We start from the raw sequence: 110,094 nt of genomic DNA on the forward strand, positions 1-110,094 counted from the left end.
CGCGCCTCACTAGAGCGGCCGGCGGGCCACGCGGTCCCAACGCCGCGCGTGCTCTCTGTAAGGAGAGACTACATGTCTGCTACGATTCCGGCTCGCAAGCCTGCGCGCCCCTATTTCTCGTCCGGCCCCTGCGCCAAGCCGCCCGGATACTCCCCCGAAAAGCTCGCCACCGAATCGCTGGGCCGGTCACACCGCGCCAAGATCGGCAAGACGCGCCTGCAGTACTGCATCGACCTGATGCGCGAAGTGCTGCAGCTGCCCGATACGCACCGTATCGGCATCGTTCCGGGGTCTGACACCGGCGCTTTCGAGATGGCGATGTGGACGATGCTGGGCGCCCGCCCCGTCACGACGCTGGCATGGGAATCGTTCGGTGAAGGTTGGGTCACCGATGCCGCCAAGCAGCTGAAGCTCGATCCCACGATCCTGCGCGCCGATTATGGCCAGATCCCCGATCTGAACGCGATTGACTGGTCGAACGACGTGCTGTTCACCTGGAACGGCACCACTTCGGGCGTGCGCGTGCCGAACGCCGATTTCATCCCTGCTGACCGCGAGGGCCTGTCCTTCGCCGATGCCACCTCGGCAGTCTTCGCCTACGACATCGACTGGTCGAAGATCGACGTTGCCACCTTCTCCTGGCAGAAGGTCCTTGGCGGCGAAGGCGGCCACGGCGTGCTGATCCTCGGCCCCCGCGCTGTCGAACGGCTTGAAACCTACACGCCAGCATGGCCGCTGCCCAAGGTGTTCCGCCTTGTTTCCAAGGGCAAGCTGGCCGAAGGCGTGTTCAAGGGCGAGACGATCAACACCCCCTCGATGCTCGCGGTCGAAGACGCGATCTTCGCACTCGAATGGGCGAAGGACCTTGGCGGGCTGAAGGGCCTGCAGGCGCGCAGTGATGCCAATGCGGCAGCGCTGAACAAGATCGTTGAAGAGCGTTCGTGGCTCTCGCACCTCGCCGCTGACGAAGCGACCCGGTCGAAGACCTCGGTCTGCCTCTCGGTCGAAGGCGCGGATGCTGACTTCATCAAGAAGTTTGCAGCCCTCCTCGAAAAGCAGGGCGCAGCCTACGACATCGCCGGTTACCGCGATGCCCCGGCTGGCCTGCGCATCTGGTGCGGCGCGACCGTCAACGCCGAGGACATCGCCGACCTCGGCCCGTGGCTCGACTGGGCCTACGAGACGACCAAGGCGGAACTCGCCGCGGCCTGATTTGTGGGGACTTGCGCCCCCGCGAAAGCGGGGGCCTCCCCCGGCACGCAATTACCCCCGCGTAACAACATCAAGGTCCCCGTCTTCGCGGGGACGCACGGATTGGATCGAAACATGACCAAGCCCAAGGTTCTCATTTCCGACAAGATGGACCCCAATGCCGCCCGCATCTTTACCGAGATGGGCTGCGACGTTGATGTGATCACCGGCGAGACGCCTGAACAGCTGATCGCGCGCATCGGCGAGTACGATGGCCTCGCCATCCGCTCGTCCACCAAGGTGACCAAGGCGATCCTCGATGCCGCCACCAACCTCAAGGTCATCGGCCGCGCCGGGATCGGCGTCGACAATGTCGACATTCCCTACGCCTCGTCCAAGGGCGTGGTGGTGATGAACACCCCGTTCGGCAACTCGATCACCACCGCCGAACACGCCATCGCCATGATCTTCGCGCTCGCCCGCCAGATCCCCGAAGCCAACGCGCAGACCCAGGCGGGCCTGTGGCCGAAGAACGGCTTCATGGGCGTTGAAGTGACCGGCAAGACGCTCGGCCTGATCGGCGCGGGCAACATCGGCTCTATCGTCGCCTCGCGCGCATTGGGCCTCAAGATGAAGGTCGTCGCCTTCGACCCGTTCCTGACGCCCGAGCGCGCCGTGGAAATGGGCGTTGAAAAGGCCGATCTCGATACGCTGCTGGCCAAGGCGGACTTCATCACGCTGCACACGCCGCTGACCGACCAGACCCGCAACATCCTCTCGGCCGAGAACATCGCCAAGTGCAAGAAGGGCGTGCGCATCGTGAACTGCGCGCGTGGCGGCCTGATCGACGAAGCCGCGCTGAAGGCTGCGCTGGATTTGGGCCAGGTGGCAGGTGCCGCGCTCGACGTGTTCGAGACCGAGCCCGCCAAGGAATCGCCGCTGTTCGGCACGCCGAACTTCATCTGCACCCCGCACCTCGGTGCGAGCACGACCGAAGCGCAGGTCAACGTTGCCCTGCAAGTGGCCGAGCAGATGGCCGATTTCCTCGTCACCGGCGGTGTCACCAACGCGCTCAACATGCCTTCGCTCTCGGCCGAGGAAGCGCCGAAGCTCAAGCCCTACATGGCGCTGGCTGAAAAGCTCGGCAAGCTGGTCGGCCAGCTCGCGCACGACAACCTGACCAAGATCGCCATCGAGGTTGAAGGTGCCGCCGCGCAGCTCAACCAGAAGCCGATCACTGCTGCGGTGCTCGCTGGCCTGATGAGCCAGTATTCGCAGAGCGTGAACATGGTCAACGCGCCGTTCCTCGCCAAGGAGCGCGGGCTCGACGTGCGCGAAGTGCGCCATGATCGCGAAGGCGAATACCGCACGCTGGTGCGCGTCACCGTCAGCACTTCGCAGGGCGAACGTTCGGTTGCGGGCACGCTGTTCGGCAACGGCCAGCCGCGCCTTGTCGAGATCTTCGGCATCGGCATCGAAGCCGATCTCGACGGCGACATGCTCTACATCGTCAACTCCGACGCGCCGGGCTTCATCGGCCGCATCGGCACGCTGCTGGGCGCGAACGAGATCAACATCGGCACCTTCCACCTTGGCCGCCGCGAAGCCGGTGGCGAGGCGGTGCTGCTGCTCTCGCTCGACAACCCGGTACCGCAGGACGTGCTCAAGCAGGCCTGCGACATCCAGGGCGTCCGCACGGTCAAGGCGCTGAACTTCGTCTGATCGGACGCCAGTGTGAAATCGAGGGGCGGGTGCAGAAATGCGCCCGCCTTTTGGTTTCTCGCAGAGACGCAGAGGAAGCAGAGAGCGCAGAGAGGTTGCGCTCGCGGCGAAGCCGCACTTCCGAACGGGTGATCGCGCCAAACGCGAGGTTTTAGGGAGAAGCGGCCTTGCGGCCGGGAGTGCCCTCTTTGCGCTCTCTGTTTCCTCTGCGTCTCTGCGAGAAACACAACAAAGCCGAACCTCGCAAATCACGCGAGGGTTCGACATTTCCCTACCTTGCCGCTAAGCGCCCCAACCATGACCGACGTTGATTCCAGCTTGCTGCCCGAGGGGCTTGAGGACCGCCTGCCTGCCGAGGCGGCGACCACCACGCGCGTGATGCGCAGCATTCAGGACGTGATGCACGGCCACGGCTATGACCGCGTGCTGCCGCCGATGATCGAGTTCGAAAAGAGCCTCGCCGCACGGATGGCGGGTATCCAGTCCCGCCGCATGTTCCGCTTCACCGATCCGTCGAGCCTGCGGATGATGGGCCTGCGTTCGGATCACACCCCGCAGATCGGCCGCATCGCGCAGACGCGGCTGGCCGAAGCGGCGCGCCCCCTTCGGCTGATGTATGCGGGTCAGGTGCTGACCATCAAGAGCGACGGGCTGAACCCGGCGCGCGAGAAGCTGCAGTGCGGTGCCGAACTCGTCGGCGCGGACAATCTGGCGGCGGCGACCGAGATCGTCTCAATCGCGGTCGAGGCCCTGCAGGCGGCAGGCGCGCGCGGCGTCAGCGTCGATTTCACCCTGCCCGATCTGGTCGATACGCTGGCCGCCAAGGCCTTCCCGCTTGAGGCAGGACAGATCGAGGCGGTACGGCGCGAGCTGGACACCAAGGATGCGGGCGGCCTGCGCGATGTGGGCGGCGAGGCCTATGTGCCGCTGCTCTACGCCACCGGCGAGTTCGACAGCGCCATCGAGAAGCTGTGCGAAATCGACGCGGGCGGTGCGCTCGCCTCGCGCATCGCCGCGCTCAGGCAGATCGCCGCGAGCCTGAACGGCGCAGCGCGGCTGACGCTCGATCCCAGCGAGCGCCACGGCTTCGAATACCAGACCTGGTTCGGTTTCACCCTCTACGCCGAAGGCGCGCGCGGGCCAGTGGGACGCGGCGGTACCTATCGCATTGCGGGGAACGGCAAGGACGAGGCGGCGACCGGGTTCTCGCTCTACCCCGACGCGCTGATCGACCTGCTCTCGGCCAGCGAAACGCCGGAGGATCGCGTGTTCCTTCCGCTGGGGCATGATCGTGATGAGGCAGCGCGGTTGCGGTCGATTGGCTGGCGCACCGTGGCGGCGTTGAGCGATGTGGACAGTGCGCAGGGGTTGGGCTGCACGCATGTTCTGGGGGTTAGCGGGCCGGTCAAGGTTTGAACGCAGCACCAATCCTCCCTGTTTTTCCGAAGGACAAACGGGGAGGTGGCATTCGCGGCAGCGAATGACGGAGGGGTTTCTTTCCCCCTCCACCACCAGCTTCGCTGGCGGTCCCCCTCCCCATTTGCACCTGCGGTAAAATCGGGGAGGATTTTGACTACCGCGCAAACACCCCCTTCAACCACGCATCCATCACCGGTGTCGCTGGATAATCCGACTCACCCAGCTTGCGGTTGATTTCGGCGTGGCCCTGGAGGCCGGTGCCGGGGAAGCTGCCGTATTCGACGTTCACGCCTGCCTTCTTCAGCGCCGCGCCGAGGTCCTGCGCCTGTGCCACGCCGTCCTTTCGCTGGACATGGAGGAGGAGGAAACGCGGGGCGTTGGGGGCGGCGGCGTGGTAGGTGGGGGATAGCGCCTTCTGGCGGGCGGGGTCGGTGCCGAAGGCCTGCTTATAGGTATCGGCCATCATGCGGCCGGCCTGTTCCATCTGCCTGGGCACGTCATAGGCCGCGCCGTCGTTGGGCATCACGCCGTCGATATCGGCGAAGGACAGGCCCGCCTTGCGCAAGTATTGCTCGTCGGTGCCGACCAGCGCGACGAGGTGTGCGCCCGCGCTGTGGCCGGTGATGACGACCTTGCTGCGATCGATGTTCAGCTTATCGGCGCGGGCCAGCAGGTATGCCAGCGCCTGCGCCACGTCGCTCGCCTGTTGTTCGACCGTGGCAGCGGGCACGAGGCGGTAGTTGATCGATGCGAAGGCATAGCCCTGATCGCGCAAGTGGCCGGGCAGGGCATTGCCCATCGCGGTGTCCTTGCTCCCGCGCTTCCACCCGCCGCCGTGGACGTAAAGCACGAGCGGCACCTTCGGCTTGGGGGCGATGTCGATAGTGACAGGGGCCCAGAAGTCCATGACCTGCAGGGGATCGGTGCCGTAGGAGAACGTCTGCGCACCCGGCGCACGTTCGCGCTTGGCAGAGCCTTCGGCGCGTTGTTCCATGCGCTTGGCAATGCGTTCGCGCAATCGCTCGCCGGGGCGGGCTTCCGCCAGCCCTGCGCCGAGAATGACCAATGCCGCCGCGCCTGCGAGTCCTATCCGCTTCATGCCGTGACCTCACCGTTATCCCTGAGCGGGAAAACTGATGGGCCACGGCTTTATCTGCGATGAACCGTTGGCCTCAGAAGCTGACCCTCGCGCTGATACGGATGTCGCGGCCTGCCAGCGGGGCGAAGTCCTTGAGGACGGAGGCATGGCGGCGGGCGTCGACATCGAAGATGTTGTTGGCCGAAAGCGCGAAGGAGAGCGGACGCTCGTTGCCCCATGGGCGGAAGTTCACCTCGGCATTGACCATGGTGAAGCTGGCCGTGGGCGTCTCGAAATTGGCGAGGCGCGGCTGGCTGTCGCTCCATTCCACCTCGCCGCGCAGATCGAGCTTCTCGCCCTTCAGGCCGAGGCCGCCAAGGAGGCGCAAGGGCGGGATGCGCGGTGCGGGGCCGACGCCTTCGATCTGCGCGTGGACATAGTCGGCCACGCCATCGGCGACGAGATCAAAGTCTCCCACCTTGGCGAGATTGACCGTGCCCTGCAGTTCGAAGCCGTAGTAGCGCGCCCGCCCTTGCGTGAACTGGAACACCGGCAAGCCGTCCTCGACCGCGCCGGTCTGGCTCTCGTAGATGAAGTTGTCGAACCAGTTGTGATAGACCGAGGCTTCGAGCGTATAGCCGGGGCCGGAGCCGCGCAGCACGCCTTCGAGGCCCCAGGCGCGTTCGGTCTTGAAATCTGGGCTGCCGACTTCGAAGGCCTGCGTGCCTGCGTGGGGGCCGTTGGCGAAGAGTTCCTCCGCCGATGGCGCGCGGACGGTGCGGCTGAGGTTGACGCCCAAGCGCCAGCCATCGGCAAAGCCGTAGGACGCGCCCGCCGAGCCGGAAAGCGTATCGAAGGTGCGCTTGCCGTTGAAGAACTGCGGCTGGTCGGGCAGCGGCTTGGCCTCGAGCACGGTGTGTTCGTAGCGCGCGCCGCCTTCGAGCTTCAGCGCGCCGAGTTCGATCTGCTGGAGGGTGAACAGCCCGAGCTGCTGGGTGGAGCTCTTGGGCAGGAAGGCCTCATCCCCGATCACGTTGAAATCGCGCGCGAAGTACTGGACGCCGCTTGCGCCCTTCCATGCGCCTTGATCGGCCTGGACCATTTCGACGCGGCCCTCGAGGCCCTTGTTGTAGAAGGCGGTGCCGATGGCGCCATCGGGCTCCAGTTCGAAGTGGCGGTAGGAGGCGAATCCGGCGCGGGCCTTGATCGACTTGAGGAAGCCGCCGCCGGTCTCGACCTCGGCGCGAAGATCCACACGGTCCTGCTTGACGTCGAGGCGGGGTGCTTCCTGTTCCTCGCCGGGGCGGATGGCGTAGCGGGTGGGGATGCCGTAGAGGCTGTCGTAGTGGCTGTAGGAAATGCCGAGGTTGCCGGTGTCGGTGATCAGCGCCGCGCCGACGCCTGCGGTCCATGTCTCGGCAGCGGAGTTGGGCAGGCGGCCCTTGAGCGCGGCGTTGGCGGCGAAGTCGATGCCTTCGTCGATCTGGTCGGCGGTTTCTGTGCCGGCATTGGCACGCGCGACGGCGCGGGCAGAGGGTGCCAGCACGTAGTCGCCGACGCGCAAGTTGCCGGTCTTGAGATAGCTGCCGTCGGCGTGGACGACGAACTTGTCGCCCACCGGCACGTCGACTGCACCGCCGATGGAGCGCTCGTCCGCTGCAGAGCCATAGGTCGCCATGGCGTCTACATGGGCGGCTTCATCGGGGACGACGCGCGGGATGCGCTTGTCGATCACGTTGACCACGCCGCCGATGGCCGAGGAGCCGAATAGCAAAGTGGCGGGGCCGCGCAGAACTTCGATGCGTTCTGCCAGTAGCGGGTCGATCACCACGGCATGGTCGGCGCTGGTGTTCGAGACGTCGAACGCGCCGATGCCGTCGGTCAGGATGCGCACGCGCTCGCCCTGCAGGCCGCGCAGTACCGGGCGCGAGGCGTTGGGGCCGAACGAGGTGGCCGAAACGCCGGGTGTGCGATCAAGCGTCTCGCCGATGGTCGGGCGGATCGACTGGGCGAGTTCCTGGCCCTGCAGCACCGAAACGCCGGAGATTATGTCAGCCCGGTCGCGGTTGAATGCGGCGGTCACGACGATTTGCGGCGGCGTCTGCGCGTGGCTGTCGGTCTGTTCGTCGGCCGCGGGCGCAGGAGCTTGCTGGGCCATGGCCGGTACGTTGAGAAATGCGGCACCGAGGAGAAGAGCGGAAAGACGCATGGATAATCCTTGCATGAAAGCGACCTTGCCGCCGGCCTTTGCGGGCGTGCGGCGCTGGCGGCTCCATACGCTGCGTCAAACGATGTTACAAGATATCATTACGTTTGCGCTCCACCCTTTTTCCAGGGGTGGCCCCGTCAGGCAGGCCGGACGAGAAGGCAGGTTCCTTCAGGGGCGAAGGCAATCGCCGCGATGCCTGAAGCCAAGGCGCATTGTCCGACATCGACTGTCTCACCTGCGACTGCGACCGCCTCGCTCACCGGGATCACGAGACAGGGTCCGGCATAGCCCCCCCTGACCCGGTCCGAGGGTTCACCGATTACGCAATCGGCTGTGAAGTACTTGCCGTTTGCAAGTTCGGACGCGGCGGCGAGCGTGTCATGGCGGCGAAGGTCAGACTTGTAAGGCTCGCCCTTGGCCACGGCGATGCTCTTGTCGAGATGGAGTTCGCGCGGGCGGCCGTAGTCATAGAGGCGATATGTGATGTCGCTGTTCTGCTGGATCTCGATCAGGCTGATTCCCGCACCGATGGCGTGGACCGTGCCCGCCGGAATGTAGAAGAAATCGCCGCGCCTGACCGGGTGCCATTCCATCAGGCCTTCGATGCTGCCATCGAGCGCTGCGGCGCGCATGGCTGCGGCATCGAGCGGCTCGCCAAAGCCGATGCCGAGGCGTGCGCCCGGTTCGGCGTCGAGGACAAGCCAGCATTCCTCCTTGCCGCAATCATTCTCGCTCAGCGCTTCGGCCTGGGCATCGCTGGGGTGGACCTGCACCGAGAGCTTTTCGCTGGTGAAGATGTACTTCACCAGAATCGATGAAAGCTCGGGCGGCGGTTCGAACCAGATCTCGCCAATGCTCCGGCCGCTTTCGGCTTCGAAAGGCGGGGGCAGGATGTCCTTGCCCCAGGGCTTCTCGACCATGCGCCGGGGCAACAACGTCACTGGTTCGCAGCTCCCGAAAGCTTGCCCACGCCTTGCGCCCCTTCGGGCGTGCAGACGAGGACCTCGTCGCCATCGACGACGATCATGAGGTTCGACGCGCCCACCACCGAAACGCGGGGGCCGTCACTCATAACGAGTACGTTGCTGCAATCCTTCAGTTCCGCCCGCCCGCGGACGGAATTGCCCGCTTCGTCGCGCTCCTGCGCTTCGTGGAGCGCCTGCCAGTTGCCGATGTCGGACCACGCCATCGTAGCCGGGACCATGGCCGCACGGTCGGTGTTTTCCATGACCGCGTAATCGACGGATTCGCTTGGCACCTTGGCGAAGGCCGCACCATCGGGATGGAAGCGCATGCCATCGGCTGTGCCCTTGGTCACCGCTTCCCGCACTGCGGCAAGGATCTGCGGGCGGTGACGGCCCAGTTCTTCAAGAAAGGTCCCGACCTGGAACGCGAAGATGCCGCCGTTCCAGGCGTATTCGCCGCTGGTCAGGAACTCCATCGCGCGGGAAAGATCGGGCTTTTCGACGAAGCGCTCGACCTGTCTGCCGCCCGACCCTTCGATCACCGGCCCCTGCTTGAGATAGCCGAAGCCGGTCTCAGGCGCCGTGGGGACGATGCCGAAGGACACGAGCCAGCCAGCCCGCGCCAGCGTAGCAGCCTCGTGCGCAGCGGCGCGGAAGGCGTCGCAATCACCGATATGATGATCGCTCGGGCAAACGAGCATCACCGCGTCTTCAGGCAAGGTCAGCGCGGCAAGCGCAATCGCAGCAGCGGTATTGCGCGCCTCGGGCTCCACAATGATGTGGGTATGCGCAACATCGGGAAGCTGCTCTTCGACATGCGCGAGGTGGGCAGCGCCCGTGACCACGACGGGATCACCGAAGCCATCTGCCGCGGGGCAGCGCAGCACGGTGGCCCGGAACAGGGTATCTTCGCCCACCAGAGGAAGGAACGGCTTGGGCTTCACCTTGCGAGAGCGGGGCCACAGGCGGGTGCCACTGCCACCGCACAGAATCACAGGAACTGTCTGGGTCATCGACTGCCTTGATATGCCTTGCTGCAGCGCAGCGCGAACCTTTTACTAGCGGGTGGAGTCCAGCCTTGCCAGCAATTCTCGAACTGAAGTGGTGGCAAAGCCAACCGCGCTGTCGGAGATGCCGTAAGGCACAAGCAATTGGTCCTCCACTAGCAGAGCACCGCAGGTATAGACGACGTTCGGAACATAGCCGAAGCGATCGGCGTCTATCGCGGTGAGCAGCGGCTTGCTTGATCGGGCAATGACTTTCGACGGATCGTCCCGGTCAAGCAGCGCACACCCGAGTGCATACTTGCGCATCGCGCCAACGCCATGAGTCAGCAGGAGCCAACCTTCATCGGTCAGGATCGGGCTGCCGCAGTTGCCGATCTGGACAAATTCCCATGGGAATTCAGGCTCCATTAGCAAGACGCCGTCGTCGTCCCAGCGATCGAGGTTGTCCGAGCGCAGCAGGAAGAGGTTCTTTCCGTCCTGTCGCCCGACCATGCAATACTGCCCGCCAATCTTCTGCGGGAACAGCGCCATGCCCTTGTTGCGACCTGCCCTTCCGAAGATCGGCTCCAGCACGATAGAGCGAAAATCGCGCGTACGCAGCAGTTCCGAGCGGATCGCCGAACCCGAATAGGCGGTATAGGTGCCGATCCATTCGTAGTCACCGCCGCCATGATCAAACCGCACAAGCCGCAGGTCCTCGAGCCCGCCGCGCTGCTGCTCTGTCACCGGGAAGACCACGCTGTTCGACAGCGTGCTTTCCATGTGCCGATGGAGCGTGACCGCACAGTCTTCGCCCTTGCACACGGTCAGGCTGTCATCAGGCAGCATGGCCGTGGCGAAGTGGCTTTGCGGCCAGAGTTCGAACGCGCCATCGGGCAGTGTAATGCCTTCTCGGAACACGATCGAGCTGATGTGCCCCTCGCCCACAGCGCGCAGGCTCATCACGAAGCGCACTGCGCCGCCGCCCATTCCCGTCTGGTCGGGATGGGGCACGATGCTTGGATTCATCAGCGCCGCGGCAGCATAAGTGTATTCGTGGCAGAAGTAGGCCCCGATCAACCGCTTGCGCCGGATCGAAAGACCCGAACCGTCAAGGTGCAGCACCGCCTCGATCTGGCGGTAGCGCTCCTCGAACAGTTGCTCGGTCTGCCAATGACGTTCCTCGAAATCGTGAAGGACGCGGGCGTATTCCTCGTCCGCCTCCTCGGATGTCAACGAGACGACATCGGACACGAGCTTGCGCGCCCGGGCACCGGAGCCCCCCGGACCCTGCCACCCAAGATGAAACGGACGAAGCACGACCCGCGATGGATCGGCGTGAAGCCTCTGTTCAAGCACCCGCAAGCTGCTGCGTACCCTTGCTGTTGATCTTCAAGGCAATGGTATCAGAGGCATTAGGTTCCTGAGTGCCAGGCATTGTTCGCGGACGACGAGCGATTGCGGCCAGCGCATAGTGCGCAAGCTGGAACGCCAGGATCGATTCCGCGCCGCAATTGAGATTGACGCCCTGCGGAGTCACGCCGTCACGGCAGCGTCCCGTAGTGATGTCGCCCAGCACTTCGCCACGGTCATTTCCGCCGAGGAACCAGCGATAGGCGGTCTCGGCATGGCGCAACCACCCTGCGTCTCCGGTGACGGCATATGCCGCCGCGGCAGCGTCGACTGCAGCCCACGCTTCGAGCGGTTGCTGGTCGAAAGGCAGGTTCTGGTAGGGCTTGCCGAACGTTTCGGATCCGACCGCGCGGAAGTGTCCCTGCGCCGAAATCTGCTGGCGGGCGATGAAGCGCAGCGAGGACAGACCGCCTTCGACCCAATCCTCACGGTTCATCACCCGCCCGGCGCCAATCAGCGCCTGCGACAGGCGGGGATTGTCGTAACCGAGCACCGCTTCGAACCAGGCCCAGTCGGGACGTCGTCCCGCCTCTAGCAGGTTGGCCAGCAGTTCGCCGCCATGTCGCAGGCTTTCGCGCGCGCCGGCATGGCCGGGATTGGCGCGTAGGGCTTCGATGCAGCCGAGCATGACGAACGCCACCGTGCGCGGCGCTTCCATCGCAGCGACGGGGGCAAGCGCAATATCGAACCACTGCGCGGCCCAATGGCGCAGGCCTTCATCAGGCGCGTTGTTCATCGCGCCACCAAGGGCCCAGACGGTACGGCCGTTGCTGTCACCCGATCCAACCGGCTCGCACCATGTCCGGTCAAAGTTCATGAAGTTGCGGAAAGCGCGACGGTCAGGGTTCCAGGCGTGCTGGATGAACGAGGCGTAGACCGTGGCCCAGCGCTGCCGCTCGGCCAGCGGCACGGCATCGGCCACGCCCATCAGCATCAGCGCGCGCACGTTGTCATCAAGGCAATAGCCGTGGCGGCGGTCGGGCACGGTGCCGATCGAATGCTGGAAGATGCCGGTGCTGTCACTCATCGCGGTGACGCCGAAGAAGCCGGGGGTCGCGAGAAGCGGCGCATTACGTACTGGGCGCACCACGACACTTTCCACCAGCGCACGCGCGGCAGCGGCGAACCGCGGCCAGATCGTCTCGCGGCCCTTGGTCCACGCGCGATGCTGCACGGCGCGCAGCTCGTCCGGATCATCGAGCAGGCGGTTGACCGCTGCAGCGATGACATCGGCCTGGCGCGGCTCGACCAGCACGCCCACGCCACCGGCCAGAAGTTCGCGAGCGTGGACATAGGGCGTCGAGACCACGGCCTTGCCCAGCGCCACGGCATAGCTCAGCGTGCCCGAGGTCGATTGCTGCATGTTCGGATATGGCGTGAGATAGATATCGCAGGCCTCGATCTGATCGAGCAGTTCGCCGAGGTCGAGAAAGCGGTTGTCCCACTGCACGTTGTCCCCGACGCCAAGGCTCTCGGCAAGCGCGGCAAGGCCTTCACGGTAGCTCTCGCCCTCGGTGGCAACGAGATTGGGGTGCGTCGCGCCGACGATCCGATAGACCACGTCGGGATGGTTCTCGACGATGGCGGGCAGCGCCTCGATCACCGTTTCGAGCCCCTTGCCGGGACCCAGCAGGCCGAATGTCATCATCACGCGGCGGCCTTCGAGACCCAGCCGCGCCTTGCGGTCCGACGTGTTACGCAGCGGGCGATCCGGCGCGCCATGCGGGATCACCGCGATGCGCTCGGCCTGGACCCGGTAGAGGGTCTGCAACAGCCCCATCGAGTGCTGCGACATGACCATCACCCGCGAAGCCCGACGCAGGAGATGCTCGATGACCTCGCGCTGACGGGCTGACGGTTCGGCCAGCACGGTGTGGAGCGTGACGATCAGCGGTGCCGCCACGCGGTCGACCAGTTCGAGCACCATGTCACCAGCCTCGCCGCCAAATATGCCGTACTCGTGCTGGAGCCAGACGGCGTCGACGCCATCCTCGTTCATGCGGCGCGCGGCGGCGCGGTAATCGTCGGCGCAATCGGCGCGGATCACGCTGCGCGCAGGGCCATAAGTCAGCGGCGAGCGTGGATCGTCGATCACATGCAGATCGACGGCCACTTCGCTGTGGTGCGCGGCCAGTTGCTCGTAGATGTCAGTGGTGAAAGTCGCGATGCCACACTTGCGTGGCGCAAAGCCGCCAATGAGGGCAACCCGGCAGGCGGGCGCGCCCTGCGTACGGCGCAAGAAGGACAGGACGCCGGGAGCCGAGGTCTCACCTGGTCCGGACGCGAAGTCGATGGTGGTCATGGCGTGCTGGTCTTCCGAATAGCTGAAGCAACCACGAAGGCGCGGAAACTTTACTCTCGATGAACCAACGCAGCGGGGGCGATCCGGTTGCATTGCGATGCAACAAGAATGCCGCGCCAATCGCGCAGCCTGCCGCAAATCCCTGTCATTCCATCATTATTGTGATTCGAGACCACTGCGCGCCCTGAATGCAGCGCAGCATAATCGGCGTCAAGGCGCGAACCAGCGCTGCTCCCAGCCGTAAGTCGAGGCTACCGGCCTTCCTTCTGCATCGGTCGCAGGACGGAAGCGGAAGCGCTCGCTGGCAAGGTGGCAAGTCACCGCGTCGGCCTCGGGGACACCGCTGGCCCGCCACACGCGGCACCCCGTAACCCGCCCCTCGGCGCTGACCTCAAGCAGGATGACGACGCGCTTCCCGATGCGCTCCTGCTGGCTCTTCGTCGGGTAATCGCGGGTCGAACGGATATCGCCGGCGATTTTCTCAGCCTTGCGAGCGAGCCCCCCACCCGAGCCGTTGCCACTGGCTCCGCTCCCCGTCCCCATACCCTCGCCACCCCCGCCGGTGCCCTGACCCTGCGCCGCAGCGCCCGAGCGGACATCGTTGCCGGTGGAAGCGACAGGCGGCGCGGGTTCGGGACGCGAAGGAAGCCGGGCGCGGGCGACGACGGGCTTGGCCTTTGCCTTGCGGCCTTCCTCTCCCGATGCGCCTGCGGGTTCCGGCGTCGTGGGAGTGGGGCTGGGCTTGGGCTTTTCGAGAGGGACGTCGAAGGTGCGCGTGGTGAAAGGATCGGCCTCGGTCCCGGTCATCGCGGGCACTCCGCCGAAGCCATGGATGACGCCCCACAGCACAAGCAGATGCAGGCACAGCGCAAGCGTTGCAGGCAGCGCCCGGTCACGCCCGTTCTTGCGCCGGACGGCAAAGGGTTGCGAATCCGGCGAAGCGATGTGTCCCATAGCCCCCGAAAACCTCCGACCCCGACCTTCGATCCCGGGTCGCTCGCATGTTAGACGGTTTGTCCGGCAGCGGAAGGGCAAGGTTCAGGATTCGAGCAGACTGTCCTTCCGGGCCAGACTGACCAGTCTGAGGCCATGGGCCGCAGCCTGTTCCACGGCAAGGGTCGAGGCGGCCGAGATCGTCACGAGCAACGGCACACCCGCGATCACCGCCTTCTGCACCAGCTCGAAACTGCAGCGTGCAGTCAGCAGGATGAAGTGTGCCGAAACGTTGAGGCCAGCACGAGCAGCCGCGCCCAGCAGCTTGTCGAGCGCGTTGTGGCGGCCGACGTCCTCGCGCACCAGCACGATCGTGCCATCCGGCGTGCAGAGCGCGGCGGCATGGGCAGCGCCGGTCGCCCGTCCCAGAACCTGATGCTCGCGCAGCGCCGAAGTGGCGCGGAACATCGCATCCGGACTAACCTCGATCCGCGATATCACTGGGACCAGCGGTCGCATGACCTGTTCGAGGCTTTCGATGCCGCACAACCCGCAACTACCCTCGGCCAGACGCAGGCGGGCGCGTTCGAGCAGGGGGGCAGCACCCGATGCGGCGAGTTGCACGCGCAGCATCCAGCCACCGGCTTCGACTGGCGCGGCCTGTGCGGAAAGGAACTCGGCAGGCGATGCAATGAGCTGTTCCGACAGGCAGAAGCCCAGCGCGTAGTCTTCAAGGTCGGTGGGCGTGGCCATCATCACCGCGTAGCCAAGGCCATTGATCTCGACGGCGACGGGCGCCTCGTCGATCACGTCGCGAGAGATGCTGCGCGCCGGGGAGCCATCGGCGAAGTGCTCGCGGAAGCCGACCTCGCGCGCACCTTCAACCGGCATCAGCCACCCGCGCCGCCTGCACCCGCTGCATGGCCTCGGCCGCCACCGGATCGAGCCCAGCGCCGCCTTCGGCCAGCAGCATGTCGATCATGCGCGGCGTCCAGAACGCGGTGATGTGATCGGCGACAGCAGCGACGGGCTTGTCATCATGCACCAGATTGCGCGCGATCTGGTTGGCCATGTAGGCGAGCTTTTCAACTGTGTGTCCACTCATTCGGCAGGCTCCATCGCGCCTTCGTGGCCGACGATACGGCGCGAGAGCGTGGCTTGCGCCTCATAGTCCTCCTGCCACTCGGTGGGGCCGTTGGAGGGCGTGATCTGCACCGCCGTGACCTTGTATTCGGGGCAGTTGGTGGCCCAGTCCGAATAGTCGGTGGTCACCACGTTGGCCTGCGTCGCCGGGTGGTGGAAGGTGGTATAGACCACGCCGGGAGCGACGCGATCGGTCACCAGCGCCCGCAGCGTGGTTTCACCCGAGCGGCTGGCGAGCTTCACCCAGTCGCCGGATTTGAGGCCACGGTTCTCGGCATCGGTGGGATGGATTTCGAGCAGATCCTCCTCATGCCAGACCACGTTCGCCGTGCGCCGCGTCTGCGCGCCGACGTTGTACTGGCTGAGGATGCGCCCGGTGGTGAGCAGCAGCGGAAAGCGCGGGCCGGTACGCTCGTCGGTCGGTACGTAGTCGGTCACCACGAACTTGCCCTTGCCCCGAACGAAACCATCGATGTGCATGATCGGGGAGCCATCGGGTGCCTTGTCGTTCACGGGCCACTGCAGCGACCCCTCGGCATCCAGCCGCTTGTAGTTCACGCCCGAGAACGTCGGCGTCAGCCGCGCAATCTCGTCCATGATCTCGCTGGGGTGAGTGTAGTTCCAGTCCAGCCCGATTGCGCGGGCCAGTTCCTGCGTGACCTGCCAGTCCTCGTAGCCGTGCCCCTTTGGTCCATTTAGGGGCTCCATCACCTTGCGCACCGGCTGGATGCGGCGTTCGGCGTTGGTGAAGGTGCCGTTCTTTTCGAGGAAGGTCGATCCCGGCAGGAACACGTGCGCGTAGTTCGCGGTCTCGTTGAGGAACAGGTCGTGGACGATCACGCATTCCATCGCGGCAAGGCCCGCCGCCACGTGTTTGGTATCGGGGTCGGACTGCAGGATGTCCTCGCCCTGGATGTAGATCGCCTTGAACTGCCCGTCGGTTGCGGCATCGAGCATGTTGGGAATGCGCAGGCCCGGTTCGGGATCGATCTTCACGCCCCATTCGGCCTCGAACAGGTCCCGCGTCGCCGCATCCGAGACATGGCGGTAGCCGGAAAGCTCGTGCGGAAAAGAACCCATGTCGCAGGCACCCTGCACGTTGTTCTGCCCGCGCAAGGGATTCACGCCCACGCCGCGTCGGCCGATGTTGCCGGTCGCCATGGCAAGGTTGGCGATGGCCATGACGGTAGAGGAGCCCTGGCTGTGCTCGGTCACGCCAAGACCGTAGTAGATCGCCCCATTGCCGCCCGTGGCATACAGGCGCGCAGCTCCGCGAATGGCTTCGGGATCGACGCCGATTACGGGCGAGAGAAATTCGGGACTGTTGCGCTCTGCCGAGACGAATTCAGCCCAGTGCTGGTATTCATCCCAGTCGCACCGCTCGCGGATGAAAGCTTCGTTGGCGAGGCCTTCGGTCACGATCACGTGCGCAATCGCGGTAAGGATCGCGACATTGGTGCCGGGGCGCAGCGGCAGGTGGTAGTCCGCCTCGATATGCGGTGAGCGGACCAGATCGGTGCGGCGCGGATCGATCACGATCAGCCTGGCACCCTGCCGCAAGCGCCGCTTCATGCGGCTGGCAAAGACGGGATGCCCGTCAGTGGGGTTGGCGCCGATCACGAGGATGACGTCGCTGTCCTCGACGCTGTCGAAGTCCTGCGTGCCCGCCGAGGTGCCGAACGTGGTCTTGAGGCCATAACCGGTGGGCGAGTGACACACCCGCGCGCAGGTATCGACGTTGTTGGTGCCGAACCCGGCGCGAATCAGCTTCTGGACGAGGAAGGTCTCCTCGTTGGTGCAGCGGCTGGAGGTGATGCCGCCCAGCGCATTGCGCCCAAAGGTATCGCGGATGCGGTTGATCTCGCGCGCCGCGTAAGTCAGCGCCTCTTCCCACGAAACCTCGCGCCAAGGCTGGTCGATGGACTCGCGGATCATCGGCGAGAGGATGCGCTCCTGATGCTGGGCATAGCCCCAGGCGAAGCGGCCCTTGACGCAGGAGTGGCCGCGGTTGGCCTTGCCGTCCTTCCACGGCACCATGCGTACGAGTTGCTCGCCGCGCATCTCGGCGCGGAAGGTGCAGCCGACGCCGCAATAGGCGCATGTGGTGACCACCGCGCGCTCGGGCTTGCCGATTTCCTTGACCGCCTTTTCCTGCAAGGTCGCGGTCGGGCAGGCCTGCACGCAGGCACCGCACGAAACGCATTCGGAGGACAGAAAATTGTCGGAGGCGAGGCCCGCAGAAACCTTGCTCTCGAACCCGCGCCCCTCGATGGTCAGCGCCAGCGTGCCCTGCACTTCGTCGCAGGCGCGCACGCAGCGCGAGCAGACGATGCATTTAGAAGGATCGAAATCGAAGTAGGGGTTCGAGATGTCCGGTCTTTCGCCCAGATGGTTCTCGCCCTCATAGCCATAGCGCACGTCGCGCAGGCCCACGGCGGCAGCCTGATCCTGCAACTCGCAATCGTTGTTGGCGCTGCAGGTCAGGCAATCGAGTGGGTGGTCGGAGATGTAGAGTTCCATCACCCCCTTGCGCAGCTTCTGCAGGCGCGGGGTCTGGGTGCGGACCTTCATGCCTTCCGAGACAGGGGTGGTGCAGGATGCTGGCGTGCCGCGCATTCCATCGATCTCGACAAGGCACAAGCGGCACGAGCCGAACTGCTTGAGGTTGTCGGTTGCACAAAGCTTCGGGATCGAACCGCCGGTCAGCGCAGCGGCGCGCATCACCGTGGTGCCAGCGGGCACGGTAACCTCGCGCCCGTCGATCTGGCAGGTCACTTCTGTGTCGCTGCGGACTTCCGGGGTGCCGAAATCGGCCTGGCGTTCATAACCCATGGGATCGCTCCTCGGCGGTCATCAGGTCCGCCGGTGTATTGATATTAGCAGGATTTTCGGAAAAGCGCACCGCCCGCGCCCCGATGCTTGTTGCGAAGGCGCGCATGGAATGACGACCATCGCTGGTCAGCAGGGCATCGAGCGTGGCCGAGGCGCTGGCTGGCCACAGCCCGATTACAGGCTGGCTTTCGCAATAGGCAGGTGCCGGGGCCAACTGCGCCACCAGATCGTCGGCCAGTCCCACGCTGTCGACCGAGCAGGTCAGCACATCGTCATACCCCGCATCGCAGGCATGATGGAGCGCGGCGGCAATTCCGCCCAGCGGCCCCATATCCGCGCGCGGCCAGTCGGGCAGCGTCGGCGCAGGCGCATCTTCACGTCCGACGACGATCACCGCATCGCACTGCGCCTCCAGTGCCTCGACCGCCCGCGCCAGCAGCGTACGCCCACCCAGCTCCGCCAGCGCCTTGTCGCTGCCGAAACGCGTGGACCGGCCACCGGCGAGGACTGCGCCGAGGATCATGGCGCAACAGTTGCGTTGGCATGCTTCGACAAGCTCAGCATGAGCGGGGTAAAGGTGACAGGTCCAACCAGACCCCGCTCATCCTGAGCCTGTCGAAGGATGTCCGCGCGCCCCATCACTCCGCCGCTTCCTTCGTCCCATCCGCGCCGAAATCCTCGGGGAAGTTGCGCAGCGCCGACAGCACCGGATAGGGCGTGAAGCCGCCCAGAGCGCAGAGCGAGCCGAACTTCATCGTCTCGCACAGGTCTTCGAGCAGAGTGATTTCGTCGGCCAACGAACGCTCGACCTTTTGAGCGTTGTGCATCTGCGGCAGCGCCTCGACCTTGTCGGGTGCGCGCCCGGAGCGCGCGCGGATGCGGTCGATCAGCTCGACGCCCCGGGTGGAGCCGATGCGACAGGGCGTGCACTTGCCACAGGATTCGGCGGCGCAGAATTCCATGGCGAAACGGGCCTGTTTGCTCATGTCTGCCGTATCATCGAACACGGTGATCCCTGCATGGCCGATCAGGCCATCGGCCTCGGCAAAGGATTCGTAATCGAACGGCAGGTGGAAGTCGGCAGGCGAATGATAGGCCCCAAGCGGCCCGCCCACCTGCACCGCGCGCACCGGACGGCCCGAAGCCGTGCCGCCGCCCACGGTCATCACCAGCTCGCCCAGCGTCACGCCAAAGCCCACTTCGAACAACCCGCCGTGCTTCACGTTGCCCGCGATCTGGATCGGCATCGTGCCCTTGGACCGGCCGAAGCCCACCGCCGCATAGGCCGCAGCGCCATTGGCCATGATCCACGGCACCGCTGCCAGCGTCAGCACGTTGTTGACCACGGTCGGCTTGCCAAACAGGCCTTCCAATGCAGGCAATGGCGGCTTGGCACGCACTTCGCCGCGCTTGCCTTCAAGGCTGTTGAGCAGCGAGGTTTCCTCGCCGCAGACATAGGCGCCCGCGCCCACGCGTACTTCCAGTTCGAACGGCGCCACCAGATGCGCCGAGGCCCGCACCGCCGCCTGCATCTTGGCAATCGCGTGCGGATACTCGCTGCGGATATAGACGTAGCCCTTCTGCGCGCCGACGGCATGGGCGGCAATCGCCATGCCTTCGACCAGCATGAAGGGATCGCCCTCCATCACCATGCGGTCGGCAAAAGTCGCGCTGTCACCCTCGTCGGCGTTGCAGACCACGTACTTGCGGTCTGCCTGGGCCTTGGCGACGGTCGTCCACTTGATCCCCGCCGGGAAACCTGCCCCGCCGCGCCCGCGCAGGCCGGACTCGGTCACTTGCGCAATGGTAGCCTCCGGCCCGATCTCGCGCGCCCTGGCGAGGCCCTGCCAGCCGCCATTCGCGGCATAGTCCTCAAGGCTCAAGGGCCGCGTCTTGCCAGCGCGCATGAAGGTAAAGCGCTGCTGCTTGGCAATGAAGGGATGATCCTCGATCCGCCCGATGGCCTTTGCCGACGTGCCCGCGAGTACAGCGTCGACATCTTCAGGCTCAAGTGGCCCGAAGCCCAAACCATCAATCTCGGCCAGCGGCTCCAGCCACTGCATGCCCCATGAAGACACGCGTTCGACCGTGCATCCCGACGCCACGAAAGCCGCCGCCACATCGTCCGCGCCGCAGGCAAGGGCAAGCGCGTCATCGCTGATCCGTACCAAGGTCATGCCAGCGCCTCCACCAGTGCGCCAAGCTTTGCCGCATCGAGCCGCGCGTGGACCTTGCTGCCGACCATCGCGTTCGGCCCGACCGAGCAAAGCCCGAGGCAATAGACTGTCTCGACCTTCACCCGCAGATTATCCGGCAGACCCGCCGCAAGCGCTTCCACACCGCGCGCCTGGCAAGCCTCGGCTCGGCAAAGCTTCAGCACGGGCCGCGCATCCGGCTCGGCATGAAAGTCATGATAGAAGCTGACGACGCCATGCACTTCGGCACGGCTGAGGTTCAGCGCCTGCGCAATAGCGCGCATCGCCTCTTCCGAAACGTAGCCATACTCGGCCTGCACATCGTGCAGGATCGGCAGGAGCGGTCCTTCGGCCGATGCGTGGGCGGCGATGATCTGTTGCAGTCGTTCCATTGCCTTGAATGCCTTGATCCGATGGAAGCGAAGGTCAAATCAAAAGTTCCGAAGCTTGATAGATAAAACCTATCACTCTTCAGCCAGACTTCGTGCAATCTCGACGGCCGCGCCCGCCATCGGGCTCAATGACACGCGATTGACGACGACAAGGCCGATCCGCCGCGTCTCTCCGGGATCGTCGAGCGGGCTGAACCGGGCCCAGTCGAGGCCAGCCAGCAAGGTAGCATAAGTGTCGGGAACGATGGTGCAGAAACCGCCGGAGCGGACCAGCTCGAACAAGGTCACATAGCTGTCAGCCACCGCGCGCGGAGTGATCGCGATGCCCGCTGCAGCCATCCGTCCGTCAAGGATACGCCTGAACTGCATGCCCTGGTGCAGAAGGCACAGCGGCTGCCGCGCCGCTTCCTGCCAGCTTGTCGGCGCGGCTGCATCAATTCCGGAACCGGCGCGCGAGACGAAGAGGTAGCGTTCGGCATGAAGGCCCACAGAGAGCACGTTGCCGGGCGGTTCGTGGTCGAGATAGGTAAGCCCGGCATCGCATTCGAAGGCGTTGAGCGAACGCTCGATCTCGCGCGACGTTGCCGAGCGTACCGACAGCGTCACGCCCGGATGTCGCGACAGGAGAGCTTCGCCAAAAAGGCCCACAAGGGGCAGCGCAGCCGGGATGGCAGCAAGCGAGAACTCGCCCGTCAGCACGGCCGAGCTCGCCGCGACCGAGCTGGACATGCTGGCCACCGCGCCAAGGATCTGCTCTGCCCAGGGCAACATTGCCTGGCCATGACTGGTCAACCCGAGAAACCTGCGATCGCGCTCAACTAACCGGTGACCCACCTCCTGCTCGAGCGCCGACAGTCCGGCAGAAAGCGTCGGTTGCGAAACGCCGCACTCTGCCGCCGCGTTGGCGAAGTGGCGCAAGCGGGCGATGGCAACGAAGTACCGCAACTGGCGTAGATGCATGCTGTCACCGACGGTGTAATAGGGCCGCTCTATCAACCCCGCTCATGAACAAGTGTCAATCGTACAGTCGCGCACCCATACTCGGCAGCCTCACCCAGATGCAGGGCCGGCTGCAGTCGCAGCGTCTCACCTGGTGAAATGCAAAATTTCGCTTTGCAGCTTTGCTAATTCACTTGAGCATGTTGCACTGAAATGGGCTAAGGGCGCCCGAGATCAAGACTCCGAAGGGATTCCAGCCGTGCAAGACACTCTCACCCGCCAGCGCGAAACGACTGCTCCTGCCAGCGCCGTCCGCACCGACTGGACACGGGAAGAGATCGCCGCGCTGTTCGACCTGCCGTTCACCGAACTGGTATTCCGCGCAGCTGAGGTTCATCGCCAGCACCACCGCGCTGGCGAAGTGCAGCTGTGCACGCTGCTCTCGATCAAGACTGGCGGCTGCCCCGAGGACTGCGGCTACTGCTCGCAGTCGGTCAAGGCCGACAGCGGCGTCGAGGCGACCAAGCTGATGGAAGTGCAGAAGGTGCTGCAGTCCGCCGCCCAAGCGAAAGACAACGGCTCGAAGCGCTTCTGCATGGGCGCGGCGTGGCGCAACCCCAAAGACCGCGACATGCCCGCGATCATCGCCATGGTGAAGGGGGTACGCGAGATGGGCATGGAAACCTGCATGACGCTGGGCATGCTCACGCCTTCGCAGGCCGCGCAGCTCGCCGAAGCGGGTCTCGACTATTACAACCACAACATCGACACCTCGCCCGAACGCTACGAGGACGTCATCACCACCCGCACTTTCGCCGACCGTCTCCAGACGCTGGAGAACGTGCGCAATGCCGGGATCAACGTCTGCTCGGGCGGCATCGTCGGGCTGGGCGAGACGCGCGCCGATCGCGTCGGCTTCGTCCATGCACTGGCCACGCTCGAACAGCACCCGGAAAGCGTTCCGGTCAACGCGCTCGTGCCGATCAAGGGCACTGTGCTGGGCGACATGCTGGCCGACACCCCGCTCGCCAAGATCGACGACATCGAGTTCGTCCGCACCGTCGCGGTTGCGCGCATCACCATGCCGCTGTCCATGGTCCGTCTTTCCGCAGGCCGCGAATCGATGTCCGAAGCCACGCAGGCGCTGTGCTTCATGGCAGGCGCCAATTCGATCTTCACCGGCGACAAGCTGCTCACTGCCGCCAACGCGGGCGACGATGCCGATGCTGCCATGTTCGCCCGCCTCGGCCTCAAGCCGATGGAAGGCGAAGAGCCGATGCGTGCCCAGAAGGCCGAAAATCTGAAGGCTGTCGGAGGCTGTTCGGGAGGCTGCGCGGCCTGATGGCTGGGAGCACCACACGCACCGGCTCGCTCTGGTCGGCGCACACCGCCGATCTTGCCGCATTGGGGGAAAAGGCGCGCCTGCGCAGTCTCGCACCTCGCCGCGGCATCGACTTCGCCTCGAACGACTACCTTGCGCTGTCGTCCTCGCCCCGGCTTGCGACGGCGGTGCAGGAGGCCATTGCGCGCGGGGTTCCGCTCGGCTCGGGCGGATCGCGCCTGCTGCGCGGCAACGATCCCGAGCATGAACTGCTGGAAGAGGAAGCTGCCCGCTTCTTCGGCACGGAATCCGCACTGTTCTTCTCGGCAGGCTATGCCGCCAACGTCGCTCTGCTTTCCACGCTCCCCCAGCGCGGGAACCTGATCGTCCACGACGAACTCGTCCACGCCTCGATGCACGAAGGCCTGCGCCTGACCCGTGCCACGGCGGTCAGCGCTACTCACAACGACGCGCAAAGCTTCGATGACGCCGCGCGCGAATGGCGGGCCAAGGGCAATACCGGCCGCATCTGGCTCGCCTTCGAGACGCTTTATTCAATGGACGGCGACATGGCTCCCGTAGCCGAAATGGCCCGCGTCGCCGAGCGCCACGAAGCAATCATGATCATCGACGAGGCTCATTCCACTGGCGTGTTCGGCCCGGACGGACGCGGCCTCGCCGCCAGCCTCGATGGTCGCCCCGACACCATCGTCCTACGCACGTGCGGCAAGGCGATGGGCTGCGAGGGAGCGCTCGTGCTTGGCCCCAAGGTCGTGCGCGATTTCCTCGTCAATCGCGGCCGCCCGTTCATCTTCTCGACCGCGCCCTCACCGCTGGTCTGCGCCGCCGTGCGCGAAGCGATCCGCATCATGGCCGACGAACCGCAACGCCGCGAAGCCTTGCGCGATCTCGTCGCCCATGCCGAGCAAGTGCTGGCCCCGCACGGCGCGCAGGCCACCGGCTCGCAGATCCTGCCGCTGATCCTGCACGAGGACGCGCGCACCATGGCGGTGGCCTCCGCGCTTCAGGCCAAGGGCTTTGACGTGCGCGGCATCCGCCCGCCGACCGTGCCGCAAGGCACCAGCCGCTTGCGCATCTCGCTCACCCTCAACGCCACCCACGAGGATGTAGATGCCCTCGGCGCAGCGCTGGCGGAGGCCCTGCAATGACCGCCTTTGTTGTTACCGGCACCGATACCGGCATCGGCAAGACGATCTTCTCGGCCGCGCTCACCGGCGCACTTCAGGCGCATTACTGGAAGCCCGTGCAGGCAGGGCTCGACGATGGCGCTGACCGTGATCACGTCGCGCGCCTGGCTGGCATTCCGGCAGGCAACGTGCTGCCCGAAGCCTATCGCCTCAACACCCCCTGCTCCCCGCACCGCGCGGCGGAACTGGATGGCGTGGTGATCGATCTTGCGAAATTGTCGCTGCCGAATGTCCGCCCGCTCGTGATCGAAGGCGCGGGCGGCGCACTGGTCCCGGTCACGCGCAACACGACTTATGCCGATGTCTTCGCCTGGTGGAACCTGCCGGTGATCGTCGTTGCCCGCACCGCGCTGGGTACGATCAACCATTCGCTGATGACGTTCGAGGCGCTGCGTTCGCGCGGCGTGCCGATCCATGGCGTCGCCTTCGTCGGTGATGCCAACGAGGACAGCGAGGCGACGATCAGTGCGATGGGCGAGGTCAGGCGCCTCGGGCGGCTGCCCATGCTTGAGCAGCTCGACGCCGAGAGCCTCGCCGCCGCCTTCGCGAAAAACTTTCGCAGCGAGGACTTCGCCTAGATTTCGTCATTCCCGCGCAGGCGGGAATCTAGCGACATACCAATTCGCGAAGCGACCGACTGCATCCCCGCCTGCGCGGGGATGACGAGATTCTTGCGGGTCAATCCTCGAAAATCGCCACGGCACGGGTCCAGCCTGCCGATGCCCCCCTGATCTTGTGCGGGAAGCAGCTGACGGTGAAACCGTGCGGCGGCAGCACTTCAAGGTTGTGCAGCTTTTCGAGGTGACAATAGCCAATGTCGCGCCCCGCCTTGTGGCCTTCCCAGATCAGCGAGGTATCGCCGGTTTCCTTGACCTTCTCGGCAGTGTGCACGAACGGGGCGTCCCAGCTCCAGGCGTCGGTACCGGTGACGCGGATGCCGCGCGAGGTCAGGTACATCGTCGCTTCATAGCCCATGCCGCAGCCGATGCTGACATAGTTGGGATTGCCCACAGCCTTGCCCGCAGCCGTGTTCACCAGCACGATTTCCAGTGGCTTCAGCTCATGCCCGATGCGCTTCAACTCGTCCTCGACGTCCTGCGCGGTGACGACATAGCCATCCGGGAACTGGGTGAAATCGAGCTTCACGCCCGGCTGGAAGCACCACTCGAGCGGAACCTCGTCGATGGTCATGGAAGGCTCGCCACCGTTCATCGTCGGGTGGAAATGCCATGGTGCATCGAGGTGCGTGCCGTTGTGCGTGGTCAGGGTCACGTTCTCGACTGCGGCAAAGCCCGCACCGTCCGGGGTATCCTCCGGAGTCACGCCGGGAAAGAAGAAGCCCAGTTCCGGCATGGTTTCCCCATGCTTCTGGTATTCGATCTTCGGGCGCAGGAACGGCGGGTCGGTGATGACATCGTTCTCGAGATAGATCGAAAGGTCGACGAAACGGCGGCTCATCAGATGTTCTCCCTTGCGCTTTCTCAGCGCTTGATCAGTTCGGCGCGCAGGCCTGCGGGCGTGACCACGAGGGCCAGCGCCGCGCCGAACGCGAGCTTGGCAAGCAAGGCGGGCAGCCAGTCAAGCTGTGTGGCCCCGCCCACAAGGAGGACAGCCCCCGCACCAGCCATTCCGCAAACCGCACCGAACACGCCACACAGGACAGCGCGGGGCAGGACTGCTGCCGGCAGGCGCGAAGCGCCCTGGATCACCGGGACCTTGCCTTGCCACAGCGCCTTGCGCACCATCAGACTTGGCACCAGCGTTGCCATCAGGCCGATCATGAAGCCTTGCGGGCCGAAGTCGAAGACATAGCCGCCCATGCCCCACACCGGCACTTTGCCACCGGTGCCGAACACCGCCACGAAGAAAGCAGCGCTCAAGGCGACGTTGATCGCAGTGCTGACGGCGGTTTCGCGGCGGATGTAGGCGGCAGGTTCCATTCAGGCAGTCGTACCGCCAAGGGTCTCGGCAAACCAGTCGGCAATCAGATCACGGCCATAGGCCATGTTGTCCGCGCCGACGTGCTCGACGCCACCCTCGCGCGCGGTGAAGATCACCTTCTCGCGACGCGGCGAATTGACGAGCTGGTCGTACAGGTCGTCGGCGTAGGACACGCTGATCTGGCGATCGTGCGCGCCATGGGTGACAAGGAACGGCACCTTGATGCGGTCCATGTGCCCGTTGAGGTTCATGTCGGTCGACTTCTCGAGGAACTCGTCCATGTCCTTGGCACCGAAGGCCCACATCACGTGCGCCCAATAGTGCGGCACGGGGTTCTCGCCCTCGCGCTTCATGCGCTTGTCCTGCACCTCGCGCCAGTTGTGGTTGGCACCCCACACAGCGCCGCTCGCAAAGCGCGGCTCATAGGCTACGGCGCGCGGGGCGAAATGGCCGCCGAGCGAAATACCGGTCATGCCGATGCGTTTGGGATCGACGTCAGCCTGCTGCTCCAGCCAATCGACCGCCTTGCTCGCCCAGCTTTCCGAATGGGGATCGACCGGCAGATCCTGCAGGCGCAGCGACTCGCCAGAGCCCGGCTGATCGACGCACAGCGTGGAAACGCCACGCCGCGCGAGCGCTTCGGGCAGGCGGCTCCAGTAGAGCAGCTCCTTGCAGCTATCGAGGCCGTTGCAATAGACCACCACCGGGTGCGGACCGGGGCCTTCGGCGCGGGTGTAGAGCGCAGGCATCGTGCCCTGCTCGAGCGGGATTTCCACCCGCTCGCGGTTGATCTTGCCCAGCGCAGTCGACCTGGCGAAGGCGTCGAGCGCCTTGGCGTAAGTCTCCTTGCGCCCCGGCGCGCCGTGGCCTTGCATGCGCTCGGCCACCAGCAGGTAGAGCGAGGCGCGCTCCAGCTTGTTCGAGGCGGAAAACGCACGGCCCTTTGCCTCGTCCTCGGCGGCGAGCTCGATCAGCTTGTCGCCATAGGACGCCCACTGCTTCATGAACATCGGCGTGCCGGCATCGCCGCCGTTGGCCGCGGCATCGATGATCGGCTGGCACATGTCGACGATCTCGCCGATCTGCCCGCCGCTTTCCATCGCGATCGAGACCGAGAGATTCCAGATGTAGTTCGGGAACGGTTCGTAAAGTGCCATGGATCAGGCCTCTACAGTCTGGAACAGGCCGGGATTGACATGCGGGTGCGGCAGCGTCTGCGGCCCGCCCACACCGATGCCCCACTGGTCCATGACCATCGGCGCAGGGGTATGCACCTTGTACTGGTGCGTGTCGAAATCGACCTCTTCGAGATCCGAGGTATACTCGGTCACGAAGCCGCCCGGCGTCACGAAGTAGCTGAAGGTGTTGTTGCCCGCAGTGTGACGGCCCGGACCCCAGCCGATGTCCACGCCCTTCACCTTCAGGCGGTGGGCGCCGCGCATCATGTCGTCGACCGAAAGCATGTCATAGGCGACATGGTTGAGGCAGGCAGGCCCCGGCAGGATGGCAATGCGATGGTGCGCCGAATTGCAGCGCAGGAAGCACATGAAATCGCCCAGCCAGTCCGAAACCTTGAAGCCGAGCACGTCACAGAAGAACTTCACCGCCTCTTGATGGTTGGGCGAGTGCAGCACGATGTGGCTGATCTTCACCGGCACGCCTTCCCAGCGCTCCAGTTCCCGCTTGGCGCCACGGGCAACGTCGCTCGACACTTCGAACAGGAGGCCATCGGGCGAGAAGAAGCGGAAGCCGTAGCCACCGCCCGGCGAGGTCAGTTCGGCAGGCTCGCTGGCGATCTGGCATCCCGCATCGGCAACCTTTGCGCGCAGTGCATCGACGTCGGCGCGGCTGTCGGCGGCAAGCGCGATCACGTCGATGCGGTTCTCGTCTGCGCGGCGCAACTGGACGACATGATGCTCGTCATGCCCCTGCGCCTTGAACCAGGCGTGGTTCTGGTCCTCGCCGACCGGCTCAAGGCCCCAGACATCGGCGTAATAGGTCTTCTCGGCGTCGAATTCGTTCACGCCATACCCGACATAACGGATCTCGGTAACGCGGCTCATTGGGATCTTCCTCGAACTGGTAGATTTCGGATTGGGCAGAAATCAGATTGGCTGCGAGACGACGGCGAACATCTCCGCAGTGGCCTTGTGATTGTCGACAGCAGGCCCCACACCCAGCTGTCCGTGGCAAATGGCAAGGCTGCTCTCGACGATGTAGCGGCAGCGCTCGAAACGGCGGTCGCGATAGGCCTTGAGCGCGGTTTCCACGTCGTCGTGGCGCTCCAGTTCCTCGGCGATCACGATCGCATCCTCGATCGCCATACCAGCCCCCTGGCCCAGATGCGGCGTCGTGGCGTGCACGGCATCGCCGAGCAGGCCGACACGGCCCTTGCTCCAGTCACCCCGCACCAGCATCCCCTCGAGCGGCCGGTAGACCACGCCCTCGTCGTCAGTGATCTGCTCGCCCAGCGCTTGAATCTGCGGGCTGCACTTGGCGAGCTTGGCGCGCATCGCCGCCGCAATGCCTTCGGTCGGATAGCGCGGATTGCCGGGCTCGGGCGTTGTCACGTACATGTACATGACGTCAGCGCTCATCGGCACGAGGCCCACGCCGGTCGGGCCGTTGTAGACCTGCAGGGCATCGAGACCTTCTGCACGCGGGAAGTTGTAGCGCCACACCGCCTGGCCTGTGAACACCGGCTTTTCCGCATCTGGCAGGATCTGCTGGCGGGTCTGCGAATAGACCCCGTCCGCCCCGATCACCGCGTCGTAGCTTCCGGTCGAACCGTCGGAAAAGGTCACGTGGACCTTGGCGCCGTCGTCCTCGATCTTCTCGGCAACAAGGCCAAGACGCAGGTTTGTGCCAAGGTCCTTGGCGCTGTCGCCCAGCACCTTCTGCAACGCGCGACGGCTGATGCCGACGTTGGCCGGACGGCCTTCGACGAGGCGCGGGCTGGGAACGCGGGCGACCTTGGTGCCATCGGGCAGGAAGATCTCGACAGCATCGAACCCGCAAGCGGCATCCATGAAGCTGTCCAGCACGCCAAGCTGGTCCATCGCGCGCAGCACGTTCGACTGCTGTATGATGCCAACGCCATAGACCGACCAGTTCGGATCACGCTCGATCGCGGTGACCGAGTGCCCCTTGCGCGCGAGCGCAATCGCTGCCGAAAGCCCGCCGATTCCGGCCCCTATAATCAGGATATCCAAATTTTTCATCGCCCTAAACCAGCTCCGCAGCACCGGACGCCAGCCCCTCTCATTCTCGTGATTGGCATCAGCGGCCGATTTAGATTGCGCCGAACAATACACCAAGCAAGTAATTTTTATGCCGATCCATGCTTGAAATCTATGAAATGGCATCAAGTCCATTAGCTTGACTTGCCGGGCCGGGAGAGGATACCGTTTAAGAATAAAGGTTCTAGAATGCGGCATCACAAGAACGCCGCCGGGAGATTCGATGACCAGTCCTGCAGCGCGCCAACCGGGTGTTCCCCAAGGCCTCACCATAGTCCTTACCGGCTTCCTGCCGATCGTGGCCATCGTCTCGATGTTCCCTGCGGTCCCCCGCATGATCGCGCACTTCGCAGCCGATTCCTCGGCCCCCACCAAGGTGCCCGCGATGGTTTCGGCTCCCGGCCTGACAGTGGCGATCCTCGCGCTGTTCGCCGGCCTGATGGTCGACAAGTTCGGCCGTCGCCGCCTGCTGCTGTGGTCGACCGGCCTCTACGGCTTCGTGGGCATGGCCCCGATGTTCCTCGACAACCTCGATCAGATCTACGCCTCGCGCCTGCTCCTCGGCGTAGCCGAAGCCGCGATCCTGACGACCGCAAACACGCTAATCGGGGACTATTGGGACGAGAAGGGCCGCAGCAAGTGGCTCTCGCTTCAGGGCATCATCGGGCCGTTCTTCGGCAGCGCCGTGATCTTCACCTCCGGCTACCTCGCATCGATGAGCTGGAACTCGGTGTTCATGATCTACGGCATCGGCTTCCTGGCATTCTTCGCCATGCTCGCCTTCATCTATGAACCGGAGAACGATGATACCGCCCGCAAGATGCTCGGCATCGGCGCGGAGGCCAGCACTCCGTTCCCGTGGGCAGGCGTCCTGACCTTCGGCCTCGTCACCCTGTTCGGCGGCGCACTGTACTACGTCTTCATCATCAATGGCGGGATCGTCTGGCAGGAACTGGGCGTTTCCGACCCGTCCGAGATTGGCCGCCTGACCACCATCCCCAGCCTCTTCGTGATCGTCGGCGCGGTGATCTTCTGGCTTACCGGACGCTTCGGCCCACGCATCCAGCTGACCGTGTTCCTCACCCTGCTCGGCTCGGGACTGGCCGTGATCGGCATGGCCAGCGACTGGAAGGGCATGGTTGCAGGCATGGCCCTGCAGCAGACCGGCGCGGGCATGGCTGTGCCGACCCTCATCGCCTGGGCGCAGGGTTACCTGCCCTTCGAGCACCGCGGACGCGGCATGGGCGTGTGGACCTCGACCTTCTTCCTCGGCCAGTTCGTTTCGCCGCTGCTGGTCAGCATGGCCCGCACCTCGAGCGGTTCGATGCAGGGTGCATTCTTCATCGCCGGCCTGCTCGGCATCGGCATCGCGCTTGCCACCTGGTTCATCGTCGCGCCCAAGCAACCGCAGGCAGCGGCCGCCTGATGCGCCGCTTCGGCCTTGCAGCAATGGCACTGGCGCTGCTCGGAAACGGCCCGGCAGCGCCCGACAACCGCCGCATCGTCGAGGATTTTGCCCGCCTGTTCTACCTCGAGCGCGACGTCAAACAGGCTTTCGAAACCTACGTCGCGCCGGATTACATCCAGCACAACCCCGGCGTGCCGGACGGACGCGATGCGGCCATCGCGCTGCTCCAGCCGATGTTCTCCGACCGGAACCGCAGCTTCGAGGTGCGCAAGATCATCGTCGACGGCGATCTCGCCGCAATCCACATCTTTGCGAAGCCAGACCCCTCCGCACGCGGTGCCGCAGTGGCAGACTTTTATCGCCTCAAGGACGGCAAGATCGTCGAACACTGGGACGTGATCCAGCCGATCCCCGAAAAATCGGCCAACCCGCACCCGATGTTCTAGGCTTCCGCCTCTGCCCTGAGCAACTGCATCATCCGCCGTCTCACCCGGATCGCGCCTGCGTCCGAAGGCAGGATGACTGGGCGAAGCTCCCAGAAATCGCCATCGCCCATCGCATGCTGCTGGGCGTGCAGCATCGGGTGATCCTCCTCAAGGAACGCCTTCTCCAGCAGCGCATGCGCCTGAGGCGTCGGCTCGTGCGTGTAGAAGTAATGCGTCGATGTCTGAGTTGCAGGCGTCAGGATATGCGGGTCGCTCATCGGTGGCACGATCATATCCTTGCGGTCCGTGCCCGATCGCGCCAGTCCGATAAACAGAGCGAGATTTGACGGCGCATTCCAGCGCATGTGCAGCCACTGGTCTATCGTCGCACCTTCCGGCAGCATCGGCACCGCCCATACGGGTGGCTCGGAGTCCGGCATTGTCCAGTTGTTCCAGATCGTCCCGCTGTCTTCCTGCACCACCTCGTGCTGCCCGCTGGCAAGCAGAGATCCGTTTGTCCCGAAGCTTTCACGGTGGATGAACTCGGCGTGGCTCAGGTCCATCAGGTTGTCAGTGACCAGCTCATAGCTCGCATCCATCGTGATCATGCCGCGATGAAGTGGTCTGTCGGAATCGAGGAAGCTGTAATCCGGGATCAGCGCCGGGTCGGCCTTGTCGGCGTCGCCCGGCCAGAACCAAACACCCGTGTGCTTCTCAACCACGGTCAGCACTTCCACTTTCGCGATTTCGAGCGGCTCGCCCGAAAAGGGATTGTGCGCGCAGTTGCCCGCAGCGTCGAAGGCCAGCCCGTGATAGCCGCAGCGCAACATGTCGCCATCGCGCCCGCCCCGGCTCAACGGCACGAAGCGGTGCGGGCAGCGGTCAGCCATCATCACCAGTTCGCCATCTGCCTTGCGCCAGATCACCCACGGCTTGTCGAGCAGGCGCCGCGCGAGGAATCCACCATCCGGCACCTCGTGCGACCAGCAGGCCATGTACCAGCCATTGCGCAGGAACGCTGTCATGGCCATTCTCCCTTGATGACGAGTCAAAAAAACCAGTTGGTTTCTTTATAACGATGGCGAGCGTTGTGAAAAGCCCTGTCAGCCGCAATCCCGAGGTCGTGCGCACGCGCATCCTCGATGCCGCGCAGGCCGAATTCATGGCCGAGGGCTTTGCCGGTGCGAGCACCAATCGCATTCTCGAGCGCTTCGGCGGCTCGAAACCAACGATGTTCCGACACTTCCCGACCAAGCGGGCGCTGTTCGAAGCCGTCGTAGCCCGCATCGCCGAACGCTGGCGCGATGCTATCGACATGCGCGATAGCGACAGCAGCGATCCGGCAAGCTGGCTCCACGCCTTCGCCACCCGCGCACTGACGTGGATTCTCACCGACGAGAGCATCTTCGTCGGCCGCATGGCCATTGCCGAAGGTCACCTCTTCCCCGAGGTTGGCGAGACCTACCGCGCGCTCGCGGTCGAACCGCTCAATGCGCTGCTCGAAGAACGCCTGCGCGACTGGACGCAGGCGGGGCTGCTCGCCTGCCAGGAGCCAGGACGCGATGCCCTCGCCTTCTTCGACCTCACGCTGGCCGGCATGGTCAGCCGCAAGCTCTACCGTGTCGACGAGGGCTTGGACTCCGCGTCCCTGTCGGACCACGCTCGCCGCTGCGTGGCGATCTATCTCGACGGACTGCGCATCAGGCTCTGAGACTCAAGCCCTGACCGACTGCTCCTTGACCGGCTCCATCACCACGAAAGTGCTGGTGTTGGAGACATGCGGCAGGGTCGAGATCTTCTCGCCCAGCACGATGCGAAAGCGGCGGATGTCGGCAGTGCGGACCTTCAGCAGGTAGTCGAAGTTGCCCGCGATCATGTGCGCTTCCTCGATCTCGGGAATGGCCATCACGCCGCGGTTGAAATCGGCCAAGGCCTGCTCGCGCGTGTCCGACAGCTTCACTTCGGTGAAGGCAACGTGATCGAGCCCGAGCCGCGCCATGTTCACCACTGCGCGGAAACCCCGGATCACGCCATCGTCGATCAGACGTTTCAGCCGCGTCTGGCATGGCGTCTTCGACAGGCCGACCTTCTCGGCCAGTTCCGTCACCGGCATGCGCCCGTCGCGCGAGAGGATGTCGATGATCCGGCGATCGAACTGGTCAAGTTGCCTGTCTTCCATGCTTTCAAGCCTACATCAGGCGATGAGAATGCGCAATTGAAGGCGAATTGCCTATTTCTGACCAATCGATAAGTCAGAATGCCCATTCGCCGAATGATATCATAGCTCATGAGCATGCCCCTCCCCTTCGCCCAGTTCGCCCCCCGCCTTGCAGAGCCTTCGGACCTGCGCCGCGCGATCACCGCCGCCACGCGTCGGCCCGAGCGCGAGTGTGTCGTCGACCTGCTCCCGGTCGCCACACTGCCCGAGCAAGCACGAAGTTCAGCCCAGGCCCTCGCCCGCACGCTGGTCGAAACGCTGCGCGCCAAGCCGCGCGGCAATGGGGTGGACCAGCTGGTGCAGGAATATGCCCTGTCCACGCAGGAAGGCGTCGCGCTGATGTGCCTGGCCGAAGCCCTGCTGCGCATCCCCGACAACGACACACGCGACGATCTGATCCGCGACAAGATTTCCGGCGGCGACTGGCTCGCCCACTTGGGCAGCGATCGCTCGCTTTTCGTCAACGCCGCCACATGGGGCCTCGTCGTCACCGGCAAGCTGACTTCAAGCGTCGACGACACCGGCCTTGGCAGCGCGCTCACCCGGCTGATCGCCCGCGCCGGTGAGCCGGTGATCCGTCGCGGCGTCGATCTTGCCATGCGCATGATGGGCGAACAGTTCGTCACCGGCGAGACCATTGCCGAAGCCCTCAAGTGCGCCCGCCCGCTGGAGGAACGCGGCTTCCGCTACAGCTACGACATGCTCGGCGAAGCAGCGATGACCGCCAAGGACGCCACGCGCTACTACGCCGATTACGAGAACGCGATTCACGCCATCGGCAAGGCCGCAGCGGGGCGCGGCGTCCATGAAGGCCCCGGCATCTCGATCAAGCTTTCCGCCCTGCACCCCCGCTATACCCGCGCCCAGCAGGCCCGCGTGATCTCCGAACTCCTGCCCCGGGTGAAGGCCCTGGCCGTCCTCGCCCTGCGCTATGACATCGGTCTCAACATCGATGCCGAGGAGGCAGACCGGCTCGAACTCTCGCTCGACCTGCTCGAAGCGCTTGCTACCGATCCCGAACTGGCTGGCTGGAACGGCCTCGGATTCGTCGTCCAGGCCTATGGCAAGCGCTGCCCCTTCGTGATCGACTGGATCGTCGACCTCGCCCGCCGCTCGGGCCGCCGCATCATGGTCCGCCTTGTCAAGGGTGCCTACTGGGATGCCGAAATCAAGCGCGCGCAGGTCGAGGGGCAATCGGGCTTCCCGGTCTATACCCGCAAGGTCCACACTGACATCGCCTACATCGCCTGCGCCCGCCGCCTGCTTGCCGCACGCGACGCGGTGTTCCCGCAATTCGCCACGCACAACGCACAGACGCTGGCCACGATTCTCTCGATGGCCGGCAGCGATTTCCGCGTCGGCGACTACGAATTCCAGTGCCTCCACGGCATGGGTGAGCCGCTCTATGACGAGGTCGTCGGGCCGGACAAGCTGAACCGCCCCTGCCGCATCTACGCGCCGGTCGGCACGCACGAAACGCTGCTCGCCTACCTTGTTCGCCGCCTCTTGGAAAACGGCGCGAACTCCTCCTTCGTCAACCGCATCGCCAATCCCGACGTGCCGGTGGAAGACATCATCGCCGACCCAGTCACCGAAGTGTCCGCCGCCGCCGATCCCGGCGCACCCCACCCGCTGATCGCCCTGCCCGCAGCGCTCTACCCCGACCGCCGCAACAGCACTGGGCTCGACCTTACAGACGAAGCGACGCTAGAAGCCATCAGCGTACGCTTCCGCTCTGTCTCGCGCCTTGTCCGCCATGCCGCCCCCACGGCAGAGCTATCCGCCACACAGGCCCGCCCAGTGCACAACCCCGCTGACCACCGCGATGTCGTCGGCACCGTGCGCGAAGCCCTGCCCGAAGCGGTCACCGAAGCCCATCGCCTCGCCTCCGCCTCGCGCTGGGGCGCAAGCCCGCTTGCGGCCCGCGCCGTCGTGCTCGAACGCGCGGCTGACGCGATGCAGGGGCTGATGCCCGAACTCATCGCACTGATCGTGCGAGAAGCGGGCAAGTCCGTCCCGAACGCCATCGCCGAAGTGCACGAGGCCATCGATTTCCTGCGCTACTACGCCGGGCAAGGCGCATCGCTCGCCGGATCGCGCCCGCTTGGCACCGCCGTCTGCATCAGCCCGTGGAACTTCCCGCTGGCGATCTTCACCGGGCAAATCGCCGCCGCGCTGATGGCGGGCAATGCGGTCCTCGCCAAGCCGGCCGAAGAAACCCCGCTGATCGCCTGGGAAGCCGTGCGCATCCTTCACGAAGCAGGCGTGCCCGACGACGCCCTGATCCTCGTCCCCGGCGATGGCGCAATCGGTGCGGCGCTTGTCGAGGCGCCCGGCACCAGCGCGGTCCTGTTCACCGGCTCCACCGAAGTCGGCCGCCTGATCCAGCGACAGCTGGCCACGCGCCTCTCGCCCGAAGGTCGCCCGATCCCGCTGATTGCCGAGACCGGCGGCCAGAACGCGATGATCGTCGACAGCTCCGCCCTTGCCGAACAGGTCGTCGCCGATGTCATCGCCTCGGCCTTCGACAGCGCAGGCCAGCGCTGCTCGGCCCTGCGCGTGCTGTGCCTGCAGGAAGACATTGCCGACCATGTGCTCACGATGCTGCGCGGCGCGCTCGCCGAACTCTCGGTCGGCCCCACCGACGTGCTCAGCGCCGACATCGGCCCGGTCATCACCGCCGAGGCACGCGAGGGCATCGAGGCGCACATCGCGCGCCTTGCAGCCGCAGGCTGCCCGGTCCATCGCCTGCCGCTCGGCCCCGAAACCGCTAACGGCACCTTCGTCGCGCCAACGATCATCGAACTGTCAGACCCGGCGCTGCTCACCCGCGAAGTGTTTGGCCCGGTCCTCCATGTGATCCGCTTCGCCCGCGCCGACATGGACGCCCTCGTCGACCGCATCAACGCCTGGGGCTATGGCCTGACCTTCGGCCTCCACACCCGGCTCGACGAGACCGTCGCCCGCGTGACCGCGCGCGCCCACGCCGGGAACATCTACGTCAACCGCAATGTCATCGGCGCGGTTGTCGGCGTGCAGCCCTTCGGCGGACACGGCCTCTCCGGCACCGGCCCCAAGGCAGGCGGCCCGCTCTACTTGCGCCGCCTCGTCGCCACCGCTCCCGCCGCGCCCGCCATCACCCTTGGCGAGCGCGATCTGGCAGGCCCGGTGGGTGAGCGCAACGTCCACGCGTTGCGCCCGGGCGGCAAGGTGCTGGTGGCCGCACAGGACGCCGCTCGCCTCTCAGCCCTTAAAGCACGGGTTGAGCGGCTCGGCGGAACGCCCGTGGTCGCAGAGCCCGGCTGGCAAACCAAAGGCCCCTACGCCCGCGCGCTGGTCGATGGCGATGCGTCCTTCACCCTGGCGATCCAGCAGGCGGTCGCCGCGCTCGAAGGCGCAATCGTGCCGGTGCTGTGCCCCGCCGATGGCGACGCCATGCTCGTCGGCGAAGTCTCGCTCTCGATCAACACCACCGCGGCAGGCGGCAATGCCAGCCTGATGGCCATGGCCTGACCAAGCTGGCGTTTCACTTTCGCGCGGTTGCCGACAATCCCCACGATTGTTAGCCTGCCAAACGGAAGAGGAACACCACATGACGGATTTTCAAGGCAAGACCGCATTCATCACCGGCGGCGTCAACGGCATCGGCTTCGGCATTGCCCGCGCCTTCGCGCTCGCCGGGATGGACCTCGTCCTGACCTACCGCAAGGAGGCCGACCGCGAGGACGCCGCCCGCTGGCTGGCTGACAACGCCTTGCCGCCTGCCCGCTTCGTCCAGCTCGACGTGACCGACCGCGCCCGCTTCGCCGAGGTCGCGGCCGAAATCGGCAAGGTCCACGTGCTGGTCAACAATGCCGGCGTCAGCGTGTTCGGCCCGACCGACGAGGCAAGCTATGCCGACTACGACTGGATCATGGGCGTCAACTTCGGCGGCGTGGTCAACGGCCTCGTCTCGTTCCTGCCGGGCATGAAAGCCCAGGGCGAGGGCGGCCATGTCGTCAACGTCGCCTCGATGGCCGCCTACCTCTCAGGCCCGCAGGCCGGCATCTACACCGCCAGCAAGTTCGCAGTGCGCGGCCTCACCGAAAGCTTGCGCTACAACCTCGCCCCGCATGGCATCGGCGTCTCGCTGATGTGCCCCGGCCTCACCCGCACCAACGCCTGGACCAGCGCGCTCAAGCGGCCTGAAGGCTTTGCCGATTCCGGCTTCGCCCCTGCAGACCCACAGGAACTCGAACAGTTCGGCACCGCCTTCGAACTCGGCATGGACCCATTCGAGGTCGGGCAGAAGACCTTGCAGGGCATGATCGAGAACCGGGGCCTCATTCTCACCCACGGCGAGTTTGCCGAGGACTTCGAGGAAATCTACCGCACCTCGCTCGACGCCCTGCCCAAGGACGATATCCCCGAAGGTCGCCTCCACATCGAACGCCTGCGCCGAGCTGCCAACAAGGCGGCGGCGGAAGGCCAGCAGATCTCCCTGTCGGACCTCACCTGAACCGCCATGAAAAACGGGGCGCCAGCCTTCCAGCCAGCGCCCCGCAAAGGGTCATGCGTCTCATCCTGCCCGTTCAACGACGGGCATGCGAAGAGGTTTCCGCTTCAGCGAAAACTTGTGCCCGAAGGCGATGATCACACTGTTGGAAAAGTGATGGTGCGGTCGAGAAGACTCGAACTTCCACGGGCTTTCGCCCACAACGACCTCAACGTTGCGCGTCTACCAATTCCGCCACGACCGCAAAATCAAACGGGGTGCCCGACCTGTGATCGGCGCCCCGTGGTGGGGTAGGAGCGCGCCCCTAGCAAAGGAGTCTGACGGGCGCAACAAGCTTCGCGAAGTTTTTCGCAATAGCGCCCGAACCGCTCCCGATCAGTCGGGCTTCCAGCCAATTATCGCGAACTTGGCGGACTGCGGCACGTCGGTGACCGCAGCATTGATCGTCACGCTTTCGCCGGGTGCCAGTTCTTCCTGCGGCGGGGGAACGTCCCAGGTCTTCACCACCTTGTCGTTCGAATCGCGCAACACGATCAGGATTTCCGGGAGTGGGCGGACCTCCTTGCCGGTGTTGGACACTGTACCGCTCACCCCGAAATACTTGGTGCCGTTAGGCAACTGCCTGCGGTCCTGCTTTTCCGCCGGGAATGACAGTTCGAGATCGGGGTGGTCGCCACCGAAGGCTTGCCCCGTACCCGGCAGCCACTGTGGCAGGCCAAAGTAGTACGCCGCCCCACCCAGCGCCGCCACGGTAAGCGCAAAGGCTACCGCCGCAATCGTCCACAGCTTCGCCGGATTGCGCCGTGGCCGGAATGGCGGCTGGTGATCGAACGGCGACTGGTCGTCCTCGACCGGTGCGGGGACATAGGTCCGCCGCGCGGGATGCGGCAGAGGTGGCGGCGTCGGCGGTTCAGCCTCGCTCGGGGCAGTCGCCGCGCCAAACGGCAGATCGGGCTCGCTCGCTGCAACGGGAGCCGGAGTGGGCGCCGGCACAGCTACGGGCGCTGGCGGCGCAACAACTGTGGTATCGGCCCCGGCAACCCCTGCCGTCACGGCAATGGCCTCGGCCCGCTCAGGCAGTTCAGGGCCGTTCTGGAACCACGAATGGCGGCACCGCGCACAACGCACGGTCCTGCCGTCCACGCCGATTGCGGTGTCGGGAACGACATAGCGCGTCGAGCAGGCTGGGCACGCGATGATCATTCAGCGGGTTAAGCATGGTCGGACCGCAAGAAACAATAGCCACACCCGAGACAAAACGCGTCCACGGCCTTTTTTCCACATGGATTGCCGCGTATAGCCCTTCGGGCGTAACGACGGCGCAGAACAAACGGGTACAGTCTCCACCTCATGAGCCAGCCAGACGACGCGGAGATTGTCCATTTCGACAACGTCGGCCTGCGCTATGGCACGGGCAAGGAAGTGCTGACCGACGTCAGCTTCACGTTGTATTCCGGGCGTTTCTACTTCCTCACCGGCGCATCGGGCGCAGGCAAGACGAGCATGCTCAAGCTGCTCTACCTCGCCCAGCGCCCCTCGCGCGGGCTGATCCGCATGTTCGGCACCGACGCGATAACCCTGCCGCGCGAACGCCTCCCCGGCTTCCGCCGCCGCCTCGGTGTAGTGTTCCAAGACTTCCGTCTCGTCCCCCACCTCTCCGCGTTTGACAACGTGGCGCTTCCCTTGCGCGTGGCCGGCGTGCCCGAACGGGACATCATCAAGCCCGTGACCGACATGCTCGAATGGGTGGGCCTCGGCGATCGCAGCAATGCCCGGCCAGCCACGCTTTCGGGCGGCGAACAGCAGCGCGTCGCCATCGCCCGCGCGGTGATCGGCCGCCCCGACATGCTCGTGGCCGACGAGCCGACCGGCAACGTCGATCCCGAAATGGCGGTCAAGCTGCTGCGCCTGTTCGAGGCGCTGAACCGGCTCGGCACCACCGTCGTCGTCGCCACGCACGATGTGCACCTGATCCAGAAGGTGCCGGAATCGCTGATCATGCGGCTCGACAAGGGCCGCCTGTCCGACCCCACCGGAGCCCTGCGCTATCCGCCGCGCCGCATGGCCGCCCCGCCCCGCCCGGACGTGCTCGGCGCATGAGCGTGCTGCCTGCCATCACCAGCGCCCTTGGCGGCGACTGGCGTGAGCGGACCAGCGCCGAAAGCCGCCTGCTGCCCCAGGGCAAGCTTTCCGGCCCGATGCCTTGGGTCATCGCGATCATGATCGGGCTGACCGTCGTCGCCACGGCCAGCGGCCTTGCCCTGCGCAACACCGCGCGCGCAGCCCGCGCAGACGTGGCCGGCGGCGTCACCGTCCAGATCGTCCACGGCGCCCCGCGTGAGCGTGACCGCCAAGCCGCCGCCGCGTTGGCTGCGCTGAAGTACGTCCCCGGCGTCGCCGAAGCTCGCCTCGTGCCCCAGAAGGAACTGGACGCACTGGTCGAACCATGGCTCGGCACAACCGCCGGTGACGACGTCAACGCGCTCCCCGTTCCCGCCCTGATCGACGTACGCCTTACCGGCAGCGCCGACGCCAACCGGCTCGGCGCCTTGCGCCAAGCCCTGCGCAGCAAGGCCCCCGCCGCCCGGATCGATGCGCAGGCCAGTTGGCTCGCCCCTGTGTTCGAAGCAGTCCACGCCCTCCAATGGCTCGCAGGCGGCCTCATCGCCCTGCTCGCTTTCGCCACCATCGCCACCGTGCTGCTCGCCTCGCGCAATGCACTGGGCAACCATCGCAGCACGATCGAGATCGTCCACATGCTCGGCGGGACCGACGCGCAGATCGCGCGGATCTTCCAGCGCTCGATGGCGGTCGATGCGGCGGCGGGCGGCATCGGCGGGCTGCTGCTCGGCGTCGTCGTCACCAGCCTGCTCGGGCGCCAGTTCGCCGCGCTCGGCTCGGGGATGATGGCCGCAGGGGGCCTCGCGTGGAGCGACTGGCTGGCGATCTGCTGCATCCCGGTCGGCGGCGTCCTGCTTGCTGTGCTGACCGCACGGCTCACTGTGCTTAGCGCGCTGAGGCGGATGCTATGACCAAGCGAGGCATCTTCCGCCGCCTGTTCTCGCTGCTCGTCATCGCATGGGCGCTGGGCTTCATCTGGTTCGCGGTATTCCTGCCCCGCCCGGTGGTGGAACCGGTACGCACCGATGGCGTCGTGGCCCTCACCGGCGGTGGCGGCCGCATCCCCCACGCGCTTGGCGTGATCGAGAAGGGCCGCGCGCGCCGCCTGCTCGTCTCGGGCGTCGATCGCGAAGTCCGCCCGCGTGAATTCGCCGTGGAATACAAGGTGCCCGAACGCCTGATGACCTGTTGTGTCGTGCTCGGCTATGACGCAGTCGATACCCGCAGCAACGCAGTCGAGACCACGCGCTGGGTCAAGGAGAACAAGCTGCGCTCCGTCCGTCTGGTGACGACAGACTGGCACATGCGCCGCGCCGCCTTCGATCTTGCCGCAGAAGCGCCCACCAACCTGATCATCGTCGAGGACGCGGTGCCTTCCCGGCCCAGCTTCCGCATCCTGTTCATCGAATACAACAAGCTCGTCGCCCGGGTGATCGCCTGGAGCGTAGCGGGTCTGATCGGCTGGTAATCTTGCGCAATCTGCTTTCCATTCCCCGCAGCCTTGCCTTCTACATCGCGTTCTATGGCGGGTCGGTGCCCTACGTGCTCGCGGCGCTGGTGTTCATGCACCGGCAGCAGGGTGCATTCCGCGCCATCGTGCGCGGCTGGAGCGCGTGGCACCGCGCCTGCTGCCGTGCCCTGCTCGGCATCCGCGTGGAACTGCAAGACCCGGTGTTCAAGCCCGGCGTGCTCTATGCCGTCCGCCATGAATCCTTTTTCGAGGCGATAGACCTGCCGCGCCTGTTCCGCGTCCCCGTCGTCTTCGCCAAGGCCGAACTGCTGCGCATCCCCGGCTGGGGCAAGGCGGGCGAAAGCTTCGGCCTGATCGGAGTCGAGCGTGAGGCGGGGGCCAAGGCCCTGCGCAAGATGCTCAGCGAAGCCCGCCGCCGCATTGCCGAGAACCGACCGCTGATCATCTTCCCCGAAGGCACGCGCGTGCCCCACGGCCAGCGCCGCGATCTGCAGGCAGGCTTTGCCGGGATCTACAAGCTGCTCGGCCTGCCGGTCATTCCCGTCGCGGTTGACAGCGGCCCGCTCTATCACCGCAAATGGAAGCGCTCGGGCACCATCCGCTATCGCTTCGCCGAGGAAATCCCGCCCGGCCTGCCCCGCGAAGAAATCGAAGCCCGCGTCGAAGCGGCCATAAACGCGCTCAACGCATGACCGATCCGGTCGCGGGCACCCCCGTGCAGGGTGAGGAAGAAAAGCGCTCGCTGATGGAAGTGCTCGGCCCCGGCCTCGTCACCGGCGCGGCGGACGACGATCCCTCCGGCATCGGCACGTACAGCCAGGTCGGCGCGCAATTTGGCTATTCGCTGGCGTGGTCGATGATCCTCGCCCTGCCGCTGCTCGTCTCGATCCAGGCGATCTGCGCCCGCATCGGCGCGACGACCGGGCGCGGCATCGCCCACAACTTGCGCCGCCACTATCACCCCGCACTCCTGCGCACGATGGTCCTGCTGCTGCTGATCGCCAACGTGATCAATCTGGGCGCAGACCTCGGCGCGATGGGCGCGGTGCTCGCCCTGCTGATCCCCGGCCCGGAACACCTGTTCGTCCTCCTGTTCGGCGTGGCAAGTGTGCTCGCCGAAGTCTTCGTCTCCTACGAGCGCTACGCCCGCATCCTCAAGTGGACCACGCTCTCGCTGTTCTCCTACATCGCGGTAGTGCTCGTCGCCGATGTCGATTGGAGCGCCGCGCTGCATGGTCTGACCGTGCCCAGCTTCAAGCTTGACCGCGATCACACCATGGCGCTCGTCGCGATCTTCGGCACCACGATCAGCCCCTACCTGTTCTTCTGGCAGGCGGGGCAGGAAGTGGAAGAGCGCCACCGCCGCCACACCAAGCCGCTGTGCATCACCCCGCGCGAAGCTGGCCCGGAACTGCGCCGCATCCGCAACGACACGCTCACCGGCATGGGCTTCTCCAACGTCACAGCCCTATCTATCGTCATGGCAACGGCAGCCACGCTCCACGCCAATGGCCTGACCGGCGTGCAGTCGGCCGAGCAGGCCGCATCCGCCCTGCGCCCCATCGCCGGAGAGTTCGCCTTCGCCCTTTTCGCGCTCGGCATCATCGGCACTGGACTGCTGGCCGTGCCTGTCCTCGCAGGCTCTGCCGCCTATGCGGTGAGCGAAACATTCCGCTGGACCGAAGGTCTCGACCGCCGCCCGCGCGAAGCCAAGGCCTTCTACGGCGCCATCGCCCTCGCCACGCTCGGCGGAGTCGCGCTCAATTTCATCCACATCGATGCGATGCACGCGCTCTACTGGGCTGCCGTGGTCAACGGGTTGCTTGCGCCGCCGCTGATGGTCGTGACGATGATGATCGCGCGCAACCCGCGCATCATGGGCCGCCTCGTCATCCCCCGCCGCCTCGCCATCGGCGGTTGGCTCTCCACCGTCGTGATGTGGGCCGTCGCGCTGCTATTCCTGTTCGGCTGACTTTGCACCGTTGTGATCGCTGCGTCCGAAGTCGGGCCGCGCATCGTCCTGACCCATCTCGATGATGCCGCGGCGGATCGCGCGGGTGCGGGTGAAGTGGTCGAACAGCACGTCGCCATCGCCCTTGCGGATCGCCTTCTGCAGCTCGGTCAGGTCTTCGGTGAAGCGCTGGAGCATTTCCAGCACCGCGTCCTTGTTGGAAAGGAACACATCGCGCCACATCGTCGGGTCCGAGGCGGCGATGCGGGTGAAGTCACGGAAGCCGCCGGCCGAATACTTGATCACCTCGCTCTGCGTCACCTGCTCGAGGTCCGATGCAGTGCCGACGATGGTATAGGCGATCAGGTGCGGCAGGTGACTGGTGACGGCCAGCACCTTGTCATGGTGGGCCGCATCCATCGTCTCGACCCGCGCGCCCAGCGCTTCCCAGAACGCCACGAGCCGCGCGGTCATCGCCGCGTCGGCATCGGCAGGCGGCGTGACGATGCACCAGCGGTTGCGGAACAGCGAAGCAAAGCCCGCGTCCGGCCCGCTGCGCTCGGTCCCCGCCACGGGGTGTGCGGGAATGATGTGATGCCCCGGCAGCGCCTCGGCCAGCGCCGCCGCCACCGTCTCCTTGGACGAGCCGACATCGCTGACCAGCGCGTCCTTGGAAAGCCCCGGTGCAATCGCACGCGCTGCCGCGCCCATCGCCCCCACCGGCACGCAGAACACGACAAGGTCCGAACCTTCAGCCGCCAGCGCCGCCTCATCGGCAATCCGGTGCGCCAGCCCCAGCGCCCGCGCCTGCTCGCGCACATCGGGGTCGGCATCATAACCGACCACGGTCACCCCCGGCAGATAAGCCTGCACCGCATGCCCGATCGACCCGCCGAGCAGCCCGAGCCCGACGATCGTGACCTGCGTGAACGCAGCCTCGCTCACTTCGCAGCCTCACACATCGCGCGGATGGCAGCGGCGATCTCGTCCATCTGCTCAGCCGTGCCGATGGTAATGCGCAAGCCCTGCGGCAGGCCCTGCCCTGGCAGCCAGCGCGTGATGTAGCCGTGGTCCATCAGGCCAAGGTACACATCTTCCGCGGTGACCTTGCCCTCGAACAGGATCAGCACGAAGTTCGCCTTGCTCGGCAAGGGCCGCACGCCATGGTTGCCCAGCGCTTCCAGCTTCTCGACGAACCGCGCGCGCTGTTCGGTGTTGTGGCGGCGCGATGCTTCGACGAAGGCCTGGTCCTGCACTGCCGCCAGCCCCGTCGCCTGCCCGCTCAGCGAAACGTTGAACGGCCCGCGAATGCGGTTGAGCATGTCGACAATCGCCGGGTGCCCCGTGCCCCAGCCGATCCGCTCACCGGCAAGACCGTAGATCTTCGAGAAGGTCCGCGTCACCAGCACGTTCTGCGCAGTCGCCGCCAGTTCCAGCGCGCCGTCATCATCCTCGGGATCGAGGTATTCGGCATATGCACCATCCAGCACCAGCAGCACGTCAGGCCTCAGCCCCGCTTGCAGGCGCAGCACTTCCTCGCGCGGCAGCCAGCTTCCGGTCGGGTTGTTCGGATTGGCGAGAAACACCACCCGTGTCCGCTCGGTCACGCAGGCCAGCAACGCGTCGACATCGGTGCCGTAATCAGCATCTGGCGCCACCACCGGCACCGCCCCGCACCGCCGCGCAGCGATGTCATAGACCGAGAACCCGTAGCGCACGTAGAGCACCTCGTCCCCCGGCCCGGCATAGGCCTGCGCCGCAAGGTTGAGCAGCTCGTCCGAGCCCGTCCCCATCACGATCCGCGCCGGATCGATGCCGTGGACCGCGCCAATCCCTGCACGCAATTCCTTGCTGTCAGGGTCCGGATAGACCGCCGGATGCCCCGCAGCCCCGCGTGCCGCCAGAGCCGCCGCGCTGCAGCCAAGCGGGTTCTCGTTGGCGGAAAGCTTGGTCAGCTTCTGTCCGTCCTTGCCGGTCGACTTGCCGGGGACATAGGCGTGAATGCCGAGGATCCAGTCCTTTGGCCGAGGAGCAGGGGATTGCGGTGCGTTTGGCATCCGCGCCCCTTAGTGTTTGCGCAGGCTCCCGGCAAGCGATGGCGCCACCCTCGCCTTACCCCCACGCCCGCGCATCAAGAGAGCAAATGCCCCCCCCAGCTCAGGGACGACAACCTGCTGGCAAGCAAATCTGCCCATCGTCCCCAGCACTCACCTCGCCTGCGAACCGTTCGTCTCTTGCGACAAGCCGCGACAAACCTGCATGCACCGTTCATCGGGGGGCAAGCGAACCGGTCCTAAAACGGTCGTCGACGAGGCGGTCGAGGCGGGTTTCCCCCCTGTTGCCCGGTCTCCTGGAGACCTCCTCGCCAAGCGTGACGAACGCGAATGGAACCCTCGGACCAATGCCCCCGGTCCGAGGGTTTTGTTTTGTTCGCTTTGGAGGCATCCGGCCTTGTATCGCGCAACGATACACGATACATAACGCCATGATTATCGGATTCCGGCACAAAGGGCTTGAAGCCTTTTACAACACCGGCACGACGCGGGGCATTCAGGCTTCCCACGTGAAGAAGATCCGCAACATTCTCGGCCTGCTTGAGGTTGCCGCAACGCGGGAGGATATGAATTTGCCGTCCTTCAAGCTGCACCCGCTGAAGGGCGATCTGAAAGGTCACTGGTCGGTCTGGGTTAATGGCAACTGGCGGATCACCTTCCGCTTTGTCGGGACCGACGCCGAACTCGTCGATTATCAGGATTACCATTGAGGTCATGACGATGATGCACAACCCTCCCCATCCCGGCGAACTGCTTCGTGATGAAGTCATCGAAGCGCTGAATCTTTCCGTCACCGAAGCCGCCAGCCGCCTTGCGATGTCGCGCGTGGCGCTCTCGCGCGTACTCAATGGCAAGGCCGGGATCAGCCCTGATCTTGCCCTGCGGCTGGAGCAGGCAGGCGCGAGCACGGCGCGCGCGTGGCTGGCGATGCAGGCGAACTATGACTTGTGGCGGGCGCGACAGCATGAACAACCTATTGTGCGCCGGTTGCAGGAAGCTGCATGACGTTGCAATAACGCAAAGATCGCGTCAAAGTTCACGTATGATTTTTCGCAGACCAATAGTTCCTTCTCGAATACCAGAGCTGGCACTGTTTGGTGTTGCTGCGTCGGGCGTTCTCTTCGTCGCCGCATTTTCTGTTTGGGCAGCATCAAGGGAGTTAGTCGCTTGGCACGAGGTTCCAGCTCTGACAGTTTTGATGGGGCTGGGATCATTGCCCATGGTGGCTATGGGGCTGTGGCTTAGGCGCCAGCGATTGAAAAAGACGGCTGAACTGCAAGATTATGAGTGCATTCTCGCAGCCGCACATGATCCGCGCTAGCCCCAACATCCCATCTAGCAATCGCCCCCCCGCAACCCTAAAGCCAAGCGCATGATCTCGGTTGCCACATGGAACATCAATTCGGTCCGCTTGCGCGCCGATCAGGTCGAACGCTTTCTCACGCAGGAGGCGCCCGATGTGTTGTGCCTGCAGGAGATCAAGACGCCGGAAAACCTGTTCCCGCACGAGGTGTTCGAGAAGCTCGGCTACACCCACCGCGCGGTGCATGGGCAGAAGGGCTACCACGGCGTCGCCACGGTCAGCCGCATCCCCTTCCGCGATTTCAGCAAGCATGACTGGCAGGACAATGGCGAGGCGCGGCACATTGGCGTCGAACTGCTTGGGGTGGGCAACGGCCTGATCATCGAGAACGTCTATATCCCGGCAGGCGGCGACGTGGCCGACCGCGAGGTGAACCCCAAGTTCGGCCAGAAGCTCGATTTCCTCGAGCGCATGACCCGCTGGGCCGAGAAGATCGAGCGTCCGACCCTGATCACCGGCGATTTCAACATCGCCCCGCTGGAATGCGACGTTTACGACCACAAGGCGCTGCTCAAGGTCGTCAGCCACACGCCCATCGAGGTCGAGACGCTGCAGCGCTTTGCCGATGCGCATGGCTGGGTCGATCTTGGCCGCAAGCACATCCCCGCGCCGGAACGCAACTATTCGTGGTGGTCCTACCGCTCCTACTGGCGCGCCAAGGATCAGGGGCGCAGGCTTGACCATATGTGGGCCTCGCCCGAAGCCGCCGCGCAGACGCGCGCGCACCGCTTCGTCGAGGAAACGCGCAAGTGGGAGCAGCCTTCGGACCACATCCCGCTGATCACCGAGCTGGATTTGTGAGCGAAAGCAGAAACGTAGCCAAAGCGCTCGACGCGCTGCGCCACGGCTGGGCGATCCGCGTGACCGGCGAGCAGGGCGCGCTAGACCTGCTGCCCGCCGAAACCGCCTTTGCCCAGCCCGGCATCTACGCCGCGCGCCTGCTCATTTCCGCCGCCCGCGCCGCCACGCTGAAACTTGCCAATCAGCGCGACGCCGCCGTTCCGGAAGCGCCGGTGATGATCCACGGGGCAGAGCCGTTCAACCTTTCGGCGGCCCGCAATCTGGCCGACCCGGCGCAGGATCTGGGCTCGCCCTTGCGCGGGCCGTTCAAGGCCGACCCCATTGAAGCGCACGATGCGGCCGTCGCTGCAATGGAACTGGCGCGGCTTGCCGGAATCCTGCCCGCCTTCCTGATCTCGACCGGTATCGAGAATGCCGCCGAGGTTTCGACCGAAGATCTCGCGGCGTTCAAGGATCCGCTCAACCTCACCATCCAGGCCCGCGCCCGCCTCCCCGTCCATGCCTGCGAACACGCTGAAATCGTTGCCTTCCGCTCGCGCGACGACTTGCGCGAGCATGTTGCGCTGATCATCGGCACGCAGACCAGCGAGCGCGAACCGGTGGTGCGGCTGCACAGCGAATGCCTGACCGGAGACATCCTCGGCAGCCTCAAATGCGATTGCGGCCCGCAGCTCGATGCAGCGCTGGCCCGCATGGCCGAGGAAGCCAATGCGGGCGGCTGGGGCGTGCTGCTCTACCTGCGGCAGGAAGGGCGCGGCATCGGCTTGATCAACAAGCTGCGCGCCTATGAACTGCAGGACCAGGGATTCGACACGGTCGACGCCAACGAGCGTCTTGGCCTGCCGAGCGAAGCGCGCGATTTCCCGGTCGCCGCGCGCATGCTCGACCTGCTCGGCGTCCGCTCGCTTCGCCTGCTGACCAACAATCCGCAGAAAGTGGCGACATTGCAGGCACTTGGGATGGAGGTGACGGAGCGTGTGGCGCACCAGCTCCCCGCCAACCCCCATAACCAGCGCTATCTCGACACCAAGCGGGACCGGACCGGCCACCTGTTACGATAAGCGCATTCCCGGTCGGGCAATGCCGCGAACCATGGGGCAATGACCAGGCACCATGAGCAACCAGCACCTCACCCGTTACCTCGCCCGGATGCGCCGCGTTCTCGATCATATCGACGCCGAGGGGCAGGAGCCGGTTGGCATAGAAGCTCTGGCGGCCGTCGCCGCGTTTTCGCCGTTCCATTTCCAGCGCCAGTTCTCCTCGCTGCTGGGCATGAGCGTCGGTGAATACCAGCGGCAGGCGCGGTTGCGGCGAGCCGCGATGCGGCTTGCACATCGTCCGCAGGACAGCGTGACCGCGATCGCGCTCGATGCTGGCTACGGCAGCAACGAGGCATTTGCCCGAGCCTTCCGCAGCCTCCTCGGCCAATCCCCAAGTGCCTTCAGGGCCAGACCTGACTGGCAGGCGCTGGACGTGCTCGTGGACCGTCTCAACCGTCTCAGGAGTCGACACATGCCCGAACAGTTTCAGCCTTCCGACGTGGAAATCGTGGACTTCCCGCAAACCCGGTTACTCACCCTCGAACACCGTGGAGTGCCTGCCCTGCTCGGCGCTACGATCCAGCGCTTCATCGCCTTTCGCCGCGCGCATCACCTGCACCCTGACAGCTCTGCCACGTTCAACCTGTTCCCGGTCGATCCCGTCACCACGCCCGCCGAGGGGTTCCACATGTTGCTTGGTGTAGCCACGCCGCGGCAGATCGAGGCAGAGGGCTTCGGAAGCTGGACGATCCCTGCGATGCGTGCCGCGCGGATCGTCCAGACGGGAAGCCCGGATAACCTCGGTCCGGGGTTCGATTTCCTTTACGGCCAATGGCTTCCGGCGAGCGGTGAGGAAATGCTCGACCATCCACCGTTCGTGCGGCGCGTCAGCTTCTACCCTGATGTGCCGCTCCATGAAGCGGTGACGGAACTCTACCTGCCGCTCGCCTGATCCGTCAGACCGCGCGCCACACGATCAGCAGCACCGCCGCAGCCACTATCACTGCAAAAGCAAGGGCATAGCCCACGTCCTTGAGCGTGAACCTGTCGACGTGTTCCGAGCGAAAACGGCGGTAGCCGCGCTCGGCGGCGGGGTTGCTGGCGACGAGAGCGACGTCGAGTGCGCTGGCTTCCGAGCGGAACCAGTTTACCAGAAGCTGGCGCTCTTCGGGGTTGACATCCGGGTAGGCGGAGAGGAGCGCCTCGACGTGGGCGCGGCGGGCGTCGACTGCCGAGGCAATCGTGGAAGTGTTTGACATTGCTGCATTCCTGACATGCGTTTGGACTGCGCCAGATGGCGCGGACGGCAGGTCAGGAAATCGGGGGTGCTCTTGGGGCTGGCTGCCACAGGAGCGGCGGTTGCGCAGGGGGCGCGGTTTGCGGGGGCCAAATATGGTCCGCACCGACGAGTTCGAGCGGTGCGGGTTCGGCGAGCGCGATGACCGGTGGCGGCGGTGCCATCGGCACGACAGCACGTTGAATTTGCACGCGATTCGCAGGGGCAACGGCCATCTCCGCCGTCGCCGCGCTGAACGCAGAACCATGCCGCACGGTCACCGGGGACTCGAACGGGGCAACTGCGTGGGTCAAGACAGTCAGGGCGAGGAGGATTGCCCACAGCCGTCCACCCAGCTTAAGGAGGGCCGAACTCTGCATCTCCAACTCACCCTAGACTCTCGGAGGCAGAGGGGCAACTCTACCCCAACTCCTCACAACTCTAGCGGGACTCGAAGCGGCTGAGACCCGACCCGAGAGCGTTCGCACCGAGCGCCAGCCTGTCGCCCGACCAATCCGCGACGAAGGCCGACGAGCGGCTGATCCCCGGCGCAAACCGCGCGTCGTTTCCAACAATCGCCAGCCCCGTCGAAGGATGCGTCTTGCCCTCTGCCGCGATGGCGATGAAGGCGCTGTAGTTTTCCTTGTCGGGGCCTTGGACGAAGACGTTGTCGGCAATGCGGCCGGTGGCTCCGGCGGGCAGGTCGATCATGTAGTTCGTTGTTTTTCCAGCCGCATCGTCAAAGCTGGACTGGGTGACCTCGACCCGCCCGGCGCGGCTCTTCACATAGTGCCCGCCGCGCCCGGCTTCGAAGCGGCTGCGGCGGATGGTGACGGAGCCGTAATCGCCGAAGTAGACGGAGTGTGCGCAGGACAGGCCCCGGCCGCACCGGCCAAGGCGAGAAAATGTCGATTTTTCAATGAGAACCGCGCCCGTCGGATCGTCGGCGGAGAGGATACCCTGCTCGCTGTCACGAAACCATGACTGGCGCACGGTGAGGTTGCCATGCTCCAGCCGGATGCCCGAACCATTGGCATCGGGCACGCGAATGTTCTGGAAAATCAATCCCTCGACCGTGGTGGAGCGCCCCCGTGCGACGATGGCGGCCTTGCCCTCGCAGGCCGCGCCGTCGAACACCGTCTGCCCGGGCACTTGCGCGACGAATCCGACATCGCCGGCCTGCTGCACTGCGCAATCGCGATAGACGCCGGGTTCGATGCGGATGGTGCCGGTACCTTCACCGATGGCGTTCACCGCCTGCTGCAGCGCCTGATAGCTGCGCCCGGTCTCGACCACCGTGTAGGGCGAGCGTTGGCCCTGGGCGAGCAGCGCGGTGACGGGAATCGTGGCAACCACCGCGATCCCGAGGAGGAGGACGGCAAGGCGCTGGCCACGGTGGCGGCGCTCTCTGGAGGCGAACGGGTTCATCATGCGCATATCGGTTCCCCGGCGTTTTCACGGACCGGGGTAGCGCGGAATGATTGACAGGCCCTTGCGTTCCCATTGGAACGTGGGGCCTGTCCCAAGTTACAGGCTCAGTCCTTGCTGCCCCAGCGCCACTTCCAGCCGCCGCGCGTGCGCTTGGCCGAGACCGAGAAGACGACGGCAGTGGCGACGATGAACAGGGCGAAGCCGAGCGTGCGCAGGCGCCCGTCGCCGCTGTCGTCGAGCCACTTGATCAGCGGCAGCAGCGCGACATAGCCGATTATCAGCGCCCAGCCCTGCCAGCGGATCGGCAGGCCGGAACCCAGGCCGAATCGCTTCGGCGCAAACCATGCGCCGTCGTCTGCAGGTGTCTCGGGCTTTGGCGGCCGGGTAGTGTAGCGGGCATCAACCATCGCTGTTCTCCGTTTCGATCTTCGGCGGCCGTCCGCGCTTTACCGGCTCGGCAGCGGCGAGCTTTACGCCACGCCGTGCCAGCGCCTCGCGCAGCAGGACTTCGATCTGGGCGTTGGCGGAGCGCAAGTCGGCCGAGGCCGTGCGCTCGATCGCGGCGAAGAGCGCCGGATCGATGCGCAGGGGGAAAGCTTTCTTGGGGCTCGGCGCCATGACGTGGGACTTACTGGTAGAGCGTGCCGGCGTTGACCACCGGCTGGGCATCACGCTCACCACACAGGACGACCATGAGGTTGGAGACCATGGCGGCGCGGCGCTCGTCATCAAGTTCGACCACGTTCTTTTCCGAAAGCTGGTTCAGTGCCATCTCGACCATTGAAACCGCGCCTTCGACCAGCTTCTTGCGCGCCGAAATGACAGCTTCGGCCTGCTGGCGGCGCAGCATGGCACCGGCGATTTCAGGCGCGTAAGCAAGGTGGGTAAGGCCGCATTCGTCGACGGTGATGCCGGCGAGGACCAGCCGCGCGTTGAGTTCGGTGCGCAGTTCGTCGTTGATCTGATCGTGATGGCTGCGCAGCGTGACTTCGTGGTGCTCGATATCGTCATAAGGGTAGCGCGAGCCGATCGAGCGCACCGCGCTTTCGATCTGGACGAAGACGAAGGCCTTGTAGTCATCGACGTCGAACAGGGCCTGCGCGGTATCGGCCACGCGCCATACCACGTTGCAGGCGATCTCGATCGGATTGCCGCGCAGATCGTTGACCTTGAGCTTTTCCGACACGACGTTGTTGGCGCGGACCGAAATCTTGGTCTTGGTCATCCACGGCCAGACCCAGCGCAGCCCGTGGTTGCGATCCGTGCCGCGATAGGAGCCGAACAGGTTGATCGCGGCGGCCTGATTGGGCTGGATCATGTAGAAGCCCGAGGCGATGAACACGATGGCAATCGGCAGCGCGGCGATGGTGGCAATGAAGCCGGGCACTTCGGCCTCTGACGGGTTGCCGCTGGCAAAGCCGATAACGCGCATGGCGGTGAGGCCGACAAGCACGATCATGAGAATAAGCATGAAATAGCCGCTGATCGACCATGCCCCGGTTTCGGTGCTGGCGGAGTGCGTTTTCGACTCGGACATCGTCCATTCCCCTTAAATCTGATATCACTTTAATATCAAATCTGGTTGCAGTTGCAAGGGGTTTTGGATTCGGGCGAGAGTGCTGTGGCTCTTGCCCACACCCGCCCCCTCCCGCAGGCTGGGGGTGGGCTGGTTTACACAACCCCCTTGCATTCCGGACCGAATCACTCCACATTATCCAAGCGGACCGGGCCCCTCTGGCGCGGCGTTCTGGCCAATGGTGGCAGTTCGCTTCGTGATGTCGGACCGCATCGGGTAATGCCGATGCCAAGCGGGTCCGGGTCTCTTTCCCCTCCTTCCGGACTTAAGGCCTGCGGGCATCGGCATTCCCGATCGTTGCAACTGCTTCGACAAGGGAGCTTTCAAATGTCCGACCGTTATTTCCGCCTCATGGAACGCCACCAGAAGCTGGACGAGGCGCTGCGCATTGCGCGCGATCCGCTTGATGTCCTGCGCCTGCGCAGCCTAAAGAGCACGGTGAAGGCGCGGCTTGCCGCGCTGTTCCTGCGGCGTCCGGAAGCCGCTCTGGCAACAGTCTGAAATAGAGGAACGCCCGCTGCGCCTTGCGCATTGGAGGCGCGGCGGGACTGGAGTTTGATTGATGGAATTCCTGTTTTCAGACTGGCTGGGCACGCCTGCGTGGTTCTGGCTCGCGTTCCTTGGCCTCGTCGTGGTGCTGACCGCGTTTGACCTTGGCGTCCTCCACAAGGAGGACAAGGCCATGGGCATCCGCGAATCGCTGAAGCTGACCGCCTTTTACATCACCATCGCGCTGCTGTTCGGCGTCTGGGTCTGGGCCGAGAAGGGCGCGGATCTGGGGATGAAGTACTATACCGGGTTTTTCATCGAAAAGGCGCTGTCGATCGACAACGTCTTCGTGATCAGCCTGATCTTCACCTTCTTCGCGATTCCCGCCAAGTACCAGTACCGCGCCCTGCTCTGGGGCATCGTTGCGGTGATCTTCCTGCGCGGCGGGATGATCGCAGGCGGCGCGGCGCTGGTCGAGCGGGCCTACTGGGTGCTCTATATCTTCGCTGCGTTCCTGGTGTTCACCGGCGTGAAGATGTTCTTCACGAGCGACCACGATCCCGACATCGGCAACAACCCCGCCGTGCGCTGGATCAGCCGCCACATGCGCGTCACCAAGGACCTGCACGACCAGCACTTCTTCGTGAAGGTGCCGGACGAGAAGACCGGCAAGATGGTCAACGCCGCTACCCCGCTGTTTCTTGCGCTGGTGGTGATCAATCTGGCCGACCTTGTGTTCGCGGTGGATTCGGTGCCGGCGATCTTTGCGATCACGACCGATACCTTCGTGGTCTATACCTCTAACATCATGGCGATCCTGGGCCTTCGCGCGCTCTACTTTGCGCTGGCCGCGATGATCGACCGCTTTGCCTACCTCAAGTACGCGCTGGCGGCGGTGCTGGTGTTCATCGGGTCAAAGATCTTCGTCTCGGATTTCCTGCTGGGCGGCGAGAAGTTTCCGCCGGTCCTGAGCCTTGGCGTGACCTTGGCGCTGATTGCGGGCGGGGTGGCGTTCTCGCTGTGGAAGACGCGGGGGCAGGAGGTGAAGGTCGCGTGCTGACCGCTTGCCCACCCCGCTGCGACTAGGTTCGCTTCGCTCTCCAAGTCTCGCGGCCCTCCCGCCTGCGGGAGGGCAGGACTCGCTCTTTCTTCTCCCCTCCCGCAAGCGGGAGGGGTCGGGGGTGGGCTAATCCTACCTCACCACTGGCGGATCACTTCAAGGAACCTGTCCCCGTAAGCATCGAGCTTGCGGGAGCCGACACCGCCGATCTGGCCGAGTTCGGTGAGGCTGGCTGGGCGCGAGGCGGCCATTTCGCGCAGGACGGAATCGTGGAAGATGACGTAGGGCGGGACGCCGGCTTCGCGCGCGAGATCGCGGCGCAGGGTGCGCAGGGCGTCGAACACCGGATCGCCGACGGGGTTGAGTGCAGCCCCTGCCCCGCCCTTGCGTCGGCTGGAGCGGCCTTCCTTTTTCGGCACCAGCACGAGCGGGACTTCCGCCTCGCCCTTGAGGATCGCACGGGCATCACCGCCAAGGGCCAGGCCGCCGTGCTCGGTCGCGACCAGCGCCCCCCTTGCCTGCAACGCGCGGGCGAGCGGGCGCAGGAGCGGGGCTTCGTCTGCGGTGACGATGCCGAAGACCGAAAGCTGATCATGGCCGCGCTGCATCACGCGCTCGTCAGCGATGCCGGTCAGCACTTTCTCGACATAGCCGAAGCCGAACGACTGGCCGGTGCGGTAAACCGCCGAGAGCAGCTTGCGTGCGACCTCTGTGACATTGGTGACGCGCGGGGCTTCGAGGCAGTTGTCGCAATTGCCGCATGACGGCGGCGGGTTCTCGCCGAAGTGGCGCAGCAGCAGCGCGCGGCGGCAGTGTGGGGTTTCGACCAGGGAGGCCAGCGCGTCGATGCGGGTGCGCTCGCCCGCGCGGCGATGTTCCTCGACTTCGGCAAGGCGCTGGCGGGCGCGCATGAAGTCTTCGGCGCCCCAGAGCATGACCGCGACCGAAGGATCGCCGTCGCGCCCGGCGCGGCCGGTTTCCTGATAGTAGCTCTCGATCGATTTGGGGCAGGCGGCATGGGCGACGAAGCGGACGTCGGGCTTGTCGATGCCCATGCCGAACGCGACGGTGGCGACCATGACCATGTCTTCCGAGGCGACGAAGGCCGACTGGTTGGCGGCGCGCACCTGTGGATCGAGCCCGGCGTGATAGGGCAGGACCGGGCGGCCGCTCGCGCCCAGTTGCTGGCTGAGCTTTTCCACCTGCGCGCGAGTGGGGGCATAGACGATGCCGGGGCCGGGGTTTTCCGCGATCACGGTCATCAACTGGCGCAGAGGATTGTCGCGCGGGACGATGGCGTAGCGGATGTTTGGCCGGTCGAACCCCGCAACGATCAGGCCTTCTTCGGGAATGCCGAGCTGGGTAAGGATGTCGGCGCGGGTGTGGCGGTCGGCCGTGGCGGTCAGCGCTAGGCGGGGGACATCGGGGAAGGCGTCCATCAGCGGGCGCAGCAGGCGGTAGTCGGGGCGGAAATCGTGGCCCCATTCGGAAACGCAGTGCGCCTCGTCGATGGCGAACATGGCGACGCGGCCCTGGCTCAGCATCTCGAGGAAATGCGCCTGGCTGGCGCGTTCGGGGGCGACGTAGAGCAGGTCAAGGTCGCCGGACAGGAAGCGGTCGATGGTCTGGCCGCGATCCATGTCGACACTGGTCAATGTCGCAGCGCGGATACCGTTGGCGGTGGCGCTGCGCAGCTGGTCGTGCATCAGCGCGATCAGGGGCGAGACGACGACGCATGTGCCCGGCAGCATGACGGCGGGCAGCTGATAGGTCAGCGACTTGCCCGCGCCGGTGGGCATGACCGCGAGGGTGGAGCGGCCTTCGAGAACGCGCGCCACCACGTCCTGCTGCACGCCGCGAAAGGCGTTGAAGCCGAACACGGCGTGGAGACGGTCGAGGATCTCGGATTCCGGGAATGCGGTCTGGGTAAGGCTCACCGGCCCGCTATGGCAGATCGGGCGCGGTCATTCCACGCCGGATGCGCCGACAATGACATGAAGCCGGCTGATGCGGCTCGTCACGATCTTCCAGCAGTCGGCCTCCTTGCGGTAGGTTTCGTGGTAGTGGCCCATGCCGTGGAGGAAGGGCTTGCCTTCGGCGTCCCAGATCTGGTCCTCCATCGCGATCACGCCGCGCGCTTCGGATTCAGAGAGCAGTTCGATTTCGTGGCAGTGGCCGTGGTGGACGGTGCGCAAGGCGTCGACGGCGGCTTCGACAAAGGCGGCGATCTGGTCGCCGCCCGAATGGGTCCAGTTCTGCGCGTCCTCGGCCGGTTCGATGGAGAGCGAGCAGGAGGCATCAAACACGGCATCGTCGGCAAAGACCTGGCGCAGGCCGGCGTAGTCCTTGGTGTCCATGCAGCGGAAGTAACGGGCTTTGAGCTGCTTGATCTCCTCGATGGCGATCAGGCGGGCGATGGGGTCGATTGCAGACATGCAGGGCCTCTCAGGTGTTTTACTGCAGGAGAGGCGAGTTCGACTGCCCGCGCCACTCTTACTTGTGCGAGAGCGCCTTCAGCTTGGGCGTTACCATCGGCACGGTCAGCATCGTGCTCATCACCGCCATGAGCAGAAGTGCGGTGAAGGTTTCGTTGGTGACGATGCCTTTGTCGAGCAGGACGTTGACGAAGATGATCATGATCAGCGCCTTGGTCTGAAGCATCCAGCCGATGATCGAAGCCTCGCCCCTGGCCCAGCCGAGCAGGCGCCCGGCAATGCGCACGCCTGCAAGCTTGCCCGCCACCGAGGCGACGAGGAACAGGAAGGCTGCGCCGAATACGGCGAGACCGCCGACGTCCCACTTGGTGCGCAGGCCCGTCGAGAGGAAGAACACCGGCATCACGGCGAGCAGGAGGAACTGGCGGAAGCCGTCCAGCCGCTCGCGCGTGAACCAGTGCGCATCGAGCACGGCGCCCGCAAGGAACGCACCGACCATGAAGTGAAGGCCGCACCAGTCCGCCGCGAAGCCGACAATGGCGAGCCAGATCAGCGAGACGTACCAACGGTCATTCTCCTCCAGACGGCGGAACAGGGCGCGGACGGCCCACGAAGCGACGGCGAAGCCGATGAGGAAAATGCCCTGCCGCTCCACCCGGTGCCAGTCGACGAGGATCAGCGCGAGGACGCCCCAGATGGCGATGTCATCGAGGCTGGCATAGCGCAGCAGGCGCTGGCCCAGAGGTTCGCGGAAGATGCCGAGCTTTTCCATGAGCAGCACGAGGATCGGCAGCGCGGTGACCGCGCAGGCCATGCCGATGCCGAGAACCGCCTGCGGGTAGGAGCCATTCGGTCCGATCCAGCCCGGCGTGCGCAGAAGCAGGGCAGCGGCGAGCGCGCCGGTCAGCAGCGGGGTGAGCAAGGCTCCGGCCGCGGTGATCGCGGTTTCGCGACGGTTCGCCCAGGCGTCGGTGATGTCGAGTTCAAGACCCGCCACGAACACGAACATCATCACCGCCCACCACGCGATGCCATTCAACGAGCCGATGACCTGCGGGTTGAACACAAAGGCGTAGTATTCGGGGAAGGCCGCGCCGAGCACGCCGGGGCCGAGCAGGATGCCGCCGATGATCTGCACCACCACCAGCGGGGCCCAGTAATCGGTGCGGAGCAGCCGCCATGCCAGATAGGGCACGGCGAGGATGATCGTCAGCGCGATCAGGAAAATCTCGGTCGTGCCCATGGCGGGCGCTGCTGGCGTCATTGGAATATCCCCCGAAGTGCCGTCGTCTATGCAAGTGTGCGACGGCTTGCCCAATCGATCCGAAAGGCCATATCCCTGTTCAGGGAGACGGCCAATGCCCTTTGGCCGTTGCAAGGCCTTGTTGCAGATGGGGAATTCGAATTCATGGTCCGCCTGCGCGGAAAGAGTGGGTTACCGCTTAACCATCACGCGGCTCAGGCAAGATGCGCGGCGCGCGGTTAAGCGCGGATTCGGACGCGGCTGACAGCTTTTCCTGATGGCGGGAGGGTCCGCCGGGACAGGAGATCTGCGATGGGCTTCGAGATGCGCGACAGCTTCGTCCGCCGCGAGGAATGCAAGGCGGCGTGGGTAAGCGAAGTGGAATTCGCCGAGATGGCGCGGGTGCTCAAGGCCCTGGCGGCGGAGCTCGGGCAGGATACCGATGTGGCATTGGGCGAACTGGCCGCGCATGGACTGGGCGCAGCGCTGGGCGCGCTGGCCGGGCCGGCCGAGGTTTCGGGCGTGGAGGCCGATTACCTCAGGCGGCGGGCGCAGTCGCGGGTGGAGGCGAGCAGGCTGCAGTGACACCACGTCACCCAGGCGAAGGCCGGGCCCATTACCTCTGATCGGCTGCCGACCTCGTGCATGTGAACCGGCGGTAGTGCTGCGCTGGGAGGTTATGGGTCCCGGCCTTCGCCGGGACGACGGAGTTTGGATGATGAAACATGGCGTGCCCCCTTCCCGCAGGCGGACGGGGTGATGCAGGGAGGTCGATTTGTTCAGGTTGCGGGTGATGTCGCGGGCGGAGGCGAGCAGACTGCAGTGACGCCAAGTCGCCATACAACGTCACCCCGGCGCAGGCCGGGGTCCATTACCTCTGATCGGCTGCCAACGTCGCGCTAGTGAACAGGCGGTTGTGCTGGACTGAGTGGTTATGGGTCCCGGCCTTCGCCGGGATGACGGATGATTGGTGGGGGGCTTGGTAGTGTGTCCTCAATCCAGATTGGGCCGCAGCCAGCGTTCCATGACCGGCAGCTCGAAGCCGCGCCTTGTCGCATAGTCTTCGAGCTGGTCCCGTCCGATCGTCGCCACGCCAAAGTACTGGCTTTCGGGGTGGGCGAAGTAGAAGCCCGAGACGGCCGATGTGGGCAGCATGGCCTGCGATTCGGTGAGCGTGATGCCGGCGGTGTTGGTGGCATCGAGAAGGTCGAACAGGATCGGCTTGAGCGTATGGTCCGGGCAGGCCGGATAGCCGGGTGCGGGGCGGATGCCGCGGTACTGTTCGCGGATCAGCGCCTCGTTGGTTAGCTGTTCGCCCGGAGCATAGGCCCAGAGCGTGGTGCGGACGTACTGGTGCAGGCGCTCGGCAATGGCTTCGGCAAAGCGATCTGCCAGAGCCTTTAGCAGGATGTCAGAATAGTCGTCGTTGTCCGCCTGGAAGCGCGCGAGGTGCTGGTCGATTCCGTGGATGCCGACAGCGAAGCCGCCGATCCAGTCGCCCGCCGGATCGATGAAGTCGGCAAGGCAGAAGTTGGCGCGCCCCCGGCTCTTGATGAACTGCTGCCGCAGGAACGGCAGGCGCACCGACAGCTCGTCATCGTTCGGGTGCAGGATCACGTCATCGCCATGACGCGCACAGGGCCAGAACTGGGCGACGCCCTTGGCCGTCAGCCACTTCTCCGAAATGATCTTGTCCAGCATCGCGCTGGCATCGGCGTAGAGACTACGCGCGGATTCACCGATGATCTCGTCTTCGAGAATGCCGGGCCATGTCCCTGCCAGCTCCCATGAACGGAAGAACGGCGTCCAGTCGAAGCACTCGACCAGATCGGCCAGATCCCAGTCCTCGAACACGTGGCGTCCGGGCTGCTCGGGTGGCGGGGCCTTTTCCGACATGTCCGGCTCGTAGGCATTGAGGCGCGCATCCTCGAGGCTGAGCAGCTTGGACGCGCCCTTGCCCGCACGAGCGTCGCGCACATGCTGGTAGTCTGCTGCCGTCGCCTTGATGAACGGATCGGCCTGTGTGTCGGACAGGAGTTGCGAGGCAACGCCGACCGCGCGGCTGGCGTCGAGCACGTGGACGACCGGTCCGTCGTAGGCCGGATCGATGCGCAGCGCGGTGTGGACCTTGCTGGTGGTGGCGCCGCCGATCAGCAGCGGAATGCTCATGCCTGCGCGCTGCATTTCCTCGGCAACGGTGACCATCTCGTCCAGCGAGGGCGTGATCAGGCCGGACAGGCCGATCATGTCGACCTGTTCTTTCTGCGCCACGTCGAGGATCGTAGCCCAGGGAACCATCACACCAAGGTCGAGCACCTCATAGCCGTTGCACTGCAGGACCACGCCGACGATGTTCTTGCCGATATCGTGAACGTCGCCCTTGACCGTGGCCATGATGATCCGGCCCTTGGCCTTGGCGCCTTCTTCCTTTTCCGCCTCGATATAGGGGATCAAGTGGGCGACGGCCTTCTTCATCACGCGGGCGGACTTGACCACCTGCGGCAGGAACATCTTGCCCGAACCGAACAGGTCGCCGACCGTGTTCATGCCTTCCATCAGCGGGCCTTCGATCACCTCGATCGGACGGCCCCCGCGCGCGGCAATGGCGGCGCGGGCTTCTTCGGTATCCTCGACGACATAGGCGTCGATGCCCTTGACCAGCGCGTGTTCGAGACGGCGCACAACGTCCCAGCCGCGCCATTCCTCGGCGGCCTTTTCGGCGACGGTATCCTTGCCCTTGTAGCTCTCGGCCAGCTCGATCAGGCGCTCGGTCGCGGTCTTGCCGTCATCGGCGGCAGGCTTGCGGTTGAGCACCACGTCCTCGCAGGCCTCGCGAAGGACCGGGTCGATCTGGTCGTAGATGTCCAGCTGCCCAGCGTTGACGATGGCCATGTCCATGCCGGCGGGAATAGCGTGGTAGAGGAACACCGAGTGCATCGCACGGCGCACGATCTCGTTGCCGCGGAACGAGAACGAGAGGTTGGACAGGCCGCCCGAGATGTGGACGTGCGGGCAGCGCGCCCGGATCTCGCGCGTGGCCTCGATGAAATCGAGCCCGTAGTTGTCATGCTCCTCGATGCCGGTAGCAACGGCAAAGACGTTGGGATCGAAGATGATGTCTTCGGGCGGGAAGCCGATGCCGGTGAGCAGCTTGTAGGCGCGCTCGCAGATTTCGACCTTGCGCTCCTTGGTGTCGGCCTGGCCCTTCTCGTCGAAGGCCATGACGACGACGGCGGCGCCGTAGTCCATGCATTTGCGGGCGTGGGTCAGGAAGGCGTCCTCGCCCTCCTTCATGCTGATCGAATTGACGATCGGCTTGCCCGAGACGCACTTGAGGCCCGCTTCGATCACCTCCCACTTCGAGCTGTCGATCATCACCGGCACGCGGGCGATATCGGGCTCGGCGGCAATCAGCTTGAGGAACGTGGTCATCGCCTCGACCGCATCGAGCAGGCCCTCGTCCATGTTGACGTCGATCACCTGCGCGCCGTTCTCGACCTGCTGGCGCGCGACTTCGACGGCCTTGGCGTAGTCGCCTGCAAGGATCAGCTTCTTGAACGCGGCAGAGCCGGTGACGTTGGTGCGTTCGCCGACGTTGACGAAGCGGGAGCCGGAGGGGGCAGAGGCAGTCGAGGTGTTCATTTTCTACTCCCCCCTCCCGCCGCGAGAATCTTGGGCCGGGAGGGGTCGGGGGTGGGTTCTGTTCTTCTTCGAGGTGAGCGTTGTGGCGCTGCCCACCCCTAACCCCTCCCGCTTGCGGGCGGGGGACTTGGTTCAGGCAGCCATGATGAACGGCTCGAGCCCGGCCAGCCGCGTCGCGACTTCCGGCACGGCCATCTTGCGCGGGGGCAGCGCCTTCACCGCCTGCGCCATCGCGGCAATGTGTGCAGGCGTGGAGCCGCAGCAGCCGCCGAGCACGTTGACCTGACCGTGATCGGCCCATTCCTTGACGAGGCCTGCAGTGGTCTGCGGCATCTCGTCATATTCGCCCAGTTCGTTGGGCAGGCCGGCGTTGGGATAGACCATGATCAGCGTGTCGGCGATCTCGGACAGCGCCTTGACGTGCGGGCGCAGCTGGGTCGCGCCGAACGAGCAGTTGAGGCCCACGGTCAGCGGCTTGGCATGGCGGATCGCGTACCAGAACGCTTCGACCGTGTGGCCCGAGAGGTTGCGACCGGAAAGATCGGTCAGCGTCATCGACATCATGATCGGGATCTCGCGACCGAGTTGCTTCTCGACCTGACGCACCGACATGACGCCAGCCTTGGCATTGAGCGTGTCGAATACGGTTTCGATCAGGATGAAATCCGCGCCGCCTTCGACAAGGGCATGGACCTGTTCGGCATAGACATCGACGAGGTGGTCCCAGTCGATCTCACGGAAGCCGGGGTCGTTGACGTCGGGGCTGAGCGACAGGGTCTTGTTGGTCGGGCCGATCGCGCCTGCGACGAAGCGGGGGCGGCCATCTTTCGCGGTGAATTCGTCAGCCACGCGGCGGGCGAGCTTGGCGCTTTCGACGTTGATTTCGCGCACGAGGTGTTCGGCGGCGTAATCGGCCTGGCTGATGCGGTTGGCGCTGAAGGTGTTGGTTTCGGCGATGTCAGCCCCGGCCTCGAAATAGGCGCGGTGGATCGATTCGGGGACTTCCGGCTTGGTCAGCGCGAGGATGTCGTTGTTGCCCTTCTGGTCCTTCGCGAGGCCCAACCTTCCGGCGTAGTCGGCCTCGGACAGCTTAAAGTTCTGGATCTCGGTGCCGAACGCGCCATCGGTGATGAGGATGCGCTGGCTCGCCTGTTCAAGGAAGGCGGTGCGGGCGGCAGAGGGAGTAAGGGTCACGCGGCTTTCTCCAGCGCCGTGGCCTTGGGGCGAAGGCCAAGCAGGTGGCAGATCGCGTAGGACAGTTCGGCGCGGTTGAGGGTGTAGAAGTGGAAATCGCGCACGCCGCCCGCGTAGAGGCGGCGACAGAACTCGGCGGCGATGGTGGCGGCGACGAGCTGGCGCGAGGCAGGGTGGGTATCGAGGCCTTCGAACAGGCCGTCCATCCACGCCGGGATCGCAGCACCGCAGGCCGCGGCGAACTTGCGCGTCTGGGCAACGTTGGAGACGGGCAGGATGCCGGGCAGGACCGGCGCGTCGATGCCAGCAGCGGCCAGCTTGTCGCGGAAGCGGAAGAAGGTTTCGGGTTCGAAGAAGAACTGGCTGATGGCGCGGGTGGCCCCGGCATCGAGCTTGCGCTTGAGGTTGTCGATGTCGGCCTGTTGGCTCGGCGAATCCGGGTGGCTTTCGGGGTAGGCTGCGACCGAGATTTCGAACGGCGCGATCTGCTTCAGGCCCGCGACCAATTCGGCCGCATTGGCGTAGCCATCGGGGTGGGGGGTGAAGGGCACGCCCGGAGCGCCCATGTCACCGCGCAGGGCGACGATGTGGCGCACGCCTGCTTCCCAGTAGCTTTCGGCCACTTCGCGGATTTCAGCCTTGGTGGCATCGACGCAGGTCAGGTGCGCGGCGGCAGGAAGCTTGGCCTCCTTGATGATCCGCGCGACGGTGCCATGGGTGCGATCGCGGGTGGAGCCCCCTGCGCCGTAGGTCACCGAAACGAACTTCGGCTGGAGCGGGCCCAGCGTTTCGACGACGTCCCAAAGCTGCGCCATCAGCGCGTCGGTCTTGGGCGGGAAGAATTCGAACGACACGTTGATGTCGCCCGGAAGCCCGGCGAAGAGCGGGGTGTCGAGCGCGGTGCGGGCTTCGCGTAACTGATCGTAGCTGGCGTTCATTGGGCTTTCCGGCTTTGCCGTGGTTCGAGTTGCGCCACGCTGTCTTCCCGGCGGACGCCGGTCCACAGCTTGACGACGAGTTCGTGGCCCGCGAGCGCGCGGGTTTCGTTGGGGCTGAAGCCTGCATCGCGCAGCATCGCCTCGATCTGGGCGTCGGAGAAGCCGAGGCGGGCGTGGGCGTGGCTCTGGCGCAAGTCTTCGCGATCATGCGCGGCGAAATCGACGATGGCGATGCGGCCACCGGGTGCGGTGACGCGGGCGGCGCCTGCCAGCACGGCCTCGGGTGCCTGGGCATAGTGCAGGACCTGGTGGAACAGCACCGTGTCGAACGAGCGCGCGGCAAAGGGAATCTGCGCGAAATCGCCCTGCACCAGCTCAACACTGTCGGCGCGCAAGTGCTGGAGCCGGGCGCGGGCAATGCGCAGCATGTCGGGGCTCTTGTCGAAGGCAACGACGCGCGCGGCGTGGGGGGCGAGCAGTTCGGCTATGCGCCCGGTGCCGGTGCCGACATCGAGCATCCGGCCAAGCCCTGCGTCGCCAGCAAGGCCCAGCAGCATCTCGGTGAGCGCCGCCTCGACCGGACCATCCTCGATATGGAGCGAGCGCAACTCGTCCCATTCCTCGGCGTGGCGGGAGAACCATTCGAGCGCGTGCGATTCGCGCGAGGAGCGGATCGCGTCGAGATGCTGGCGGTCCTCGGCACAGCGGCGGCCGAAGGCGGTGTCTTCCTGTTCGGCAACGGCCAGCAGCCGTGCAATCGCTGCGGCAAGCGCATTGTCCGAACCTTCCGAAACCGAACTGCGAAGGAAGACCCACGCGCCTTCCTTGCGCCGCTCTGCGAGACCGGAATCGCACAGGATCTTGATGTGGCGCGATACACGCGGCTGGCTTTGCCCCAGCACTTGCGCAACTTCGCCCACCGCCAGCTCCATGCTGGCGAGGAGGCGCAGGATGCGCAGGCGCGTCGGGTCGTCAAGCGCGCGAATGGCGTCGTGAATGGCCATGCGGAAAGGCATATAAAGAAACCTTTATACGTGTCAACGGATATAAGGAAGTCGTTATATCAATTGTTACGGTTCATCGAAAACCTGGCAAGGATGCATTTGCCTTAGCCTGTGCCCACCGATAGAACATCCCCGCAATGCTCCACGCGCCGCCCGCCCCTGGCGACATCGGCAGGCGCGGTGGAGTTCGAGACCAGCCCAAGAGAGGGAATTCGATGAAGAAGTACGCAAGCCTCGCGATCGTCGCCGCCGCAGCGCTGGCCCTTTCGGCCTGCGGCAAGTCCGACGATGCTTCGGAAGCGGCGGCGGAAGACACCGTCGAAATGCCGGCGGACGAACTTCCGGCGATGGAACCTTCGGCAGCCGCCGCGCCGATGGCGCCTGCAGCCGATGCCTCCTCGGCCGCTGATGCCGAGGCGAACGCGGTGCGCGATGCGGCCAACAATGCTGCAGCGGTCGCTGCTGCCGTACAAGCCGCCGATGCCGAGGGCAGCGAAGAGCAGACCTCGCCGCCCGCGCAGTAAAGACCTGACAGGATCACGGTCGGCGACGGACATCCTCGCCGGCCGTCGCCCTGCGACACTGGACCAGCTCCGATGAACTCTCACATCCGCGCGATCACCATGGCAATGCTGCTGATGGCGCTGGCGGCGTGCGGATCGAGCGAAGAGGAAAAGCCCGGCGGCGTCACGCAGGACGAGGCCAAGGCACTGGATGCTGCGGCGGAAATGCTGGATCAGCGCGAATTGCCCACCCTGCCCGAAGCAACCGTTCCGGCTCAGGACGCGCCCGCGCCTTCGGCGTCCTGATCGCGCAGTTGCGCAACCAGCCATAACCGAACCGCTCCCGCCAAACCTGGCGGTGTTGAGCTGACGATGCGTTCGGCATCGATCCTTGCCACCAGCGCGTTGACCGGCACCCCTTCGGCCAGCGCCGCATCACGCAGCATGTCCCAGAACAACGGCTCGAGGCTGATCGAGGTCTTGTGTCCTGCGATCTCGACCGAGCGCTTGACCGGGGGATGATAGGGCGTGGGCATCATGGTGGCGGGCACCATTGCGGTGCCCGCCGCTCCATCAATACATATGCTGGCCGCCGTTGAGCGACATGGTCGAGCCGGTGACGAAGCCGCCTTCGTCAGCCGTGAGGAAAGCGACGCCGCGGGCGATTTCTTCGGCATGGCCAAGGCGGCCGACGGGGATCTTGGCGACGATCTTTTCCAGAACCGCAGGCGGCACGGCGGCGACCATGTCGGTATCGATGTAGCCCGGCGCGATGGCATTGACGGTTACGCCGTACTTGGCGCCTTCCTGCGCCAGCGCCTTGGTAAAGCCGTGGATGCCCGACTTGGCGGCGGCATAGTTGACCTGACCGTACTGACCGGCCTGACCGTTGATCGAGCCGATGTTGACGATGCGGCCCCAGCCGCGCTCACGCATGCCGGGGAACGTGGCCTTCGCCATGTTGAAGCAGCCGCCGAGGTTGATGCGCATGACTTCGTTCCAGTCGTCGAAGCTCATCTTGTGGAGCACGCCATCGCGGGTAATGCCCGCGTTGTTGACGACGATGTCGATCTCACCCACTTCGGTAGCGATGCGGGCGCAGCCATCGATCGTGGCCTGATGATCGCCAACGTCGAAGCGGTAGGCGGGAATGCCGGTCTCAGCCGTAAATGCGCGGGCCTTTTCTTCATTGCCGGCATAATTGGCGACGACCGTTCGGCCCTGCGCCTTGAGTGCCATGCAGATTGCCTGACCGATACCGCGCGTACCGCCGGTAACCACTGCAACTCGCGACATGCTAAAACCTCCCTGTGTTCCCTCTGGGGACTACGGTAGGTTCATGACGGAGATGCGACAAGCTGCCGAATACGTAAATGCTGCGAAAGTACGAGAATGCCAGCTGCAGAAATGCTGCAGCAACGAAGCAAGTTCTTCTCGAAATCAGAGGCGTCAGAAGCGGAACTGGGTTCCGACGTAGACGGCCTGGTTGTCCTGCTTGCCATCGGTCAGCGGACGGAGGCGGTCACGCTCGGGCGAGTAGCGTACGCCGGCCGTGACGTTGAGGTTGCGGGTCAGGCGATAGCTGCCGCCAAGATCGAGCTGATAATCGCCCTGACCTTCGAGCGTGCGCGGTGCGCGGCCAGCCTGATCGCGGCCTTCGGCTTCAATGCGCGGCGCAAAGCGGCTGGGCGTGGAAGCCGGGGTCGTTGCCTTGAACTTGGCAAGATCAGGCATGTCGATCCGCGGGAGATCGCGCAGGCCGGCAGACCCTGCCGAGGGAGTAGCGGCCGCGAAGCTCGCGTAGCCGCGTGACAGGCCGAGGTTGAATGCCATCGGCGCGATGCGAACCGGCGAAGCACCCGACTGACCAGCGTCTGCCATGCCGTTGCGAACGGCAAAGGCCTGCGTGTTGAGAGCATCGACGCGCACGGCAACGGTGACCGAACGCGTCGGACGGGTATCAGTGCCAGTCGGCGTGAAGCGGAACAGCTTCCCGTTCTTGAGCGCGCGGACCGTGATCTGGGCGGCGAGGCGTTCATCCACCGAAGCCGGGGTGAACGAACCGATTCCACCGCGTGCGGCAAGGCTTACCGGGCCCATGTCGAACCCGCTGGAAAACGCAGACGTGACCGTGGGGGAAAGTGCGAGGCCGAGAACGACCGCTACGCCGACTGTCAACGGCGCACGCAGGCGGCGGCGCAATGCGCCTTTTCCTGCTGATGCCTTGCCGTTGCCAACCATGATACTTCCGCTTCTACCCCAACCCGGGCCGCTTGGCGCCCTGTCTTATCTTGCCATGCCATATCTTACTATGGCTGCCCTGTTGCTTCATATGCCGCAGAACGTTTTCGTCCGGTGAACGGATCCGCCCGGCAAACAGCCATTGCGACTCCGACCAAAACCCCGATCACGTTATCCAATACGGCTATCGGGCAAATGTTTCCAGCCTTTCGCACCTCCCTTGTTGTGACCCCTTACGTATCCCGCTCGAGTGTGGCCCATTATCCACAGGTGTGCCGCAGCCCCTCGCCACACCGGAGGATTCCCTTCTCGCCACATTCAGGGACCGTTCACCGGGTTCGCGTCCATTTGCGGCCTGCATTCATCACGCTTGCCGCATGACGCGCGGCGGTGATAGAGGCCTTATCTGACAACGCGCGCTTACGGGCGTGCAAACCTGCGGCAAAGCTCGGACCGGCAACGCCCGGACGGGACCTTCCGCAAGCAAGGACTGTTTCGTAGTGATCAAGACCGCCAAGACCGCACGCAATACCCGCAAGCTCATCGTGCGCGGCATCATGATCGGGACTCTCGCCGTCCTTGCCACCGGCTGCGGCAAGAAGGAACGCCCCAAGGCGGACCTCGCCGCCAGTCAGGTCACCACGATCGGCGTCAACGCCTATCTGTGGCGCGCAACGCTCGATGCGCTCTCGTTCATGCCCCTGCTGCAGACCGACAGCAACGGCGGCGTGATCGTGACCGACTGGTACGCCAACCCCAAGAATCCCGGCGAGCGCGTGAAGGTCACCGTCTCGATCGTCGACCAGGACCTGCGCGCCGATGCGCTGCGCGTTGCCGCCAGCCGTCAGGTCTCGCAGAACGGCCAGTGGGTCGATGCTCCGGTCCAGGCTGCTACCGTGCAGAAGCTGGAAGACATCATCCTGACCAAGGCGCGCGACCTGCGCCGCGCCTCCATTTCAGGCTGATCGCAGGCGAATCTTGCACGAGTCGGCTGCGCTCCCTAGAGGAGCGCGCATGACCGAGAACACTGCTCCAGAACGCTTCGATCCATCCATCGCCGATACCCGCTGGCAGCGGGTGTGGGACGAGCAGCAGTCGTTCCGCGCTGACGATTCGAGCGCCAAGCCGCGCAGCTACGTCCTTGAGATGTTCCCCTATCCTTCGGGGCGCATCCACATCGGCCACGTGCGCAACTACACGATGGGCGACGTACTGGCGCGCTACAAGCGCATGCGCGGCTTCGAAGTGCTGCACCCGATGGGCTGGGACGCCTTCGGGATGCCGGCCGAAAACGCGGCGATGGAAAAGGGCGTCCACCCCGGCGGCTGGACCCGCGACAACATCGCCAACATGAAGGCACAGCTCAAGCGCCTCGGCTTCGCGCTCGACTGGAGCCGCGAGATCGCGACCTGCGAGCCTGAATACTACGGGCAGGAACAGTCGCTGTTTCTCGATCTCTATGCGGCGGGCCTCGTCTACCGCAAGGAATCGACGGTCAACTGGGACCCGGTCGACATGACCGTGCTCGCAAACGAGCAGGTGATCGACGGGCGCGGCTGGCGTTCGGGCGCGCTGGTGGAAAAGCGCAAGCTGAACCAGTGGTTCCTCAAGATCACCGACTTTGCCGACGAACTGCTGGAAGGCCTTTCCACGCTCGACAAGTGGCCCGAGAAGGTCCGCGTGATGCAGGAGAACTGGATCGGCAAGAGCCAGGGCCTGCAGTTCCGCTTCGACCTGTCGAACGGTGAGAGTGTCGAGGTCTATACCACCCGCCCCGACACGATCTTCGGCGCAAGCTTCGTGGCTGTCGCCCCCGATCACCCGATCGCGCAAGGCGTGGCGGCAACCAACTGCGAGGCGGCGAACTTCATCGCCCTGTGCAAGAAGGGCGGCACCACCGCGGCCGAACTGGAGACGGCAGAGAAGCTCGGCTTCGACACCGGCATCGGCGCGCGCCATCCGCTCACGGGCAAGTACCTGCCGGTCTACATCGCCAACTTCGTGCTGATGGAATACGGCACGGGCGCGATCATGGCCGTGCCTGGGCATGATCAACGCGACTTCGATTTTGCCACAAAGTATGGGTTGCCGATCCTGCGCGTGGTCGCCGCCGATCCGGCGGATGCGGACAAGCCATTTGCGGGCGAGGCCGAGGCCGGCGACGGCATGCTGGTGAACAGCGATTTCCTCAACGGCATGAACGTCACCGATGCCAAGGCCGCCGTCATCGACCGCGCGCAGGGCGAAGGCTGGGGCGAAGGCAAGACCGTGTGGCGCCTGCGCGATTGGGGCGTCAGCCGCCAGCGCTACTGGGGTACACCGATCCCGTTCGTGCACTGCGAGGTGTGCGGCGTGGTGCCGGTCCCCAAAAAGCAGTTGCCGGTGAAGCTACCCGAGGACGTGACCTTCGACGTGCCGGGCAACCCGCTCGACCGGCACCCCACGTGGAAGCATGTCGATTGCCCGCAGTGCGGCCACCCCGCGCGGCGCGAGACCGATACGCTCGACACTTTCGTGGATTCCTCGTGGTACTTCCTGCGCTTTGCCAGCCAGCCTGATGACCGTCCGTTCGATCCAGAGGCGATCAAGCGCTGGCTGCCAGTGGAGCAGTACATCGGCGGGATCGAGCACGCGATCCTGCACTTGCTCTACGCCCGCTTCTGGACGCGTGCCCTCGCCCGCATCGGCAAGGTCGAGGTCACCGAACCGTTCGGCAGCCTGTTCACGCAAGGCATGGTCACGCACGAGACTTATCAACTTGCGCGCACGCGGCAGATGACGCCGGAAGAGTTTGAGCGTTTCTGGCCAGGTGAAAATTATGACCCGTCGGTTGAAACGACCGAGCTAACATGGGTTTCACCTACAGAAATCGACCGGACCGCCAACGGCGCCACTCTAAAATCGACTGGTGAGGCGATAAGTGTTGGCCGCGTGGAGAAAATGTCCAAGTCCAAGAAGAACGTGGTGGACCCGGACGAGATCGTCGCGAAGTACGGTGCCGATGCGATCCGCTGGTTCATGCTTTCGGACAGCCCGCCCGAGCGCGACCTGCCGTGGTCAGAAGCCGGGATCGAAGGCTGCGCCCGCTTCGTCCAGCGCCTGTGGCGCCTGTTCGGCCAGTATGACGCTTCTGCCACTGGCGAGGACAAGGCGCTCGACCGCAAGGCGCACCAGACCGTCGATCTGGTTGCATCGGACATCGAGGCGCTGGGCTTCAACAAGGCCGTGGCGCGCATCTACGAGCTGACCGGCGCAATAGAAAAGTCCGCGCCTTCGGCCAGCCGCTCCGCTGCGATCCAGAAGGTCCTGCTGCTGGTCGGCCCGATGATGCCGCATCTCGCCGAGGAGGCCTATGCCAAGTTCGGCTCCGGCCTCATTGCCGATGCGGCATGGCCAGAAGTCGATCCGGCCCTGCTGGTCGATGATGAAGTCACCGTCGCCATTCAGGTCAAGGGCAAGCTGCGCGATACGCTGACCGTGGCCAAGGGTACCTCGAAGGAAGACCTCGAACGCCTTGCCCTCGCTTCCGAGAAAGTGCAGCGTGCACTCGAAGGGGCGGAAGTGAAGAAGGTGATCGTCGTGCCCGACCGTCTGGTGAACCTTGTCGCATAAGCGCCTGCTGATCCTCGCTGCGCCGATAATGCTGCTTGCAGGCTGCGGTTTGCAGCCGATGTATGCGGGCGGCGGTAGCGGCGAACTGGCGCGCTCGCTCTCGCAGGTGAGCATCTCTCCGATCGAGGGTCAATCGGGCTGGCTGGTGCGCAATGCGCTGAACGACCGGCTGGGTGCCGACAAGACCGGCGACGCAGCGCGTTACCGGCTCGATGTCCGGCTGGATGATCGCGTCGAAGGCCTCGGCCAACTCTCGAACGATGCGATCACCCGCGAACGCCGCACGCTGCGCGCCCGTTACCAGCTGGTCGACACGCAGACGGGATCGGTGCTGCTTGATGCGACGGCCGGGTCCGACGCCGGGTTCGACGTGGTCAACAGCGAATATGCGGTGATCGCGGCCGAGCAGACCGCGCTCGAGAACCTGTCGCAGGAAGTGGCCGATCAGATCGTCACCCGCGTCTCGGTGCGCCTGCGCCAGAAGCCATGAGCATCACGCGGTGACGCCAGCATGAAGGTCACCCAGAAGAACTTCGCAGCCAGTGCCGCCCGCGCGGTGAAAGACTGCCGCGTGTTCTACTTCTGCGGCCCGGACGAATCGGGCGCGAGCGATGCGGCGGCCAGGATCGCGGGCATGTTCGGCGATGCCGAGAAGATTGACCTGAGCGGCGCAGAGCTCCGGCGCGATCCCGTGCGTCTGGCTGATGAAGCGCGGTCAGTGTCGTTGTTCGGCGACAAGCGGGTGATCCATGTCCGCGCGACCGGCGACGATGCCCACGATGCGGTCGAGACGCTGCTGCAGAGCCCGGTCGATGGTTGGCCGGTGATCATTGTCGCGACGTCGGCCACCGACAAGTCGCGCATTGCCAAGCTGCTGGAAAACCGCGCCGATGCGCTGGTCGGCATGTTCCATCCGCCCGACCTCAAGGCTGTGGCAAGCGCGGTGCGGATGATGGCGGACGGCATGGGACTGCGCATGACCGACGAGCTGTCCGAGCGAATCGCCCGATCGACGGCGCTCGATACGCGGATGGCGCGCAGCGAGATCGAGAAGCTGGTGCTCTACCTTGACGCCAGCCCACAGGCACCGCGCTCGGTATCTGCCGCGGACCTCGATGAAATCTGCGCAGTCAGCGAAGACGACGGGATGATGCCGCTGGTAAACGCGGTTCTGAGCGGCGATTCGCGACGCATTCCTTCAGAGTTATCCCGCATGCGCGAACAGGGGATAAACCCGGTCGGCCTCGTGCTCGCGCTGGAGCGAAGGGCGGGCCAGCTCGTGCAACTGGCCGGGCGGCTGGGCGAGCGTGGTGATGTCAACGCCTTCATGCAGCAGGAAAGCGATGCACGGCGAGTATTCTTCCGCGACCGCGCCGACCTTACGCAACAATTGAAGCGCTGGCGCGGCCCGCGCCTGGTGCGCCTGTGCGAGCGCCTGGTTTTGCTGCACCGCACACTGATCGCCGACAACCGGAATGGCGAACTGGCTCTTGCCCAGGGCCTCGCAGAGATTGCTCGCGCTGCCGCACGGTGAAACGTGGCGGATTTCCGTCACGCGGTGTGGCGAATCTCACATTGGGACAGGTTGGTGCTTGCTATCGTAGCTGCACTAGGTATTTTTGCGCAGTGCAATAAGAATAGCATTGGTCGCAACAGGGAACCGATCAGACGTTAGCTCCGGCAGGGGATTCCAGCCCGGAGTTTCGTGAGCCAGAGCGCAAGGGGCAGCTTGAAGCGATGACAATGCACATCCCGGCAGACGAGATGCGCCAGTCGCAAGACCGGAAGCGGGTAACGCTTCCGCTCGCACCGTCGCTGGAGCAGCGGCGGCTGCAGATCTATCTCGTGCTGCTGCTGCTTGATGGCGCGGCGATCATGGGCGGCTTCGGCGCCGCCAGCTGGCTCTACCTCGGAAACTTCCTCGACCCCGCTTCGCTTTTGCACAGCCAGGTCATGCTGCCGATCTACTGGACGATCGCGCTGAGCCTGCAGGTCTATACGCTGCAGGCACTGCGCCGACAGAATTTCGCGCGCGGTCGTGCTATCCTCTCGCTGCTCAGCGCCGAGACCGTGCTACTTTTCGTAGGCTTTGCAACAAAGAGCACCGAAGAGTTTTCCCGCGTTTCGGCCCTGCTCGGCCTCGCCTTCAGCCTCGCCCTCCTCCTTTGGGTACGGGCACTCGTCCGGCCATTGACCCGGGCGCGCTGTGGCGAGGCGGCGGTGAATACGCTGCTGATCGACGACGGTGGTGCAGCGCTGCGCATTCCACACACCTTCCACATCGACGCGCGCGAACATCACCTTGCGCCCGACCTTGGCGATCCGCACATGATGGACCGGCTCGGGCTCTACATGCTCAACATGGACCGGGTGATGGTCACCTGCCCGCCAGACCGGCGCGCCTCATGGGCCTTGGTGTTCAAGAGCGCAAACGTCTCGGGCGAGATCGTTGACCCCGAAGTGCGCACGCTGGGCGTGATCGGCGCACGGCGCGAGCGGGATTATGGCGCGCTGATCGTTGCGAGCGGACCGCTGGGCCTGCGTGCCCGCGCGGTGAAGCGCGCGCTGGACATGACGCTGGCGGGCGGAGCCGTACTGGCACTCGCCCCGCTGCTGCTGGTTGTAGCGCTGCTGATCAAGCTTGAGGACCGCGGGCCGATCTTCTTCGTCCAGAAGCGCACCGGGCGGGGCAATCGCTTCTTCCCGATCTTCAAGTTCCGCTCGATGCGCGTCGAAAAGCTCGACGCCACGGGCAACCGCTCGGCCAGCAAGGACGATGACCGGATTACCCGCATCGGCAAGCTCATCCGCCGCACCAGCATCGACGAACTGCCGCAGCTGTTCAACGTGCTGCGCGGCGAAATGTCGAGATCATCGGCTTGTCATAGACCGGCATGAGCTGCTTGGAGACGCCGCGAGTGAGCGGATAGAGCCGGGTGCCCGATCCTCCCGCCAGAATGATGCCCTTGCGCTCGATTTTCGCAGATGCTGCGTTCACGGTTCAAGCAACTCCTTCAGACGGCATAGGGGCCGGTGCGCAACTGGAATTCGGTCTGGTCCGTTGCCCAGCATATGCACGACCCGAGCCGTTCGGATGACGGAAACCTAAGCAGATCCCCGTAGCCTCCGGCACGGTGTGTTGCATTGCAGCATCACGTAGCAAGGTCAACCTCTCATGCGTAGGCACGGCGGTCGGCCAAGCGCTTCTAAGCTGCGCCGGATTGGCCCAGCCAGTGGACCATATCCGCTTCGCGGCGCGCCGCGACAAGCGACGCCTCGTTGGTTGATGCTGCCAGAAAGCGGCGCCCCTTCTGCGCCAGCCAGACTGGATACCACAGCCAGCGGCGCAATTGGTCCGGACGGCAGCCGGCGATCTTGGATAGCTGGTAGGGGTTGGGGCTCAAGGCGCGCGAAAGGGCCGCGCGCCAGCCGGTGGCCCCGGTGCTTTCAGTCTCAAGGCGGCGCAAGAGCTTGTTCTGTTCGGATTGCTCTCGATCCTGCAGCATCGCTGATCTGGCCGCTGCAAGGTTCGCCGCGCCGACTTCCGGCATGTCGACCAGTCGTTCGGGCATCCATCGCCCGCCATGCTGCCAGGTGACGGTCGCCACGAGCCTGAGCGCGCGGGATAGTCCCATCCTGTCCGCCTCTGCTTCGATCCAGTCCCAATCGAGATTGCTTCGCGCGGCAAGGAAATGGAGGTCGGCCAGGACCAGCGGCCCGTTCTCGAAAGCGTGGTGCAGCGTCGCATGTTCGAGCAGGTGCAGGAAGTTGGCGCGCGGCGACGGCACGCGGACATCTATGCCCATGACTGTAAGGGAGACAGGCTCTGCACGGATCAGTTCGAGCAGAATTGGCTCCTGCGCCCAGTTGCGGGCGTTGATCCGGTGGTGCAATTCGATGGTCAGTTCGAAATCGATGTCCTGAATCTCGGGCAACTGATGCCCGAATTCGAGTCCATAGCTGCCAGCCCAAGGCGCGACGCGGTAATGCGGGTTACCGATCAGCAGTTCCTGGGCCCGGGCAGCCTCCTCGGCCGAGAGCAGCAGGTCGACATCGCGCAAGGGGCGCAGCGCAGGGTCAGGATAGATGCCATGGGCAAGGCCGAAGCCCTTTAGCAGGACCGGATTGAACCCGCCTTCGCCCAGCACCCCGATCAGGCGCTTGACCGCCGCCATCTGCTTGAGCGCATAGATCGAGTGCCAGTGCCGCGCGGCTTCCAGTCGCGCTGCAGCGGCGGGCGGCAGCAACTTGCGCGCATCTGCGATGCCGACGGCACGCAGGACCAACGCGCAAAGGCGCTTGTCTTCGGCGGTCTGCGCAAGGCTGTTCCAGCCATCGGTATCGAGCAGGCGCATCAATGCGCCGTGATCACAATCAGGCGCGGCGCAGATACGCAGCAGGAGTTCCTCGTGCACCGCCAGATCGGAATGGGTGTCAGGAGCCTGCATGCTCTGCCAGATCAACGATTTGGTCGGCAAGTTCAAGCAGCGCTGTGCGATGGCCGAGGATGAGGATCGTGCAGGCCCCGCGCAGATCGCGCACGGTCTGCATCACCGCGCTTTCGTTGCTGCCGTCCAGCGCGGCGGTAACCTCGTCGAGAATGAGCAATTCCGGCTTGCGCAGCAGCGCTCTGGCCAGGGCGATGCGCTGTCTCTCGCCGCCAGAGAACTGGCGGCCCGCTTCACCGACGCGAGTATCGAGGCCGGCGGGAAGGTCGAACACGAACTGGGCAGAGGCCTGCTCCAGCGCTCTCGTCATGGCGGCGCGAATCACCGCAGGGTCATCATCCGCCTGCCCCCAGGCAAGGTTCTGCGCGATCGTGCCGTCGAACAGGTAGGGTACCTGCTCGACGTAAGCGACGCGGCGGCGCCAGCGGATTCGGGCCGTCCCTTCGAGCGGCTGGTCATCGATCAGGACGCGGCCCGAATCGGGCGCGATCAGGCCGCCAAGCATATCGGCAAGGCTGCTCTTGCCGACGCCTGACGGGCCGCAGATAGCCACCACGCTTCCGGCAGGAATGGCGAGATCGAAATTGCTGAACACCGGACGATCGCGCCCCGCATAGGACAGGCCGATGCTTTGAAGTTCCAGTCGCCGCGCCAGCCTCGGTGCCTCGGCCCCGTCGTCGGCAGGTTCGCGATGGGCCGAGGCTTCGCGCGTAAGCTGCTCCAGTTCGGTCAGCGCAGGACTGTCGAAGCTCCAGCGGCGCAGGGTCGTCTGGAGGCCCGTTGCTACGGGCACGATCCGCACCATTATCGCCAGAACCGGAACCAGCACGCCCAGCGGCAGGCGCATATGGACGAGCGCCACGTAGATGAGCACGCCGAGCATGGCCGCAGCGATCGTCTGGAACAGGACATGAGCCTGAGACAGCGAACGATGATAGCGCAACTGAGCCTGTTCGACTGCGCGCGCCGTATCGCTGAACTGCCGCGCCAGCGCCCTTTCGGCCCCGCTGATCCGCGCCGCGCGAAAGTGGAACAACCCGTTGGTGACCTGCTCCTGAAGCGCCTCGTACACCTCGGCGAAGCGCTCGCCATCACGATTGCGCCGCGAACGCAGGGCAATCAGTGCCATGGCGACGACTGTCGCCGCCCCGAACGCCAGCCCGGTAAGCTGCCACGATACTGTGAATGCTGCCGCAATCAGCATGACCAACGTGATCATGCCGGTGACCACCGACAGCATGTTCTCGCCCAGACTGCCCACGCGCTCGGCCTCGCCTACCAGTCGCGCTGCGTGGCCCGCAGTGCTCTGCCCGCTAAGCCAGCGCCAGTCTGCCGAAAGCACTGCGTCCTGCGCAGCGATTCGCACGGTGCGGGTCAGCGAGTGGCCAAGCTTCGCCTGCTGATGGAGCACGAGATAGACGATCAGCGAGCGGACCGCGACAAGCACGGTGACGGCAGCGAGCAGCAAGCCAACCGGTTGGCCGGCGAGCGGCGCAAGCCACGAGGCGAGACCTTCGGGCGCCTGCTCGCCCGCAATGATTGCCGTAATGGGGACAAGCAGCAGCAGCCCGATTCCCTCGGTCAGGCTGGATGCGAGCATCAGAAGTCCGAGCACTATCAGGCGCGGCCAGCCCGCCATACGAATGACCGCCCTGACCGATGCCATCATGCCGAGGGCTGCGGAGCTAGCGTCATCCGACATTGCGACCCTCGGCGAAACGGATGAATTGCGCCGTCGACAGGCCGCGGCTCATGGCCGAAACCAGGCGCATCGCATCGCCCCGCTCGGGAACGTCCTGTCCGTCCCAGTCGCGCAGGCTTGCAGACAGGCGTTCGAAATCGATCAACCGGGCAAGGCGCGGGTCGGAACCAAGATCTTCAAGTTCACGCAGAAGCCGGTCGCGATCACGGGCCATGCGCATTGGCCAGTCGGAACCCTGCCGCCCTTCGCGTTGTTCGCGCCAGACGATCTCCGGCACACGCCCCTTCAGTACGCGCCGCCCGAGCCAGCGGTCCTGCCCTTCGCGCAAATACTGGTCATCGGCCATGCCGCCACACAGCTCCAGCAACGGAACGTACGAATGCACGTCCCGGATGGAGATGCCGTAGAGCAAAGAAAAGCCCAGCGATATCTCGGACCCACCCTTGTACATCCGGCCGAGCAGGGCTTCGCGCCAGTCGCGAGAGCTGGCAAAATCGTAGGCGTACAGATCAAAGCCTTCGGCCAGGGCTTCGTCGAGAAGGCCGGTGCTGCGAGCATGGTCCTCGCGAAGCGCGCACCACGATTCGAACGGCGCATCACGCCAACCGCGCCTTCGATCAAACGCCCATTTCACGCCCTGCGGCACGTGCGGCATGATCGCCCGGGACAGGAGCTTGCGCCAGAACGGTCGCGTATCGCCGGTGTAGGCACGCAACTCGCACGCAAGCCGGCGCCACTTGCCCTGCACAAGCCAGGTCGGAAAACCGGTGAGCCCATCATAGCTGAAGCCGATGTTTCCCGCATCGCCGGTCATGATCACATCAACCCCGTCGGCGGCGGCATGCTCCAGCGCCGAATGGTACCAGTGCGCGTTCATCTCGTTGAACATCGGCCAGCCGGAAACCAGCATCAGAGGCCGCAGTCGCTCGCCGAAATGGAGATCGGCCCCGTCGACGAACGTTGGCTGGATCTGGGGGTACATCGCGCAAAGAGCTCGGACATGAGGCTCCTCGCTGGCAAAGGAGGTGTCCCGGTCTTCCGGGCGCGTGCCCGACGCCGGAATGCTGGTGTAACTACGCAAGGGCACGTCCGGGTCCATACGCTCGAGCGCAAATACGGCAGCAGCCTGCGAGTCGAAGCCCCCGGAAAGCAGAACGCCGGGTGAGCGCGCATCGCCCATCGTCGCCTCCACGGCGCAGCGCATCTGCTCGACAACGGCTTCGACGTAGTCCTCGTCACGGCGGAAACGCACTTCGGGAACATCGTGGATGGACCAGTATCGCTGCACCCGTGAACCCGTGCGGTCATGGTCCTCGGCCGTGCCGCAGACCACGCAGGTCATCCCGCGATAGAAACTGCGGCTCGAAGGCCCGGCCCCGGCCAGCAGCCAGCCGCCGACACGCGCGTCATCGACCTGCGGGAGGAGCCCGAAGGCAAAGACCGGGTTCGGCGAAGAGCAGACCACGATGCGATCATCCTGCCGCCACACGTGGAGCGGGGCATGCGCAGTGGGCGAGCGGACGACTCGCACGCGGCGCTGGTCGGGAAACCATTGCACCACGGCATAGTCGCCAGTGATGCGCCGGTCGCAATCCGCGCCGAGCGTTGCGAACAACCGGGCATAGAGCGACGCGTGATCGTCCCAGTTGTCGATGCCGAAGCGGGCTGCAGTTGCCGCAGCGTGGTGCAAGCGACCGGCAAGGAGAGTGTATGAGCCGTCAGGAGCCTGGCGGAATGTCGTGTGCCGTCGCTGGACCGCGCGGCCAGCCGGAAGTCGGCCTTCGGCCCTGCTGGCGAGACCGGCATCGTCCGTGCGCTGGTGCAGGATGTCACCGGCCAATCCCAAAGCCATCGAACCGAGCGCCCGATCCCAGCTCTCGGCAATCCAGGCACCCTGTCCGGAGAGATCGATGGCAGCGAGAATCAGGAGGTCGTCAGGTTTTCCCGAGGCGGAGGCCATCTGATCAGGCCTGTGCGCGAACGGGGCTGATCTGTGCCAACATCATGATCGGTTGATAGACCCTGCGGTCGCACTGCCCGATCACCATTTCACCGTTGAGCTCGACCCAGGCATGATAGGCATCGGCGCCGGAACGGTCATCGATCCTGAAGGCGATAACGGTCTGCGCAGGGATATGCCGCAGGCGCAATATCCAGTGCAGCGCGACCGCCTTCGGAAGACAGCGGCTCTTGCCGGGAAGATATCGGGCAGCGCGATCGACGCACCGGCCAAGCCAGCGCGCCTCCGCCTGCTTCTCCGAATCGGAATTGTGGATGATCCGGTCAAAGGGAGAAGGCGCATCGCCTGACGCGCCATTGACGCTGGCGGCTGCGGGAACGACCTGGCCGACGCTCGCTCGCCAGACGTGCAAAGGCACAAAGCATACAAGCAAACGCGCCACAGCAATGAATGCCGCAGCGCGTAATACTTGTAGCCTTGATCGAGTCGTTCGCGAAATCTGCATTTGAGAGGCTAACACCTGCGCGACAGCCATCTCAAGCAAATCTGGCGAATCCCGCAGAGGTTAGTTGCTCCACGAACGCGTCAACCGACGGCTGACATTCGTCAAGCGGTATGCCATATTCGCGGGACAGGTCCGCACAGATAACGTCAAGATCCTGTTCGGTATCGAGCTTTTGCCAGATATCGAGACCCACGCCTTTCAGGGAAAAGAACTTCCCCGTATCGATGTGGATCATCACAAGCTCACCGTCCAATTCCGTTGCGCAATTGGACGATTCAATCTTGTTGAGCAATCTTGCCATGTGCAGGACAGTCTTGGACGAAATCAGCTCTTCGACTGGTTGGTCTTTCCACCGTCGGCACCCTTGCCGCCCTTTGCCGCAATGGCAGCCAGGTCAACGGTCAGTTCTTCAAGCACCGGAGCCGACCACACCTTGGCCGCAAGATCGCTACGCTCAGTCATGTCTGTACCCCTAACTAAAGTTAAACCGTAAGTGGCTTCGCTTAATACTTGCTTACATTTGTTGCGGGTGCGAAGCAAGTAGAAATGGCAAGAAAGCTGCAAGCCGTGCGGCATTGGCACCGATGGGGTTACTCACTCGGACGCGACAATATCCTTAATTTTCAGAAGATCAGTGGAAAAGCTGGCCGGGTCGAAAGGCCGGCGCAGCCTCCAGAAACGGACTTGCGAACAGAACGACATGAGAAATCGTTCATGCGCTGCACGGTCTCCACGCGCAGTATGCACGAAGTTGCGGTAAAGCGCCCAAGGCAGCAAAGTGAGTTTCTCGCTGCCCGTCACAGGCTCGGCTTCCACCGATTCGCCGACTTCCAGGAAGTAGAGATCGGTCAGCGGCAGGGCCGACGCAGCCTTGGTCTCGGGCGAGGCGTAGTGCTTGCCCGGCATCGACAGCACGGGCCTGATCGCCTCGGTCGCCGTAAGGGCGAGGGCATCGCCCCAGAGCTTCAAGGGTTTGGCATCCGGCATCGCGACGACCCGCTCACCTACAGAGACCACCAGGGTATCGTCGCAAACATGGGGCAGACCCAGCCGCGCAAGACCTGCAGCGAGCGTTGACTTGCCTCCGCCCGAATCGGCAGTGAACGCCACGATCCTTCCACCGACATCGACCGCAGAAGCATGAAGTGGCACCAAGCCGTTGAGCCAGGCCACCGCACCGAACACGGTGCCCCACAGAAACAGCTCGTAGTCCGTTTCGGCAAGAGAGCCGATGCCGCGAACGGCGGCGTCGGCCGGCATCTGGACGACCAGGCCCTTGCCAAGCTGATAATGGAACCGGACACCATCAAGCGTATCGAAGATGAATTCCGACCCGGATATCGCGAAACTCTCGTCGCTGAAGAAGCTCCCTGTGATTGAAGCGGGGACTTCACCCGGCCTTGTCTCCATTTCGCGGTTCATTCGCTCGACGAGGTCGGGAGACAGTTCGTTCACGTTCATCCAGCCATTTCCGTAATCTTGCCCCGACCTTCCTGGAGGCCTTGTCCGAAGTGGACCGCCAGGCCGCGCGAATCAACCGTCTGATCGCAAACGGTAGCGAACACCATTGGCAGCTTGATGCCTTGCGCCGACTAAGCACCTGCAGCACAAACGGCAGGGACCGCAACGCCAGCCCCTGCCCCGAGGGACATCTTCCGCTTCTGGAAACAATTGCCGGCGAGTGCAGTGCAATAGCCGGCAGGCATCCAGATTCATTGCATTTTCGAGCAAAAATCCCGCCAGTTCGGTTCTTTTTTTCGGCCCAAACCCCTGATATTGCGGGCCCTCGCCTCAAGACACCTTACGTTTGGCTAACGTTTGGCAAGCCTTTATCAGGGTTAACACTTAGTTTTTGTTGCGAATCATTTTGCATTGCGGTATTCGGCTGAATTGAGAGGGCGGTATACGGAAGTGCTACTGCTTAGGAGATTGAGCATGAAGTTTTCTCGCATTGCGTCGGCACTTGCCGCTACGGCCATGATGGTCGCACCGGTCGTCGCCGAAGCCGGGACCCGCGCAAGCGGTTCTTCGGTCTACGCCGCCAACGGTTACGCGGCCAGCCGCGCGTCGACCTCGGTGAAGGACGACAACGATCTTAAGCCTGCTTTCTGGATCATCATCCTTCTGGCTGGCGGCGCGGCTGCCTATGGCATTTCGCGCGCCATCGACAACAAGTCGTCGGGCGCGAACTGATCCCAGGACCAGTTACGGAAAACCCGGTCACTCGCTGAGTGGCCGGGTTTTTTGCTGCCTGTCATGCCCGCCCGGGTTGGCATTTACATAGCCTGACGCTTCCGGCACCACAGTCTGAGTGACGGTAAATGCTTGACCGGAGGCGTCTTCCAATCAATCAAGCGCACATGCAAAAACAACCAGGCGTGCAAGTCACTGCGCTGATCGTCATTGCCTGCCTGTTCGGCGGTGGCGGCGTTGCCTATGGACTGGCCAACCTCGTCGTACAACTGGCGGCACTCTTCCTCCTCGCGCTCAACGGTAATGCAGTATGGCAATTGCTGCGCCAGAGTCCTGGCCTCCTTGCCGTGCCACTGTTCGCCTCGCTGGCCCTCCCCTTGCTCCAGCTCGTGCCGTTGCCGCCGTCGGCGTGGACCGAACTTCCCGGCCGCGAACAGTTGGTCGAGGCGCTCGCAGCGGTCAGCCAACAAGGCTGGCGTCCCGCCACAGTGAGCACAGCGCGCACGTTTGTGGCTTTTCTCGGCCTGATTGCCCCCTTCACCGTGATTGCGCTCGGGCTCGCCGCGCCGAAACCGGCCCTTGATGTGGCAACGCAGGCGTTCATCGCCATTGGCATTGCCAGCATCCTAGTTGGTGCGGCGCAGGTCCTTGGCGGGAATGGCACCGCGATGCTCTATCCCGAAACCACAGCGCCGGGGGTGATGACCGGGTTTTTCGCCAATCGCAATTCGACCGCGCTGTTCATGGTCTGCTGCCTGCTGCTGCTTTGTGGTCGCAGCGTCGGCAAGGTACTGTCGACCCGCTGGATCGCCAGCTTCTCGGCCGCACTGCTGCTGACAGTCGGCGTAGTGCTAACACAGTCGCGCACCGGGCTGGTTCTGCTCGCCTTGCCGCTCGGTCTTGCACTGTTCAAGACGGTAGCAGGCTGGACGGATCGCCGTCGCGGCGCGGCTGGCGGCAATGCCGGACGCCGCATGCTGGTTGCCGGCCTTGCCGTCGCGACAGTGCTCGTCGGGACCGCTGCCGTTTCGGCTGCCTTGCCCCATTCACGGCTCGACACCGTGCTCGCCCGCTTTGACAAAAGCGGCGAGCAGCGCCCTGCCATCTGGGAGGACGCACGCTTTTCGGCGCAGCGCTTCTGGCCGGTCGGAGCTGGCATGGGCACTTTCGACGAGGTCTTCCAGGTCGACGAGTCGCTCGAGAACATCACCCCTCGCCGTGCCGGCCGCGCGCACAACGACTATCTCGAGATTGCCATCGAGGCGGGTGCTGCAGGCTTCGTAGTGATCGGGCTGTGGGCATTGTGGATCCTGTGGGCGACCTGGTCCGCCGTAGGCTCAACCGTCGGACCTGCGCAGCGGTGGCGTGCACTATCGGGCACCGGCATACTGCTGGCAGTCGCGCTGCAGTCGCTGCTCGACTATCCCTTGCGCAATCAGGCCATGCTGTGTCTCGCCGCGTTTGCGATCGTGCTGCTCGCTTCGGCGCGCCGGACCGATGCGGAGGAGGCGGTGCCATCTGGCAATGGCGGCAAGAACCGGGAGCACACCGCGTGATGCGCATAGTCTGGACCGCATTTCTGGCCGTTCTCGCCCTCCTTGCCTGTGGCGCGCAGCTTGACCGCGCGGCACGTCGGCAACCCGCGCTTGCCACAGTGGTGCCTGCGCCTTTCCGCAACTTCGCGCAGGAAAGCATGACTTTGGCGACAGTGCGTTCTGCCGAGCCTTCGGTTGCGCTGGCCGAGGCGCGCACGCTGGTTTCGCGCAGCCCGACTCCGGCCGAACATCTGACGCTACTGGCAATTGCCGAGGAGCGGAGCGGTGATCGCACAGACAGCGCCCGCCTGATCCAGCGTGCCGCACAGCGCGGCTGGCGCGATCCGATCGCGCAACAGGCGATGTTCGACATAGCGCTTGGCGCGGGCGATCCGGTCGAGGCCTCGCACCGGCTGGCCGCGTTGTGGGCGCTGCAGGAAGAGCAGGCGCCGCTCAAGGATATGGGCCAGCGGCTCATGTCGCAGCCGCAAGGCCGCAAGGCGCTGGCCGATTCGCTGATTGCAGGGGGAAGCTGGACCGCATCGTTCCTGCGCAACGCAGCGGTGGACCTCACGCCCGAAGCAGTGGAGACGATCGACATGGCCCTGCGCGGCGGTGCCAGCATCGACTGCAACGTCGCCGCGCGACTCAAGACCGCCTACGCTGCGAAGGCGATCAAAGCTGACGTCGCCCTGCTCGACAAATGCAGACGGAAGCGCGCCTGATCCGCTTCAGTTCTTGGTATTGCGGACGTTGAAGGTGCCGGTCACGCGGCCACCATTGCCGCCTGCTGCACCGCCGCCACTGCGGCCGTCGACGCTCGACAGACCCGAATCCAGATCGATCACCAGCCGCCCGCCATTCAGCGTGTCGCCATTGCGGCGCAGGGCGACATTGCCGGTCATGGTGATCACGTTGCGGTTGAAGTCGTACACCGCGACATCGCCTTTGGCGCTTTCGCCACCACGATTGACCTGCACTCCGCCGGTCGCATCGATGCGTTCGATCTGGATATCGCCCGTGTCGCTATAGGCCACGGTGGTGCGCGCCGCCTGCATGCGCAGGTCCGACTGGTTGATGTCGACATTGCCTGAAAGCACCACGCGCTTGGCCTTGTCCTGCACTTCGATGCGGTCGGCGGCGTAGTTGACCGGAGCCTTGCTGTCGTGCCCGGCAATGCCCTGCGCCGAAAGATGCTGCGCCCCGGCGATCAGCGCGGCGGAACCGGCAAAACCGATCGCCCCCCAACGCAAGGGTCGGGCGGACCGGATGATATCGAGCGTTGTGCGGGTCATGGTCATGGCATCTGCATCCTGCCCGGCACCATACGGAGGCGGGCGTTTCCATCAAGCATTACGGTCCGTTCCGACAGGTCGGCGTTGATCCGGTCGGCCGAGAATGTTCCAGCCGGAATGCGCCCTTCGACCGGGCCCCGGCTCTTCAGCAACTTCTTCCCGAGGTCGATGTCGACATTGGTTGCCGTCATCCGATAGCCGTCGGAAGTCTGGAAGTTTATCGGCCCGACAATGTCGACGATTTCCTTACCGAAATCGTAGTTGCCCTTGCCCGCAGTCAGCAGGGCAGGTCCATCGTCGAGCATGATGCGCGCGGTCAGCTGGTCGAGCTGGATCAGAGGCTGGGCCTTGGATCGCTGGACGGCGGATCCTGCAGTGATCGAGAAATTGCGCCCGTCATCGTCCTGCCCGCGGTACATCGCGCTGGAAACCTGCATCCGGTCGTTCAGCACGGCGACCTTGCGCCGGTCGAGCAGGAAGCTGATCTCGCCGCGTGGGGAAATCGGGGCGATGATCATCACCGCCAGCAGACCGCCGACCAATGCCGGGAGAGCGCGGGCGAGGAAATGCACCAGCCGGTCGTGAAAGCCGCCCGGCGCGGCAAAGCCACGACGCCGGGTGCGGATCATGTCGGCCTGTACGGTCATCGCGCTGGCTTGCCCGTCCCCGCCTTACTCGTGGCTGAAGATATCGCGCTCGGCCCAGCCGGCGAGATCGAGCTTTGCGCGCATCGGCAGGAAATCGAAGCAGGCCTGCGCCATCGCAGTGCGGCCTTCGCGTTCCAGCCGCTCGACAAGGATCGCGTGCATCGCATGCAGGTGGCGCACATCGGAGGCGGCATATTCCTGCTGCGCATCGCTGAGCACCGGGCCACCCCAGTCGCTCGACTGCTGCTGCTTGGAGATTTCCTTGCCGAGCAGTTCGCGCACGAGATCCTTGAGGCCGTGCCGGTCGGTGTAGGTGCGCACCAGCTTCGAAGCGATCTTGGTGCAGAACACGGGCGCGGCGACGACGCCAAGGTAATGCTCGATCGCCGCAAGGTCGAACCGGGCGAAGTGGTAAAGCTTGATCCGCGCAGGATCAGCCAGCACTGCCTTGAGGTTCGGCGCGGCAAAGCTGCTGCCGGGCGAGAAGCGGACGAGGTGCTCGTCCCCTTTACCATCCGAAATCTGCACGACGCAGAGGCGGTCACGAGGGGTAATCAGCCCCATCGTTTCGGTGTCGACAGCGACGGGACCTGGCGCAAGCACGCCCTCGGGGAGGTCTTCTTCGTGGAAATAAACGGCCATCCCTGTCGCTTAGGCGGTTGGGCAACGGGTCGCAAGCTCTGTGTCCCTGCGCAGCGGTCCTACGCTGCGTCGCAGAAGCGGTCATTTATAGCATCAAAGTTTTGCCTTTTGGCCATCACTCCCAAATGGGAGCACCGACTTACCTGCGAATCGCGCAAAGAGCCGCAACGCAACAACGGAGCGCCTGACCGTGACATTGGATAAGAAGACCCTGACGCACCTTGAGCGACTTGAGTCCGAGGCGATTCACATCATGCGCGAGGTGGTGGCCGAGGCGACCAATCCCGTCATGCTCTATTCGGTCGGCAAGGACAGCGCGGTGATGCTGCACCTTGCGCGCAAGGCCTTCTACCCCTCGCCGCCGCCGTTCCCGCTGCTGCACGTCGACACCACCTGGAAGTTCCAGGACATGTACGCGCTGCGCAACAAGATGGCGACCGAGAGCGGCATGGAACTGCTGGTCTACCAGAACCCCGAAGCCGCCGAGAAGGGCATCAACCCGTTCGATCACGGCTCGCTCCATACCGACATGTGGAAGACCGAAGGGTTGAAGCAGGCGCTCGACAAGTATGGCTTCGATGCAGCCTTTGGCGGTGCACGCCGCGACGAGGAGAAGAGCCGCGCCAAGGAGCGCATTTTCTCGTTCCGCACCGCCAGCCACGGCTGGGACCCCAAGAACCAGCGCCCCGAGCTTTGGAACCTCTACAACGCCCGCAAGAACAAGGGCGAGTCGATCCGCGTCTTCCCGATCTCGAACTGGACCGAGCTCGACATCTGGCAGTACATCCACTTGAACGACGTGCCGATCGTCCCGCTCTACTTCGCGGACGAGCGCCCGACTTACGAGTGGGAAGGCCAGCTGTTCATGGCCGACGATATCCCCCGCCTTGAAAGGGTGCTGGGCTATCGCCCCGAGATCACGATGAAGTCGGTCCGCTTCCGCACGCTGGGCTGCTTCCCGCTGACGGGCGCAGTGGAAAGCACCGCCAAGACGCTTCCGGAAGTGATCCAGGAAACGCTGCTGACCACCACAAGCGAACGCCAGGGCCGCGTGATCGACAAGGATGCCGGCGGCGCCGGCATGGAAGTGAAGAAGCAGCAGGGGTACTTCTGATGACCACGCAGGACGTAATCTATCAGACCGAAGCCCTCATCGCCGAGGACATCGACGCCTATCTCGAGCAGCACCAGCACAAGACCATGCTGCGGTTCATCACCTGCGGGTCGGTGGACGATGGCAAGTCTACGCTGATCGGCCGCCTGCTCTATGATTCGAAGATGATCTTCGAAGACCAGCTCGCCGCACTCGAGAACGATTCGAAGAAGGTTGGCACGCAAGGGCAGGAGATCGACTTCGCGCTGCTGGTTGATGGCCTCGCCGCCGAGCGTGAGCAGGGCATCACCATCGACGTCGCCTATCGCTTCTTCAACACCGAGAAGCGCAAATTCATCGTCGCCGATTGCCCCGGCCACGAGCAGTACACCCGCAACATGGTGACCGGCGCCTCGACCGCCGATCTGGCCGTGATCCTGATCGACGCGCGCAAGGGCGTGCTGGTACAGACGCGCCGCCACTCCTACCTGTGCCACCTGATCGGCATCCGCAACATCGTCCTCGCGGTCAACAAGATGGACCTCGTCGACTACGATCCCGTCGTCTTCGATGCCATCGTCAAGGACTACACCGAGTTCGCCCGCTCGATCGGCATCGAGAGCTTCACCGCCATGCCGATCTCCGGCTTCAAGGGCGACAACATCACCACGCCCTCGGCCAACACCCCGTGGTACAAGGGCCCGACGCTGGTCGAGCATCTCGAGACGGTCGAAGTCCTGTCCTCGGTCGATGCCGACAAGCCATTCCGCATGCCGGTGCAGTGGGTCAACCGCCCCAACCTCGACTTCCGCGGTTTCTCGGGCCTCATCGCAACGGGCTCGGTAAAGCCGGGCGACGAAATCCGCGTCCTGCCCTCGGGCAAGACCAGCAAGGTCACGCGCGTCGTCACGCTCGATGGCGATCTCGATCAGGCCGTCGCAGGCCAGTCGGTCACGCTGTGCCTTGCCGACGAGGTCGACTGCTCGCGCGGTGACGTGATCTCTCTGGCTGACAATCCGCCACAGGCCGCCGACCAGTTCGAGGCGACGCTGGTGTGGCTTAATGACGAAGCCATGCTGCCCGGCCGCGCCTACTGGCTCAAGCTCGCCACGCAGACCGTCTCGGTCACCGTGCAGCAGCCGAAGTACGTCGTGAACGTCAACACGATGGAGCATCTGGCGGCCAAGACGCTGGAACTGAATGCCATTGGCGTGGCCGAGATCGCCACCGACAAGCCGATCGTGTTCGAGGCCTACAACGATGGCCGCACGCTGGGCGGCTTTGTGCTGATCGACAAGATGAGCAACGCCACAGTCGCGGCCGGCATGCTCAACTTCAGCCTGCGCCGTGCGCAGAACGTGCATTGGCAGGCGCTGGACGTGAGCCGCGAGGCCCATGCCGCTCTCAAGCAGCAGCAGCCCAAGGTGCTTTGGTTCACCGGGCTTTCGGGCTCGGGCAAGTCGACCATCGCCAACATGGTCGAGAAGCGCCTGCATGCGGTCGGCAAGCACACCTTCCTGCTCGATGGCGACAACGTGCGCCACGGCCTGAACAAGGACCTGGGCTTTACCGAGGCTGACCGCATCGAGAACATCCGCCGCGTCGGTGAAGTGGCCAAGTTGATGACCGATGCCGGCCTGATCGTGCTGACCGCCTTCATCAGTCCCTTCCGCGCCGAACGCGAAATGGTGCGTTCGCTGATGGCAGACGGCGAGTTCGTCGAGATCTTCGTCGACACCCCGCTGGAAGTGGCCGAAGCACGCGACGTCAAGGGGCTCTACAAGAAGGCCCGCTCCGGCCAGCTCAAGAACTTCACCGGGATCGACAGTCCCTATGAAGCCCCGGAGAGCCCGGACTTCCGCGTCGATACCACCACCGAATCACCCGAGGACGCAGCAGAGCGCATCGTAAATGCGCTTCTCGGTTGGGCTCCCACGATTTAAGGGAGCCCAAGAGGTCGGGCATGGGGAACCGCGAATGATTCTGTTTCACGGGCACGAGAACCATTCCCGCTCGGTCATCAAGGCAATCAGCTGGCGCGCGCTAGGGAGCATCGACACCTTCCTGCTCAGCCTGCTGTTCACCGGCAGCGCCAAAGCCGCCGGTGCCATTGCCGGCACCGAAGTGATCACCAAGATCGGGCTCTACTACTTCCACGAGCGGGTCTGGAGCTCGATCCACTGGGGCACGCAACGCCCCGTCGTGGCCGATGACACGGCACAGATCAGTGGCGAGGCTGGGCTGCTCTAGATTTCGTGGATAGAGGCTCCTCGACCCAATCACCTCGCGCGACGCCGTTTCCGAGAGACAGCCTTGAATCAAGCCGCGAATTCTCAGTCGACTTTTCCGCAAAAGCCACCTCTGTGAGTTCTGCCGAAACATAGAACCGCAAATGGCGTCTGGCGACTCGGTGTCTTTCAACGCGCGGCTCGAAAGTCCCCTTGCCAGACTCCCGCTGCGAGACTCCTTCAGAGCCTCCAAATCTTGCTGCTCGGTCGATGGATTTGAGGGTCTGAATCCCCTGCACAACAACTTTCCCTCGCAAAGTCCCCCACATGGAACCAAGGGTCATCATCGTTTGCCGTAAGTGCCTGTAATGCTGGAGGCCCGAGCCGGAATCGAACCGGCGTAAACGGATTTGCAATCCGGTGCGTAACCACTCCGCCATCGGGCCTCGATCGCAGGAGCTGCGTGGTTCGGCGCGGTTAGCCGGAACGGGGGCTTGCCGCAAGGGGTTCTTGCGCGCGGGTGATCAAGCCGGGGCGAAGGTGAGGCGGCGGGCCTTGCTGTCGACCGCGGCGAGGCGCAAGTCGACCCGGGCTCCGGGCGTGGCGCCGGGAATGCGGGCGCGCGAAACGATGGGCAGGCCGAGCAGTTGCACGCGAGCCGAATCGCCATCCGAGTCTGTCACGCAAGCCTTGAACGTCTCGCCCTCTCGTCCGTGGAGCAGGACGGTTTCGGCAAGGTCGATCACGGCGCGCTCGATCTGACCGGAGAGGGCTTCGGCCTTGGCCATCACGCGGGGGAGGCGGCGGAAGGCGTCCTCGACTTGCGGATCGAGAGGCTGGCCATTGGCGACGGCGAGCGTTGCACGGATCACGTAGCGGTCGGCGAGGCGGCGCAATGGCGCAGTGGCGTGGGCGTAGGTCGCGGCAATCGCCTCGTGCCATGGGGTGACGCCGGGTATCCATGGCGCATAGCCTGCGCCGGTTCCGGCTCGGCGGACGGCGAGCATGAAGGCGGCGTGGGCGGAGTTGCGCTGGTCGAGGCCGCGTTCGAGCGTCTTGAGGTCCATGCCTTCGGGCCACGCAAGGCCAAGGCCCGCCGCCGTGCTGCGCAGGCGCGCCATGGCCTTGGCACTCGGGCCTGCCATGACGCGGAACAGGCCGGTGCCTGCCTGCTGGAGCGCGGCGGCAATGGCGAGGTTCGCTGCCAGCGACAGCGCGGCGTTGCGCCGTTCCGAGGCGAGCAGCGGGCGGAAGGACAAGGCATAGCGCCCGTCGCCCAGCGCCTCGACTTCCTGTTCGGGCGGATCGACGCGGGCGGCACCGCGCGCCGCTTCGGCATCGTTCACACGTTCGGCAAAGCGGGCGAAAGCAGGCGGAAGGTCTGCATCGGTGACGCTGTCGTAGGCGAGCTTGGCGCGGCTGCGGATCAGGGCACGGCAGGCACCATCGAGCCGCGCCTCGCCATCGGGGCCGAGGCGGACGGTGAAGACAACCGCCGGGCGCGGACCTTGGGGCAGAAGGCTGGCCGCGCCTTCGGCCAGCGCAGGCGGATAGAGCCCGGCCTTGCCATCGGGCAGGTAGAGCGTCTCGCCGCGCTTCCACGCCTCGACATCGAGCGGATCGCCGTCGGCCACGAACCATGCGACATCGGCAATGGCGTAGTGCAGCAGGAGATCGTCGCCCGCTTCCTCGACATGGAAGGCCTGATCGAGATCGGTGGAACTGGCCGGATCGAGCGTGACAAAAGGCTGGTCGGTGCGGTCCTCGTGTTCAGCGCCCGGAGACTTCAACGCGGCAAGTTCAGCGGCGGCAAGGACTTCGCGAGGAAAGCCCTGCGGCACCTGAAACTGCTGACGGATCGCCGCGAGACCCGATGCAAGCGCGCCGGTAGGATCGTGAATGGCCTTCATCCGAGCAGGCCTACCAGACTGTTACGGATCGACAAATTCGCCCGGGCGCTTTTCCATTCCGGCGCGCACGGCTTCGATCTGGTTCTTCGAATACATCAGTTCGTGCTGGGCAACCGATTCGGCCATGAGCACTTCGTCGACGGTCATGTCTGGCGTGCGGTTCGACAACTGCTTGGCCCCGCGCACGGCGGTGGGGCTCTTCGATGCGATGTCCTTCGCGAGCTTCATCGCATCGGCGAGCGGATCGGCGCTGACATGGGTGGCGAAACCGAAGCGAACGGCTTCCTCGCCACTGAATTCGCGGTGGGTGTAAGTCAGTTCGCGCAACACGTCGTCGCGCACGTTGCCGCGCCACAGGGCGTATCCGGCCATGTCGGGGACAAGGCCCCACTTCACTTCCATCACCGCCAGCCGCGCATTAGGCGCAATGAAGCGGATGTCCGCGCCGCTTGCCACCTGCAGGCCGCCACCGAAGCAGACGCCGTGGACAGCGGCGATCACCGGCATCGGCAGCTTGCGCCATGCCATAGCCGCCTGCTGCGGACGGTTGGCATTGCCGTGGGTGCGGGCGGTAAGGCCCCCGTCGCCTTCATCCTTCCAGCGGGACGTGTTGCCCATGCTAGACAGATCGAGCCCCGCGCAGAACGAGCGACCTGCGCCCGACAGCACCACCGCGCGCACGCCGCGTTCGCCGTGAAGGTGATGGCCCGCCGCGACGATCGCTTCGAACATGGCATCGTCCAGTGCGTTCATCTTGTCCGCCCGGTCGAGCAGGACATGGGCGACGTGGTCCGCGATGGTAACGGTGACGCGCTCGTGGAAGTTCATTGCAGGCATCCGTTCTGGTTTCCGGTGAGCAGGTTGCCCCAGCCCGCTGCGGGGGTCCAGTCTCCTGATTTGACGGATGATGGTGTTCATCGCTCGTCATTGCGAGCGGAGCGAAGCAATCCAGCGTCGGCGCAGCACCGCTCTGGATTGCTTCGTCGCTTCGCTCCTCGCAATGACGAGGAGCGCGCTTTCAGTGCAAGTTAGCCTCAGGCGGCCGAAGAATTGACGCCCATCGACTGCAGGTAACGCTTGATGTTGCGCGCGGCCTGGCGGAGGCGCTGCTCGTTCTCGACCATGGCGATGCGCACGTAGCCCTCGCCGTCCTCGCCATAGCCGACGCCTGCGGCAACCGCGACTTCGGCATGGGTGAGCAGCTGTTTGGAGAACTCGAGGCTGCCAAGGTGCTTGAGTGCCGGCGGGAGCGGTGCCCAGGCAAACATCGAGGCCTTGGGGCTGGGGATCTCCCACCCGGCACGACCGAAGGCTTCGACCATGACATCACGGCGCTTCTGATAAAGCTCGCGGTTCTTCAGCACGATGTCCTGCGGGCCGTTGAGGGCGGCGCAGGCGGCGGCCTGGATCGGGGTGAAGGCACCGTAATCGAGGTAGGACTTCACGCGCTTCAGTGCCGCGATCAGGCGCTGGTTGCCGACCGCGAAGCCGACACGCCAGCCCGCCATCGAGAAGGTCTTGGACATCGAGGTGAATTCGACCGCCACGTCCTTGGCACCCGGCACTTCGAGGATCGAGCGGGTCGGGTTGCCGTCGAAGTAGAGTTCGGAATAGGCAAGGTCGGACAGGATCCAGACCTTGTTCTCCTTGGCCCAGGCGACAAGGCGCTCGTAGAATGCGAGATCGACCGTCTCGGCCGTCGGGTTCGACGGATAGTTGACGATCAGGATCGAGGGGCGCGGCACCGAGTACTTCATCGCGCGGTCGAGCGAATCCCAGTAGCGCTCGTCGGGCGTGGTCGGCACCGAGCGGATGGTCGCTCCGGCGATGATGAAGCCGAAGGTGTGGATCGGGTAGCTCGGGTTCGGGGCGAGCACGACATCGCCGGGCGCGGTGATCGCGGTGGCGAGGCTGGCAAGGCCTTCCTTCGAGCCCATCGTCATCACCACTTCGGTCTCGGGATCGAGATCGACATTGAAACGGCGGCCGTAGTAATTGGCCTGCGCCTTGCGCACGCCGGGAATGCCCGAGGATGCCGAATAGCCATGCGCATCGGGCTTGCGCGCCACTTCGCACAGCTTCTCGATCACGTGATCGGGCGGGGGAAGATCGGGGTTGCCCATGCCGAGGTCGATGATGTCCCTACCGGCGGCGCGCGCGGCGGCCCGCATGCCGTTGACTTCGGCAATGACGTAGGGCGGCAGGCGCTTCATGCGGTAGAATTCTTCGTCCACGGTTGAATACTCGTCGAAAGGCGCGGCAGGATCGCCGCAGCTTGGCCCTTACGCCAATTGCCCCCTTGTGGAAACCTTGCTCTCGATAGACGCATGATGTCGTCCGGCAGATGCATCTGCGGGCTAACAAGCTGTCACACGGCGTGTATAGATCGTTGCAACAAGGCCATGACGTAACGGCAGGGAACGGTAATGACGGACAAGACGGTGAGTGATTCGCCTTTGGGCTCCTCTGGGGACTCAATCGTGTTCGAGGACCTCTTCCGCCAGCAGGGCGAGGCCATGCGGGCCATGTTCGCGCCGCTGGTGCCGGGTGCCGAAGCCGTCTCGACCGACCCTGCCGACCTGCAGCACTGGGCGATGTCGGCAGCCAAGCTGCAGAAGATGTGGCTCGATTTCAGCGCCGAGCAGGCAGGGCAGGTCGAGCCGATGCTGAACAGGCTGGGCGACATCGGCAAGTGGACGCAGACCTTCATGGCCATGGCCGGCCAGCTGCCGATCACCCATGCCGAGACGCAGGCGAAGCTGTGGAACGAAGGCATGGCGCTGTGGGGGTCGGTGATGGGACAGTTCGTCTCGGCCGGAACCGGCAGCAGCGCCGCCCCTGCCCTTCCGCGTCAGGACCGCCGCTTCAAGGACAAGCGCTGGCACGAACAGCCCGCCTTCGCCCTGATCCACCAGACCTATCTGTTTCTCTCGGAAAAGCTCCAGCAGATGGCGGATGAAGCGCAAGGGCTCAGCCCCGAGCGAAAGGAGCAGCTGCGCTTTGCCACCAAGGTGGTGACGGACGCGCTGTCGCCCGCAAACTTCCCGCTGACCAACCCGGTGGTGATCGAGCGGACGATGGAGACGCGCGGCGAAAATCTGGTCAAGGGCGTGGAGCATCTGCTGGATGACCTGCGCAAGGGTCAGCTCACCCACACCGATCCCAACGCGTTCGAACTTGGCCGCAACATTGCGGTGACACCGGGCAAAGTGGTGCACGAGACGCCGCTGTATCAGCTGATCCAGTACACCCCGACCACGGACGAGGTGTTCGAGACGCCGCTGCTTATCTTCCCGCCGTGGATCAACCGCTTCTACATTCTCGACCTCAACCCGCAGAAGAGCTTCATCCGCTGGGCCGTGGCGCAGGGGCTGACGGTGTTCGTGGTCTCGTGGAAATCGGCCGATGCCTCGATGGCGGAGATTGTCTGGGACGATTACGTCTGCGCCCAGATCGAAGCGATCGACCACGTGCGTGCGCGGCTGAAAGTGCCTGCGGTGCATACGATCGGTTATTGCGTGGCCGGAACGACGCTCGCGGCGACGCTGGCGGTGCTTACGCGCCGGGGCGAAGGCGACAAGGTGGCGAGCGCGACGTTTTTCACGGCGCAAGTCGATTTCGATGATGCGGGCGAACTCAAGAACTTCATCGACGATGGCCAGCTCAAGATGCTGGAGAGCCTTTCGACCGACGGTTATCTCGACGGGCGCTACATGGCGGCCACGTTCAACGCCTTGCGCGGGACGGACCTGATCTGGAACTACGTGGTCAACAACTACCTGCTGGGCGAGGACTATCCGGCGTTCGATCTCCTGCACTGGAACGGTGACACGACCAACCTGCCGAGCAAATGGCACAAGGCCTATCTGTGCGATCTCTATCGCGACAACCGGCTGGTGATTCCCGATGCGATGGTGGTCGACAACACGCCGGTGGATCTGCGCCGCATTGCAACACCCTGCTACATTCAGGCCGGGCGCGAGGATCATATTGCGCCGCCGAACAGCGTATGGAAACTGACCCGGCATCTGTCCGGCCCATGGAAGTTCCTGCTGGCAGGGTCGGGCCATATCGCGGGCGTGGTCAATCCACCCGATTCTGGCAAGTACCAGTACTGGCTCAATCCCGATAATCCCTCGACGTTGGAAGAGTTCGTGGCGGGAGCCCGCGAAACCAAGGGAAGCTGGTGGCCAGACTGGATCGAGTGGATCCGCGAGCAAGCTCCTGCGCAGGTTCCGGCGAAGGGCAAGCGCGTTCCCGGCGCACGCGGCGACAGCGTGATCGAGGACGCCCCGGGCCGCTACGTCCGCAGCCGCTGACCCAGCCACCAATAAGTCGGAGTTTATTGCCTCCGTTCCGGAATTTGTGCGCTGCACAAATTTCTTGACATTCGACGTCGAAAACCTATTTTGTGCACTGCAGCAAGAGTGGAAGTGATCCTCGGATCTCGCCGCTCGCGCAAGCAGGAGTTACGATGATGGTTGAAGAAACGAAAGACAGCCTGGCCGAATCCGCCCCCGTGGTGGACGCACCCGCAACGCTGCCCGACGCGTCCGAAGCCGCACCGGAAAATGCAGTTGCAGAAACGGTCGAAGCGCCGGTTGCCGAACAGCCCAAGGCTGCTCGCCCGCGCAAGGTCCGTGCCCCGAAGGTTTCCGCCCCCAAGGCCGAAACTGCCGTGGCTGCAACCACCGAAGCAGAAGAGCCCGCCGAAACGCCCGTGGTGGACGCGGTCGCTGCTCCGGTTGCCAAAGCCGTCACGCCCAATGCGCGCAAGCCCAAGGTCGTGAAGGCCAAGCCCGTGAAACAGGCCGCAAAGCCTGCAATCAAGGCCCGTCCGGCCAAGCCGCCAATGGCGGTTGCACCGGCAGCCGCGGTGAAGCCCGCAACCCAGCGTCCTTTCACCGCCACTCCCAGCGTGAAGAAAGCGAGCGTCAGCCAGTTCAAGGCTCCGGCGCCAAGAAAGGAACTGTTCGCAATGGCTACCACCACCGAAATCACCGAAAAGATGACCGCCGCGTTCAAGGACGCCCAGGAAAAGGCCAAGGCCGCGCTCGAGAAGAGCCAGGCTGCGTTCGGCGATGCCGGCGCCTTCGCCAAGGGTAACGTTGAAGCCGTCGTCGAATCGTCGAAGATCCTCGCCACCGGCCTGCAGGAAATGACCAAGGGCTACGTCGAGGAAACCAAGTCGGCCTTCGAAGCGATGACCGCTGACGTCAAGGAACTGACCACGGTCAAGTCGCCCACCGAATTCTTCGAGAAGCAGTCGGCCCTGCTGCGCAAGAACTTCGACGCTGCGGTTGCCGCAAGCTCGAAGAACAGCGAAGCCATGCTGAAGCTTGCCAACGAAGCATTCCAGCCGATCTCGACCCGCGTCAGCCTCGCGGTCGAAAAGATCAAGCACGCTGCCTGATGGCGTGTGGCGGCGCACCTCGCGCTGCCTGAACGAACAAGGGACCGGACGGCTTTCCGTCCGGTCCCTTTGTCGTATTGGCGCAACTTTTCGTCTGCATGTGCCGACCAACCCCTTCGTGCCCCTTGTGGATGGGGCCCGCGAATGCGATATTCCCGCCATCATGAGCATCATTCGCCCTGACCGAACGGACCTGTCCGCCGCGCCGCTCTGCGCCGGCGACGATGATTCGCGTGGGCCCGGCGGCAATGACCAGATTGGCATCGCCACCAAGACCCGCGCAAAGCCGAAGAAGCCGAGCCAGTTCAAGGTACTGATGCTGAACGACGATTACACCCCGATGGAATTCGTGGTGATGGTGCTCAAGCGCTTCTTCCACATGGATCTCGAGCAGGCCACGCGCGTCATGCTCCACGTCCACCAGCGCGGCGTCGGTGTCTGCGGAATCTTTCCCTACGAGATCGCCGAGACCAAGGTGAACCAGGTGATGGATTTCGCCCGGCAGAACCAGCACCCGTTGCAATGCACGCTGGAGAAGGCCTGACCCCTTCGGGGACAGGGCCTGAAAACGGGAAAAGCCGGGTCATTGCCCGGCTTTTGCGATTCTGGAGGCAGGCGAATGAGCCTGCCCGTTGGCGTGAATCAGTGAGATGTTGCGGCGCGGTGCTCCACGCTCTGCCGCGCAAGTGCGCGCAACAAGGCCGCCAACCATGCCATCGGCAGGCTCGCCGCCTCGCGCGAATGGGCGCTGCTGCCGCCGTCGAGGATGACTTGCGCGATGAACGAGCCGTCCTTCATCCGGCCACCGGTGTAGATCGCATCGCGCGGTATCATCGCGATCGCCGCGCTCTCGAACGCGCCGGAGTCGGCCAGAAGTGCGATCCACTCGAGTGCCGCACCCTTGAGTGCTTCTTCCCGCTCGTTTCCGAAATCGGCGAGTTCGCGCAACACGCGATCAAAACCCTGCCGCTGCTCGTGGGGGCCGAGTTGTTCGCACCACTGCGCAAGATCGCCGAGCATGTCCGGGCTAACGTCGTTGCGGCCAAAGCCACTCCACCAGGCGTCTCCGGTTTGCTCATGCGACATCGACTAACCTCCAGATAGGGAACGACCTTTTTCTGCACTATAACTTTCAGATTGGTTTTTCCATACCTTTAGTTAACCTCTTGGCTGTTCTACCGCTTTTCCCTTCCCCATGGCCGAGCTTGACGCTAGTCCCTGTGCACGCTCATCGGTGGTTCACCTGCTGTCGGCCAGTCCGGCCGGAGGGGTGACTGTCACGGGCGAGCCAATATGATCGCACGACCAGATTCATCGTCAGTTTCTTCGCCAGTTTCGTCGGACGACCCAAAGATCCCATAGCGCCATCCACGTGAAACTCCTCACCGCCACCGACCGCTATATCGCCCGGCTCGTCTTCGTGCCGATGCTTTCGGTGTTCGTCCTCGCCGCGTCGCTGCTCGTGCTCGACAAGATGCTCAAGCTGTTCGATTTCGTGGCGACGGAAGGCGGACCGGTCAGCGTCGTGTTCAAGATGCTGGCGAACCTGCTGCCCGAATATGCGAGCCTCGCCATTCCGCTCGGGCTGATGCTTGGCATCCTGTTTGCGTTCCGCAAGCTGGCGATGAGCTCCGAACTTGACGTGATGCGCGCTGTCGGGCTGTCCTACACCCGGCTGCTGCGCGTGCCCTACATGTTCGCCATCGGCCTTGCCGCGCTCAACCTCCTTATCGTCAGCTACCTCCAGCCGTTGTCGCGTTACTACTACGAGCAACTGCAGTTCGAACTGCGCTCGGGCGCGCTGGGGGCGTCGATCAAGGTGGGCGAGTTCAATTCGCTGCAGGACCGCACCGCACTGCGCGTGGATTCGAGCCGAGACGAGGGCCGCGACCTGCGTGGCATCTTCGCCCGCCTGCAAACGTCCAATGGCCAGGTCATGGTCATCTCTGCTCGCGAGGGCCGCTTCTTTGCCAACAAGGAAAGCCCGGACACTGTGATCCTGCGGCTGACCGACGGGCAGATCGTGCAGGATGGCCCCGGAATCGCTTCACCGCGCGTGCTGACCTTTGCCAGCCATGACCTGCCGATCGACCTGCCCAAGATCGAGCAGTTCCGACAACGCGGCGATGCAGACCGGGAATACTTCCTGCCCGAACTGCTGCAAATCGGCTGGAATGACCGCTATTCCGAAGAGATCCGGAACCAGTCCAAGGCAAGCCTGAATTACCGCCTGGTCGAGGTTGTGATGATGTTCCTCTTGCCGCTGCTCGCGGTGGCATTGGCTGTGCCCCCCAAGCGCTCGACCTCGGCGCTCGGGGTGTTCCTGTCGATCGTGATGGTGGTCGCTTATCACAAGGTCAACCAGTACGGGCAGGACGTTGCCAGCCTCGGGCGGATCGATCCGGTGGTGGCGCTGTGGGGGCCGTTCGTGATGTTCTCCGCGCTGATCCTGTGGATGTACTGGCGCATTGCCTATGTCCCTGGCGGTCAGCCGATCGGTGCGCTCGAAACCGGCTTCGGCAAGATCGCGCGATCGCTGCGCAAGCTGTTCGAGCGCAAGCGCCTGCCGGGCGAAGTGCCCGTTGCACAGGAAGACGCCGACCATGCAGCTTGAATTCTTCCCCTCGCCAACGCTCGCCCGCTACATCGGCAAGATGTTTGCGGTGCGCATCGTGGCGGTGCTGCTGATGCTGGTGCTGGTGCTGCAGATGCTCGACCTGCTGAGCGAGAGCGGCAAGGTGCTGGCCGCCCCAGGCAACGGGCAAGGCCAGTTGCTGACCTACGTTTCGTTGCGCATGCCGCAATTGATCAGCCGGTTTCTGCCCTATTCGGTGCTGCTGGCGACGATCATCACGCTGATGACGCTGAACCAGAACAGCGAGGTCATCGCGATGAAGGCCGCAGGTCTTTCGGCGCACCAGGTGCTTGCGCCGCTGTTCCTCGTGGCAGCCGCGACATCTGCGGTGACATTCGCGTTCAACGAGCGGATCGTTACGCGCTCCACCGCGACGCTCAAGGCGTGGCAGAATGTGGATTACGGGCCGATCCCGAAGGAATCCGCGATCAAGTCCAACGTCTGGCTGCAGGACGGGCCCAACATCCTGTTCGCACGCTCGGTCGCGGGCGAGGGCAAGGCGATGCGGATGGAAGGTGTCAGCTGGTATCGCCGCGACCCCACCGGCATGGTCACGGAAATCGTCACCGCACCGTCTGCCGCCTACGTGAGCCCCGGCTGGAAATTCAAGGCGCCGGTGATGTTCGACGTGCAGAGCGCGCGAAAGACGCCGCTGGGCCACGACGAGATCTTCGCCAAGACGGTCGAGCCGGTGCAGGTGACGATAAGCCGGGTCGATGCTGACGCTGAATCGCTGACGCAGTTGACCGGCTCGCTCTCCGCGATCCGTGAGGCGGGCTTCCGCACCACCGAGCTCGACGGCAAGTGGTGGCACAAGCTTTCGGGACCGCTTTCGGCGCTGCTCATGCCGCTATTAGGTGCGGTCGCCGCGTTCGGTCTGGCCCGTTCCGGCCACCTGTTCGTTCGCGCTGTGATCGGCATGGCGCTGGGCTTTGCCTACTTCGTGTTCGACAATGCCGCGCTCGCAATGGGCAATTTCGGCGCTTATCCGCCTATGCTCGCCGCATGGGCCCCCTTCGTGCTGTTCCTGCTGATCGGAGAGACGGTGCTTATCCGCACCGAGGAATAGCCCTTCAAATTAGATATTGCTAATTTGCGATATTTCTAATATATGGAGGCTATGACGCTTCCAACCATCACACCCGGCGAGGCTCAGGCGCTGCTCGACGACGGCGCCCGGCTCATCGACATCCGCGACGCCGACGAACATCGTCGGCAGAACATTCCCGGCGCAACGAACATGCCGCTGACATCGCTGAAACCGGTTTCCGGGCATCCTGCGGTGATCTGGCATTGCCGTTCCGGCATGCGCACTGCGGCCAATGCATCCCACCTCGCCGCGATGTCGGCCTGCCCCGGCTATATTCTCGAAGGTGGCCTTGACGGCTGGCGCGCGGCCGGACTGCCGGTTGCCACCGACGCCAAGGCTCCGCTGGAGATCATGCGGCAGGTACAGATCGTGGCGGGCCTGCTGATCCTTGCAGGCGTGATCCTGTCACTAACCGTGGCGCAGGGCTTTGTCCTGCTCTCGGGCTTTGTCGGTGCAGGACTGCTGATGGCAGGCGTTACCGGATGGTGCGGCATGGCGCGGCTGCTTGTCGCCATGCCTTGGAACCGCAGAGTCGCCTGATCAGCGCGGCATCATCGTGCTGCGCGCCAGCCGTCCGACCAGCAGAAGCAAGCCACTGTAGTTGCCCTTCTGATAGGTCGAATCCGCGCCCAGATGCTTGACAATCCGGCGGTGCGCCTCGGCCAGCGAGTGATAGGGCATCGAGGGCAGGAGGTGATGCAGCGCGTGGTAGCGCAGGCCAACCGGTGCCCACAGCGGCGCGAGCGCGGCAGGCGGCGGCACGTTGACCGAATCGAGGTATTGCCCGGTCACGGTCATCGCTTCGCCCTCGTTCTCCCACAGGTGCGCAACGAGCGTGCGGATCTGGTTGAGCAGCGCGGTCAGCGAAATCACGGCGATGCCAATCAGCAGCGGCCGCCACGAATGCGTCGCGCTCCACCACACCACGAACAGCGCCCAGGCGGAACACCCCAGTTCCTGCCAGAACACCATCCGCGCGAAGTCTCCCTCCGGCGGACGGCGGCGGAATTCGGGGTTGATCGAAAGCGCCGAGGCGCGTTCCCACACCAGGCGGCGCAGGGGCGGGATCACGGCGCCGAGCGGCACCAGCACTGCCGAGCGGATCAGCAGACCGATCGGCAAGAGCAGCGCCACAAGAGCAAACACCGGCAACGACCACGGCTTCATCAGAGCCAGCGGCAGGTACTCGGGGTCCTCTGCCGTGCCATAGCGCGTGCGCGCGTGGTGCAGGGTGTGCACGCCTTCATACATCAGCGAAGGCGTGAGCATCGGGATGCCGACCAGCAGGTTCCAGCCAAAGCGGAAGCCGGGCAGGGCATTCTTGTGGATATGGGTCAGCTCATGGATGAACAGCAGCGCCCGGTAGAGCGCCAACGCCGCAACCACGCCCGAAAGCGTCGCTACCAGCGGGTTGTCGATCAGGATCGATCCAGCCAATGCGGCATAACCGAGTGCGGCAGAGCCAAGCATGTCCGGCCAATAGATATCGGGGCGTGCCGTCGCGATATCGCGCGTCAGTTCAACCGCTGAACGCAGCATTTCCTTGTCATCAGGCGTGCCGGCAAGGCCGCGCGGTAGCAACGGGGCAGTTGCATTGGCCGAAGCGGAAGAACCGACGGCTGCGGGGGTATCAAGCGTCTCGGTCGCAATCATGCCACAAATTCCAGTAAGACCCGTATCTGGCCGGCTTGGTCCGGCTTTTGCACCATGCTTTTGCCATCGGGCGTCCCCACCAGCGCCCCGTGGCTTGACAATGCGCCGGTCCGGACCGCAGTCCTCCCGGCGAAAACCCGCTTACCCGCAAACAAAGGCAAGATCGTGGCTCAAGGCGAAGTAATCATCACTCCCGTTTCCGGCAAGGCTGACCGCAAGGCCTTCGTCGATATCGCCTATCGCCTGAATGCCACCGATCCGAACTGGGTTCCGCCGCTGCGCATGGAAGCCGAGGAGCTGATCACGCCCGGCAAGAACCCGTTCTTCGAGCACGCCGACGTCCAGCTGTTCCTCGCCCGCCGGGGTGGCGCGGTCGTGGGCCGTATCTCCGCGCATATCGACCATCTGGCCGTGGCGATGGACCCCTCGCAGGGCATGGGCCCGGGCACCGGCAACTGGGGCCTGCTCGAAGCCGAGGACGAACCGGTGGCGCAGGCGCTGATCGCCCGTGCCGAGGCATGGCTGCGCGAAAAGGGCATGACCCGCGTCCTGGCCCCGCTGTCGATGTCGATCTGGGAAGAGCCCGGCCAGCTCACCAGCGGCTTCGACCATCCGCCCACAGTGATGATGGGCCACCAACCCAAGCGCTATGACGATTACATCAAGGCGCTGGGCTACCAGCCGGCCAAGACGCTCAACACCTATGAGCTGGACATCACGAAGGACTTCCCGCCGCTGATCCAGCGCATCGTCCAGTCAGGCCAGAAGAACGCAAAGATCCGCATCCGCAACGTCGACCGGTCAAAGTTCGATTCTGAAGCGGCGCTGATCCTCGACATCCTCAACGATGCCTGGTCGGACAACTGGGGCTTCGTTCCCTTTACCGACACCGAGATCAAGTACGCCGGCAAGAAGTTCAAGCCGATCGTGCGCGAGGACCTGATCATGGTCGCCGAGTACGAGGGCGAGCCGGTGGCCTTCATGATGACGCTGCCCGACCTCAACGAGGCGATCAAGCCGATGGGCGGCAGCCTGTTTCCGTTCAACTGGGCCAAACTCCTGCTATGGCTGCGCAAGCCCCGCGTGCGCACGATGCGCGTACCGCTGATGGGCGTGCGAAAGCGGCTGCAGGCCTCGCGCCTCGCCAGCCAGCTCGCCTTCATGATGATCGAGGCGATCCGCCAGAACTCCATCCGCGAATATGGCGCAACGCGCGGCGAGATCGGCTGGATCCTCGAGGACAACCAGGGCATGAACGCCATCGCCGAAGCGATCGACAGCCACGTCAACAAGACGTACGTGATCTACGACAAACCCCTGTAGAGCAGAACTGCAGGACGGAACTGAAGGCCCGGTCACGGCGTTCGGATGAACGGCTGGTCATGGCCATTCACGGGAACAGGTCAACGGTGCCAACCACGCGACAAGACCGCAGCAGCGCAAACAAGCGCAAGCCCTTTCGCGCGCTGGGTCATGCCCTCGTCGTCGAGGATGACGCGCTGGTTGCCATGGACATCGCCGAAGCGCTGGCCGAGGCCGGCGCGGAACCCGTGGTGACGTGCGCCAGCGTTGCCGAGGCGATGATCCAGCTGGAACTGGCGGCGCCGAGCCTGCTCGTGCTCGATGTCCACCTTGCGGATCGTGACGATGGCTGGGCGCTGGCCGAACTTGCCATCCAGCTGGCGCAAAGCCCTCCGCTGATCGTGTTCACCACCGCGACTCCGTCGTCCATCCCGGCTTCGGCTGCCGGACTCGGCCATGTCCTGGCAAAGCCCTTCCGGACCGAAGCGCTGATCGGGCTGATCGAGAAGGAGCGGCCTGCGGGCCTGTTCGGCCGCATTCGCCACGCGCTCTCGGGGCAATAGCCACCCCAAATCAGAAACCCCGGCCGTGCCATGTGACACGACCGGGGCCGATCTTACCGAAAAAAGGTCCCCGACGTTTCCATCGGGGACCTTTCGGGATCGTATCACCAGCCGCTTGGACGGGAGGGGGGGTCTCGGCGGTGACAATAGATAAACGAGCGTCCCCGAGGCAGGTTCCCTGACTGCGAAAATTTTTTAATTCAATAAAATCAATATCTAGATATAAGGCCGCGAAGAAAAAACGCTGCCATCGATCTTGGCGAAGGCGCGTGCGGCGGCAATGTCGGGGATCCGGATCGCGCTCAGCGTCCAGTCCACCAGCCCGAAGCGGCGGAGCGCCTGCATCGTCCGATTGGTATGGACCAGCGACAGGCCGAGCATGTCGGCGATCTGTCCCTGCGTGACCGTCAGGGTCAGCACGCCGTCAGGCGCCATGCCGGTATCGATCCCTCGCTGGACCAGAAATACGGCCAGCGCCGCCATCCGTTCGCGGGCATTGCGCTGGCCGAGCGAAACCAGATGTTCCTCAAGCGCCGCTTCCTCGTGCGCGGCCAGCCAGGTCAGGTCGAACGACAGGCGCGGCTGCTGAGCGACGAGATCGAAGAACCGCTCGCGCACGAAAGTGCACAAGGTGACATCGGTCATCGCTTCGACCGCATGGCCCATTTCGGCATCGAGTGCCCCCTGCAATCCGATGAAATCGCCCGGAAACATGAAGTTGATGATCTGGCGGCGGCCATCCTCGAGCAGGCGCGAGCGCATCAGCACGCCGGACAGCACGGTATAGAGGAACCGCGGGCGCGTGGCCTGGGCATAGACCTGCTCGCCCCGGGCAAAGCGCATGTCGCCATGGCGGAACGAGGCGATCCAGTCGCGCACGTCGGGCGGCGGCTGGCGCAGCCCCTCGCAATCGGCAAGCGGGCACGTGCGACATGGCTGGCCGCCGTTCACCACGAGGCGCCCGTTGCCCGCGTGGTCCTGCCGCTCTTCCAGCACGCTCTGCGCGAGTGCCGTCCCCAACTGCGGACTGCCGTCATTGTCGTCCCTGCCCATTCCGTCTCCATGCTCACAACACCAGGTCTGTCAGTGCTGCTATGTCAAATGACAGGGTTGGTTCCCGGAATGTGCCCTAAGCACCCGTCCATGAACGAAGAAACGGGAACGAATGCCGATGACGCCTGCGGCCAGCGCGTTGTGCTGGTGGTGGAGGACAGCGTTCTCGTAGCAATGGCCATCGAGGACGCGCTGAACGAGCGCGGGTTGCAAGTGATCGTTGCGGCGACGCTGGCGGCGGCAGAGCAGATGGTCGAGCGCAATGCACCCGACCTCGCCCTGCTCGACCTTCAGCTGCCGGACGGGCTCTCTCTCGATCTGGCATGCCAGTTGCGCGATGCAGGATGCACCGTGGCGATCACGTCAGGCCTCGATTCCGGCGCCGTGCCCGACAGCCATCGCTTTGCCGTGCAGTTCCGCAAGCCGACTTCCCCGGACCTTCTTGCCGATTGGGCCGTTGCGTCTTTGAAGGGCGGCATGAAAACAGATACGTCGCCCCTTGAGGCCTCGAGAGTTTGCTCTTGTTCCCGTCCGGGAACCGGATGACGATGTCACGCGTTGGAACGCACGATACTGTCCGGGAAGGGGTACGAATGTCTCTGGGTGCCAAGGTTGCCAATCAACTTCCTTATCTTCGCCGTTATGCCCGTGCGCTGACGGGAAGCCAGAATGCCGGTGACTCCTTCGTGCGCGCGACGCTTGAGGCAGCACTGGCCGACGACGAGTTGCGCGCAACGATCGGCGAAGGCCGTCCGCAGCTCTACCATGCGTTCAACCGCGTCTGGTCCACCGCCTATGTCGACATCGCAGACCGCTCGGCATCGACGCTCGGCCAGCACGAGGCCGCCGCGCAGGAGCGCCTCGCGTCGATGACGCCCGCCAATCGCCAGGCCCTGCTGCTGACCACGCTGGAAGACTTCAGCATTGAAGAAGCCGCATACATCATGGGCCGCGATCCTTCGGACGTGGAACTGCTGGTGCAGGATGCCATTGCCGAAATCGATCGCGAATCGGCAACCTCGGTCCTCATCATCGAAGACGAGCCGCTGATCTCGATGCAGCTCGAAGACCTCGTCCGCTCGCTCGGCCACGACGTCTGCGGCATGGCCGCCACGCGTACGCAGGCTCTCGAGATCGTGCAGCGCGAGCAGCCGGGCCTGGTTCTGGCCGACATCCAGCTTGCCGATGGCAGCTCGGGCCTAGATGCGGTGGACGATATCCTGCGCATCGGATCGGTGCCGGTCATCTTCATCACCGCCTATCCGGAACGCCTGCTCACCGGTGATCGCCCCGAGCCGACCTACCTGATCACCAAGCCGTTCCAGGAGCAGACCGTGCGGACCGCGATCAGTCAGGCATTGTTCTTCGGTTCAAGCCGACCGCTCTGAACGGATATCGCGATTGTTCCATGCAAAGGCGCGGCGTCAGCTGCGCCTTTCGCGTATGGAGAAGTCGCCGCGGCGGCGGACCGGGATCAGCAGCGTGCAGCGCACGCCTTCGGGCTCGAAGCTGAGATCGACAGGATTGCGCAACTCGTGCGCAACGATCTTCTCGATCAGTTCGGTGCCGAAACCGCGCTTGCGCTGCAGGTCCGGATCGATGACCGGGCCTCCGCGTTCCACCCATTCGATCCGCGCAAGGTTTTCGCCCGCCATTTCCCAGCGGATCGAGACGCGGCCGCCCTCCACACTCAGCGCACCGTACTTGGCAGCATTGGTGGCCAGTTCGTGAATCGCGAGCCCCAGCGACAGCGCGTCATTCGGAGCCAGCTCGACTTCCGGGCCGTCGATGTCGAGGTGGCGCTGGGTATCCTGCGCATAAGGCGCGAGTTCGGCCTTCACCACCAGCATGACCGGCGTGGTGCCCCAGTCTGACTGGGTGAGCAGGTCATGCGTGGCAGACAGTGCGCGGATGCGATTCTCCAGACTGTCGGCGAACTCGGCGAGATTCGTTGCGCGTCGTCGGGTCAACGAGACGATCGACAGCACGTTGGCCAGCGTGTTTTTCACCCGGTGGTTTAGTTCGCGGGTCAGGGAATTGCGGATCGAGGACTGCTGCTCGAACCAGGCCAGCGCAATCCGGTCCTCGACGGCCTGCTGGGTCAGGAGCCGGGCAAGCACCAGCAGCAGCGTCGCCACGAGCAGGCCGAAAAGCAGCGACATGACCGACATCATCGACAGCATCGGCGTTGCCTGTGCCTCGATCTCCAGCATGAAACGGTGATCGGCAATGTCGATGGCCCGTCGGACCTGTTTGCCCGATCCGTTGGCCGTGGCAATCTCGGCCATCAGCCGTGGACCGCCCGCGTCCTCGTCGTAAAGCCGCACGCCGGCACCGCCGAGGTGGCTCACGTCGATGGAGGATTCGAGGAACCGCTGGGCATTGAACGGCGAATAGACGTAGCCACGCAAAGTATGGTCGCTGCCCGTCGATTCAATCGCGAAGACCGGCATGTACACGAGGAAACCCGCCGCATCAGCAGACTGTCCTTCCTGCTGCAACACCACCCGGCCCGTCGCTGTGGGCTGTCCCGACCGCTCTGCCGATTTCATGGCGGCACGGCGGACCGGCTCGGAGAACATGTCGAACCCGGTAGCGCGGCGATTGCGTGCCGTGTCCGGTTCGATGAACATGACTGGGACCACGAAAGGCCGATCTTCAGACGGCACCGGCCTGACTGCAAAGTCCGTAATGCCGCCTTGCCGCATGATCGCCTCGACGGTCGGAATGTCCTCGCGCCGCACCTTCATCGCCCAGCCGATGCCGTCCGAGCCGACATAGCGTCCGTCGAGATGGAGCTGGCGGATGAAGGTCCGGAACAGCGGCGCCTCGACCATCTGCTGCGTGGCGAAGAGAGCGGCGCTCGACCGCAGGTAGGCAGCGTTCGCGTTTGACCGACGCTCAAGATGTAGATTTCCGCTGAGAAGTGACCCGGTAAGGGCATAAATTTCCATTGAGAATTGACCCATGTTTGAACCCGCCCCTGGCTGACCAGTCAGGGGTATCGGGAGTGATCGACATGGATTTATTGAGTGTAATTCGCCGGTGGCGCCTTCGTGATAAGATCCCGCTTCGTGAGATTGAGCGGCGCACCGGTTTGTCGCGCAACACGATCCGCAAGTATCTGCGCGCGGATACGGTGGTGCCGCAGTTCAAGGTACCTGACCGGTCGAGCAAGCTGGACCCGTTTGCTGAGAAGCTGACGGGTTGGTTACAAATCGAGGCTGGCAAATCGCGCAAGCAGAAGCGCACGGCGAAGCAGATGCATGCTGATCTGGCCGTATTGGGCTACGAAGGGTCCTATAATCGTGTCGCTGCCTATGTGCGGGATTGGAAGGCAGGCCGTCTCTTGGCACAGCAGGCCAGTGGCCGCGGAACATACGTGCCTTTGGTTTTCCAGCCAGGTGAGGCGTTCCAGTTCGACTGGAGCGAAGATTGGGCAATTCTTGGTGGCGAGCGTGTCAAGCTGCAGGCGGCCCATACCAAACTATCACACAGCAAGGCGTTCATCGTGCGGGCCTATCCGTTACAGACGCATGAGATGCTGTTTGATGCACTGACGCAGGCATTCCGCGTGCTGGGTGGTGTGCCGCAGCGCGGGATCTTCGATAACATGCGAACTGCGGTCGATAAGATCGGCAAGGGCAAAGCCCGACAGGTCAACGCGCGCTTCACCGCAATGGCCAGCCACTACTTGTTCGAGCCTGCATTCTGCAATCCGGCCTCGGGGTGGGAGAAGGGCCAAGTCGAGAAGAACGTGCAAGATGCACGGCGGCGGCTGTGGCAGAAGTTGCCGAGCTTCCCGGATATCCATGCGCTCAATGCCTGGCTCGAGGAACAATGCATCGCGCAATGGGGTGAGATCCAACATGGCAACTTGCCCGGCACCGTAGCCGATGTACACGCCGCTGAGGTTGGTAGTCTGATGCCGCTGGGGCGGACCTTCGATGGTTTTGTCGAACACACCAAGCGGGTGTCCCCGATCTGCCTCATCAGCTTTGAACGCAATCGGTACAGCGTCCCGGCATCCTTTGCCAACCGCCCGGTCAGCATCAGGATCTACCCCGAGCGGATCGTGGTGGCGGCCGAGGGGCAGATCCTTTGCGAACATGCCAGAATCATTGACCGATCCCACCACACTGGCGGGCGGACAATTTATGACTGGCGGCATTATCTGGCAGTAGTCCAGCGCAAGCCGGGAGCACTGCGCAATGGCGCGCCATTCTTGCAGCTCCCAGAGGCCTTCAAGCAGCTGCAAAGCCAGCTCCTACGTCGTCCCGGCGGAGACAAGGAGATGGCGGAGATATTGGCGTTGGTGCTGCAACATGACGAACAGGCAGTGCTTTGCGCTGTCGAACTGGCGCTGGATGCGGGCGTCGCCACCAAGACCCACGTCCTCAATATCCTGCACCGCCTGATCGATGGTAAGGCTCCACCGGCAGCGCCGATTGACGCACCGCAGGCTTTGCGCCTTGCGCAAGAGCCGTTGGCCAATGTCGGACGTTATGATGCCCTGCGTGAGGGAGGGCTGCGTCATGCGTCATGACCCCGCCAGTGCCGCCGTTGTCGTCATGCTCAAGGCGCTGAAGTTGTATGGCATGGCCCAAGCAGTGGGGGACCTTATCGAGCAAGGCGCCCCAGCCTTCAGTGCCGCAGTGCCGATGGTCTCCCAGTTGCTCAAAGCCGAGATGGCCGAACGTGAGGTCCGCTCGATTGCTTATCAGATCAAGGCCGCCCGGTTCCCAGCTTACAAAGACCTGGCCGGGTTCGACTTCGCATCCAGCGAGGCCAACGAGGCCCTGGTTCGG

105 protein-coding genes, 2 tRNA genes and 1 pseudogene (1 of these 108 only partly in view) are annotated in these 110,094 nt (G+C 64.5%); 49 read left to right on the plus strand and 59 right to left on the minus strand.

Features of this window, described 5'->3' with window-relative positions; all coding sequences use genetic code 11:
* Positions 1-72: 72 nt before the first annotated feature.
* From ACZ1JX_RS13325 to ACZ1JX_RS13335, 3 genes are all read left to right on the plus strand, one after another.
* Positions 73-1,212 (plus strand): phosphoserine transaminase, encoded by a 1,140-nt coding sequence (locus tag ACZ1JX_RS13325; protein WP_144907446.1) that lies wholly within the window; start codon positions 73-75, stop codon positions 1,210-1,212.
* Between the two features lie 114 nt (positions 1,213-1,326).
* Positions 1,327-2,913 carry a phosphoglycerate dehydrogenase gene (gene serA, locus ACZ1JX_RS13330; RefSeq protein ID WP_465124005.1) on the plus strand — a complete coding sequence of 529 codons (1,587 nt, stop codon included), beginning with the start codon at positions 1,327-1,329 and terminating at the stop codon, positions 2,911-2,913.
* Between the two features lie 297 nt (positions 2,914-3,210).
* Positions 3,211-4,329: an ATP phosphoribosyltransferase regulatory subunit gene (locus ACZ1JX_RS13335; protein ID WP_465124006.1), complete on the plus strand. Its 1,119-nt coding sequence runs from the start codon at positions 3,211-3,213 to the stop codon at positions 4,327-4,329.
* A 157-nt stretch (positions 4,330-4,486) separates the two neighbouring features.
* Here the strand turns inward: ACZ1JX_RS13335 and ACZ1JX_RS13340 are convergent, their stop codons facing one another.
* From ACZ1JX_RS13340 to ACZ1JX_RS13405, 14 genes are all read right to left on the minus strand, one after another.
* Entirely contained in the window at positions 4,487-5,431 is a 945-nt protein-coding gene (locus ACZ1JX_RS13340; RefSeq protein ID WP_465124007.1) for an alpha/beta hydrolase, read from the minus strand.
* A 73-nt stretch (positions 5,432-5,504) separates the two neighbouring features.
* Positions 5,505-7,619, minus strand: coding sequence for a TonB-dependent receptor domain-containing protein (locus ACZ1JX_RS13345; RefSeq protein ID WP_465124008.1), 2,115 nt, complete (start codon positions 7,617-7,619; stop codon positions 5,505-5,507).
* Positions 7,620-7,756: 137 nt separating this feature from the next.
* Positions 7,757-8,560 (minus strand): class I mannose-6-phosphate isomerase, encoded by an 804-nt coding sequence (locus ACZ1JX_RS13350; RefSeq protein WP_465124009.1) that lies wholly within the window; start codon positions 8,558-8,560, stop codon positions 7,757-7,759.
* Positions 8,557-9,597 (minus strand): mannose-1-phosphate guanylyltransferase, encoded by a 1,041-nt coding sequence (locus ACZ1JX_RS13355; protein ID WP_465124010.1) that lies wholly within the window; start codon positions 9,595-9,597, stop codon positions 8,557-8,559. The genes ACZ1JX_RS13350 and ACZ1JX_RS13355 overlap by 4 nt, the downstream gene beginning before the upstream one ends.
* Positions 9,598-9,642: 45 nt before the next feature.
* Positions 9,643-10,935 carry a glycoside hydrolase family 130 protein gene (locus ACZ1JX_RS13360; protein WP_465124011.1) on the minus strand — a complete coding sequence of 431 codons (1,293 nt, stop codon included), beginning with the start codon at positions 10,933-10,935 and terminating at the stop codon, positions 9,643-9,645.
* On the minus strand, positions 10,922-13,285 hold the full coding sequence (locus ACZ1JX_RS13365; protein WP_465124012.1) for a glycosyltransferase family 4 protein: 2,364 nt from the start codon (positions 13,283-13,285) through the stop codon (positions 10,922-10,924). The genes ACZ1JX_RS13360 and ACZ1JX_RS13365 overlap by 14 nt, the downstream gene beginning before the upstream one ends.
* Positions 13,286-13,495: 210 nt before the next feature.
* Positions 13,496-14,239 carry a TonB family protein gene (locus tag ACZ1JX_RS13370; protein ID WP_465124013.1) on the minus strand — a complete coding sequence of 248 codons (744 nt, stop codon included), beginning with the start codon at positions 14,237-14,239 and terminating at the stop codon, positions 13,496-13,498.
* Positions 14,240-14,323: 84 nt separating this feature from the next.
* Positions 14,324-15,109 (minus strand): formate dehydrogenase accessory sulfurtransferase FdhD, encoded by a 786-nt coding sequence (gene fdhD / locus ACZ1JX_RS13375; protein ID WP_465124014.1) that lies wholly within the window; start codon positions 15,107-15,109, stop codon positions 14,324-14,326.
* Positions 15,099-15,323, minus strand: coding sequence for a formate dehydrogenase subunit delta (locus ACZ1JX_RS13380; protein ID WP_465124015.1), 225 nt, complete (start codon positions 15,321-15,323; stop codon positions 15,099-15,101). Before ACZ1JX_RS13380 ends, fdhD begins: the two co-directional genes overlap by 11 nt.
* The gene (gene fdhF / locus ACZ1JX_RS13385) at positions 15,320-18,193 is read right to left on the minus strand and encodes a formate dehydrogenase subunit alpha (RefSeq protein ID WP_465124016.1); all 2,874 of its coding nucleotides are present in this window, start codon (positions 18,191-18,193) and stop codon (positions 15,320-15,322) included. Before fdhF ends, ACZ1JX_RS13380 begins: the two co-directional genes overlap by 4 nt.
* A complete protein-coding gene (gene mobA, locus ACZ1JX_RS13390) occupies positions 18,183-18,716 on the minus strand; it encodes a molybdenum cofactor guanylyltransferase (RefSeq protein ID WP_465124017.1) in 534 nt (177 codons plus the stop codon). The genes fdhF and mobA overlap by 11 nt, the downstream gene beginning before the upstream one ends.
* A 115-nt stretch (positions 18,717-18,831) precedes the next feature.
* Positions 18,832-20,370: an NADH-ubiquinone oxidoreductase-F iron-sulfur binding region domain-containing protein gene (locus tag ACZ1JX_RS13395; protein ID WP_465124018.1), complete on the minus strand. Its 1,539-nt coding sequence runs from the start codon at positions 20,368-20,370 to the stop codon at positions 18,832-18,834.
* Complete coding sequence (locus ACZ1JX_RS13400) at positions 20,367-20,780, minus strand: NAD(P)H-dependent oxidoreductase subunit E (RefSeq protein WP_465124019.1); 414 nt, start codon at positions 20,778-20,780, stop codon at positions 20,367-20,369. The genes ACZ1JX_RS13395 and ACZ1JX_RS13400 overlap by 4 nt, the downstream gene beginning before the upstream one ends.
* A 72-nt stretch (positions 20,781-20,852) precedes the next feature.
* On the minus strand, positions 20,853-21,776 hold the full coding sequence (locus tag ACZ1JX_RS13405) for a LysR family transcriptional regulator (RefSeq protein WP_465124020.1): 924 nt from the start codon (positions 21,774-21,776) through the stop codon (positions 20,853-20,855).
* Between the two features lie 202 nt (positions 21,777-21,978).
* Between ACZ1JX_RS13405 and bioB the strand changes: the two genes are divergently transcribed.
* From bioB to bioD, 3 genes are read left to right on the plus strand one after another with little or no spacing between them, the layout of a single operon-like run.
* Positions 21,979-23,061, plus strand: a complete 1,083-nt coding sequence (gene bioB, locus ACZ1JX_RS13410; RefSeq protein ID WP_465124021.1) for a biotin synthase BioB — start codon at positions 21,979-21,981, stop codon at positions 23,059-23,061.
* Entirely contained in the window at positions 23,061-24,209 is a 1,149-nt protein-coding gene (locus tag ACZ1JX_RS13415) for an 8-amino-7-oxononanoate synthase (protein ID WP_465124022.1), read from the plus strand. Before bioB ends, ACZ1JX_RS13415 begins: the two co-directional genes overlap by 1 nt.
* Entirely contained in the window at positions 24,206-24,826 is a 621-nt protein-coding gene (gene bioD / locus ACZ1JX_RS13420; RefSeq protein ID WP_465124023.1) for a dethiobiotin synthase, read from the plus strand. The genes ACZ1JX_RS13415 and bioD overlap by 4 nt, the downstream gene beginning before the upstream one ends.
* Positions 24,827-24,926: 100 nt before the next feature.
* On the opposite strand, the gene ACZ1JX_RS13425 is transcribed toward bioD, so the two are convergent.
* From ACZ1JX_RS13425 to ACZ1JX_RS13445, 5 genes are read right to left on the minus strand one after another with little or no spacing between them, the layout of a single operon-like run.
* Entirely contained in the window at positions 24,927-25,706 is a 780-nt protein-coding gene (locus ACZ1JX_RS13425; RefSeq protein WP_465124024.1) for a cyclase family protein, read from the minus strand.
* 23 nt (positions 25,707-25,729) lie between these two features.
* Entirely contained in the window at positions 25,730-26,188 is a 459-nt protein-coding gene (locus ACZ1JX_RS13430) for a hypothetical protein (RefSeq protein WP_465124025.1), read from the minus strand.
* Positions 26,189-27,346, minus strand: a complete 1,158-nt coding sequence (locus ACZ1JX_RS13435; RefSeq protein ID WP_465124026.1) for an alpha/beta hydrolase family protein — start codon at positions 27,344-27,346, stop codon at positions 26,189-26,191.
* Between the two features lie 3 nt (positions 27,347-27,349).
* Entirely contained in the window at positions 27,350-28,252 is a 903-nt protein-coding gene (locus ACZ1JX_RS13440) for a VOC family protein (RefSeq protein WP_465124027.1), read from the minus strand.
* A gap of 42 nt (positions 28,253-28,294) precedes the next feature.
* Entirely contained in the window at positions 28,295-29,410 is a 1,116-nt protein-coding gene (locus tag ACZ1JX_RS13445; RefSeq protein WP_465124028.1) for an FAD-dependent oxidoreductase, read from the minus strand.
* A 241-nt stretch (positions 29,411-29,651) separates the two neighbouring features.
* On the opposite strand from ACZ1JX_RS13445, the gene ACZ1JX_RS13450 reads away from it, so the two are divergent.
* A complete protein-coding gene (locus tag ACZ1JX_RS13450; protein WP_465124029.1) occupies positions 29,652-30,854 on the plus strand; it encodes an MFS transporter in 1,203 nt (400 codons plus the stop codon).
* Positions 30,854-31,282, plus strand: coding sequence for a nuclear transport factor 2 family protein (locus ACZ1JX_RS13455; protein ID WP_465124030.1), 429 nt, complete (start codon positions 30,854-30,856; stop codon positions 31,280-31,282). Before ACZ1JX_RS13450 ends, ACZ1JX_RS13455 begins: the two co-directional genes overlap by 1 nt.
* Here ACZ1JX_RS13455 and ACZ1JX_RS13460 read toward each other — a convergent pair.
* Complete coding sequence (locus tag ACZ1JX_RS13460; RefSeq protein ID WP_465124031.1) at positions 31,279-32,286, minus strand: Rieske 2Fe-2S domain-containing protein; 1,008 nt, start codon at positions 32,284-32,286, stop codon at positions 31,279-31,281. The genes ACZ1JX_RS13455 and ACZ1JX_RS13460 overlap by 4 nt on opposite strands.
* A gap of 53 nt (positions 32,287-32,339) precedes the next feature.
* Between ACZ1JX_RS13460 and ACZ1JX_RS13465 the strand changes: the two genes are divergently transcribed.
* On the plus strand, positions 32,340-32,972 hold the full coding sequence (locus ACZ1JX_RS13465) for a TetR/AcrR family transcriptional regulator (protein WP_465124032.1): 633 nt from the start codon (positions 32,340-32,342) through the stop codon (positions 32,970-32,972).
* A 3-nt stretch (positions 32,973-32,975) separates the two neighbouring features.
* Here ACZ1JX_RS13465 and ACZ1JX_RS13470 read toward each other — a convergent pair whose 3' ends face one another.
* Positions 32,976-33,440, minus strand: coding sequence for an Lrp/AsnC family transcriptional regulator (locus ACZ1JX_RS13470; RefSeq protein WP_465124033.1), 465 nt, complete (start codon positions 33,438-33,440; stop codon positions 32,976-32,978).
* Positions 33,441-33,548: 108 nt separating this feature from the next.
* Here ACZ1JX_RS13470 and putA point away from each other — a divergent pair, with 108 nt between their 5' ends.
* Together putA and ACZ1JX_RS13480 are read left to right on the plus strand one after the other, a co-directional pair.
* Positions 33,549-36,992: a bifunctional proline dehydrogenase/L-glutamate gamma-semialdehyde dehydrogenase PutA gene (putA, locus tag ACZ1JX_RS13475; RefSeq protein ID WP_465124034.1), complete on the plus strand. Its 3,444-nt coding sequence runs from the start codon at positions 33,549-33,551 to the stop codon at positions 36,990-36,992.
* Positions 36,993-37,071: 79 nt separating this feature from the next.
* Positions 37,072-37,977: an SDR family oxidoreductase gene (locus ACZ1JX_RS13480; RefSeq protein WP_465124035.1), complete on the plus strand. Its 906-nt coding sequence runs from the start codon at positions 37,072-37,074 to the stop codon at positions 37,975-37,977.
* Positions 37,978-38,131: 154 nt separating this feature from the next.
* On the opposite strand, the gene ACZ1JX_RS13485 is transcribed toward ACZ1JX_RS13480, so the two are convergent.
* A tRNA-Leu gene (locus tag ACZ1JX_RS13485) sits at positions 38,132-38,218 on the minus strand.
* A gap of 131 nt (positions 38,219-38,349) precedes the next feature.
* Positions 38,350-39,177, minus strand: coding sequence for an MJ0042-type zinc finger domain-containing protein (locus ACZ1JX_RS13490; protein ID WP_465124036.1), 828 nt, complete (start codon positions 39,175-39,177; stop codon positions 38,350-38,352).
* 147 nt (positions 39,178-39,324) lie between these two features.
* On the opposite strand from ACZ1JX_RS13490, the gene ftsE reads away from it, so the two are divergent.
* The 5 genes from ftsE to ACZ1JX_RS13515 are packed head-to-tail and all read left to right on the plus strand — an operon-like array spanning position 39,325 to position 43,538.
* Positions 39,325-40,074 carry a cell division ATP-binding protein FtsE gene (gene ftsE, locus ACZ1JX_RS13495; protein WP_465124037.1) on the plus strand — a complete coding sequence of 250 codons (750 nt, stop codon included), beginning with the start codon at positions 39,325-39,327 and terminating at the stop codon, positions 40,072-40,074.
* The gene (locus tag ACZ1JX_RS13500) at positions 40,071-41,006 is read left to right on the plus strand and encodes a cell division protein FtsX (protein ID WP_465124038.1); all 936 of its coding nucleotides are present in this window, start codon (positions 40,071-40,073) and stop codon (positions 41,004-41,006) included. The genes ftsE and ACZ1JX_RS13500 overlap by 4 nt, the downstream gene beginning before the upstream one ends.
* Positions 41,003-41,563: a YdcF family protein gene (locus ACZ1JX_RS13505; protein ID WP_465124039.1), complete on the plus strand. Its 561-nt coding sequence runs from the start codon at positions 41,003-41,005 to the stop codon at positions 41,561-41,563. Before ACZ1JX_RS13500 ends, ACZ1JX_RS13505 begins: the two co-directional genes overlap by 4 nt.
* Positions 41,564-41,565: 2 nt before the next feature.
* On the plus strand, positions 41,566-42,258 hold the full coding sequence (locus ACZ1JX_RS13510; RefSeq protein ID WP_465124040.1) for a lysophospholipid acyltransferase family protein: 693 nt from the start codon (positions 41,566-41,568) through the stop codon (positions 42,256-42,258).
* Positions 42,255-43,538, plus strand: coding sequence for an NRAMP family divalent metal transporter (locus tag ACZ1JX_RS13515; protein ID WP_465124041.1), 1,284 nt, complete (start codon positions 42,255-42,257; stop codon positions 43,536-43,538). The genes ACZ1JX_RS13510 and ACZ1JX_RS13515 overlap by 4 nt, the downstream gene beginning before the upstream one ends.
* Here the strand turns inward: ACZ1JX_RS13515 and ACZ1JX_RS13520 are convergent.
* Together ACZ1JX_RS13520 and ACZ1JX_RS13525 are read right to left on the minus strand one after the other, a co-directional pair.
* A complete protein-coding gene (locus ACZ1JX_RS13520) occupies positions 43,521-44,462 on the minus strand; it encodes a prephenate/arogenate dehydrogenase family protein (RefSeq protein ID WP_465124042.1) in 942 nt (313 codons plus the stop codon). The genes ACZ1JX_RS13515 and ACZ1JX_RS13520 overlap by 18 nt on opposite strands.
* Complete coding sequence (locus ACZ1JX_RS13525; RefSeq protein ID WP_465124043.1) at positions 44,459-45,574, minus strand: pyridoxal phosphate-dependent aminotransferase; 1,116 nt, start codon at positions 45,572-45,574, stop codon at positions 44,459-44,461. The genes ACZ1JX_RS13520 and ACZ1JX_RS13525 overlap by 4 nt, the downstream gene beginning before the upstream one ends.
* Before the next feature lie 428 nt (positions 45,575-46,002).
* On the opposite strand from ACZ1JX_RS13525, the gene ACZ1JX_RS13530 reads away from it, so the two are divergent.
* The 5 genes from ACZ1JX_RS13530 (at position 46,003) to ACZ1JX_RS13550 (ending at position 49,727) form a co-directional block, all read left to right on the plus strand.
* Positions 46,003-46,281 (plus strand): type II toxin-antitoxin system RelE/ParE family toxin, encoded by a 279-nt coding sequence (locus ACZ1JX_RS13530; protein WP_465124045.1) that lies wholly within the window; start codon positions 46,003-46,005, stop codon positions 46,279-46,281.
* Positions 46,282-46,285: 4 nt separating this feature from the next.
* Positions 46,286-46,576, plus strand: coding sequence for a HigA family addiction module antitoxin (locus ACZ1JX_RS13535; RefSeq protein WP_082013466.1), 291 nt, complete (start codon positions 46,286-46,288; stop codon positions 46,574-46,576).
* A gap of 367 nt (positions 46,577-46,943) precedes the next feature.
* Positions 46,944-47,735, plus strand: a complete 792-nt coding sequence (locus tag ACZ1JX_RS13540; RefSeq protein ID WP_465124046.1) for an exodeoxyribonuclease III — start codon at positions 46,944-46,946, stop codon at positions 47,733-47,735.
* Positions 47,732-48,796 carry a GTP cyclohydrolase II gene (gene ribA / locus ACZ1JX_RS13545; protein WP_465124047.1) on the plus strand — a complete coding sequence of 355 codons (1,065 nt, stop codon included), beginning with the start codon at positions 47,732-47,734 and terminating at the stop codon, positions 48,794-48,796. The genes ACZ1JX_RS13540 and ribA overlap by 4 nt, the downstream gene beginning before the upstream one ends.
* Positions 48,797-48,848: 52 nt before the next feature.
* Positions 48,849-49,727: an AraC family transcriptional regulator gene (locus ACZ1JX_RS13550; RefSeq protein ID WP_465124048.1), complete on the plus strand. Its 879-nt coding sequence runs from the start codon at positions 48,849-48,851 to the stop codon at positions 49,725-49,727.
* A gap of 4 nt (positions 49,728-49,731) precedes the next feature.
* Here ACZ1JX_RS13550 and ACZ1JX_RS13555 read toward each other — a convergent pair whose 3' ends face one another.
* From ACZ1JX_RS13555 to ACZ1JX_RS13575, 5 genes are all read right to left on the minus strand, one after another.
* Entirely contained in the window at positions 49,732-50,034 is a 303-nt protein-coding gene (locus ACZ1JX_RS13555) for a hypothetical protein (RefSeq protein ID WP_465124049.1), read from the minus strand.
* A 458-nt stretch (positions 50,035-50,492) separates the two neighbouring features.
* Positions 50,493-51,488, minus strand: coding sequence for a right-handed parallel beta-helix repeat-containing protein (locus ACZ1JX_RS13560; RefSeq protein ID WP_465124050.1), 996 nt, complete (start codon positions 51,486-51,488; stop codon positions 50,493-50,495).
* Between the two features lie 98 nt (positions 51,489-51,586).
* Entirely contained in the window at positions 51,587-51,889 is a 303-nt protein-coding gene (locus ACZ1JX_RS13565; protein ID WP_465124051.1) for a hypothetical protein, read from the minus strand.
* Positions 51,882-52,100 carry a type II toxin-antitoxin system antitoxin gene (locus ACZ1JX_RS13570; protein ID WP_465124052.1) on the minus strand — a complete coding sequence of 73 codons (219 nt, stop codon included), beginning with the start codon at positions 52,098-52,100 and terminating at the stop codon, positions 51,882-51,884. Before ACZ1JX_RS13570 ends, ACZ1JX_RS13565 begins: the two co-directional genes overlap by 8 nt.
* Before the next feature lie 10 nt (positions 52,101-52,110).
* Entirely contained in the window at positions 52,111-53,019 is a 909-nt protein-coding gene (locus tag ACZ1JX_RS13575) for an SPFH domain-containing protein (RefSeq protein ID WP_465124053.1), read from the minus strand.
* Between the two features lie 366 nt (positions 53,020-53,385).
* On the opposite strand from ACZ1JX_RS13575, the gene ACZ1JX_RS13580 reads away from it, so the two are divergent.
* Both ACZ1JX_RS13580 and ACZ1JX_RS13585 read left to right on the plus strand, forming a co-directional pair.
* A complete protein-coding gene (locus ACZ1JX_RS13580; RefSeq protein WP_465124054.1) occupies positions 53,386-53,559 on the plus strand; it encodes a DUF465 domain-containing protein in 174 nt (57 codons plus the stop codon).
* A gap of 61 nt (positions 53,560-53,620) precedes the next feature.
* The gene (locus tag ACZ1JX_RS13585) at positions 53,621-54,607 is read left to right on the plus strand and encodes a TerC family protein (RefSeq protein WP_465124055.1); all 987 of its coding nucleotides are present in this window, start codon (positions 53,621-53,623) and stop codon (positions 54,605-54,607) included.
* 137 nt (positions 54,608-54,744) lie between these two features.
* Here the strand turns inward: ACZ1JX_RS13585 and recQ are convergent, their stop codons facing one another.
* From recQ to ACZ1JX_RS13600, 3 genes are read right to left on the minus strand one after another with little or no spacing between them, the layout of a single operon-like run.
* Complete coding sequence (gene recQ, locus ACZ1JX_RS13590; RefSeq protein WP_465124056.1) at positions 54,745-56,544, minus strand: DNA helicase RecQ; 1,800 nt, start codon at positions 56,542-56,544, stop codon at positions 54,745-54,747.
* Positions 56,545-56,571: 27 nt separating this feature from the next.
* On the minus strand, positions 56,572-57,042 hold the full coding sequence (locus ACZ1JX_RS13595) for a nuclear transport factor 2 family protein (protein WP_465124057.1): 471 nt from the start codon (positions 57,040-57,042) through the stop codon (positions 56,572-56,574).
* A gap of 58 nt (positions 57,043-57,100) precedes the next feature.
* Complete coding sequence (locus ACZ1JX_RS13600; protein WP_465126417.1) at positions 57,101-58,285, minus strand: cation:proton antiporter; 1,185 nt, start codon at positions 58,283-58,285, stop codon at positions 57,101-57,103.
* 312 nt (positions 58,286-58,597) lie between these two features.
* Between ACZ1JX_RS13600 and ACZ1JX_RS13605 the strand changes: the two genes are divergently transcribed.
* Entirely contained in the window at positions 58,598-58,870 is a 273-nt protein-coding gene (locus ACZ1JX_RS13605; RefSeq protein WP_465124058.1) for a hypothetical protein, read from the plus strand.
* A 408-nt stretch (positions 58,871-59,278) separates the two neighbouring features.
* On the opposite strand, the gene metH is transcribed toward ACZ1JX_RS13605, so the two are convergent.
* The 4 genes from metH to ACZ1JX_RS13625 all read right to left on the minus strand — a co-directional run bounded on the left by metH (position 59,279) and on the right by ACZ1JX_RS13625 (position 65,063).
* On the minus strand, positions 59,279-61,927 hold the full coding sequence (metH, locus tag ACZ1JX_RS13610) for a methionine synthase (RefSeq protein ID WP_465124059.1): 2,649 nt from the start codon (positions 61,925-61,927) through the stop codon (positions 59,279-59,281).
* 132 nt (positions 61,928-62,059) lie between these two features.
* Positions 62,060-63,121 carry a homocysteine S-methyltransferase family protein gene (locus ACZ1JX_RS13615; protein ID WP_465124060.1) on the minus strand — a complete coding sequence of 354 codons (1,062 nt, stop codon included), beginning with the start codon at positions 63,119-63,121 and terminating at the stop codon, positions 62,060-62,062.
* On the minus strand, positions 63,118-64,059 hold the full coding sequence (gene metF, locus ACZ1JX_RS13620) for a methylenetetrahydrofolate reductase [NAD(P)H] (protein WP_465124061.1): 942 nt from the start codon (positions 64,057-64,059) through the stop codon (positions 63,118-63,120). Before metF ends, ACZ1JX_RS13615 begins: the two co-directional genes overlap by 4 nt.
* Entirely contained in the window at positions 64,056-65,063 is a 1,008-nt protein-coding gene (locus ACZ1JX_RS13625; RefSeq protein WP_465124062.1) for an ArsR/SmtB family transcription factor, read from the minus strand. Before ACZ1JX_RS13625 ends, metF begins: the two co-directional genes overlap by 4 nt.
* 215 nt (positions 65,064-65,278) lie before the next feature.
* On the opposite strand from ACZ1JX_RS13625, the gene ACZ1JX_RS13630 reads away from it, so the two are divergent.
* Positions 65,279-65,587, plus strand: a complete 309-nt coding sequence (locus tag ACZ1JX_RS13630) for a hypothetical protein (protein ID WP_465124063.1) — start codon at positions 65,279-65,281, stop codon at positions 65,585-65,587.
* Between the two features lie 72 nt (positions 65,588-65,659).
* Complete coding sequence (locus ACZ1JX_RS13635; RefSeq protein WP_465124064.1) at positions 65,660-65,872, plus strand: hypothetical protein; 213 nt, start codon at positions 65,660-65,662, stop codon at positions 65,870-65,872.
* Here the strand turns inward: ACZ1JX_RS13635 and ACZ1JX_RS13640 are convergent.
* The 3 genes from ACZ1JX_RS13640 to ACZ1JX_RS13650 all read right to left on the minus strand — a co-directional run bounded on the left by ACZ1JX_RS13640 (position 65,842) and on the right by ACZ1JX_RS13650 (position 67,768).
* Entirely contained in the window at positions 65,842-66,102 is a 261-nt protein-coding gene (locus ACZ1JX_RS13640; protein WP_465126418.1) for a ribbon-helix-helix domain-containing protein, read from the minus strand. The genes ACZ1JX_RS13635 and ACZ1JX_RS13640 overlap by 31 nt on opposite strands.
* 37 nt (positions 66,103-66,139) lie before the next feature.
* Positions 66,140-66,862, minus strand: a complete 723-nt coding sequence (gene phbB, locus ACZ1JX_RS13645; RefSeq protein WP_465124065.1) for an acetoacetyl-CoA reductase — start codon at positions 66,860-66,862, stop codon at positions 66,140-66,142.
* A gap of 153 nt (positions 66,863-67,015) precedes the next feature.
* The gene (locus ACZ1JX_RS13650; RefSeq protein WP_465124066.1) at positions 67,016-67,768 is read right to left on the minus strand and encodes a hypothetical protein; all 753 of its coding nucleotides are present in this window, start codon (positions 67,766-67,768) and stop codon (positions 67,016-67,018) included.
* A gap of 596 nt (positions 67,769-68,364) precedes the next feature.
* Here ACZ1JX_RS13650 and ACZ1JX_RS13655 point away from each other — a divergent pair.
* From ACZ1JX_RS13655 to ACZ1JX_RS13675, 5 genes are all read left to right on the plus strand, one after another.
* The gene (locus tag ACZ1JX_RS13655; RefSeq protein WP_465126419.1) at positions 68,365-68,772 is read left to right on the plus strand and encodes a DUF3576 domain-containing protein; all 408 of its coding nucleotides are present in this window, start codon (positions 68,365-68,367) and stop codon (positions 68,770-68,772) included.
* A 49-nt stretch (positions 68,773-68,821) separates the two neighbouring features.
* Positions 68,822-71,419: a leucine--tRNA ligase gene (leuS, locus tag ACZ1JX_RS13660; RefSeq protein WP_465124067.1), complete on the plus strand. Its 2,598-nt coding sequence runs from the start codon at positions 68,822-68,824 to the stop codon at positions 71,417-71,419.
* 28 nt (positions 71,420-71,447) lie between these two features.
* On the plus strand, positions 71,448-71,909 hold the full coding sequence (lptE, locus tag ACZ1JX_RS13665) for an LPS assembly lipoprotein LptE (RefSeq protein WP_465126420.1): 462 nt from the start codon (positions 71,448-71,450) through the stop codon (positions 71,907-71,909).
* Between the two features lie 21 nt (positions 71,910-71,930).
* Positions 71,931-72,953 (plus strand): DNA polymerase III subunit delta, encoded by a 1,023-nt coding sequence (gene holA, locus ACZ1JX_RS13670; RefSeq protein ID WP_465124068.1) that lies wholly within the window; start codon positions 71,931-71,933, stop codon positions 72,951-72,953.
* Between the two features lie 1,037 nt (positions 72,954-73,990).
* Positions 73,991-74,317: a sugar transferase gene (locus ACZ1JX_RS13675; protein ID WP_465126421.1), complete on the plus strand. Its 327-nt coding sequence runs from the start codon at positions 73,991-73,993 to the stop codon at positions 74,315-74,317.
* Here ACZ1JX_RS13675 and ACZ1JX_RS13680 read toward each other — a convergent pair.
* From ACZ1JX_RS13680 to ACZ1JX_RS13715, 8 genes and pseudogenes are all read right to left on the minus strand, one after another.
* Positions 74,289-74,396: pseudogene (locus ACZ1JX_RS13680) on the minus strand (sugar phosphate nucleotidyltransferase); the annotation flags it as partial. The gene ACZ1JX_RS13675 and the pseudogene ACZ1JX_RS13680 sit on opposite strands and share 29 nt — an antisense overlap.
* 229 nt (positions 74,397-74,625) lie before the next feature.
* Positions 74,626-75,867 carry a nucleotidyltransferase family protein gene (locus ACZ1JX_RS13685; protein ID WP_465124069.1) on the minus strand — a complete coding sequence of 414 codons (1,242 nt, stop codon included), beginning with the start codon at positions 75,865-75,867 and terminating at the stop codon, positions 74,626-74,628.
* Entirely contained in the window at positions 75,854-77,569 is a 1,716-nt protein-coding gene (locus tag ACZ1JX_RS13690) for an ABC transporter ATP-binding protein (protein WP_465124070.1), read from the minus strand. Before ACZ1JX_RS13690 ends, ACZ1JX_RS13685 begins: the two co-directional genes overlap by 14 nt.
* Complete coding sequence (locus tag ACZ1JX_RS13695; protein WP_465124071.1) at positions 77,559-79,529, minus strand: asparagine synthase-related protein; 1,971 nt, start codon at positions 79,527-79,529, stop codon at positions 77,559-77,561. Before ACZ1JX_RS13695 ends, ACZ1JX_RS13690 begins: the two co-directional genes overlap by 11 nt.
* A gap of 4 nt (positions 79,530-79,533) precedes the next feature.
* Positions 79,534-80,064, minus strand: a complete 531-nt coding sequence (locus ACZ1JX_RS13700) for a lasso peptide biosynthesis B2 protein (RefSeq protein ID WP_465124072.1) — start codon at positions 80,062-80,064, stop codon at positions 79,534-79,536.
* 1 nt (position 80,065) lies between these two features.
* Positions 80,066-80,335, minus strand: coding sequence for a PqqD family protein (locus tag ACZ1JX_RS13705; protein ID WP_465124073.1), 270 nt, complete (start codon positions 80,333-80,335; stop codon positions 80,066-80,068).
* A gap of 23 nt (positions 80,336-80,358) precedes the next feature.
* Positions 80,359-80,496 carry a hypothetical protein gene (locus ACZ1JX_RS13710; RefSeq protein WP_465124074.1) on the minus strand — a complete coding sequence of 46 codons (138 nt, stop codon included), beginning with the start codon at positions 80,494-80,496 and terminating at the stop codon, positions 80,359-80,361.
* 132 nt (positions 80,497-80,628) lie between these two features.
* Positions 80,629-81,495 (minus strand): hypothetical protein, encoded by an 867-nt coding sequence (locus ACZ1JX_RS13715; protein WP_465124075.1) that lies wholly within the window; start codon positions 81,493-81,495, stop codon positions 80,629-80,631.
* Positions 81,496-81,969: 474 nt separating this feature from the next.
* Between ACZ1JX_RS13715 and ACZ1JX_RS13720 the strand changes: the two genes are divergently transcribed.
* The 3 genes from ACZ1JX_RS13720 (at position 81,970) to ACZ1JX_RS13730 (ending at position 84,487) form a co-directional block, all read left to right on the plus strand.
* A complete protein-coding gene (locus ACZ1JX_RS13720) occupies positions 81,970-82,227 on the plus strand; it encodes a hypothetical protein (RefSeq protein WP_465124076.1) in 258 nt (85 codons plus the stop codon).
* A gap of 185 nt (positions 82,228-82,412) precedes the next feature.
* Positions 82,413-83,783, plus strand: coding sequence for an O-antigen ligase family protein (locus ACZ1JX_RS13725; protein WP_465124077.1), 1,371 nt, complete (start codon positions 82,413-82,415; stop codon positions 83,781-83,783).
* Positions 83,780-84,487: a hypothetical protein gene (locus ACZ1JX_RS13730; RefSeq protein ID WP_465124078.1), complete on the plus strand. Its 708-nt coding sequence runs from the start codon at positions 83,780-83,782 to the stop codon at positions 84,485-84,487. The genes ACZ1JX_RS13725 and ACZ1JX_RS13730 overlap by 4 nt, the downstream gene beginning before the upstream one ends.
* A 6-nt stretch (positions 84,488-84,493) precedes the next feature.
* On the opposite strand, the gene ACZ1JX_RS13735 is transcribed toward ACZ1JX_RS13730, so the two are convergent.
* Genes ACZ1JX_RS13735 through ACZ1JX_RS13745 form a run of 3 tightly spaced genes read right to left on the minus strand, consistent with a single transcriptional unit; the run spans position 84,494 to position 86,346 of the window.
* The gene (locus ACZ1JX_RS13735; protein WP_465124079.1) at positions 84,494-85,063 is read right to left on the minus strand and encodes an LptA/OstA family protein; all 570 of its coding nucleotides are present in this window, start codon (positions 85,061-85,063) and stop codon (positions 84,494-84,496) included.
* Entirely contained in the window at positions 85,060-85,704 is a 645-nt protein-coding gene (lptC, locus tag ACZ1JX_RS13740) for an LPS export ABC transporter periplasmic protein LptC (protein WP_465124080.1), read from the minus strand. Before lptC ends, ACZ1JX_RS13735 begins: the two co-directional genes overlap by 4 nt.
* Before the next feature lie 24 nt (positions 85,705-85,728).
* Entirely contained in the window at positions 85,729-86,346 is a 618-nt protein-coding gene (locus ACZ1JX_RS13745) for a ribonuclease D (protein ID WP_465124081.1), read from the minus strand.
* A gap of 190 nt (positions 86,347-86,536) precedes the next feature.
* Here ACZ1JX_RS13745 and cysD point away from each other — a divergent pair, with 190 nt between their 5' ends.
* From cysD to ACZ1JX_RS13760, 3 genes are read left to right on the plus strand one after another with little or no spacing between them, the layout of a single operon-like run.
* Complete coding sequence (gene cysD, locus ACZ1JX_RS13750; protein WP_465124082.1) at positions 86,537-87,460, plus strand: sulfate adenylyltransferase subunit CysD; 924 nt, start codon at positions 86,537-86,539, stop codon at positions 87,458-87,460.
* Entirely contained in the window at positions 87,460-89,382 is a 1,923-nt protein-coding gene (gene cysN / locus ACZ1JX_RS13755; protein ID WP_465124083.1) for a sulfate adenylyltransferase subunit CysN, read from the plus strand. Before cysD ends, cysN begins: the two co-directional genes overlap by 1 nt.
* 34 nt (positions 89,383-89,416) lie before the next feature.
* Positions 89,417-89,689 carry a DUF2061 domain-containing protein gene (locus ACZ1JX_RS13760; protein ID WP_465124084.1) on the plus strand — a complete coding sequence of 91 codons (273 nt, stop codon included), beginning with the start codon at positions 89,417-89,419 and terminating at the stop codon, positions 89,687-89,689.
* Between the two features lie 350 nt (positions 89,690-90,039).
* On the opposite strand, the gene ACZ1JX_RS13765 is transcribed toward ACZ1JX_RS13760, so the two are convergent.
* The 4 genes from ACZ1JX_RS13765 to ACZ1JX_RS13780 all read right to left on the minus strand — a co-directional run bounded on the left by ACZ1JX_RS13765 (position 90,040) and on the right by ACZ1JX_RS13780 (position 93,811).
* Positions 90,040-90,113, minus strand: a tRNA-Cys gene (locus ACZ1JX_RS13765).
* Between the two features lie 78 nt (positions 90,114-90,191).
* Positions 90,192-91,577 carry an RNB domain-containing ribonuclease gene (locus tag ACZ1JX_RS13770; RefSeq protein WP_465124085.1) on the minus strand — a complete coding sequence of 462 codons (1,386 nt, stop codon included), beginning with the start codon at positions 91,575-91,577 and terminating at the stop codon, positions 90,192-90,194.
* A 21-nt stretch (positions 91,578-91,598) separates the two neighbouring features.
* Positions 91,599-92,414, minus strand: a complete 816-nt coding sequence (locus ACZ1JX_RS13775) for a crotonase/enoyl-CoA hydratase family protein (RefSeq protein WP_465124086.1) — start codon at positions 92,412-92,414, stop codon at positions 91,599-91,601.
* Between the two features lie 197 nt (positions 92,415-92,611).
* Positions 92,612-93,811: an LL-diaminopimelate aminotransferase gene (locus ACZ1JX_RS13780; RefSeq protein WP_465124087.1), complete on the minus strand. Its 1,200-nt coding sequence runs from the start codon at positions 93,809-93,811 to the stop codon at positions 92,612-92,614.
* A 192-nt stretch (positions 93,812-94,003) separates the two neighbouring features.
* Between ACZ1JX_RS13780 and ACZ1JX_RS13785 the strand changes: the two genes are divergently transcribed.
* The 3 genes from ACZ1JX_RS13785 (at position 94,004) to clpS (ending at position 97,534) form a co-directional block, all read left to right on the plus strand.
* Complete coding sequence (locus tag ACZ1JX_RS13785; protein ID WP_465124088.1) at positions 94,004-95,896, plus strand: PHA/PHB synthase family protein; 1,893 nt, start codon at positions 94,004-94,006, stop codon at positions 95,894-95,896.
* Positions 95,897-96,051: 155 nt separating this feature from the next.
* Complete coding sequence (locus tag ACZ1JX_RS13790) at positions 96,052-96,990, plus strand: phasin family protein (RefSeq protein WP_465124089.1); 939 nt, start codon at positions 96,052-96,054, stop codon at positions 96,988-96,990.
* Positions 96,991-97,153: 163 nt separating this feature from the next.
* Positions 97,154-97,534: an ATP-dependent Clp protease adapter ClpS gene (gene clpS, locus ACZ1JX_RS13795; protein WP_465124090.1), complete on the plus strand. Its 381-nt coding sequence runs from the start codon at positions 97,154-97,156 to the stop codon at positions 97,532-97,534.
* A 98-nt stretch (positions 97,535-97,632) separates the two neighbouring features.
* Here the strand turns inward: clpS and ACZ1JX_RS13800 are convergent, their stop codons facing one another.
* Positions 97,633-98,076 (minus strand): hypothetical protein, encoded by a 444-nt coding sequence (locus ACZ1JX_RS13800; protein WP_465124091.1) that lies wholly within the window; start codon positions 98,074-98,076, stop codon positions 97,633-97,635.
* A gap of 286 nt (positions 98,077-98,362) precedes the next feature.
* Between ACZ1JX_RS13800 and lptF the strand changes: the two genes are divergently transcribed.
* The 3 genes from lptF to ACZ1JX_RS13815 are packed head-to-tail and all read left to right on the plus strand — an operon-like array spanning position 98,363 to position 101,255.
* The gene (gene lptF, locus ACZ1JX_RS13805) at positions 98,363-99,604 is read left to right on the plus strand and encodes an LPS export ABC transporter permease LptF (RefSeq protein WP_465124092.1); all 1,242 of its coding nucleotides are present in this window, start codon (positions 98,363-98,365) and stop codon (positions 99,602-99,604) included.
* Entirely contained in the window at positions 99,594-100,694 is a 1,101-nt protein-coding gene (gene lptG / locus ACZ1JX_RS13810) for an LPS export ABC transporter permease LptG (protein ID WP_465124093.1), read from the plus strand. Before lptF ends, lptG begins: the two co-directional genes overlap by 11 nt.
* Before the next feature lie 51 nt (positions 100,695-100,745).
* Complete coding sequence (locus ACZ1JX_RS13815; protein ID WP_465124094.1) at positions 100,746-101,255, plus strand: rhodanese family protein; 510 nt, start codon at positions 100,746-100,748, stop codon at positions 101,253-101,255.
* Here ACZ1JX_RS13815 and ACZ1JX_RS13820 read toward each other — a convergent pair whose 3' ends face one another.
* The gene (locus tag ACZ1JX_RS13820; protein WP_465124095.1) at positions 101,256-102,368 is read right to left on the minus strand and encodes a fatty acid desaturase family protein; all 1,113 of its coding nucleotides are present in this window, start codon (positions 102,366-102,368) and stop codon (positions 101,256-101,258) included.
* Positions 102,369-102,533: 165 nt separating this feature from the next.
* Between ACZ1JX_RS13820 and ACZ1JX_RS13825 the strand changes: the two genes are divergently transcribed.
* Positions 102,534-103,691, plus strand: coding sequence for a GNAT family N-acetyltransferase (locus tag ACZ1JX_RS13825; RefSeq protein WP_465124097.1), 1,158 nt, complete (start codon positions 102,534-102,536; stop codon positions 103,689-103,691).
* Positions 103,692-103,777: 86 nt separating this feature from the next.
* A complete protein-coding gene (locus ACZ1JX_RS13830) occupies positions 103,778-104,233 on the plus strand; it encodes a response regulator (RefSeq protein ID WP_465124098.1) in 456 nt (151 codons plus the stop codon).
* Positions 104,234-104,449: 216 nt separating this feature from the next.
* Here the strand turns inward: ACZ1JX_RS13830 and ACZ1JX_RS13835 are convergent, their stop codons facing one another.
* Positions 104,450-105,286: a Crp/Fnr family transcriptional regulator gene (locus ACZ1JX_RS13835; RefSeq protein WP_465124099.1), complete on the minus strand. Its 837-nt coding sequence runs from the start codon at positions 105,284-105,286 to the stop codon at positions 104,450-104,452.
* 90 nt (positions 105,287-105,376) lie between these two features.
* Between ACZ1JX_RS13835 and ACZ1JX_RS13840 the strand changes: the two genes are divergently transcribed.
* A complete protein-coding gene (locus tag ACZ1JX_RS13840) occupies positions 105,377-105,832 on the plus strand; it encodes a response regulator (RefSeq protein ID WP_465124100.1) in 456 nt (151 codons plus the stop codon).
* 47 nt (positions 105,833-105,879) lie between these two features.
* A complete protein-coding gene (locus ACZ1JX_RS13845) occupies positions 105,880-106,674 on the plus strand; it encodes a response regulator (protein ID WP_465124101.1) in 795 nt (264 codons plus the stop codon).
* 36 nt (positions 106,675-106,710) lie between these two features.
* On the opposite strand, the gene ACZ1JX_RS13850 is transcribed toward ACZ1JX_RS13845, so the two are convergent.
* A complete protein-coding gene (locus ACZ1JX_RS13850) occupies positions 106,711-108,255 on the minus strand; it encodes a CHASE domain-containing protein (protein WP_465124102.1) in 1,545 nt (514 codons plus the stop codon).
* A 50-nt stretch (positions 108,256-108,305) separates the two neighbouring features.
* Between ACZ1JX_RS13850 and istA the strand changes: the two genes are divergently transcribed.
* Positions 108,306-109,832, plus strand: coding sequence for an IS21 family transposase (gene istA / locus ACZ1JX_RS13855; RefSeq protein ID WP_277788710.1), 1,527 nt, complete (start codon positions 108,306-108,308; stop codon positions 109,830-109,832).
* Positions 109,822-110,094 carry the start of an IS21-like element helper ATPase IstB gene (gene istB / locus ACZ1JX_RS13860; protein WP_086740912.1) on the plus strand. Its footprint extends 507 nt past the window's final position, so the window shows 273 of its 780 coding nt (coding positions 1-273); the start codon lies at positions 109,822-109,824; its stop codon lies off the right edge, out of view. The genes istA and istB overlap by 11 nt, the downstream gene beginning before the upstream one ends.

Source organism: Novosphingobium sp. BL-A-41-Hi4A-0G (assembly GCF_055521735.1).

What these genes read in the sequence shown, in the direction of transcription:
- ACZ1JX_RS13560 (WP_465124050.1), bottom strand. Translation starts at nt 51,488, where the DNA reads ATGCGCATGATGAACCCGTTCGCCTCCAGAGAGCGCCGCCACCGTGGC.
- ACZ1JX_RS13715 (WP_465124075.1), bottom strand. Translation starts at nt 81,495, where the DNA reads ATGAACGTGAACGAACTGTCTCCCGACCTCGTCGAGCGAATGAACCGC.
- ACZ1JX_RS13400 (WP_465124019.1), bottom strand. Translation starts at nt 20,780, where the DNA reads ATGGAACGACTGCAACAGATCATCGCCGCCCACGCATCGGCCGAAGGA.
- ACZ1JX_RS13505 (WP_465124039.1), top strand. Translation starts at nt 41,003, where the DNA reads ATGACCAAGCGAGGCATCTTCCGCCGCCTGTTCTCGCTGCTCGTCATC.
- ACZ1JX_RS13415 (WP_465124022.1), top strand. Translation starts at nt 23,061, where the DNA reads ATGGCTGGGAGCACCACACGCACCGGCTCGCTCTGGTCGGCGCACACC.
- lptC (WP_465124080.1), bottom strand. Translation starts at nt 85,704, where the DNA reads ATGACCGTACAGGCCGACATGATCCGCACCCGGCGTCGTGGCTTTGCC.
- ACZ1JX_RS13465 (WP_465124032.1), top strand. Translation starts at nt 32,340, where the DNA reads ATGGCGAGCGTTGTGAAAAGCCCTGTCAGCCGCAATCCCGAGGTCGTG.
- ACZ1JX_RS13535 (WP_082013466.1), top strand. Translation starts at nt 46,286, where the DNA reads ATGACGATGATGCACAACCCTCCCCATCCCGGCGAACTGCTTCGTGAT.
- ACZ1JX_RS13710 (WP_465124074.1), bottom strand. Translation starts at nt 80,496, where the DNA reads ATGACTGAGCGTAGCGATCTTGCGGCCAAGGTGTGGTCGGCTCCGGTG.
- ACZ1JX_RS13480 (WP_465124035.1), top strand. Translation starts at nt 37,072, where the DNA reads ATGACGGATTTTCAAGGCAAGACCGCATTCATCACCGGCGGCGTCAAC.
- ACZ1JX_RS13635 (WP_465124064.1), top strand. Translation starts at nt 65,660, where the DNA reads ATGAACTCTCACATCCGCGCGATCACCATGGCAATGCTGCTGATGGCG.
- fdhF (WP_465124016.1), bottom strand. Translation starts at nt 18,193, where the DNA reads ATGGGTTATGAACGCCAGGCCGATTTCGGCACCCCGGAAGTCCGCAGC.
- putA (WP_465124034.1), top strand. Translation starts at nt 33,549, where the DNA reads ATGAGCATGCCCCTCCCCTTCGCCCAGTTCGCCCCCCGCCTTGCAGAG.
- metH (WP_465124059.1), bottom strand. Translation starts at nt 61,927, where the DNA reads ATGAACACCTCGACTGCCTCTGCCCCCTCCGGCTCCCGCTTCGTCAAC.
- ACZ1JX_RS13470 (WP_465124033.1), bottom strand. Translation starts at nt 33,440, where the DNA reads ATGGAAGACAGGCAACTTGACCAGTTCGATCGCCGGATCATCGACATC.
- ACZ1JX_RS13425 (WP_465124024.1), bottom strand. Translation starts at nt 25,706, where the DNA reads ATGAGCCGCCGTTTCGTCGACCTTTCGATCTATCTCGAGAACGATGTC.
- ACZ1JX_RS13335 (WP_465124006.1), top strand. Translation starts at nt 3,211, where the DNA reads ATGACCGACGTTGATTCCAGCTTGCTGCCCGAGGGGCTTGAGGACCGC.
- ACZ1JX_RS13450 (WP_465124029.1), top strand. Translation starts at nt 29,652, where the DNA reads ATGACCAGTCCTGCAGCGCGCCAACCGGGTGTTCCCCAAGGCCTCACC.
- ACZ1JX_RS13850 (WP_465124102.1), bottom strand. Translation starts at nt 108,255, where the DNA reads ATGGGTCAATTCTCAATGGAAATTTATGCCCTTACCGGGTCACTTCTC.
- ACZ1JX_RS13355 (WP_465124010.1), bottom strand. Translation starts at nt 9,597, where the DNA reads ATGACCCAGACAGTTCCTGTGATTCTGTGCGGTGGCAGTGGCACCCGC.
- ACZ1JX_RS13790 (WP_465124089.1), top strand. Translation starts at nt 96,052, where the DNA reads ATGATGGTTGAAGAAACGAAAGACAGCCTGGCCGAATCCGCCCCCGTG.
- ACZ1JX_RS13435 (WP_465124026.1), bottom strand. Translation starts at nt 27,346, where the DNA reads ATGGCACTTTACGAACCGTTCCCGAACTACATCTGGAATCTCTCGGTC.
- ACZ1JX_RS13380 (WP_465124015.1), bottom strand. Translation starts at nt 15,323, where the DNA reads ATGAGTGGACACACAGTTGAAAAGCTCGCCTACATGGCCAACCAGATC.
- ACZ1JX_RS13735 (WP_465124079.1), bottom strand. Translation starts at nt 85,063, where the DNA reads ATGACCATGACCCGCACAACGCTCGATATCATCCGGTCCGCCCGACCC.
- ACZ1JX_RS13685 (WP_465124069.1), bottom strand. Translation starts at nt 75,867, where the DNA reads ATGCAGGCTCCTGACACCCATTCCGATCTGGCGGTGCACGAGGAACTC.
- ACZ1JX_RS13695 (WP_465124071.1), bottom strand. Translation starts at nt 79,529, where the DNA reads ATGGCCTCCGCCTCGGGAAAACCTGACGACCTCCTGATTCTCGCTGCC.
- ACZ1JX_RS13440 (WP_465124027.1), bottom strand. Translation starts at nt 28,252, where the DNA reads ATGAGCCGCGTTACCGAGATCCGTTATGTCGGGTATGGCGTGAACGAA.
- ACZ1JX_RS13430 (WP_465124025.1), bottom strand. Translation starts at nt 26,188, where the DNA reads ATGGAACCTGCCGCCTACATCCGCCGCGAAACCGCCGTCAGCACTGCG.
- metF (WP_465124061.1), bottom strand. Translation starts at nt 64,059, where the DNA reads ATGAACGCCAGCTACGATCAGTTACGCGAAGCCCGCACCGCGCTCGAC.
- ACZ1JX_RS13595 (WP_465124057.1), bottom strand. Translation starts at nt 57,042, where the DNA reads ATGTCTGCAATCGACCCCATCGCCCGCCTGATCGCCATCGAGGAGATC.
- ACZ1JX_RS13845 (WP_465124101.1), top strand. Translation starts at nt 105,880, where the DNA reads ATGTCTCTGGGTGCCAAGGTTGCCAATCAACTTCCTTATCTTCGCCGT.
- cysN (WP_465124083.1), top strand. Translation starts at nt 87,460, where the DNA reads ATGACCACGCAGGACGTAATCTATCAGACCGAAGCCCTCATCGCCGAG.
- ACZ1JX_RS13820 (WP_465124095.1), bottom strand. Translation starts at nt 102,368, where the DNA reads ATGATTGCGACCGAGACGCTTGATACCCCCGCAGCCGTCGGTTCTTCC.
- ACZ1JX_RS13555 (WP_465124049.1), bottom strand. Translation starts at nt 50,034, where the DNA reads ATGTCAAACACTTCCACGATTGCCTCGGCAGTCGACGCCCGCCGCGCC.
- fdhD (WP_465124014.1), bottom strand. Translation starts at nt 15,109, where the DNA reads ATGCCGGTTGAAGGTGCGCGCGAGGTCGGCTTCCGCGAGCACTTCGCC.
- istA (WP_277788710.1), top strand. Translation starts at nt 108,306, where the DNA reads ATGGATTTATTGAGTGTAATTCGCCGGTGGCGCCTTCGTGATAAGATC.
- ACZ1JX_RS13370 (WP_465124013.1), bottom strand. Translation starts at nt 14,239, where the DNA reads ATGGGACACATCGCTTCGCCGGATTCGCAACCCTTTGCCGTCCGGCGC.
- ACZ1JX_RS13500 (WP_465124038.1), top strand. Translation starts at nt 40,071, where the DNA reads ATGAGCGTGCTGCCTGCCATCACCAGCGCCCTTGGCGGCGACTGGCGT.
- ACZ1JX_RS13580 (WP_465124054.1), top strand. Translation starts at nt 53,386, where the DNA reads ATGTCCGACCGTTATTTCCGCCTCATGGAACGCCACCAGAAGCTGGAC.
- ACZ1JX_RS13840 (WP_465124100.1), top strand. Translation starts at nt 105,377, where the DNA reads ATGAACGAAGAAACGGGAACGAATGCCGATGACGCCTGCGGCCAGCGC.
- ACZ1JX_RS13575 (WP_465124053.1), bottom strand. Translation starts at nt 53,019, where the DNA reads ATGTCCGAGTCGAAAACGCACTCCGCCAGCACCGAAACCGGGGCATGG.
- ACZ1JX_RS13690 (WP_465124070.1), bottom strand. Translation starts at nt 77,569, where the DNA reads ATGTCGGATGACGCTAGCTCCGCAGCCCTCGGCATGATGGCATCGGTC.
- ftsE (WP_465124037.1), top strand. Translation starts at nt 39,325, where the DNA reads ATGAGCCAGCCAGACGACGCGGAGATTGTCCATTTCGACAACGTCGGC.
- ACZ1JX_RS13345 (WP_465124008.1), bottom strand. Translation starts at nt 7,619, where the DNA reads ATGCGTCTTTCCGCTCTTCTCCTCGGTGCCGCATTTCTCAACGTACCG.
- ACZ1JX_RS13365 (WP_465124012.1), bottom strand. Translation starts at nt 13,285, where the DNA reads ATGACCACCATCGACTTCGCGTCCGGACCAGGTGAGACCTCGGCTCCC.
- ACZ1JX_RS13525 (WP_465124043.1), bottom strand. Translation starts at nt 45,574, where the DNA reads ATGCCAAACGCACCGCAATCCCCTGCTCCTCGGCCAAAGGACTGGATC.
- leuS (WP_465124067.1), top strand. Translation starts at nt 68,822, where the DNA reads ATGACCGAGAACACTGCTCCAGAACGCTTCGATCCATCCATCGCCGAT.
- ACZ1JX_RS13460 (WP_465124031.1), bottom strand. Translation starts at nt 32,286, where the DNA reads ATGACAGCGTTCCTGCGCAATGGCTGGTACATGGCCTGCTGGTCGCAC.
- mobA (WP_465124017.1), bottom strand. Translation starts at nt 18,716, where the DNA reads ATGATCCTCGGCGCAGTCCTCGCCGGTGGCCGGTCCACGCGTTTCGGC.
- ACZ1JX_RS13340 (WP_465124007.1), bottom strand. Translation starts at nt 5,431, where the DNA reads ATGAAGCGGATAGGACTCGCAGGCGCGGCGGCATTGGTCATTCTCGGC.
- lptG (WP_465124093.1), top strand. Translation starts at nt 99,594, where the DNA reads ATGCAGCTTGAATTCTTCCCCTCGCCAACGCTCGCCCGCTACATCGGC.
- ACZ1JX_RS13760 (WP_465124084.1), top strand. Translation starts at nt 89,417, where the DNA reads ATGATTCTGTTTCACGGGCACGAGAACCATTCCCGCTCGGTCATCAAG.
- ACZ1JX_RS13745 (WP_465124081.1), bottom strand. Translation starts at nt 86,346, where the DNA reads ATGGCCGTTTATTTCCACGAAGAAGACCTCCCCGAGGGCGTGCTTGCG.
- ACZ1JX_RS13565 (WP_465124051.1), bottom strand. Translation starts at nt 51,889, where the DNA reads ATGGTTGATGCCCGCTACACTACCCGGCCGCCAAAGCCCGAGACACCT.
- ACZ1JX_RS13720 (WP_465124076.1), top strand. Translation starts at nt 81,970, where the DNA reads ATGAAGTTTTCTCGCATTGCGTCGGCACTTGCCGCTACGGCCATGATG.
- lptE (WP_465126420.1), top strand. Translation starts at nt 71,448, where the DNA reads ATGCTGCTTGCAGGCTGCGGTTTGCAGCCGATGTATGCGGGCGGCGGT.
- ACZ1JX_RS13570 (WP_465124052.1), bottom strand. Translation starts at nt 52,100, where the DNA reads ATGGCGCCGAGCCCCAAGAAAGCTTTCCCCCTGCGCATCGATCCGGCG.
- ACZ1JX_RS13550 (WP_465124048.1), top strand. Translation starts at nt 48,849, where the DNA reads ATGAGCAACCAGCACCTCACCCGTTACCTCGCCCGGATGCGCCGCGTT.
- ACZ1JX_RS13530 (WP_465124045.1), top strand. Translation starts at nt 46,003, where the DNA reads ATGATTATCGGATTCCGGCACAAAGGGCTTGAAGCCTTTTACAACACC.
- ACZ1JX_RS13325 (WP_144907446.1), top strand. Translation starts at nt 73, where the DNA reads ATGTCTGCTACGATTCCGGCTCGCAAGCCTGCGCGCCCCTATTTCTCG.
- ACZ1JX_RS13785 (WP_465124088.1), top strand. Translation starts at nt 94,004, where the DNA reads ATGACGGACAAGACGGTGAGTGATTCGCCTTTGGGCTCCTCTGGGGAC.
- ACZ1JX_RS13775 (WP_465124086.1), bottom strand. Translation starts at nt 92,414, where the DNA reads ATGCCTGCAATGAACTTCCACGAGCGCGTCACCGTTACCATCGCGGAC.
- ACZ1JX_RS13585 (WP_465124055.1), top strand. Translation starts at nt 53,621, where the DNA reads ATGGAATTCCTGTTTTCAGACTGGCTGGGCACGCCTGCGTGGTTCTGG.
- ACZ1JX_RS13630 (WP_465124063.1), top strand. Translation starts at nt 65,279, where the DNA reads ATGAAGAAGTACGCAAGCCTCGCGATCGTCGCCGCCGCAGCGCTGGCC.
- ACZ1JX_RS13835 (WP_465124099.1), bottom strand. Translation starts at nt 105,286, where the DNA reads ATGGGCAGGGACGACAATGACGGCAGTCCGCAGTTGGGGACGGCACTC.
- ACZ1JX_RS13540 (WP_465124046.1), top strand. Translation starts at nt 46,944, where the DNA reads ATGATCTCGGTTGCCACATGGAACATCAATTCGGTCCGCTTGCGCGCC.
- ACZ1JX_RS13705 (WP_465124073.1), bottom strand. Translation starts at nt 80,335, where the DNA reads ATGGCAAGATTGCTCAACAAGATTGAATCGTCCAATTGCGCAACGGAA.
- ACZ1JX_RS13655 (WP_465126419.1), top strand. Translation starts at nt 68,365, where the DNA reads ATGATCGGGACTCTCGCCGTCCTTGCCACCGGCTGCGGCAAGAAGGAA.
- serA (WP_465124005.1), top strand. Translation starts at nt 1,327, where the DNA reads ATGACCAAGCCCAAGGTTCTCATTTCCGACAAGATGGACCCCAATGCC.
- ACZ1JX_RS13490 (WP_465124036.1), bottom strand. Translation starts at nt 39,177, where the DNA reads ATGATCATCGCGTGCCCAGCCTGCTCGACGCGCTATGTCGTTCCCGAC.
- ACZ1JX_RS13770 (WP_465124085.1), bottom strand. Translation starts at nt 91,577, where the DNA reads ATGAAGGCCATTCACGATCCTACCGGCGCGCTTGCATCGGGTCTCGCG.
- ACZ1JX_RS13815 (WP_465124094.1), top strand. Translation starts at nt 100,746, where the DNA reads ATGACGCTTCCAACCATCACACCCGGCGAGGCTCAGGCGCTGCTCGAC.
- holA (WP_465124068.1), top strand. Translation starts at nt 71,931, where the DNA reads ATGAAGGTCACCCAGAAGAACTTCGCAGCCAGTGCCGCCCGCGCGGTG.
- ACZ1JX_RS13455 (WP_465124030.1), top strand. Translation starts at nt 30,854, where the DNA reads ATGCGCCGCTTCGGCCTTGCAGCAATGGCACTGGCGCTGCTCGGAAAC.
- ACZ1JX_RS13445 (WP_465124028.1), bottom strand. Translation starts at nt 29,410, where the DNA reads ATGAAAAATTTGGATATCCTGATTATAGGGGCCGGAATCGGCGGGCTT.
- bioD (WP_465124023.1), top strand. Translation starts at nt 24,206, where the DNA reads ATGACCGCCTTTGTTGTTACCGGCACCGATACCGGCATCGGCAAGACG.
- ACZ1JX_RS13700 (WP_465124072.1), bottom strand. Translation starts at nt 80,064, where the DNA reads ATGGCTGTCGCGCAGGTGTTAGCCTCTCAAATGCAGATTTCGCGAACG.
- phbB (WP_465124065.1), bottom strand. Translation starts at nt 66,862, where the DNA reads ATGTCGCGAGTTGCAGTGGTTACCGGCGGTACGCGCGGTATCGGTCAG.
- ACZ1JX_RS13515 (WP_465124041.1), top strand. Translation starts at nt 42,255, where the DNA reads ATGACCGATCCGGTCGCGGGCACCCCCGTGCAGGGTGAGGAAGAAAAG.
- clpS (WP_465124090.1), top strand. Translation starts at nt 97,154, where the DNA reads ATGAGCATCATTCGCCCTGACCGAACGGACCTGTCCGCCGCGCCGCTC.
- ACZ1JX_RS13625 (WP_465124062.1), bottom strand. Translation starts at nt 65,063, where the DNA reads ATGGCCATTCACGACGCCATTCGCGCGCTTGACGACCCGACGCGCCTG.
- ACZ1JX_RS13800 (WP_465124091.1), bottom strand. Translation starts at nt 98,076, where the DNA reads ATGTCGCATGAGCAAACCGGAGACGCCTGGTGGAGTGGCTTTGGCCGC.
- ACZ1JX_RS13675 (WP_465126421.1), top strand. Translation starts at nt 73,991, where the DNA reads ATGACGCTGGCGGGCGGAGCCGTACTGGCACTCGCCCCGCTGCTGCTG.
- ACZ1JX_RS13600 (WP_465126417.1), bottom strand. Translation starts at nt 58,285, where the DNA reads ATGGGCACGACCGAGATTTTCCTGATCGCGCTGACGATCATCCTCGCC.
- ACZ1JX_RS13395 (WP_465124018.1), bottom strand. Translation starts at nt 20,370, where the DNA reads ATGACCTTGGTACGGATCAGCGATGACGCGCTTGCCCTTGCCTGCGGC.
- ACZ1JX_RS13605 (WP_465124058.1), top strand. Translation starts at nt 58,598, where the DNA reads ATGGGCTTCGAGATGCGCGACAGCTTCGTCCGCCGCGAGGAATGCAAG.
- ACZ1JX_RS13640 (WP_465126418.1), bottom strand. Translation starts at nt 66,102, where the DNA reads ATGCCCACGCCCTATCATCCCCCGGTCAAGCGCTCGGTCGAGATCGCA.